105 protein-coding genes, 1 tRNA gene, 4 pseudogenes and 1 riboswitch (1 of these 111 running past the window's edge) are annotated in these 112,214 nt (G+C 73.6%); of the genes and pseudogenes, 52 read left to right on the top strand and 58 right to left on the bottom strand.

Annotation, left to right across the window (positions count from 1 at the left end; all coding sequences use genetic code 11):
* On the bottom strand, positions 1-223 hold the 5' portion of the coding sequence (locus ACVV2G_RS03615; RefSeq protein ID WP_375922535.1) for a DUF485 domain-containing protein. Its footprint begins 134 nt before the window's first position; 223 of the gene's 357 nt are visible here — the first part of the coding sequence; its start codon is at positions 221-223; the stop codon falls past the left edge of the window.
* Between the two features lie 265 nt (positions 224-488).
* On the opposite strand from ACVV2G_RS03615, the gene ACVV2G_RS03610 reads away from it, so the two are divergent.
* The 9 genes from ACVV2G_RS03610 to ACVV2G_RS03570 all read left to right on the top strand — a co-directional run bounded on the left by ACVV2G_RS03610 (position 489) and on the right by ACVV2G_RS03570 (position 11,651).
* On the top strand, positions 489-2,060 hold the full coding sequence (locus ACVV2G_RS03610) for a S8 family serine peptidase (protein ID WP_453841094.1): 1,572 nt from the start codon (positions 489-491) through the stop codon (positions 2,058-2,060).
* Between the two features lie 53 nt (positions 2,061-2,113).
* Positions 2,114-3,634, top strand: a complete 1,521-nt coding sequence (locus tag ACVV2G_RS03605) for a S8 family peptidase (protein ID WP_453841093.1) — start codon at positions 2,114-2,116, stop codon at positions 3,632-3,634.
* Positions 3,635-3,792: 158 nt separating this feature from the next.
* Positions 3,793-5,268, top strand: a complete 1,476-nt coding sequence (locus tag ACVV2G_RS03600) for a CoA transferase (protein WP_453841092.1) — start codon at positions 3,793-3,795, stop codon at positions 5,266-5,268.
* 143 nt (positions 5,269-5,411) lie between these two features.
* Complete coding sequence (locus ACVV2G_RS03595) at positions 5,412-6,410, top strand: CopD family protein (protein WP_453841091.1); 999 nt, start codon at positions 5,412-5,414, stop codon at positions 6,408-6,410.
* A 248-nt stretch (positions 6,411-6,658) separates the two neighbouring features.
* The gene (locus tag ACVV2G_RS03590; RefSeq protein WP_453841089.1) at positions 6,659-7,645 is read left to right on the top strand and encodes a DEDDh family exonuclease; all 987 of its coding nucleotides are present in this window, start codon (positions 6,659-6,661) and stop codon (positions 7,643-7,645) included.
* A gap of 287 nt (positions 7,646-7,932) precedes the next feature.
* The gene (locus tag ACVV2G_RS03585; protein ID WP_071528763.1) at positions 7,933-8,166 is read left to right on the top strand and encodes a hypothetical protein; all 234 of its coding nucleotides are present in this window, start codon (positions 7,933-7,935) and stop codon (positions 8,164-8,166) included.
* A gap of 67 nt (positions 8,167-8,233) precedes the next feature.
* Positions 8,234-9,028 carry an SURF1 family cytochrome oxidase biogenesis protein gene (locus ACVV2G_RS03580; RefSeq protein WP_453841087.1) on the top strand — a complete coding sequence of 265 codons (795 nt, stop codon included), beginning with the start codon at positions 8,234-8,236 and terminating at the stop codon, positions 9,026-9,028.
* A gap of 75 nt (positions 9,029-9,103) precedes the next feature.
* Positions 9,104-10,891 (top strand): glycoside hydrolase family 15 protein, encoded by a 1,788-nt coding sequence (locus ACVV2G_RS03575; protein ID WP_453841086.1) that lies wholly within the window; start codon positions 9,104-9,106, stop codon positions 10,889-10,891.
* Between the two features lie 4 nt (positions 10,892-10,895).
* On the top strand, positions 10,896-11,651 hold the full coding sequence (locus ACVV2G_RS03570; protein WP_453841085.1) for an SDR family oxidoreductase: 756 nt from the start codon (positions 10,896-10,898) through the stop codon (positions 11,649-11,651).
* Between the two features lie 60 nt (positions 11,652-11,711).
* Here the strand turns inward: ACVV2G_RS03570 and amaP are convergent, their stop codons facing one another.
* From amaP to ACVV2G_RS03545, 5 genes are read right to left on the bottom strand one after another with little or no spacing between them, the layout of a single operon-like run.
* The gene (gene amaP, locus ACVV2G_RS03565; protein WP_453841084.1) at positions 11,712-12,299 is read right to left on the bottom strand and encodes an alkaline shock response membrane anchor protein AmaP; all 588 of its coding nucleotides are present in this window, start codon (positions 12,297-12,299) and stop codon (positions 11,712-11,714) included.
* Positions 12,296-12,955 carry a DUF6286 domain-containing protein gene (locus ACVV2G_RS03560; RefSeq protein ID WP_453841083.1) on the bottom strand — a complete coding sequence of 220 codons (660 nt, stop codon included), beginning with the start codon at positions 12,953-12,955 and terminating at the stop codon, positions 12,296-12,298. Before ACVV2G_RS03560 ends, amaP begins: the two co-directional genes overlap by 4 nt.
* Complete coding sequence (locus ACVV2G_RS03555; protein WP_453841082.1) at positions 12,952-13,335, bottom strand: hypothetical protein; 384 nt, start codon at positions 13,333-13,335, stop codon at positions 12,952-12,954. Before ACVV2G_RS03555 ends, ACVV2G_RS03560 begins: the two co-directional genes overlap by 4 nt.
* Complete coding sequence (locus ACVV2G_RS03550; RefSeq protein WP_453841081.1) at positions 13,332-13,517, bottom strand: hypothetical protein; 186 nt, start codon at positions 13,515-13,517, stop codon at positions 13,332-13,334. The genes ACVV2G_RS03555 and ACVV2G_RS03550 overlap by 4 nt, the downstream gene beginning before the upstream one ends.
* Before the next feature lie 32 nt (positions 13,518-13,549).
* Complete coding sequence (locus ACVV2G_RS03545; RefSeq protein WP_453841080.1) at positions 13,550-14,032, bottom strand: Asp23/Gls24 family envelope stress response protein; 483 nt, start codon at positions 14,030-14,032, stop codon at positions 13,550-13,552.
* 87 nt (positions 14,033-14,119) lie between these two features.
* On the opposite strand from ACVV2G_RS03545, the gene ACVV2G_RS03540 reads away from it, so the two are divergent.
* Positions 14,120-14,854, top strand: a complete 735-nt coding sequence (locus ACVV2G_RS03540) for a nucleopolyhedrovirus P10 family protein (protein WP_453841079.1) — start codon at positions 14,120-14,122, stop codon at positions 14,852-14,854.
* Positions 14,855-14,871: 17 nt separating this feature from the next.
* Here the strand turns inward: ACVV2G_RS03540 and ACVV2G_RS03535 are convergent, their stop codons facing one another.
* From ACVV2G_RS03535 to ACVV2G_RS03525, 3 genes are all read right to left on the bottom strand, one after another.
* The gene (locus ACVV2G_RS03535) at positions 14,872-15,675 is read right to left on the bottom strand and encodes an enoyl-CoA hydratase/isomerase family protein (RefSeq protein ID WP_453841078.1); all 804 of its coding nucleotides are present in this window, start codon (positions 15,673-15,675) and stop codon (positions 14,872-14,874) included.
* A gap of 158 nt (positions 15,676-15,833) precedes the next feature.
* Positions 15,834-16,055, bottom strand: a complete 222-nt coding sequence (locus tag ACVV2G_RS03530) for a helix-turn-helix domain-containing protein (RefSeq protein ID WP_189421730.1) — start codon at positions 16,053-16,055, stop codon at positions 15,834-15,836.
* A gap of 334 nt (positions 16,056-16,389) precedes the next feature.
* Positions 16,390-17,988, bottom strand: coding sequence for an ABC-F family ATP-binding cassette domain-containing protein (locus ACVV2G_RS03525; protein WP_453841077.1), 1,599 nt, complete (start codon positions 17,986-17,988; stop codon positions 16,390-16,392).
* A gap of 339 nt (positions 17,989-18,327) precedes the next feature.
* Here ACVV2G_RS03525 and ACVV2G_RS03520 point away from each other — a divergent pair, with 339 nt between their 5' ends.
* Positions 18,328-18,732, top strand: a complete 405-nt coding sequence (locus ACVV2G_RS03520; protein ID WP_453841127.1) for a VOC family protein — start codon at positions 18,328-18,330, stop codon at positions 18,730-18,732.
* Between the two features lie 84 nt (positions 18,733-18,816).
* Here the strand turns inward: ACVV2G_RS03520 and ACVV2G_RS03515 are convergent, their stop codons facing one another.
* The 3 genes from ACVV2G_RS03515 to ACVV2G_RS03505 form a co-directional block, all read right to left on the bottom strand.
* Complete coding sequence (locus tag ACVV2G_RS03515; protein WP_453841076.1) at positions 18,817-20,244, bottom strand: hypothetical protein; 1,428 nt, start codon at positions 20,242-20,244, stop codon at positions 18,817-18,819.
* 169 nt (positions 20,245-20,413) lie between these two features.
* Positions 20,414-21,541, bottom strand: coding sequence for an alpha/beta hydrolase family protein (locus ACVV2G_RS03510; RefSeq protein WP_453841075.1), 1,128 nt, complete (start codon positions 21,539-21,541; stop codon positions 20,414-20,416).
* 627 nt (positions 21,542-22,168) lie between these two features.
* Positions 22,169-22,840: a class II aldolase/adducin family protein gene (locus ACVV2G_RS03505; protein WP_453841074.1), complete on the bottom strand. Its 672-nt coding sequence runs from the start codon at positions 22,838-22,840 to the stop codon at positions 22,169-22,171.
* 223 nt (positions 22,841-23,063) lie between these two features.
* Here ACVV2G_RS03505 and ACVV2G_RS03500 point away from each other — a divergent pair, with 223 nt between their 5' ends.
* The 9 genes from ACVV2G_RS03500 (at position 23,064) to cobI (ending at position 35,940) form a co-directional block, all read left to right on the top strand.
* Positions 23,064-24,299: an inorganic phosphate transporter gene (locus ACVV2G_RS03500; RefSeq protein WP_453841073.1), complete on the top strand. Its 1,236-nt coding sequence runs from the start codon at positions 23,064-23,066 to the stop codon at positions 24,297-24,299.
* 33 nt (positions 24,300-24,332) lie between these two features.
* Positions 24,333-24,554, top strand: a complete 222-nt coding sequence (locus tag ACVV2G_RS03495) for a hypothetical protein (protein WP_453841072.1) — start codon at positions 24,333-24,335, stop codon at positions 24,552-24,554.
* 138 nt (positions 24,555-24,692) lie between these two features.
* Positions 24,693-24,832: riboswitch (cobalamin riboswitch) on the top strand.
* A 104-nt stretch (positions 24,833-24,936) separates the two neighbouring features.
* On the top strand, positions 24,937-25,902 hold the full coding sequence (locus tag ACVV2G_RS03490; protein WP_453841071.1) for a cobalamin biosynthesis protein: 966 nt from the start codon (positions 24,937-24,939) through the stop codon (positions 25,900-25,902).
* Positions 25,899-27,431, top strand: coding sequence for a cobyric acid synthase (locus ACVV2G_RS03485; RefSeq protein ID WP_453841070.1), 1,533 nt, complete (start codon positions 25,899-25,901; stop codon positions 27,429-27,431). Before ACVV2G_RS03490 ends, ACVV2G_RS03485 begins: the two co-directional genes overlap by 4 nt.
* Entirely contained in the window at positions 27,428-31,093 is a 3,666-nt protein-coding gene (cobN, locus tag ACVV2G_RS03480) for a cobaltochelatase subunit CobN (protein ID WP_453841069.1), read from the top strand. Before ACVV2G_RS03485 ends, cobN begins: the two co-directional genes overlap by 4 nt.
* Positions 31,090-33,147: a putative cobaltochelatase gene (locus ACVV2G_RS03475; RefSeq protein ID WP_453841068.1), complete on the top strand. Its 2,058-nt coding sequence runs from the start codon at positions 31,090-31,092 to the stop codon at positions 33,145-33,147. The genes cobN and ACVV2G_RS03475 overlap by 4 nt, the downstream gene beginning before the upstream one ends.
* The gene (cobO, locus tag ACVV2G_RS03470) at positions 33,147-33,746 is read left to right on the top strand and encodes a cob(I)yrinic acid a,c-diamide adenosyltransferase (RefSeq protein ID WP_453841067.1); all 600 of its coding nucleotides are present in this window, start codon (positions 33,147-33,149) and stop codon (positions 33,744-33,746) included. The genes ACVV2G_RS03475 and cobO overlap by 1 nt, the downstream gene beginning before the upstream one ends.
* Complete coding sequence (locus tag ACVV2G_RS03465; RefSeq protein WP_453841066.1) at positions 33,743-35,212, top strand: cobyrinic acid a,c-diamide synthase CobB; 1,470 nt, start codon at positions 33,743-33,745, stop codon at positions 35,210-35,212. The genes cobO and ACVV2G_RS03465 overlap by 4 nt, the downstream gene beginning before the upstream one ends.
* Entirely contained in the window at positions 35,209-35,940 is a 732-nt protein-coding gene (gene cobI / locus ACVV2G_RS03460) for a precorrin-2 C(20)-methyltransferase (RefSeq protein WP_453841065.1), read from the top strand. Before ACVV2G_RS03465 ends, cobI begins: the two co-directional genes overlap by 4 nt.
* Before the next feature lie 20 nt (positions 35,941-35,960).
* Here cobI and ACVV2G_RS03455 read toward each other — a convergent pair whose 3' ends face one another.
* A complete protein-coding gene (locus ACVV2G_RS03455; RefSeq protein ID WP_453841064.1) occupies positions 35,961-36,689 on the bottom strand; it encodes a ZIP family metal transporter in 729 nt (242 codons plus the stop codon).
* A gap of 86 nt (positions 36,690-36,775) precedes the next feature.
* Between ACVV2G_RS03455 and cobM the strand changes: the two genes are divergently transcribed.
* The 7 genes and pseudogenes from cobM to cobC all read left to right on the top strand — a co-directional run bounded on the left by cobM (position 36,776) and on the right by cobC (position 43,621).
* A complete protein-coding gene (gene cobM, locus ACVV2G_RS03450; protein WP_453841063.1) occupies positions 36,776-37,648 on the top strand; it encodes a precorrin-4 C(11)-methyltransferase in 873 nt (290 codons plus the stop codon).
* Positions 37,645-38,301: pseudogene (cbiE, locus tag ACVV2G_RS03445) on the top strand (precorrin-6y C5,15-methyltransferase (decarboxylating) subunit CbiE); the annotation flags it as partial. The gene cobM and the pseudogene cbiE, both read left to right, overlap by 4 nt.
* 492 nt (positions 38,302-38,793) lie before the next feature.
* Positions 38,794-39,378: pseudogene (gene cbiT, locus ACVV2G_RS03440) on the top strand (precorrin-6Y C5,15-methyltransferase (decarboxylating) subunit CbiT); the annotation flags it as partial.
* Positions 39,375-41,057, top strand: coding sequence for a precorrin-3B C(17)-methyltransferase (cobJ, locus tag ACVV2G_RS03435; protein WP_453841062.1), 1,683 nt, complete (start codon positions 39,375-39,377; stop codon positions 41,055-41,057). The pseudogene cbiT and the gene cobJ, both read left to right, overlap by 4 nt.
* Positions 41,054-41,650, top strand: coding sequence for a precorrin-8X methylmutase (locus ACVV2G_RS03430; RefSeq protein ID WP_453841061.1), 597 nt, complete (start codon positions 41,054-41,056; stop codon positions 41,648-41,650). The genes cobJ and ACVV2G_RS03430 overlap by 4 nt, the downstream gene beginning before the upstream one ends.
* Complete coding sequence (locus ACVV2G_RS03425; RefSeq protein WP_453841060.1) at positions 41,647-42,561, top strand: sirohydrochlorin chelatase; 915 nt, start codon at positions 41,647-41,649, stop codon at positions 42,559-42,561. The genes ACVV2G_RS03430 and ACVV2G_RS03425 overlap by 4 nt, the downstream gene beginning before the upstream one ends.
* A complete protein-coding gene (cobC, locus tag ACVV2G_RS03420) occupies positions 42,533-43,621 on the top strand; it encodes an Rv2231c family histidinol phosphate aminotransferase CobC (protein ID WP_453841059.1) in 1,089 nt (362 codons plus the stop codon). Before ACVV2G_RS03425 ends, cobC begins: the two co-directional genes overlap by 29 nt.
* A gap of 149 nt (positions 43,622-43,770) precedes the next feature.
* On the opposite strand, the gene ACVV2G_RS03415 is transcribed toward cobC, so the two are convergent.
* The 3 genes from ACVV2G_RS03415 to ACVV2G_RS03405 all read right to left on the bottom strand — a co-directional run bounded on the left by ACVV2G_RS03415 (position 43,771) and on the right by ACVV2G_RS03405 (position 46,549).
* A complete protein-coding gene (locus ACVV2G_RS03415) occupies positions 43,771-44,715 on the bottom strand; it encodes an SCO1860 family LAETG-anchored protein (protein WP_453841058.1) in 945 nt (314 codons plus the stop codon).
* A gap of 186 nt (positions 44,716-44,901) precedes the next feature.
* On the bottom strand, positions 44,902-45,993 hold the full coding sequence (locus ACVV2G_RS03410) for an amidohydrolase family protein (protein ID WP_453841057.1): 1,092 nt from the start codon (positions 45,991-45,993) through the stop codon (positions 44,902-44,904).
* A 43-nt stretch (positions 45,994-46,036) separates the two neighbouring features.
* Positions 46,037-46,549, bottom strand: a complete 513-nt coding sequence (locus tag ACVV2G_RS03405) for a hypothetical protein (protein ID WP_453841056.1) — start codon at positions 46,547-46,549, stop codon at positions 46,037-46,039.
* A gap of 168 nt (positions 46,550-46,717) precedes the next feature.
* On the opposite strand from ACVV2G_RS03405, the gene ACVV2G_RS03400 reads away from it, so the two are divergent.
* From ACVV2G_RS03400 to thpD, 5 genes are all read left to right on the top strand, one after another.
* Positions 46,718-47,848: a pyridoxal-phosphate-dependent aminotransferase family protein gene (locus ACVV2G_RS03400; RefSeq protein WP_453841055.1), complete on the top strand. Its 1,131-nt coding sequence runs from the start codon at positions 46,718-46,720 to the stop codon at positions 47,846-47,848.
* A gap of 329 nt (positions 47,849-48,177) precedes the next feature.
* Complete coding sequence (gene ectA / locus ACVV2G_RS03395; protein WP_453841054.1) at positions 48,178-48,693, top strand: diaminobutyrate acetyltransferase; 516 nt, start codon at positions 48,178-48,180, stop codon at positions 48,691-48,693.
* A 132-nt stretch (positions 48,694-48,825) separates the two neighbouring features.
* Positions 48,826-50,097, top strand: a complete 1,272-nt coding sequence (gene ectB, locus ACVV2G_RS03390) for a diaminobutyrate--2-oxoglutarate transaminase (protein ID WP_453841053.1) — start codon at positions 48,826-48,828, stop codon at positions 50,095-50,097.
* A 90-nt stretch (positions 50,098-50,187) separates the two neighbouring features.
* Positions 50,188-50,586: an ectoine synthase gene (locus ACVV2G_RS03385; protein WP_217144727.1), complete on the top strand. Its 399-nt coding sequence runs from the start codon at positions 50,188-50,190 to the stop codon at positions 50,584-50,586.
* Between the two features lie 6 nt (positions 50,587-50,592).
* Positions 50,593-51,492 (top strand): ectoine hydroxylase, encoded by a 900-nt coding sequence (thpD, locus tag ACVV2G_RS03380; protein ID WP_453841052.1) that lies wholly within the window; start codon positions 50,593-50,595, stop codon positions 51,490-51,492.
* Positions 51,493-51,711: 219 nt separating this feature from the next.
* Here thpD and ACVV2G_RS03375 read toward each other — a convergent pair whose 3' ends face one another.
* From ACVV2G_RS03375 to ACVV2G_RS03365, 3 genes are all read right to left on the bottom strand, one after another.
* Positions 51,712-52,806 carry an aminotransferase class V-fold PLP-dependent enzyme gene (locus ACVV2G_RS03375; protein ID WP_453841051.1) on the bottom strand — a complete coding sequence of 365 codons (1,095 nt, stop codon included), beginning with the start codon at positions 52,804-52,806 and terminating at the stop codon, positions 51,712-51,714.
* A gap of 600 nt (positions 52,807-53,406) precedes the next feature.
* A complete protein-coding gene (locus tag ACVV2G_RS03370) occupies positions 53,407-54,015 on the bottom strand; it encodes a DUF1349 domain-containing protein (RefSeq protein ID WP_453841050.1) in 609 nt (202 codons plus the stop codon).
* A gap of 120 nt (positions 54,016-54,135) precedes the next feature.
* On the bottom strand, positions 54,136-55,665 hold the full coding sequence (locus tag ACVV2G_RS03365; protein ID WP_453841049.1) for an aldehyde dehydrogenase (NADP(+)): 1,530 nt from the start codon (positions 55,663-55,665) through the stop codon (positions 54,136-54,138).
* Positions 55,666-55,778: 113 nt separating this feature from the next.
* Between ACVV2G_RS03365 and ACVV2G_RS03360 the strand changes: the two genes are divergently transcribed.
* From ACVV2G_RS03360 to ACVV2G_RS03335, 6 genes are all read left to right on the top strand, one after another.
* Positions 55,779-56,552 carry an IclR family transcriptional regulator gene (locus ACVV2G_RS03360; protein ID WP_453841048.1) on the top strand — a complete coding sequence of 258 codons (774 nt, stop codon included), beginning with the start codon at positions 55,779-55,781 and terminating at the stop codon, positions 56,550-56,552.
* Between the two features lie 3 nt (positions 56,553-56,555).
* Entirely contained in the window at positions 56,556-57,026 is a 471-nt protein-coding gene (locus ACVV2G_RS03355) for a GNAT family N-acetyltransferase (protein WP_453841047.1), read from the top strand.
* A gap of 185 nt (positions 57,027-57,211) precedes the next feature.
* Positions 57,212-58,666 (top strand): peptidoglycan D,D-transpeptidase FtsI family protein, encoded by a 1,455-nt coding sequence (locus ACVV2G_RS03350; RefSeq protein ID WP_453841046.1) that lies wholly within the window; start codon positions 57,212-57,214, stop codon positions 58,664-58,666.
* A gap of 140 nt (positions 58,667-58,806) precedes the next feature.
* A complete protein-coding gene (locus ACVV2G_RS03345) occupies positions 58,807-59,376 on the top strand; it encodes a SigE family RNA polymerase sigma factor (RefSeq protein WP_453841045.1) in 570 nt (189 codons plus the stop codon).
* Complete coding sequence (locus tag ACVV2G_RS03340; protein ID WP_453841044.1) at positions 59,373-60,230, top strand: hypothetical protein; 858 nt, start codon at positions 59,373-59,375, stop codon at positions 60,228-60,230. Before ACVV2G_RS03345 ends, ACVV2G_RS03340 begins: the two co-directional genes overlap by 4 nt.
* Before the next feature lie 169 nt (positions 60,231-60,399).
* Complete coding sequence (locus ACVV2G_RS03335) at positions 60,400-61,233, top strand: pectate lyase (protein WP_453841043.1); 834 nt, start codon at positions 60,400-60,402, stop codon at positions 61,231-61,233.
* Between the two features lie 151 nt (positions 61,234-61,384).
* On the opposite strand, the gene ACVV2G_RS03330 is transcribed toward ACVV2G_RS03335, so the two are convergent.
* The 16 genes from ACVV2G_RS03330 to ACVV2G_RS03255 all read right to left on the bottom strand — a co-directional run bounded on the left by ACVV2G_RS03330 (position 61,385) and on the right by ACVV2G_RS03255 (position 79,146).
* Positions 61,385-62,461 carry a dienelactone hydrolase family protein gene (locus tag ACVV2G_RS03330; protein WP_453841042.1) on the bottom strand — a complete coding sequence of 359 codons (1,077 nt, stop codon included), beginning with the start codon at positions 62,459-62,461 and terminating at the stop codon, positions 61,385-61,387.
* Complete coding sequence (locus tag ACVV2G_RS03325; protein WP_453841041.1) at positions 62,445-63,572, bottom strand: pectinesterase family protein; 1,128 nt, start codon at positions 63,570-63,572, stop codon at positions 62,445-62,447. The genes ACVV2G_RS03330 and ACVV2G_RS03325 overlap by 17 nt, the downstream gene beginning before the upstream one ends.
* A 74-nt stretch (positions 63,573-63,646) precedes the next feature.
* Positions 63,647-64,978 carry a pectate lyase family protein gene (locus ACVV2G_RS03320; protein ID WP_453841040.1) on the bottom strand — a complete coding sequence of 444 codons (1,332 nt, stop codon included), beginning with the start codon at positions 64,976-64,978 and terminating at the stop codon, positions 63,647-63,649.
* 67 nt (positions 64,979-65,045) lie between these two features.
* A complete protein-coding gene (locus ACVV2G_RS03315; protein WP_453841039.1) occupies positions 65,046-65,846 on the bottom strand; it encodes a rhamnogalacturonan acetylesterase in 801 nt (266 codons plus the stop codon).
* Between the two features lie 149 nt (positions 65,847-65,995).
* Positions 65,996-67,360 carry an ABC transporter substrate-binding protein gene (locus ACVV2G_RS03310; protein WP_453841038.1) on the bottom strand — a complete coding sequence of 455 codons (1,365 nt, stop codon included), beginning with the start codon at positions 67,358-67,360 and terminating at the stop codon, positions 65,996-65,998.
* 92 nt (positions 67,361-67,452) lie between these two features.
* The gene (locus tag ACVV2G_RS03305) at positions 67,453-67,785 is read right to left on the bottom strand and encodes a hypothetical protein (RefSeq protein ID WP_453841037.1); all 333 of its coding nucleotides are present in this window, start codon (positions 67,783-67,785) and stop codon (positions 67,453-67,455) included.
* A gap of 32 nt (positions 67,786-67,817) precedes the next feature.
* Entirely contained in the window at positions 67,818-69,335 is a 1,518-nt protein-coding gene (locus tag ACVV2G_RS03300; RefSeq protein ID WP_453841036.1) for a glycoside hydrolase family 43 protein, read from the bottom strand.
* Entirely contained in the window at positions 69,332-70,177 is an 846-nt protein-coding gene (locus tag ACVV2G_RS03295) for a DUF6807 domain-containing protein (protein WP_453841035.1), read from the bottom strand. Before ACVV2G_RS03295 ends, ACVV2G_RS03300 begins: the two co-directional genes overlap by 4 nt.
* The gene (locus ACVV2G_RS03290; RefSeq protein ID WP_453841034.1) at positions 70,174-71,331 is read right to left on the bottom strand and encodes a Gfo/Idh/MocA family protein; all 1,158 of its coding nucleotides are present in this window, start codon (positions 71,329-71,331) and stop codon (positions 70,174-70,176) included. The genes ACVV2G_RS03295 and ACVV2G_RS03290 overlap by 4 nt, the downstream gene beginning before the upstream one ends.
* On the bottom strand, positions 71,328-72,227 hold the full coding sequence (locus tag ACVV2G_RS03285; protein WP_453841033.1) for a carbohydrate ABC transporter permease: 900 nt from the start codon (positions 72,225-72,227) through the stop codon (positions 71,328-71,330). The genes ACVV2G_RS03290 and ACVV2G_RS03285 overlap by 4 nt, the downstream gene beginning before the upstream one ends.
* Entirely contained in the window at positions 72,224-73,159 is a 936-nt protein-coding gene (locus ACVV2G_RS03280; protein ID WP_453841032.1) for a carbohydrate ABC transporter permease, read from the bottom strand. The genes ACVV2G_RS03285 and ACVV2G_RS03280 overlap by 4 nt, the downstream gene beginning before the upstream one ends.
* Positions 73,160-73,248: 89 nt before the next feature.
* The gene (gene araD / locus ACVV2G_RS03275; protein ID WP_453841031.1) at positions 73,249-74,970 is read right to left on the bottom strand and encodes an L-arabinonate dehydratase; all 1,722 of its coding nucleotides are present in this window, start codon (positions 74,968-74,970) and stop codon (positions 73,249-73,251) included.
* Positions 74,967-75,875 carry a dihydrodipicolinate synthase family protein gene (locus ACVV2G_RS03270; RefSeq protein WP_453841030.1) on the bottom strand — a complete coding sequence of 303 codons (909 nt, stop codon included), beginning with the start codon at positions 75,873-75,875 and terminating at the stop codon, positions 74,967-74,969. Before ACVV2G_RS03270 ends, araD begins: the two co-directional genes overlap by 4 nt.
* The gene (locus ACVV2G_RS03265) at positions 75,872-76,540 is read right to left on the bottom strand and encodes a GntR family transcriptional regulator (protein WP_453841029.1); all 669 of its coding nucleotides are present in this window, start codon (positions 76,538-76,540) and stop codon (positions 75,872-75,874) included. The genes ACVV2G_RS03270 and ACVV2G_RS03265 overlap by 4 nt, the downstream gene beginning before the upstream one ends.
* A gap of 492 nt (positions 76,541-77,032) precedes the next feature.
* Positions 77,033-78,202: a hypothetical protein gene (locus ACVV2G_RS03260; RefSeq protein ID WP_453841028.1), complete on the bottom strand. Its 1,170-nt coding sequence runs from the start codon at positions 78,200-78,202 to the stop codon at positions 77,033-77,035.
* Complete coding sequence (locus ACVV2G_RS03255) at positions 78,199-79,146, bottom strand: 5-dehydro-4-deoxyglucarate dehydratase (RefSeq protein ID WP_453841027.1); 948 nt, start codon at positions 79,144-79,146, stop codon at positions 78,199-78,201. Before ACVV2G_RS03255 ends, ACVV2G_RS03260 begins: the two co-directional genes overlap by 4 nt.
* 202 nt (positions 79,147-79,348) lie before the next feature.
* Between ACVV2G_RS03255 and ACVV2G_RS03250 the strand changes: the two genes are divergently transcribed.
* The 8 genes from ACVV2G_RS03250 (at position 79,349) to ACVV2G_RS03215 (ending at position 87,147) form a co-directional block, all read left to right on the top strand.
* Entirely contained in the window at positions 79,349-80,158 is an 810-nt protein-coding gene (locus tag ACVV2G_RS03250; RefSeq protein ID WP_453841026.1) for an NAD-dependent epimerase/dehydratase family protein, read from the top strand.
* 271 nt (positions 80,159-80,429) lie between these two features.
* Entirely contained in the window at positions 80,430-81,200 is a 771-nt protein-coding gene (locus tag ACVV2G_RS03245; RefSeq protein ID WP_453841025.1) for a DeoR/GlpR family DNA-binding transcription regulator, read from the top strand.
* A gap of 102 nt (positions 81,201-81,302) precedes the next feature.
* A complete protein-coding gene (locus ACVV2G_RS03240; protein WP_453841024.1) occupies positions 81,303-82,673 on the top strand; it encodes an ABC transporter substrate-binding protein in 1,371 nt (456 codons plus the stop codon).
* Positions 82,670-83,614 carry a carbohydrate ABC transporter permease gene (locus ACVV2G_RS03235; protein WP_453841023.1) on the top strand — a complete coding sequence of 315 codons (945 nt, stop codon included), beginning with the start codon at positions 82,670-82,672 and terminating at the stop codon, positions 83,612-83,614. The genes ACVV2G_RS03240 and ACVV2G_RS03235 overlap by 4 nt, the downstream gene beginning before the upstream one ends.
* Positions 83,611-84,486 carry a carbohydrate ABC transporter permease gene (locus ACVV2G_RS03230; protein WP_453841022.1) on the top strand — a complete coding sequence of 292 codons (876 nt, stop codon included), beginning with the start codon at positions 83,611-83,613 and terminating at the stop codon, positions 84,484-84,486. The genes ACVV2G_RS03235 and ACVV2G_RS03230 overlap by 4 nt, the downstream gene beginning before the upstream one ends.
* Positions 84,483-85,472, top strand: coding sequence for a zinc-dependent alcohol dehydrogenase family protein (locus ACVV2G_RS03225; protein ID WP_453841021.1), 990 nt, complete (start codon positions 84,483-84,485; stop codon positions 85,470-85,472). Before ACVV2G_RS03230 ends, ACVV2G_RS03225 begins: the two co-directional genes overlap by 4 nt.
* A gap of 163 nt (positions 85,473-85,635) precedes the next feature.
* Complete coding sequence (locus tag ACVV2G_RS03220) at positions 85,636-85,908, top strand: hypothetical protein (RefSeq protein ID WP_453841020.1); 273 nt, start codon at positions 85,636-85,638, stop codon at positions 85,906-85,908.
* A 33-nt stretch (positions 85,909-85,941) separates the two neighbouring features.
* The gene (locus ACVV2G_RS03215) at positions 85,942-87,147 is read left to right on the top strand and encodes a TerD family protein (protein WP_453841126.1); all 1,206 of its coding nucleotides are present in this window, start codon (positions 85,942-85,944) and stop codon (positions 87,145-87,147) included.
* Positions 87,148-87,323: 176 nt separating this feature from the next.
* On the opposite strand, the gene ACVV2G_RS03210 is transcribed toward ACVV2G_RS03215, so the two are convergent.
* The 5 genes and pseudogenes from ACVV2G_RS03210 to ACVV2G_RS03190 form a co-directional block, all read right to left on the bottom strand.
* Positions 87,324-87,893, bottom strand: coding sequence for a TetR/AcrR family transcriptional regulator (locus tag ACVV2G_RS03210; RefSeq protein WP_453841019.1), 570 nt, complete (start codon positions 87,891-87,893; stop codon positions 87,324-87,326).
* 277 nt (positions 87,894-88,170) lie between these two features.
* Positions 88,171-88,587, bottom strand: a pseudogene (locus ACVV2G_RS03205) (TROVE domain-containing protein); the annotation flags it as partial.
* Between the two features lie 365 nt (positions 88,588-88,952).
* Positions 88,953-89,078 (bottom strand) — tRNA-Ile (locus ACVV2G_RS03200).
* A complete protein-coding gene (locus ACVV2G_RS03195) occupies positions 89,071-90,540 on the bottom strand; it encodes an alkaline phosphatase PhoX (RefSeq protein WP_453841018.1) in 1,470 nt (489 codons plus the stop codon). The genes ACVV2G_RS03200 and ACVV2G_RS03195 overlap by 8 nt, the downstream gene beginning before the upstream one ends.
* A gap of 442 nt (positions 90,541-90,982) precedes the next feature.
* Positions 90,983-92,410, bottom strand: a complete 1,428-nt coding sequence (locus ACVV2G_RS03190; protein ID WP_453841017.1) for a hypothetical protein — start codon at positions 92,408-92,410, stop codon at positions 90,983-90,985.
* Between the two features lie 315 nt (positions 92,411-92,725).
* On the opposite strand from ACVV2G_RS03190, the gene ACVV2G_RS03185 reads away from it, so the two are divergent.
* Positions 92,726-94,549 (top strand): endonuclease/exonuclease/phosphatase family protein, encoded by a 1,824-nt coding sequence (locus tag ACVV2G_RS03185; protein ID WP_453841016.1) that lies wholly within the window; start codon positions 92,726-92,728, stop codon positions 94,547-94,549.
* A gap of 22 nt (positions 94,550-94,571) precedes the next feature.
* Here ACVV2G_RS03185 and ACVV2G_RS03180 read toward each other — a convergent pair whose 3' ends face one another.
* From ACVV2G_RS03180 to ACVV2G_RS03170, 3 genes are all read right to left on the bottom strand, one after another.
* Complete coding sequence (locus ACVV2G_RS03180; RefSeq protein WP_453841015.1) at positions 94,572-94,700, bottom strand: hypothetical protein; 129 nt, start codon at positions 94,698-94,700, stop codon at positions 94,572-94,574.
* 140 nt (positions 94,701-94,840) lie between these two features.
* On the bottom strand, positions 94,841-95,335 hold the full coding sequence (locus ACVV2G_RS03175; RefSeq protein ID WP_453841014.1) for a DUF3618 domain-containing protein: 495 nt from the start codon (positions 95,333-95,335) through the stop codon (positions 94,841-94,843).
* On the bottom strand, positions 95,332-95,751 hold the full coding sequence (locus ACVV2G_RS03170; RefSeq protein ID WP_453841013.1) for a phage holin family protein: 420 nt from the start codon (positions 95,749-95,751) through the stop codon (positions 95,332-95,334). Before ACVV2G_RS03170 ends, ACVV2G_RS03175 begins: the two co-directional genes overlap by 4 nt.
* 161 nt (positions 95,752-95,912) lie before the next feature.
* Here ACVV2G_RS03170 and ACVV2G_RS03165 point away from each other — a divergent pair.
* Positions 95,913-96,294: pseudogene (locus ACVV2G_RS03165) on the top strand (dihydrodipicolinate synthase family protein); the annotation flags it as partial.
* Here the strand turns inward: ACVV2G_RS03165 and ACVV2G_RS03160 are convergent.
* The 12 genes from ACVV2G_RS03160 to ACVV2G_RS03105 all read right to left on the bottom strand — a co-directional run bounded on the left by ACVV2G_RS03160 (position 96,279) and on the right by ACVV2G_RS03105 (position 105,731).
* Positions 96,279-96,509 carry a hypothetical protein gene (locus ACVV2G_RS03160; RefSeq protein WP_453841012.1) on the bottom strand — a complete coding sequence of 77 codons (231 nt, stop codon included), beginning with the start codon at positions 96,507-96,509 and terminating at the stop codon, positions 96,279-96,281. The pseudogene ACVV2G_RS03165 and the gene ACVV2G_RS03160 sit on opposite strands and share 16 nt — an antisense overlap.
* A 591-nt stretch (positions 96,510-97,100) precedes the next feature.
* Positions 97,101-98,090, bottom strand: coding sequence for a 2,3,4,5-tetrahydropyridine-2,6-dicarboxylate N-succinyltransferase (dapD, locus tag ACVV2G_RS03155; protein WP_453841011.1), 990 nt, complete (start codon positions 98,088-98,090; stop codon positions 97,101-97,103).
* 97 nt (positions 98,091-98,187) lie between these two features.
* A complete protein-coding gene (locus tag ACVV2G_RS03150) occupies positions 98,188-98,733 on the bottom strand; it encodes a TetR/AcrR family transcriptional regulator (RefSeq protein WP_453841010.1) in 546 nt (181 codons plus the stop codon).
* A complete protein-coding gene (locus ACVV2G_RS03145; RefSeq protein ID WP_453841009.1) occupies positions 98,733-99,053 on the bottom strand; it encodes a DMT family transporter in 321 nt (106 codons plus the stop codon). The genes ACVV2G_RS03150 and ACVV2G_RS03145 overlap by 1 nt, the downstream gene beginning before the upstream one ends.
* Positions 99,054-99,153: 100 nt before the next feature.
* A complete protein-coding gene (locus ACVV2G_RS03140; protein ID WP_007448279.1) occupies positions 99,154-99,486 on the bottom strand; it encodes a metal-sulfur cluster assembly factor in 333 nt (110 codons plus the stop codon).
* On the bottom strand, positions 99,483-99,953 hold the full coding sequence (gene sufU, locus ACVV2G_RS03135) for a Fe-S cluster assembly sulfur transfer protein SufU (RefSeq protein ID WP_007448280.1): 471 nt from the start codon (positions 99,951-99,953) through the stop codon (positions 99,483-99,485). Before sufU ends, ACVV2G_RS03140 begins: the two co-directional genes overlap by 4 nt.
* A 17-nt stretch (positions 99,954-99,970) precedes the next feature.
* Positions 99,971-101,227, bottom strand: coding sequence for a cysteine desulfurase (locus ACVV2G_RS03130; protein WP_453841008.1), 1,257 nt, complete (start codon positions 101,225-101,227; stop codon positions 99,971-99,973).
* Positions 101,224-101,988, bottom strand: coding sequence for a Fe-S cluster assembly ATPase SufC (sufC, locus tag ACVV2G_RS03125; protein WP_453841007.1), 765 nt, complete (start codon positions 101,986-101,988; stop codon positions 101,224-101,226). Before sufC ends, ACVV2G_RS03130 begins: the two co-directional genes overlap by 4 nt.
* 7 nt (positions 101,989-101,995) lie before the next feature.
* The gene (locus ACVV2G_RS03120) at positions 101,996-102,313 is read right to left on the bottom strand and encodes a non-heme iron oxygenase ferredoxin subunit (RefSeq protein WP_453841006.1); all 318 of its coding nucleotides are present in this window, start codon (positions 102,311-102,313) and stop codon (positions 101,996-101,998) included.
* Positions 102,310-103,494: a Fe-S cluster assembly protein SufD gene (sufD, locus tag ACVV2G_RS03115; RefSeq protein ID WP_453841005.1), complete on the bottom strand. Its 1,185-nt coding sequence runs from the start codon at positions 103,492-103,494 to the stop codon at positions 102,310-102,312. Before sufD ends, ACVV2G_RS03120 begins: the two co-directional genes overlap by 4 nt.
* Before the next feature lie 60 nt (positions 103,495-103,554).
* A complete protein-coding gene (sufB, locus tag ACVV2G_RS03110) occupies positions 103,555-104,976 on the bottom strand; it encodes a Fe-S cluster assembly protein SufB (protein ID WP_003976894.1) in 1,422 nt (473 codons plus the stop codon).
* Positions 104,973-105,731, bottom strand: a complete 759-nt coding sequence (locus ACVV2G_RS03105) for a helix-turn-helix transcriptional regulator (protein WP_453841004.1) — start codon at positions 105,729-105,731, stop codon at positions 104,973-104,975. Before ACVV2G_RS03105 ends, sufB begins: the two co-directional genes overlap by 4 nt.
* Positions 105,732-105,891: 160 nt before the next feature.
* Here ACVV2G_RS03105 and ACVV2G_RS03100 point away from each other — a divergent pair, with 160 nt between their 5' ends.
* From ACVV2G_RS03100 to ACVV2G_RS03085, 4 genes are all read left to right on the top strand, one after another.
* A complete protein-coding gene (locus ACVV2G_RS03100) occupies positions 105,892-106,680 on the top strand; it encodes an AAC(3) family N-acetyltransferase (RefSeq protein WP_453841003.1) in 789 nt (262 codons plus the stop codon).
* 360 nt (positions 106,681-107,040) lie between these two features.
* On the top strand, positions 107,041-107,964 hold the full coding sequence (locus tag ACVV2G_RS03095) for an ABC transporter ATP-binding protein (protein WP_453841002.1): 924 nt from the start codon (positions 107,041-107,043) through the stop codon (positions 107,962-107,964).
* Between the two features lie 88 nt (positions 107,965-108,052).
* The gene (locus ACVV2G_RS03090) at positions 108,053-108,826 is read left to right on the top strand and encodes an ABC transporter permease (RefSeq protein ID WP_453841001.1); all 774 of its coding nucleotides are present in this window, start codon (positions 108,053-108,055) and stop codon (positions 108,824-108,826) included.
* A gap of 51 nt (positions 108,827-108,877) precedes the next feature.
* Entirely contained in the window at positions 108,878-109,900 is a 1,023-nt protein-coding gene (locus ACVV2G_RS03085; protein ID WP_453841000.1) for a COX15/CtaA family protein, read from the top strand.
* On the opposite strand, the gene ACVV2G_RS03080 is transcribed toward ACVV2G_RS03085, so the two are convergent.
* The 3 genes from ACVV2G_RS03080 to ACVV2G_RS03070 all read right to left on the bottom strand — a co-directional run bounded on the left by ACVV2G_RS03080 (position 109,855) and on the right by ACVV2G_RS03070 (position 112,111).
* A complete protein-coding gene (locus tag ACVV2G_RS03080; RefSeq protein ID WP_453840999.1) occupies positions 109,855-110,592 on the bottom strand; it encodes a DUF4111 domain-containing protein in 738 nt (245 codons plus the stop codon). The genes ACVV2G_RS03085 and ACVV2G_RS03080 overlap by 46 nt on opposite strands.
* Positions 110,593-110,610: 18 nt before the next feature.
* Positions 110,611-111,717, bottom strand: coding sequence for an amidohydrolase family protein (locus ACVV2G_RS03075; protein ID WP_453840998.1), 1,107 nt, complete (start codon positions 111,715-111,717; stop codon positions 110,611-110,613).
* Positions 111,718-111,778: 61 nt separating this feature from the next.
* Positions 111,779-112,111 (bottom strand): hypothetical protein, encoded by a 333-nt coding sequence (locus ACVV2G_RS03070; RefSeq protein ID WP_453840997.1) that lies wholly within the window; start codon positions 112,109-112,111, stop codon positions 111,779-111,781.
* Positions 112,112-112,214 lie beyond the last annotated feature (103 nt).

Here is a 112,214-nt window from a genome sequence, read left to right as displayed (position 1 = left end):
TGATGTTGCCGAACAGCTTGGTGCCCATGAAGCCGCCGGCGTAGTTCGACAGCAGCACGTACAGCAGGTACCAGGCCACGAAGGCGATCGTCAGCGGGAAGGCGAAGGAGCGGAAGGAGCGGCGCAGTTCGGCGAACTCAGCGCTCTGCTGCACTTCGGAGAACTCCTCGGCGGAGGGAAGTGGGCGTTCCTCTTTCGAGGGGGGCGGTGCGTCGGTGGCCACGGAGTCTCCTCGTACGACGGACGTGACGGCTTGGAAGTAGGTGTTCCGGCGGGGGCCCGGACGTGCTCGGGCTCCCTGCCCAACGACACGGCGCCCCACGGGGACCGGTTCAACACGCGGGGCACTTTCCGAAGTCACCTGCGGTGGGTCATTGCTGGCCAGCGGGTGCGGGGGATAGCTTCGCCCTGCACCACTCCGTCATGTACCTGCCCGAGCACCACCTGTGCGTCGGGCCGGTTTCGTTTCCGGATGATGTGGAGACCCCATGGTTCATCTGTCTACGTCGCCCACCGCGCGGGCGCCGCGTTCCAGACGGCGGCTCGCTCTCGCCGTACCGGTCGTGCTGTCGCTCACCGCGTCGCTCGGTTTCCTGCCGGCGGCCGCTTCGGCCGCCCCGGCCGGGTCCGCCGCCGAGACGGCGCGGGCCGACCGCGCCTCGGACGCGCCCCGCCTGGCCTACGTCGTGAACACGAGGACGGACCACCGCACGCTCGCGTCGGTGAAGCGTGCGATAGCCGAGGCCGGCGGGAGCGTCGTCACCACGTACGAGAAGATCGGCGTGATCGTCGTCCACTCCGCCAACCCGGACTTCGCCACGACCGTCCGCAAGGCGCGCGGGGTCCAGTCGGCGGGCGCGACCCGCACCGCGCCGCTGACCGCCGCCGGCACCACCGACCAGGGCGCCGCCGAGATGCTCTCCGCCGAGCAGGCCGCGAGGACCGCCCGGGCGTCCGAGGCCGCGGGGGCCGGCGAGCCGCTGGAAGCGGACCAGTGGGACCTGCGCGCGATAGGCGCCGACAAGGCCGCGAAGATCAACCCCGGCAGCTCCCGGGTCACCGTCGCCGTCATCGACACCGGCGTGGACGACACCCACCCCGACCTCGCCCCGAACTTCTCCGCCGCCCAGTCCGCCAACTGCGTCGGCGGCAAGGCGGACACCAGCGAGGGCGCCTGGCGGCCGTACACCGCCGACGACTACCACGGCACCCACGTGGCCGGTGAGATAGCCGCCGCCCGCAACGGCGTCGGCGTCGCCGGTGTCGCGCCGGGCGTGAAGGTGTCGAGCATCAAGGTGAGCGACCCGGACAACGGGCTCTTCTACCCCGAGAACGTCGTGTGCGCGTTCGTGTTCGCCGCCGACCACGGCGTGGAGATCACCAACAACAGCTACTACGTGGACCCCTGGCTGTACAACTGCATGGACGACCCGGACCAGCGCGCGATCGTCGACGCGGTCAACCGGGCCCAGCTCTACGCGCAGCGCAAGGGCACCCTGCACCTGGCCTCCGCGGGCAACTCCAACCACGACCTGGACTCCGACGCGATCGTCGACGACTCCAGCCCCGACGACTCCACGCCGGTGACGCGGACCGTCGACCCGCACGAGTGTTTCGACCTGCCGACCCAGCTCCCGGGCATCGTCACCGTCAGCGCGACGGGCGTCGACGAGGAGAAGTCCTACTACTCCTCGTACGGCAAGGGCGTCGTCGACGTCGCGGCGCCGGGCGGTGACGCGCGCTACCAGATCCCGGACACGCCGTCGAAGAACGGCCGCATCCTGTCGACCATGCCCGACAACGAGTACGCCTGGCTCCAGGGCACCTCGATGGCCGCGCCGCACGCCGCGGGCGTCGCCGCGCTGCTGAAGTCGAAGCACCGGCACGCCTCCCCGGCGATGCTTCAGGCACTGCTGAAGGCCCAGGCGGACAACCCGGGCTGCCCGGCCTCCTACGACCAGGACGGCGACGGCGCCCAGGACGCCACCTGCGAGGGCGGCGCGCGGGTCAACGGCTTCTACGGCTTCGGCATCGTGAACGCGCTGCGCGCGGTGAGGTGACCGGCCTCCACAGCTTCCCAGCCCCTCCCGGAACGAAACTGGAGACATCGCACATGACAGCGCACCACCCGCGTCACCGTCGCGCCCTCGTGATCCCGGCCGGCCTGGCCGTGGCCGCGTCCCTCGCCGTCCTGCCCGGCGTCCCGGCCACCGCCGCCGAGGCCGCTCCCGCGGCCACGGCCGAGGCGTCGTCCTCACTGAGCTACGTCGTCAACGTCCGCCCCGGGCACGGTCCCTCGGCGCACGTGAAGCGGGCGATAGCCAAGGCCGGCGGCACGATCGTGACGTCGTACGACCGGATCGGCGTGGTCGTCGTCCACTCCGCGAACCCGGACTTCGCCAAGACCGTCCGCAAGGCGCGCGGCGTGCAGTCGGCCGGTGCCACCCGCACCGCGCCGCTGCCCTCGGCCGCCACGACCGACGTGGGCACCCCGAAGGTGCTCAGCGGCCGGGAGGTCGCCGCCGCCGAGGCCGCCGAGGGCCAGGACCCGCTGGAGTCCCTCCAGTGGGACCTGCCCGCCATCAAGGCGGACAAGGCGCACGAGAAGTCGCTGGGCAGCAAGAAGGTCACCGTCGCGGTGATCGACACCGGCGTGGACGACACCCACCCGGACATCGCCCCGAACTTCGACCGGGCCGCCTCCGTCAACTGCGTCTCCGGCAAGCCGGACACCAGCGACGGGGCCTGGCGGCCGAGCGCGGCGGAGAGCCCGCACGGCACCCACGTGGCCGGCGAGATCGCCGCCGCCAAGAACGGCGTCGGCATGACCGGCGTGGCGCCCGGGGTGAAGGTCTCCGGCATCAAGGTGTCCAACCCGGACGGCTTCTTCTACACCGAGGCAGTGGTCTGCGGCTTCGTGTGGGCGGCCGAGCACGGCGTCGACGTGACCAACAACAGCTATTACACCGACCCGTGGTACTTCAACTGCAAGAACGACCCGGACCAGAAGGCGCTCGTCGAGGCCGTCACCCGGGCGTCGAAGTACGCGGAGAAGAAGGGCGCGGTCAACGTCGCCGCGGCGGGCAACGAGAACTACGACCTCTCCTCCGACGAGATCACCGACCCGTCCTCGCCGAACGACACGACGCCCGGCGACCGGGTGGTCGACCCGTCGGAGTGCCTCGACATCCCGACGCAGCTGCCCGGCGTCGTCACGGTGGCCTCGACCGGCGCGAAGGGCCTCAAGTCGTCCTTCTCCAACCACGGGCTGGGTGTCATCGACATCGCCGCGCCCGGCGGCGACTCGACGGCCTACCAGACGCCGGAACCGCCCGCGACCAGCGGTCTGATCCTCGGCACGCTGCCCGGCGGCAAGTGGGGCTACATGGCCGGTACGTCGATGGCGTCCCCGCACGTCGCGGGCGTCGCCGCCCTGATCAAGTCGACGCACCCGTACGCCTCCCCGGCCATGGTCAAGGCCCTGCTGTACGCCCAGGCCGACGCCACGCCGTGCACCAAGCCGTACGACATCGACGGCGACGGCAAGGCCGACGCGGTGTGCGAGGGCTCGAAGAACCGCAACGGCTTCTACGGCTGGGGCATGACCGACGCGCTGGACGCGGTCACCTGGTGACCGTTTCCTGAGCGGTGACCACACGCGCGTGAAGCGGGCCGGGGCAGCCGACCGGCCCGCTTCACGCGTGCGGGGCGCGGGACCGGTGCCGCACTGCCCGGCCGCGGGAGATGCGGCGGGCAGGGGGAGACGCGGCGGGCATGGCAGATTTGGCGGTCATGACAGACGTAACAGACGTGACGGGCGGGGCGAACACGGCAGGCATCGCGCACGTGTGGTCCGCGCTGGGGGGTGATCCCGCCCTGGTGTCCGCGGTGTCGGGGGGCGGGCGCCGCGAGGTGCTCGGCGCGCGGCTTCCGGTGCGGGACCTGGCGCGGGCGTGTGTCGGCGCGTGTGCGCTGGCCGCGGCCGAACTGGCGGCGCGGCGGGCGGGGCCGGCCAAGATGCCCGGGGTGCGGGTGGACGACGGGGCCGTCGCCGCGGCCTTCACCAGTGAGCGGCACCTGCGGGTGGGCGGGCGCGAGCCGGTGACGTTCGCGCCGTTGTCCCGGCTGTGGCGGACGGCCGACGGGTGGGTGCGCACCCACGCCAACTACCCGCACCACCGGGCGCGGCTGCTGGCGGCGCTGGACACGCCCGCGGACGTGGGTGCGGTGGAGTCGGTGCTGGCCGGGCGGTCCGCCCTGGAGGTCGAGGAGACCGTGTACGCGGCCGGCGGGCTGGCCGTCGCGCTGCGCACGCCCGGTCAGTGGGCGGCGTCCGCGCAGGGGGCGGCGGTGGCCGGGCGGCCGTTGGCCGAGCGGGGGCGGCTGGACGCGTCACGCGCGCGTGGGTTCACCTCGTCGCTCCCCGCGTCCTCCTCGTCGCCCCTGCTGCCCGCCGCCGGGCTGCGCGTCCTGGATCTGACCCGCGTCATCGCGGGGCCGGTCGCCACGCGCACGCTGGCCCTGCTCGGCGCCGACGTACTGCGCGTGGATCCGCCGGGGTTGCCGGAACTGCCGGACCAGCATGCCGACACGGGCTTCGGCAAGCGGTCCGCGACGCTGGACCTGACCGTGGACCGGGAGGCGTTCGAGGAGTTGCTCGGTGCGGCCGACGTGGTCGTCACCGGGTACCGGCCGGGCGCGCTGGACCGGTTCGGGCTCTCCCCCGAGGAGCTGGCGGCGCGCAGGCCGGGGCTGGTCGTGGCGCAGTTGTCGGCGTGGGGCGCGTACGGGCCGTGGGCCGGGCGGCGCGGCTTCGACAGCCTGGTGCAGGTGGCCACCGGGATCGCCGCCGTCGAGGGGACGGCCGGGCGGCCGGGCGCGCTGCCCGCGCAGGCCCTCGACCACGGCAGCGGCTACCTGCTGGCCGCCGGGGTGCTGCGGGCGCTGACCGAGCAGACGTACGAGGGCGGCAGCCGGTACGTCCGGGTGGCGCTGGCACGGACCGCGGCCTGGCTGACGGGCGGGCTCCGGCCGGACGGCGGGGACGGGTCCGCACAGGCGCACGGCACCGGCCGGCCCTGCGGGAGCGACGATGCGGGCCGGGCGGGCGCGGCGGCGGGCCCGGGCCCGGAGCCCTGGCTCGCCGAGCGGGACAGCCCGCTGGGACGGCTGCGGTACGCCCTGCCGCCGGTGTCCTTCGCGGGCGGGCCCGCCGACTGGGCGCGCCCGCCGGGGCCCTGGGGCGCGGACACCGCGCGCTGGACGTGACGCGTCGCTCGCCCTCCCGCCGGCCGGCCGCCGAACCGTACGGCGGCCGAGGACGTCCTCTTGTACGCCATGCCGGGCCGCCGGCCGTTCTCCGGAACGTGCCCGGATCCGGAGGAGCTGGTGAAGATCCCGAGGTGACCTTGATGAGAGCCCCGTCCCGGGCCGCCGGTGCCGGACGGCACGCGCAGCCTTCCGGCACCGGCCGTGCCGCGGCCGTGCTGGTGCTGGTGGTGCTGGCCGCGTTGATACCCCTCCTCGGTCCCGCTCCCGCCCTGCACGGCACCGGGGAGGCGGAGGCACCCGGCGCCGGCGGTATCGCCCTGCTGCGCACGGTGCTCTTCGCCGCGCTGAGCGTTCCGGTCGGCGAGCTGTTCGTGAACCGGCTGGCCCGTGCGCTTCCCGGCACTCCCCCGGAGCGGCCCCGCAGTTGGTCGCCGCACGCCGCCGCCGTCGGCTTCGTCGCCGCGCTGGGGCTGGCGTCGGTGGTGGCCACCGGAAACCTGGTGCCGGCCGGCGTCGCGGACATCGACGTCGGCGGCCTCTACGAGTCCCGTGAGGGCAGACTCGCGCTCCTGGAGGTCAACGCCTTCCTCGCGGCCGGCTTCTGCGCCGGCTCGCGCCGGCCGGGCCTCCAGGTCTGGCCGCCGGCCGCGGTGATCGTCGCGGAGGCGCTGCGCGCGCACCCGCCGACCGAGTACAGCCCGCTGATCGGCTCGGGCCTGACCCTCGTCCATCTGACGTGCGCGTCGCTGTGGGTGGGCGGTCTGCTGTACGCGCTGCGGATGCTGCGGAGCCGGGGGGACGCCGGGACGGGGGCGGCCCTGCTGGGGCTCTACGCGCGCGTGGCGGCCGTCCTGCTCGCGGCCATCACGGCGACGGGGGTGTGCAGTTCGCTGCGCCGCATGCCACCGGGCACGCTGGCGGACCAGCTGACGGACACGGCGTACGGACGGGTCCTGCTCGCCAAGGTGATCCTCGTGGCCGCCGTCGCCGCCCTCGCCCTGTGGGCCAGGATCCGGCTGCGCCGCGCACCCGACCCGCTGGACGCCTGCTCCCCCGCGCGCGCGGAGGTCGTCGCCCTGGGTGCGGTGGTCGCGGTGTCGGGGCTCCTGACCGCCCTTCCGGTGCCGATCCGGTGGTGAGCCGGCGCCCGTGACCGAGTGCGCGGACCGGCCTCCCGGGCCTCGCCGCGCGTGCGCTCCGTCACGGTGGACAGGACCGCACCGGGCACGCCGCGGGCCCCGCGCCGGCGCCCCGGACCGCCCCCTTCCCGCGCTGCTGCCACAACCCGGGACCGGGGGCGGGAAGTTGACGGAGGGATCGTTTCGCCGGGCGCCGCGGGGCACCTGCGGGACCGGAGTGTCAGTCGCGGGCCGTATCCTCGTGAACCATGCTCGAAGACCGCACGACCGCAGCGTCGTCCGCCACGGTGTGGCCGGCCGCGTATCCGCAGGGGTACGCGGTCGTTGACGTGGAGACCACCGGCCTGGCCCGCGACGACCGCATCATCTCCGCGGCCGTCTACCGACTGGACGCCCGCGGTGAGGTCGAGGACCACTGGTACACACTGGTCGATCCCCAGCGCGACCCGGGCCCGGTGTGGATACACGGCCTGACGAGCGAGGCGCTCCGGGGAGCGCCGCTCTTCCCGGACGTCGCCGAGGAGTTCGCGGCCCGGCTCGACGGGCGGGTGCTCGTCGCGCACAACGCGGTCTTCGACTGGCAGATGATCGCCCGCGAGTACGCGCGTGCGCGGCGCGAGGCGCCCGTGCGTCAACGGCTGTGCACCATCGCGCTCGCCAAGGCGCTGGAACTGCCGCTGCCCAACCACAAGCTGGAGTCGCTGGCCGCCCACTTCGGCGTCGTGCAGCAGCGGGCGCACCACGCGCTGGACGACGCGCGGGTGCTGGCGGAGGCGTTCCGGCCGAGCCTGCTCGCGGCGGCGGCGGGCGGCGTGCGGCTGCCGCTGCACGAGTGCCGGCCGCTGACCGAGTGGTCGGACCGGCCCGCCCCCAGGATCGGCCCGCAGGCCGGCTACGGCGGCTACCGGCAGACCGGTTGGCGCCCCTCCCGCAAAAGGCCCGCATGCCCCTATCCCAACCCGGGCCGTTACGAAGAGGGCAAACGCCTCAAGCAGGGCATGCGGGTCGCCTTCTCGGGTGACACCTCCGTCGAGCGCGACCTGCTGGAGGACCGCGCGACCGAGGCCGGACTGCACGTCGCCACCAGCCTGTCCCGGCTGACCAGCCTGCTGGTCACCAACGACCCGGACTCGGGCACGTCCAAGGCGGTCAAGGCCCGCCAGTACGGCACGCCGGTGGTGGACGAGGCGGCGTTCGGGCAGCTGCTCGGGGACGTCGAGCCCGCGGACGGCTGAGCGCGGTCCGCGGGCGGAGCACGGCGGGAGCGCGGGCACGGGCGTCTACGTGCGTGGCTGCGGGGCGTACGGACGCGCGGCTGCGGGGGCGAGCGGTTGCGTAGACGCACGGGCGAGCGGTTGCGTAGGCGCCGCCCGTGCGCGTGGACGGGCGGCGCCCCGATGCGTGCGCGGGCAGTACCCCGATGCGAACGCGGGCGGCGGGCGCGCCGTACGGACGGGTGATTCCGGGCGACTCGCCCGCCGCCCGCTCGCCCGCGCCGCGGCGACGGCCCACCCTGTGGCGCATGGCGACATGCGAAGTCTGCGGCAACAACTACGGAATGACCTTCGAGGTCCACGCCCAGGGAGCGGTGCACGTCTTCGACTGCTTCTCCTGCGCGATCCACCGGATGGCCCCCATCTGCGAGCACTGCCGGGTGCAGATCATCGGGCAGGGCGTCGAGGTCGAGGGCCACTGGTACTGCGGCGCCCACTGCGCCCGTGCCGAGGGAAGGGCGGGGATCGTCGACAAGGTCTAGCCACCGGCGGCCGCGCGAGGCCGTACCCGCCGCACCGCGCCCCACGACCGAGTTGTACCGTCGTGGGGTGTACCGCTTCCTGTTGTCCCGCCAGTGGGTGATCCTCACCCTCGTGGCGCTCGCGCTCATCCCGACGATGATCGAGCTGGGCTTCTGGCAGCTGCACCGCCACGAGCACAGGGTCGCCCTGAACGAGGTGATCGGGGACTCCCTGGCGGCGGAGCCCGTGCCGGCCGAGTCCCTGACCTCGCCGGGAGCGAAGGTCGACGACGCGGACCTCTACCGCCGGGTGACCGCCACGGGCCGCTTCGACCGGGCCGGCGAGGTCGTCGTGCGCCGGCGCACCAACGCGGACGACCGGGTCGGCTACCACGTCCTGACCCCCTTCGTCCTGGACGACGGCAAGGTCCTGCTCGTCAACCGGGGCTGGGTCCCGTCCAACGGCGCCAGCCAGACCGCCTTCCCCGAGGTCCCGGCGCCCCCGGCGGGCGAGACCACCGTCACCGGCCGGCTGATGCCCGACCAGACGACCGAGGACAGCGGCATCAAGAACGTCGAGGGTCTCCCCGACCGCCAGGTCATGCTGATCGACAGCGAGCAGCAGGCCGAGCGCCTCGGCAAGCAGGTCCTCGGCGGATACGTCGAGCTGACCGACCCCGGGCCCGTCGGCGACACCCCCGAACTCATCGCGGAGCCCGACCACGACGGCATCGGCAATCACATGGCGTACGCCGTCCAGTGGTGGCTGTTCGCCGCGGGGGTCCCGGTCGGCTGGTTCGTGCTGGTCCGCCGCGAGGCGAGGGACCGGGCGTCGCAGGACGAGCAGGACACCGCGGAGGCGGCGGAGCCCGCGGCGGTCTGATCCCCAGGACGCCGCCGGGTGGGAGGACGGCAGCGGATCCGATTGCTCCGGCCGTGGTCGGGAAGACGGAATCCCGTGCACTCCACCATCGAAGACTATGCGCTCATCGGCGACCAGCAGACCGCGGCCCTGGTCGGTACGGACGGTTCCGTGGACTGGCTGTGCCTGCCCCGCTTCGACTCCGCCGCGTGCTTCTCCAGACTCCTCGGCGACGAGGAGAACGGCCACTGGCGCATCGCCCCCAAGGGCGCCGAGCGCTGCACGCGGCGTGCGTACCGGCCGGACACCCTCGTCCTGGACACCGAGTGGGAGACCGAGGGCGGCTCGGTGCGGGTCACCGACTTCATGCCCCAGCGCGACCGCGCCCCCGACCTGGTGCGCGTCGTGGAGGGGCTGAGCGGCGAGGTCACCGTGCACAGCGTGCTGCGGCTGCGCTTCGACTACGGCTCGGTCGTCCCGTGGGTGCGCAGGTCCGACGGGCACCGGGTGGCCGTCGCCGGACCGGACTCGGCGTGGCTGCGCAGTGAGCCGGAGGTGCGCAGCTGGGGGCAGGACTTCGGAACGCACGCCGAGTTCACCGTCGCCGCGGGTGAACGGGTCGCCTTCGTCCTCACCTGGCACCCCTCGCACGAGCCCCGCCCGGCGCTGGTGGACCCGTTCATCGCCCTGGAGCACAGCGTCGAGGACTGGCGTGCCTGGTCCGCGCACTGCCGCTACGACGGTCCGTACCGGGACGCCGTCATGCGCTCCCTGATCACCCTGAAGGCGCTCACCTACAAGCCCACCGGCGGGATCGTGGCCGCGCCCACCACCTCGCTGCCCGAGGAGCTGGGCGGCGTGCGCAACTGGGACTACCGGTTCTGCTGGCTGCGCGACTCCACCCTCACGCTGGGCGCCCTGCTGGCGGCCGGGTACCTGGAGGAGGCGGAGGCCTGGCGCGACTGGCTGCTGCGCGCGGTCGCGGGCAATCCGTCCGATCTCCAGATCATGTACGGCGTGGCGGGCGAGCGGCGGCTGCCCGAGTTCGAGCTGCCGTGGCTGTCCGGATTCGCCGGGTCCACCCCCGTACGCATCGGCAACGACGCCGTGAACCAGCTCCAGCTGGACGTGTACGGCGAGGTCATGGACTCCCTGTCGCTGGCCCGGCTGGCGGGGATGCACCCGCAGCCGCAGATGTGGGAGCTGCAGTGCGCCCTGATGGACTTCCTGGCCACGGCGTGGCGGGAGCCCGACGAAGGGCTGTGGGAGGTGCGCGGCGGGCGCCGGCAGTTCGTGCACTCGAAGGTGATGGCCTGGGTGGCGCTGGACCGGGCGGTGCGCACCCTGGAGGACCATCCCGAGCTGGGCGGAGGCGACCCGGACCGCTGGCGCGCACTGCGCGACGAGGTGCACCGGGAGGTGTGCGAGAAGGGCTACGACCCCGCGCGCAACACCTTCACCCAGTCCTACGGCTCCGCGGAGCTGGACGCCTCGCTGCTGCTGATCCCGCGCGTGGGCTTCCTGCCGCCGGACGACCCGCGGGTCGTCGGCACGGTCGACGCGATCGGCGCGGAGCTGACCCGGGACGGCCTGGTGCGCCGCTACAGCACCGAGGGTGTCCCGGTCGACGGGCTGCCGGGCGGCGAGGCGACCTTCCTGGTGTGCTCCTTCTGGTACGCGGACGCCCTGCACGCGACCGGCCGGACGAAGGAGGCCCGGGAGCTGTTCGAGCGGCTGGTGGGACTGGTCAACGACGTCGGGCTGCTGGCCGAGGAGTACGACCCGGTCTCCCGTCGCCAGCTCGGCAACTTCCCGCAGGCGTTCAGCCACGTCGGCCTGGTGAACACGGCCCTCGCCCTGTTCGGGGGCGAGAGGGCAGGATAGGACCATGGATCTTGGACTGAAGGACCGGGTGTACGTCGTCACGGGAGCGACCCGGGGCCTGGGCAACGCCTGCGCGCGGGAACTGGTCGCCGACGGGGCGAAGGCGGTCGTGACGGGGCGGGACGAGCGGAGCGTCGCGGAGGCCGCGGACGCGCTGGGCCCGGGTGCCGTCGGGGTGGCCGCCGACAATGCCGACCCCGAGGCCGCCGGCCGGCTGATCGCGACCGCCCGGGAGCGCTTCGGCCGCTTCGACGGTGTGCTGATCAGCGTGGGCGGCCCGCCGCCCGGGTTCGTCGCCGACAACACGGACGACCAGTGGCAGACGGCGTTCGAGTCGGTGTTCCTCGGCGCGGTCAGGCTGGCCCGCACGGCGGCGGCGGAGCTGGAGGCGGGCGGCGTCATCGGCTTCGTGCTCTCGGGCTCGGTGCACGAACCGATTCCCGGCCTGACCATCTCCAACGGCCTGCGGCCGGGACTGGCCGGCTTCGCCAAGTCCCTCGCCGACGAACTGGGCCCGCGCGGCATCCGGGTCGTCGGCCTGCTGCCGGGCCGGATCGACACCGACCGGATACGGGAGCTGGACGGCATGTCGGCCGACCCGGAGGCGACGAGGACGGCGTCCGAGTCCCGCATCCCGCTGCGCCGCTACGGCGCCCCCGAGGAGTTCGGCCGCGCGGCGGCGTTCCTCCTCTCCCCCGCCGCGTCCTACGTGTCGGGCGTGATGCTGCCGGTGGACGGCGGGGTACGGCACGGCTTCTAGATCACCGGGGCCACGCGCCGGCCGGGCAGACGGCGCCCGCTCGGCGGCGCCCCGAGCGCGTCAGCTGACCCGCTCGGCCCGGTGTCTGACGCCCTGGAGGTGGACCTCCGCCGGGAGGGCCGCGAGGTTCGCCGAGGTACGGGCGTGGTCCAGGGCGTGGGTGGTGAGGTCGTCCAGTGCGGTGCCGGGGTCCGCGTGGGGGGCCAGCAGCAGCCGGACGCGGGCCGCCGGGGCGTCGCGACGGCCGGTGAGCCGGACCTTGGCCCGTTCGACCCCGTCCACCCGTCCCGCCTCCCCGGCGAGGGCGTCCTCCAGGGCCCGGCCCCGCAGCACGGCGCCTTCACCGTCCCCGGTGTCGACGAGGACCTCGGTGAGCCGGCGGCGGCGCAGCACGGCCACGAGCCACCACAGGGCGAGCAGCAGCAGGGCGGCGAGCACGGCGATGACGACCGGCCACCACCAGCCGGAGTCCCGCCAGCGGGTCCGCTCGGCGTCGCCGAGCAGCACGTCGTGCGGCCCGTCGTGGAGCCACCAGCCGGGTGCGGCGGCGCCGAGCCCGACCGCCAGCACCGAGCCGCCCAGGGCGACCAGGGCGAGGCCCACCAGGCCGAGCAGGACACGGTCGACGGTCCTGAGCACCGCCCTCACCCCTTCCGTCCGGGCCGCGCGACACGGACGGACAGGGCGGGCCGTCGGGCCAGCCCCAGCCCGCCCACCGCGTCGTCGAGCACACCGTCCAGTTCGGCGCGCACGTCGTCCAGTTCCCTGAAGTGCGACACGGCACGCACGCGTGCCGTGCGGCGGCGCATCCGCACCCGCGCCGACTGCACCCCGGCGACCTCCATGGCCCGGTCGCGCAGCACCGTGGCGGCGGCGTCCCGGTGGAGCCCCGCGCGCACGTCCCGGTGAGCGCGCCGCATCGGCAGCACCTTGCGCAGACCCGGCGTGAGGGCCAGCAGGAGCAGCCACAGTCCCAGGGCCGCGGCGACTCCCGCGCCGACCAGCACCCAGGTGTCGTCGAGGGGGCGGTCGGCGAGCTGCCGGGCCAGGTCGCGGCGCCACCCGAGGGCGGCCCGGCCGGCGCGCACGGCGACGACGTCGTAGAGGAAGGCGGCCGCGACGAGCAGGAGCAGCAGCGCGACGATGCCCGCGGGGACGCGGCGGGCGGACCAGAAGCGGCCCTCCGTTCCGCGTCCGCCGTCGGGCGCGGGCGGGGGCCCGCCGGGGGCGGTCTCCTGCTCCGTGGCGGGCTCCATGACGGGCATGCGCCGGGTGCTGCCTTCGGTGCCCTGGGGCTCGCTCATCGCGTCCTTCCCTGTCTCGCGCCGTGCTCCGCCACCAGGTGCAGCCGCTCCACCTGGACGGCGACCTCCGGCACCGCCATTCCCACCAGCGCGCGGACCCGCTGGACGACCTGGTGCCGCACCCGTCCGCAACGGGCGCCGATGTCGCAGGGGTAGTCGAGTTCGAGATGGACCCGGACGTGGGCGGTGTCGTGGTGGACGACGACGGTGGCGTGCGGGCGCTCCGCGTCCGGGTGCAGCGGGCCGACCGCCTCGCGCGCCGCCTGCGCGGCGACCTTGGCGACGACCCGGTCGGCGATCCGGGTACCGCCGCGCTCGCCCGGCTCCACGACGGCCAGGGGTTCGAGGAGCTCACCGGCCCCGTCGCTCACGCCGGTCACCGCCGCCGGTCGTCGCGGGTGCGGAAGAAGTGACCGAGTTCCATGTCCCCCTCCAGAAGGCGGCCGGCGACGAACCCGACGGCCCCCAGGGCCGCCACCAGCAGAAAGGCACCGAAGCCACCGAAATACCCGGCGAAACCCAGCGCCATGCCGGCGATCATGCCGACCACGGCCATGTTCATGGTGCGCTCCCTTCGGTCCGCGTCCGTGTGTGTCACTTGATCCGGGGCTCCGGCTCCTCGTCCTCCTCGTCGGGCAGCTTCACGTCGCTCACCGCGATGTTGACCTCGACGACTTCCAGGCCGGTCATCCGCTCCACCGCCGCCACCACGTTCTCTCGCACATCCCGGGCGACGTCCGAGATCGACACGCCGTACTCGACGACGATCTCCAGATCGAGGGCGGTCTGCGTCTCACCGACCTCGGCCTTGACACCGCGCGTCACGCCCGACTTCGTCCCGCCGGGCACCCGGTCGCGCACGGCGCCGAAGGTGCGGGACATCCCGCTGCCCATCGCGTGCACGCCGGCGACGTCGCGTGCCGCCATTCCGGTGATCTTCTCCACGACGCCGTCGGCGATGGTGGTCCGCCCCCGGGTCCCGGGGGCTCCGCCGCCGCGCCGCGTCGTCTGGGCCTTGTCCGTCCCGGCGGGCTCCGTCGTCCCCTGTCCGGTGCGCTGGCTGTCCATGTCACTCATCGCCGTACGTCCCTTTCGGTCGTAGTCCTACGACCACGGTATGCGTGGTTGCGCCGCAGCGCGCCGCGGATGCGGCAGGCTGGAGGAATGACGACGGCGGACCGGTGGACGCGGACGGTACGGGAGCAGTTGGGGCTCGGCAGGCTGCTGCCGCTGGGCGGGCCGCGGGACGGCGCGTGGATCGCCGAACGGGCGGTGCGCGAAGCGCTGCTGGCCGCGGCCCGGGGCGTGACCGGGGTGCACCCGGGCGGCCTGCGCGTCGCGCCCGCGGATCCCGGGGAGGCCCGTGAACCGGTCGTGCCGCCACCGCCGAGCGCGCTGCCGCCCGGCCCGCTGCGGGTGACGGCCGACTTCGCGGCGACCGTCGGCTCCGCGGCGGCTGAACCCCTGCCCCGGACCGCCGACCGCCTGCGCACCGCGCTGGCGGCGGCGACGCAGCGTCTCGGCCTCACGGTGACGGACGTGGACCTGCGGGCGACGGCCCTGCTGGACGCGGACACGGCCCCGGAGCCCGCGCCCGGGCCCGGGGCTGAACCGCGGCCCCGCCCTGCCGCGGACCGGGAGGCCGGCGACGAGGGCCGTGCGGCCGCCGCCGCCCTGGCGGTTGTGGGCGTGTCGCGGCTGACGGCCACGCTGGGCCGTCCGGTCGACATCACGGAGCCGGCGCGGGGGGAGGCGCTGCCGCGCCGCCATGTCCGGGTGGAGCTGGCGGTGGGCGGGGACCACCGGGCCGTGGAGGTGGCCCTGCGGGTCCGTGCGGCGGTGTCGGACGCCCTGTCCGACCGTCCGTCAGTGGCGGTCCTGGTGACGGCGGTCGACTGAGCCGGTGCGTGCCGGGGTCACTCCCCGATACCGGCCAGGTCGCGCAGGCGGCGGGCCTGGGCGGCGCGTTCGGCGGCGCGCTGGCTCTCGTAGTCCCGGTCCCGGGCGCCCTGGAGCAGTGCCTTGGTCTCGACGACCGCGTCGCGCGGCGCGGCCAGGACCGCCGACACCAGGTCGTGCACGGCGCCGTCGAGCTGGTCCGCGGGTACGGCGAGGTTGGCCAGCCCGGTGGTGACCGCCTCCTCGGCCGTGACGAAGCGGCCGGTCGCGCAGATCTCCAGCGCCCGGGCATAACCGACCAGGGACACCAGGGGGTGCGTGCCCGTCAGGTCCGGGACCAGGCCGAGGCTGGTCTCGCGCATGGCGAACTGCACGTCGTCCGCGACGACCCGCAGGTCACAGGCGAGGGCCAGCTGGAAGCCCGCCCCGATCGCGTGCCCCTGCACGGCGGCGACCGACAGGATGTCGCTGCGCCGCCACCAGGTGAACGCCTCCTGGTACTCCGTGATGGTCGCGTCCAGTTCGGCGTCGCCGCCCCGTGCGAGGTCGATGAACGACGGTTCGCCGTCGAAGCCCTCGGGCGTGAACGCCTGCCGGTCGAGCCCGGCCGAGAAGGACTTCCCCTCGGCCCGCAGCACCACGACGCGGACGGAGCCCGGCAGCCGCCGGCCGGCCTCGGTGAGCGCCCGCCACAGAGCGGGACTCTGCGCGTTGCGCTTGGCCGGGTTGGTCAGCGTCACCGTGGCGATCGCGTCGTCGACGGTGAGCCGCACGCCGTCCTGGTCGAGCACGGGACCGGGGTCGTGGGCGGGCGAAGCCATGGGGCGCCTCCGAGAGATGCGGTCGTCGTCCCCACCGTGCGCCGGCCGGATCGCCGTACGACGGCAGAGCTGAGTGACTGCACAGTAACCACCCGGACGGTCTGCTGACCGGCCGGGTGGCCACCTTCACTTTCGGAGCTGAGACGCCGCCCGGGGAATCAGGCCGGTGTGGCCTTTTTGCCCCGGGTGGCCCCGCCACGCCCTCGCAGCGTGACACCCGACTCACTGAGCATGCGGTGCACAAAGCCATACGAGCGGCCGGTTTCCTCGGCCAACGCTCGGATGCTCGCACCGGCGTCGTACTTCTTCTTCAGGTCTGCCGCGAGCTTGTCGCGCGCGGCGCCGGTCACCCGGCTGCCCTTCTTCAGAGTCTCGGCCACCCGTGCCTCCTCATGGGAAGTGCGCTCTGGTCTCCTCATGATCACCCCTCGCGGGCTTCATGGCCACCCATTCGGCAAGGTCGATGAGACAGGGATGTGACGACAGGAGCGGGCCCCCACATATGGAATCTCTGATTCCGCAGGATCACGTCCGTACGGACGAACGAGTTTCCCTGCGAAGTACCAGGTCAGAAACGCGTCGCGGCCGAACCCCCGGCGATGGGGGTCCGGCCGCGAAATCGGTGTAGGACACACCTCGTGATGAGGAGATCTCACACAGATGGTGGATCACGGATCGGCCGAATGATCCATACCCGGTGGATCATCCATTCGATCAAGCCAGGGCGACGAGGTCCGCGTAGTCGGCGCCCCACAGGTCCTCGACGCCGTCCGGAAGCAGGATGATCCGTTCCGGTTGGAGCGCCTCGACGGCGCCCTCGTCGTGGGTGACCAGGACGACGGCGCCCTTGTAGGTGCGCAGCGCGCCGAGGATCTCCTCGCGGCTGGCCGGGTCGAGGTTGTTGGTCGGCTCGTCGAGCAGCAGCACGTTCGCCGAGGACACCACGAGGGTGGCCAGCGCGAGGCGGGTCTTCTCGCCGCCGGACAGGACACCGGCCGGCTTGTCGACGTCGTCGCCGGAGAACAGGAAGGAGCCCAGGGTCTTGCGGACCTCGACGAGGTCGAGGTCGGGGTTGGCCGAGCGCATGTTCTCGAGGACGGTGCGCTCGGGGTCCAGGGTCTCGTGCTCCTGCGCGTAGTAGCCGAGCTTGAGCCCGTGGCCCTCGACGACCTGGCCGGTGTCGGGCTTCTCGACGCCGCCGAGGAGGCGCAGCAGGGTGGTCTTGCCGGCGCCGTTGAGGCCGAGGATGACGACCCGGGAGCCCTTGTCGATGGCCAGGTCGACGTCGGTGAAGATCTCCAGGGAGCCGTACGACTTGGACAGGCCCTCGGCGGTCAGCGGGGTCTTGCCGCAGGGCGCGGGCTCGGGGAAGCGGAGCTTGGCGACCTTGTCGGACTTGCGCTCGGCCTCCAGGCCGGCCAGCAGCTTGTCGGCCCGGCGGGCCATGTTCTGCGCGGCGACGGTCTTGGTGGCCTTGGCGCGCATCTTGTCGGCCTGCGAGTGCAGCGCGGACGCCTTCTTCTCCGCGTTCTGGCGCTCGCGCTTGCGGCGCTTCTCGTCGGCCTCGCGCTGCTGCTGGTAGAGCTTCCAGCCCATGTTGTAGACGTCGATCTGGGAGCGGTTGGCGTCCAGGTAGAACACCTTGTTGACGACCGTCTCGACCAGGTCCACGTCGTGGGAGATCACGATGAAGCCGCCGCGGTAGGTCTTCAGGTAGTCGCGCAGCCAGATGATCGAGTCGGCGTCGAGGTGGTTGGTCGGCTCGTCGAGCAGCAGGGTGTCCGCGTCCGAGAAGAGGATCCTGGCCAGCTCGATACGGCGGCGCTGACCGCCGGAGAGCGTGTGCAGGGGCTGGCCGAGCACCCGGTCCGGCAGGTTGAGCGCGGCGGCGATGGTGGCGGCCTCGGCCTCGGCGGCGTACCCGCCCTTGGTGAGGAACTCCGTCTCCTGGCGCTCGTACTGCTTGAGCGCCTTCTCACGGGTGGCGCCCTGGCCGTTGGCGATGCGCTGCTCGTTGTCGCGCATCTTGCGGATCAGGGTGTCCAGGCCGCGCGCGGACAGGATGCGGTCGCGGGCCAGCACGTCGAGGTCGCCGGTGCGCGGGTCCTGTGGGAGGTAGCCGACCTCGCCGGAGCGGGTGATGGCGCCCGCTGCGGGCTGGCCCTCGCCGGCGAGGCACTTGGTGAGGGTGGTCTTGCCCGCGCCGTTGCGGCCGACCAGGCCGATGCGGTCGCCCTTGGCGACGCGGAAGGTGGCGCTTTCGATGAGGACGCGGGCACCGGCGCGCAGCTCGATGCCGGAGGCGGAGATCACGGTCAGGCTCCTGGGCGGGTGGGAGGCGGGGTGGGCGGCTGGAGGACGTTCCCGCCGTCTAATGCGCGAGGAGAATGGCCATGGGGCCAGTCTAACGGGGCCGTGCAACCACTTTTCCCGGGACGCCGGAGTCCGCGGTCCCCTGTTCGGGGCTCCCGTGTTCGGGGGCGGGGGTTCCGGGGCGGTGGCGCGGGTCCGGGGCCGGCGTCGGGGCCGGTGTCGGTGGGCGGTGCGAAACTGGGCGGCAGGGACGGACACCGGCAGCTTCCGAGTGGTACGGATCGTCACGGCGTCCGGCCCCCGGCACCGGCTCACAAGGGAGTGATCGGCATGGCAGGCATGGACGGCGACCGCCCGAGCGTCTACCCGACGCTGCTGTACGCGGACGCCGGGGCGGCGGTCCGGCAGCTCACCCGGGCCTTCGGGTTCATCGAACTGGCCGTGTACGAGGGCGAGGACGGCTCGGTGGTGCACGCCGAGCTGGCGCAGGGCAACGGCGCGGTCATGCTCGGCTCGAAGGGCACCGGCAGCCGTTTCGACGAGGCGATGAAGAACGCCGGCCCGACGGGGATCTACGTCGTGGTGGAGGACGTCGACGCCCATCACCGGCGGGCCGTGGAGCACGGCGCGGACATCCTGATGCCCCCCACGGACCAGGAGTACGGGTCGCGGGACTACATGGCCCGGGACCTGGAGGGCAACGTCTGGAGCTTCGGGACGTACGCGCCGGAGCTGCCTCGGTAGGGCCCGGCGGCCCCGGCGGCACCGGCGGCGAGGAGCGGGTGCGCGCCCGGCCCGGCCCCGCTGCCGCTGCCGCTGCCGCGACGGTCAGCTGCCCCCGGTGTGCACCTGGAAGGCCGCTCGGCGCACCGCCTTGGCCAGCGCGGGATCGGGGTGCGCGGCGGCCAGGGCGACCAGGACCTGCACGGTGCGGGGGTGGCCGACGGCCCGGACCTCGTCGAGCAGGGCCGGGACGGTGGGCTGCACCGCCGCCTCGAGGTGCCTGACGAGCAGCGGGGCCTCCCCGTGGTCGGCGACGGCGGCGGCGGTGTCCACCCACAGCCAGGTCGCCTCGTGGCGGGTGAGGACCTCGTGGGCGTCCTCGGGATCGGCACCCTCGTGCTCGGCCAGCCACAGCAGGGCGTACGGCCGCAGCGTCGGCTCCTCGACGACGGCACGGACGTCGGGCTCGGCGGGGGCGCCGACGACGCGCAGCGCCTCGAAGGCGAGGCCGCGCAGCAGGGCGTCGTCGCCGCGGGCGGCGCCGAGCAGCTCGGCGACGGCGCTGCCCACGGGGCGGGCGGCGAGCCAGGCGCGGTACTCGGCGCGGGCGGCGTTGGGGCGGAGCTGGGCGCAGCCGCGGAGCATGTTCTCGGCGGACTGCTCGATGTTGCCGGCGGGGCTCTGCGCGGCGACGCAGATCTGCTCCAGCTTGACCCAGACCGCCCAGCTGCCGAGCGGCGTGAGCGTGGCCTGACCGTCGCCGCAGGTGAGGGCGCCGACGGCGGCCAGGGCGTGCAGGGCCCAGTCGAGCAGGGGGCCGAGCGGGGTGCCGGTGCCCGCGTCCGGGGCCGGTGCGGCCGGGGCGGACTGCGGGGATCCCGGCTCCAGGCGGGGGCCGTAGGGCACCTCGCAGCGCTCGGTGCGCAGTTCGGTGACGCGCTGCTCCAGCAGGTCCAGGAGCTGCGCCACCGGCACGGGCCCCGCGGACAGCTGGAGGAAGGAGAGCACCTGGGGCATCGCCGAGACGACCTCGGCCACGGCGGCGGGCTCCTGCCCGGCGGGCTCGGGGTGGGCCAGCGACCAGGCGTCGAAGAGGGCGACCCAGCCACGCAGCACGGCGCTGTCGTCGCGGTTCCAGGCGCGCAGCCGCCAGCCGGGGCGGGCGCTGCCGCCGTGCACCTCGACCAGCCCGGCGAGCCGGGCGGTGTCCCAGTCGGCGCGGACCTGGGCCACGGTCAGACCCAGGTCCCGGGCCGCCTCGTCGGCGGTCGCGTCGGAGAGGGTGGCCTTGCCGTCGGCGGTCGCGTCGCCCCGGCCGGGGCCGAGCGCGTTGTCGGCCCAGCGGGCGACTCGGGCGGCGTCGGCCAGGCCGGAGCGCGCCATTCTGGCCAGCTCCGACCGGGCCGGTGTGCCCTCCGGGGGTCGCGGTGCGGCGCGGCGCGGGGGCCGCTGGTTCATCGCTGGTGGGGCGGCGGCCAGGGGTCGCGGGCGGACGAGTCGGAGCCTGGAGTCGCGCGGGATACGGGACGTCACGGGTGCAGTCTTCCGGTTGACGGTCCGAAAACCCAAACGGAACACCGTGCGCGGCTCCGGGGACGCCCGACGCGCGGGCCCTGAGCGTCGTCGGGGACGGGAACAGGCCAGTGGTACGACGCTAAACGGAACCGGAGCGGCAGGCGGTGGGGCAGGGGTTCCGCCGGGGTCATACCAGGGGGGTCATGAAGCGGCGCAGTATCTCCTCGTAGGCGTCGGGGTCGGCGTTCCACATGGCGCCGTGCGGGGCGTCCTCGACCGTGTGGAGGGTGACCAGGCGGCGGTGGGTGCCGGCGAGGCGGCGGGAGAGCCGCCAGGGGGCCACCGCGTCGTCGGGGCCGTGGAAGATCAGGGTCGGGACCGCGGGTCGGTACAGGCCGGCGGTGCCGGTGTCGTGGTCGGCGTGCAGTCCGGCGCGGCCCTGGGCGGCGCGGACGGCGAGCGGCAGGAGCGCGCCCGGTGTGCGGCGGGCGGCGGCCAGGGCGCGCAGCGTGGTCTCCCAGCTGAGGACCGGGGAGTCCAGGACGAGGCCCGCGACGTACTCGCGTACGCCGGAGAGCGCCGCGACGCGCAGGGCCATGGTGGCGCCGGTGGACCAGCCGAGCAGGACCACCTGGCGGGCGCCGTGGTCGAGGGCGTAGCGGACGGCCGCGTCCACGTCGCGCCACTCGGTCTCGCCGAAGTGGTGCAGGCCGTCCGGCGAGGACGGGGCGCCGACGTCGCCGCGGTAGGCGAGGGCGAGCACCGGGACGTGCCGGCGGCTGAGGGGGGCCATGAGGTTCATGGCGTGTTCGCGGGTGGCGGCCAGGCCGTGCACGGCGATGACCCAGGTCGAGCGGGAACCGGGCAGGAACCAGGCCGGCAGGGGGCCCAGTTCGCCGGGGATCTCGACGTCGTCGTGGTCGAGGCCGAGGGCGGAGGCCGGGTCGCCGACGTGCAGGTTCGGGGTGAACCAGGCCCGGTCGCCGGCCGCGAAGGTGCCGTGCGTGACGCGTTCGAGGCGGCGGACGACGGTGTCGGCACCGTGCTCGACCGTGCCGAGGACGGGTCCGACCACCGCGTGGGAGCCGTCGCCGGCGAGGCCGTACCGGCCGGGACGCAGCGCGGCCAGATCCCTGGTGAGGGTGATCTGGCCGGCGGCGGTGCCGTGCACGGTGAGCCGGGGTTCGGTGGGCAGGGGCCGGCCGGGCGGCGCCTTGAGCGCGGCGTCGCTGGCGAGCCGTCCGGCGGCGACGCTCGCCGCCCCTGCGGCCAGGGCTGCGGTGACGGCGGCGGCCGTCGCGGGGAGGATGCGCACGTACTCCAGTTTCCCGAGGGACTCCGGAGTAAGCCACCGGACGGCGGACGCGCGGTGCCGTTCGGGTCAACCGGGCACCGGGCACGGTCCGCGGACGCCGGCTGGCGCCCGGGCACGGTGCACGGACGCCGCGTGACGCCCGAGCACGGCAGACCCGGGCGGCCTGACGCCCGGCGGACGCCACGTAACGCCCAGGCACGGTCCACGGACACCGCCCGACGTCCGGGCACGGTGCACGGACGCCGCGTGACGCCCGAGCACGGCAGACCCGGGCGGCCTGACGCCCGGCGGACGCCACGTAACGCCCAGGCACGGTCCACGGACACCGCCCGACGTCCGGGCACGGTGCACGGACGCCGCGTGACGCCCGAGCACGGCAGACCCGGGCGGCCTGACGCCCGGCGGACGCCACGTAACGCCCAGGCACGGTCCACGGACACCGCCCGACGTCCGGGCACGGTGCACGGACGCCGCGTGACGCCCGAGCACGGCAGACCCGGGCGGCCTGACGCCCGGCGGACGCCGGGTGGTGCCCGGCCACCGCCCGGGGCCGCCGGCCCGGCCCGGCGGACGCGTCGTGGTCCGCCGGGATACGGACGGGGCCGCTCCGTCCCCCGGGCCGGGGCGTCAGGACCGCTGGCCGTAGCTCTGGAGCCGCTCCGTCACCTCGGCGAGCTGCTCCTCGGTCAGCAGGGACGGCGACCGTCCCGGCACCGCGGAGGCCGTCAGCCAGAGGCGGCACATCCACTCCAGCTGGGCCGTGCGGTCGTAGGCCTGGTCCAGGCAGGCGCCGTAGGTGAGGGTGCCGTGGTTCTGGAGGAGGCAGCCGGTGCGGCCGGTGAGGGCGCCGAGCATGCTGCGGGCCAGTTCACCGGTGCCGTAGGCCGCGTAGGGGGCGACCCGGACCGGGCCGCCGAGCGCGGCGGTCATGTAGTGGACCGGCGGGAGTTCGGGGACGAGCACCGAGACCGCCGTCGCGTGCACGGCGTGGGTGTGGACGACGGCCCGGGCGTCGGTGGCCCGGTACACGGCGAGGTGCAGGGGCAGTTCGCTGGTGGGGACCAGCGTGCCGAGCACCTGCCGGCCGTCGAGGTCGACGCCGGTCGCGTCGGCGGGGGCCAGACGGTCGTACGGCACACCCGACGGAGTGACCAGCACCGTGTCGCCGACGCGTACCGAGACGTTGCCGGAGGTGCCGACCACCAGCCCGTCCGCCACCGTCCGGCGGGCCGTCGCGACGAGTTCCTCCCAGGCCTCGGCCACCTCCGCGTCCGCCCGTCCGCCCCTCGATCGCGTCACAGTCACCAGCTCCTCCCCGGGCCTCGCGCGCCCCTGTCGTCCCACCGACGGCCGATCCCGGGCGATCCTGCCAGGCACGTCTCCGCAGAGCATCGGCGCGGGCACGGAGCGGAAGGTGACGTCCCCCGTTCCGGTCACCACGAAGCCGATCCCAGTTCATCTCCCGTTCACTCTGGTTACCTACGTTCGTCCAGCCAATGACCTCGAACGATTGCCTGGGTAAATGGAAAGCTTCTCGCTGATCCTCGCGATTGTGGTGGTAACCGCACTCGCGTTTGATTTCACGAACGGTTTCCACGACACCGCGAACGCGATGGCAACGACCATTTCGACCGGTGCGCTCAAGCCCAAGGTGGCGGTGGCGATGTCCGCCGTCCTCAACCTTGTCGGCGCCTTCCTCTCGGTGGAGGTCGCCAACACGATCTCCAAGGGTCTCGTCGACGAGACCGGCATCCGTCCCGAGGTCATTTTCGCCGCCCTGGTCGGCGCGATCCTCTGGAACCTGCTGACCTGGCTGGTCGGGCTTCCGTCCAGCTCCTCGCACGCCCTCATGGGCGGTCTGATCGGTGCCGCCATCGCCTCGGCGGGCGTCGGCGCGGTCCACGGCGACGTGCTCGTCACCAAGGTGCTCCTCCCGGCGATCGCCGCCCCGCTCGTCGCGGGCATCGCGGCGATGCTCGGCTCGCGGCTGACGTACCGGCTGGGCCGCAAGGCCGACGGCGAGGCCGCCAAGAAGGGCTACCGCGCCGGGCAGATCGCCTCCGCCGGCCTGGTCTCCCTGGCCCACGGCACCAACGACGCCCAGAAGACGATGGGCATCATCACCCTCGCCCTGGTCGCGGGCGGCGCCCTCACCCCCGACTCCGACCCGCCCATGTGGGTCATCCTGTCCGCGGGCATCGCCATCGCGCTCGGCACCTACCTCGGCGGCTGGCGCATCATCCGCACCATGGGCAAGGGTCTGACGGACCTCCAGCCGCAGCAGGGCTTCGCCGCCCAGACCAGCGCCGCCACGGTCATCCTGGCCTCCTCCCACCTCGGCTTCTCCCTCTCCACCACCCACTCGGTCTCCGGCGCGGTGATGGGCGCGGGCCTCGGCCGCAAGGGCGGCGTGGTGCGCTGGTCCACGGCCACCCGCATGTTCGTCGCCTGGGGCCTGACCCTGCCGGCCGCGGCCCTGGTCGCCGCGATCGCCGAATGGGTCTGCGGCCTGGGCGACTGGGGCACCGGCCTCGTCGCGGTCTTCCTGGTCGCCTCCAGCGCCGCCATCTGGAAGATTTCCCGGCGCGAGGTCGTCGACCACACCAACGTCGTCGACGACGCCGAGCCCTCCGGTGTGGTGACCACGGCGATGGCCGCCGTGTCGCCGCCGCCGACGGGCGCGGCCGAGGAACTGGCCGCCGCCGTCCCGGCCTCCGCGCCCGACTCCAAGGCCCCGTCGGCCACCACCACCGTCTGAGCCCGCCCCCGGGTACGAAGGAAGCGAACCTCCATGAGCATCGACTGGGCAGCTCTCGGCTCCGTCTTCGGGGTCAGCCTCGTGGCCACCGTGGCCCTGGTGGGCCTGTTCACCCTCGGCATCACCGGTCTCTCCCGCCAGGAGCGGGCCGCCGCACAGGGCGGCTCCGCGGTCCTCGCCGTCACCGGCGCGTACGCGTGCTTCGCGGCCTGCGCGGCGGCGGTGGCGTACGGGATCCACCTGATCGTCGCCTGACCCGCCGCACCCCCGTGAGGCGGGGCGCGGGACGGATCACCACCGTCCCGCGCCCCGCCTCTTCGCGCGCCGGCGCACCCCTCCCGCGTGTGGGCCTTCGCACACTCCCCCGCCGCAGGTCAACGCCAGGTTGACGGGTGTTCGCGGGGCGTGGTGGACTGCCCGAGCCAATACGGCGGCAGGAGAGGAAGCCCGGTGCGAATCCGGCGCGGTCCCGCCACTGTGACCGGGGAGCGACCCCCGGGAGCCAGGAACTCTCACCGCCGTGCTCTTCGAACCAGGGCGCGGACACCCTGAGTGAGGACCTATCGCCATGCACGGCTGCCGTTCCCGGCTCACCAGCGACACACTTCGCCTCCCCCTCCCCCCGGTGGGTTGAGCCGTGCGCGCCGAACGCGTCTTCGCGTACGGCGCCGCCGCCGGCCTCCTCGGCGACCTCCTCCTCGGCGACCCGCGCCGCGGACACCCGGTCGCCGCGTTCGGCCGTGCCGCCGGTGCCGTGGAACGGGTGCTGTGGCGCGACCACCGCGGGTGGGGCGCGCTGCACACCGCCGTGTGCGCGGGTGGCGCCGCCACCCTCGGGCTGGCCGCCACCCGCGCCGTGCGCCGCTCCCCCACCGCCTCCGTCGCGCTGACCGCCGCCGCCACCTGGTCGGTCGTCGGCGGCACCTCGCTCGCCCGCGAGGCGTCCGCCATCGGCCGGGCCCTTCAAGCCGGTGACGTCGAGGCGGCCCGCGCGCGGCTGCCGCACCTGTGCGGGCGGGACCCGCAGGCGCTGGACGCCGACGGGATCGCCCGGGCGGTCGTGGAGTCCGTCGCCGAGAACACCTCGGACGCGGTGGTGGGCGCCCTGGTGTGGGGCGCGTGGGGCGGGGTGCCCGGCCTGCTCGGCTTCCGGGCCGTCAACACCCTGGACGCGATGGTCGGCCACAGGTCCCCCCGGTACCGCCGCTACGGCTGGGCGTCGGCCCGTCTCGACGACCTCGCGGGCTGGCCCGGCGCCCGTCTGACCGCCGTCCTGGCCGTGGTGGCCGGCGGCGATCCGCGGGGCGCCGTACGGGCGTGGCGTGCCGACGCCGCGCGGCATCCGAGCCCCAACGCCGGTCCGGTGGAGGCGTCCTTCGCGGGCGCCCTGGGCGTGCGGCTGGGCGGGACGCTCTCCTACGGCGGGCGGGTCGAGCACCGGCCCGTCCTCAACGGGGCGGCCGGTCGCGCCGTCCGGGCCGGTTCCGGCGACATCGACCGGGCCGTACGGCTCTCCCGGCGCGTGGGCTGGCTGGCGCTCGGCGTATGCGTGGGCGCGCGGCCGGCGGCCCGCCGGGCACTCACGAAGGGACGTGACGCATGAGCGGTGGCCTCCTCGTCGCCGGCACCACCTCCGACGCCGGCAAGAGCGTCGTGACGGCCGGGATCTGCCGCTGGCTGGTGCGGCAGGGCGTCAAGGTCGCGCCCTTCAAGGCGCAGAACATGTCGCTGAACTCCTTCGTGACCCGCGAGGGCGCCGAGATCGGGCGGGCCCAGGCCATGCAGGCGCAGGCGTGCCGGGTGGAGCCGACCGCGCTGATGAACCCGGTGCTGCTCAAGCCGGGCGGTGAGCGCAGCAGCCAGGTCGTGCTGCTCGGCAAACCGGTCGGCGAGATGAGCGCCCGCGGCTACCACGGCGGACGGCAGCAGCAGTTGCTCGGTACCGTGCTGGACTGCCTGGCCGAACTGCGGGGCACGTATGACGCGGTGATCTGCGAGGGGGCGGGCAGTCCGGCCGAGATCAACCTGCGCCGGACCGACATCGTGAACATGGGGATCGCCCGGGGCGCCGGGCTCCCCGTCCTGGTCGTCGGCGACATCGACCGGGGGGGCGTCTTCGCGTCCTTCTTCGGCACGGTGGCCCTGCTGTCGCCCGCGGACCAGGCGCTGGTCGCCGGGTTCCTCGTCAACAAGTTCCGGGGCGACGTGTCGCTGCTGGAGCCGGGGCTGGAGATGCTCCACGGGCTCACCGGGCGGCGGACGTACGGCGTCCTGCCCTTCCGGCACGGGCTCGGCATCGACGAGGAGGACGGGCTGCGGGTCTCGCTGCGCGGGACGGTGCGGGAGTCCGCCGTCGCGCCGCCGGTCGGCGAGGACGTGCTGCGGGTCGCCGTCTGCGCGGTGCCGCTGATGTCCAACTTCACGGACGTGGACGCGCTGGCCGCCGAACCCGGCGTCGTGGTGCGCTTCGTGGACCGGCCGGAGGAGCTGTCCGACGCGGACCTCGTCATCGTGCCGGGGACCCGGGGGACGGTGCGGGCGCTGGAGTGGCTGCGGGAGCGCGGACTCGCCGGCGCCCTCGTCCGCAGGGCGGCCGAAGGGCGGCCCGTACTCGGTGTCTGCGGCGGGTTCCAGTTGCTCGGCGAGCACATCGAGGACGAGGTCGAGTCCCGCGCCGGACACGTGGACGGGCTCGGACTGCTGCCCGTGCGGGTGCGGTTCGCCCGCGAGAAGACCCTCACGCGACCGGTGGGCGAGGCCCTCGGCGAACACGTCGAGGGCTACGAGATCCACCACGGGGTCGCCGAGGTGACCGGCGGCGAGGCGTTCATCTCGGACGGCGGAGGACGCGGCCTGGACGGCTGCCGGGTCGGCCGGACCTGGGGCACGCACTGGCACGGCTCGCTGGAGTCGGACGGCTTCCGGCGGGCGTTCCTGCGCGAGGTGGCCGCCGCCGCGGGCCGCCGCTTCGTGCCGGCCCCCGACACCTCGTTCGCCGCGCTGCGCGAGGAGCAGCTCGACCGGCTCGGCGACCTGATCGAACAGCACGCGGACACGGACGCGCTGTGGCGGCTCATCGAGTCCGGCACGCCGCAAGGACTGCCCTTCATCCCACCGGGAGCACCCGCATGAGCACAGTGTTGTTGTTGTCGACCGCCGACACGGACCTGCTGGCGGCCCGTGCCTCCGACGCCGGGTACCGGATCGGCAACCCCACCCGGGTCGACGTACGGGAGGAGCTGCCCGCGCTCGTCGAGGGCGCGGACCTCGCCGTCGTACGCCTGCTGGGCGGCAAGCGCGCCTGGGAGGACGGGCTCGCCGCGCTGAAGGCCACCGGCGTCCCGACCGTCCTGCTGGGCGGCGAGAGCGTGCCGGACGCGGAGCTGATGGCCGAGTCGTCGGTGCCGGCCGGGGTGGTGGCGGAGGCGCTGCGCTACCTCGTCGAGGGCGGGCCCGGAAACCTCACGCAGCTGGCGCGCTTCCTGTCGGACACGGTGCTGCTGACCGGCGAGGGCTTCGACGAACCGCGGAAGATGCCGGAGTACGGCGTCCGCGGTGAGCGCCCGTTCACCGAGGGCCGCCCGACGGTGGGCGTGCTCTTCTACCGCGCCCACCAGCTGAGCGGCAACACCGCCTTCGTCGACACGCTGTGCGACGCGATCGAGGCCCGGGGCGCCAACGCCCTGCCCGTGTACTGCGGTTCCCTGCGCGGCGCGGACGCGGGGCTGTACGAGCTGCTGGGCCGGGCCGACGCCCTGGTCGCCACCGTCCTCGCGGCCGGCGGCACGCACGCCTCGCAGGCGTCGGCGGGCGGCGACGAGGAGGCCTGGGACGTCGGGGCGCTGGCCGACCTGGACGTGCCGGTGCTGCAGGGTCTCTGCCTGACCTCGTCGAAGGCCGCCTGGGAGGAGTCCGACGCCGCCCTGTCCCCCATGGACGCGGCGATGCAGGTCGCGATCCCGGAGTTCGACGGGCGGCTGGTCACCGTGCCGTTCTCCTTCAAGGAGCAGGGCCCCGACGACGTGCCCGTCTACGTCGCCGACCCCGAGCGGGCCTCGCGGGTCGCCGGGATCGCCGTGCGGCACGCGGCGCTCAGGCACAAGCCGAACGCCGACAAGAAGCTCGCGCTGGTCTTCACCGCCTACCCGACCAAGCACTCCCGCGTCGGCAACGCGGTGGGGCTGGACACCCCGGCCTCGGCGGTGCGGGTGCTGGACGCGCTGCGGGAGGCGGGGTACGCGCTGACCGAGTACCCCTCCGGCGGCGACGAGCTGATCCACCGGCTGATCGAGGCGGGCGGCCACGACGTGGAGTGGCTGACGGAGGACCAGCTGGCGGCGGCGCCCGCGCGGGTGCCGCTGGCCGACTACCGGGCGTGGTTCGAGAAGCTGGACCCGGAACTGCGCGACGGGATGCGGGACGCGTGGGGCGAGCCGCCGGGCTCGCTGTACGTGGACGGGGACGACATCGTGCTGGCGTCGCTCCGGTTCGGGAACGTCGTGGTGATGATCCAGCCGCCGCGCGGCTTCGGCGAGAACCCGATCGCGATCTACCACGACCCCGACATGCCGCCGTCGCACCACTACCTGGCCGCGTACCGGTGGCTGGAGAACTCGTTCGGCGCCGACGCGATCGTGCACATGGGCAAGCACGGCACGATGGAGTGGCTGCCCGGCAAGGGCCTCGGGCTGAGCGCCGGGTGCGCGCCCGACGCGGTCCTCGGCGACCTGCCGCTGATCTACCCGTTCATCGTCAACGACCCCGGCGAGGGCACCCAGGCCAAGCGGCGCGGCCACGCCACGGTCGTCGACCACCTCGTGCCGCCGATGGCGCGCGCCGACACCTACGGCGACCTGGCCAAACTGGAGCAGCTGCTCGACGAGTACGCGCTCGTCTCCGACCTGGACCCGGTGAAGGCGCCGGCGGTCCGCGCGCAGATCTGGACGCTGGTCAAGGCGGCCGAGCTCCATCACGACCTGCACGTGGACGACCAGCCGGACGACGACGCGTTCGACGAGTTCGTCATGCACATCGACGGCTACCTGTGCGAGATCAAGGACGTGCAGATCCGCGACGGCCTGCACATCCTCGGCGGCGGCCCGGTCGGCGAGCCGCGCGTGAACCTGGTGCTGGCCGTGCTGCGCGCCTCGCAGGTGTGGGGCGGCCGGGCGAACGCGCTGCCGGGTCTGCGGGCCTGCCTGGCCGAGCGCTTCGGGCTGGTGGAGAAGGAGCTGCTGGCCGAGCCGGGCGCCCCGGTGAAGGTGCCGGTGGAGCTGACGGACCTGGTGGACGGCCCGGCGCGCTCGGCCGCCGACGCGGTCGACCTGCTGGAGCGGCTGTGCCGGCGGTTCGCGGAGGGCATGGAGGCGCGGGCGTGGGACGCCGCGGCCGTACCGGGCCTGGTGCGGGAGGTGCTGGGCACCGAAGCGGCCGACGCGGTCGCGGTGCTGGAGTTCGCGTGCACCGAGGTCGTGCCGCGGCTCGCCCGGACCACGGACGAGATCGGGCACATCCTGCGCGCCCTGGACGGCGGTTACGTGCCGGCCGGGCCGTCCGGTTCGCCGACCCGCGGGCTGGTCAACGTCCTGCCGACCGGCCGGAACTTCTACTCGGTCGACCCCAAGGCGATCCCGTCCCGGCTGAGCTGGGAGGTCGGGCAGTCCCTCGCGGACTCGCTGATCCAGCGCTACCTGAGCGACACCGGCGCGTACCCGAAGTCCGTCGGCCTCACGGTGTGGGGCACGTCCGCGATGCGCACCCAGGGCGACGACATCGCGGAGATCCTGGCGCTGCTGGGCTGCCGTCCGGTCTGGGACGACGCCTCGCGCCGGGTGACCGGCTTCGAGGTCGTGCCGCCGGCCGAGCTGGGCCGGCCGCGCGTCGACGTCACCGTGCGCATCTCCGGCTTCTTCCGGGACGCCTTCCCGCACGTGGTGGGGCTGATCGACGACGCGGTGCGGGCGGTGGCGGAGCTGGACGAGCCCGCCGACCAGAACTACGTCCGCGCCCACGCCGACGCGGACACCGCCGAGCACGGCGACCGGCGCCGGGCCACGGCACGCATCTTCGGTTCCAAGCCGGGCGCGTACGGCGCCGGTCTGCTGCCGCTGATCGACGCCCGCAACTGGCGCTCCGACGCGGACCTCGCCGAGGTGTACGCGGTGTGGGGCGGCTACGCCTACGGGCGCGGGCTCGACGGCCGGGCGGCGCGCGGGGACATGGAGACGGCGTTCCGGCGGATCGCGGTGGCGGCGAAGAACGTGGACACCCGCGAGCACGACCTCGTCGACGCCGACGACTACTTCCAGTACCACGGCGGCATGGTCGCCATGGTGCGGCACCTGACGGGGACCTCCCCGGAGGCGTACGTCGGCGACTCCGCCACGCCCGACCAGGTGAGGACCCGGACGCTGGGCGAGGAGACGCACCGGGTCTTCCGGGCCCGGGTGGTCAACCCGCGCTGGATGGCGGCGATGCGGCGGCACGGCTACAAGGGCGCCTTCGAGATGGCGGCCACCGTGGACTACCTCTTCGGGTACGACGCCACGGCCGGGGTCGTGGACGACTGGATGTACGAGAAGCTCAGCGCCGAGTACGTCTTCGACCCGGAGAACCGGGACTTCATGAAGAAGTCCAACCCCTGGGCGCTGCGCGGCATCACCGAACGGCTGCTGGAGGCGGCCGACCGCGGCCTGTGGGCCGAACCGGACGCGCAGACCCTGGAGCGGCTGCGCATCACCTACCTGGAACTCGAGGGCGAGCTCGAAGGCGACTCGGAGGGCGACGACAAGTGAGTATTCCGTTCCCGTTCACGGCCGTCGTCGGCCAGGACGACCTGCGGCTCGCGCTGCTGCTGAACGCCGTGTCCCCGGCGGTCGGCGGGGTGCTGGTGCGCGGCGAGAAGGGCACCGCGAAGTCCACGGCCGTGCGGGCGCTGTCGGCGCTGATGCCCGAGGTGGACGTCGTCTCCGGATGCCGCTTCTCCTGCGCCCCCGACGCGCCCGACCCGGCCTGCCCGGACGGCCCGCACGCGCCGGGCCCCTCCGCCTCCCGCCCGGCGCGGATGGTGGAACTGCCCGTCGGCGCCTCCGAGGACCGGCTGGTCGGCGCCCTGGACATCGAGCGGGCGCTCGCGGAGGGCGTCAAGGCGTTCGAGCCGGGCCTGCTGGCCGACGCGCACCGCGGCATCCTGTACGTCGACGAGGTCAACCTCCTCCACGACCACCTGGTGGACCTGCTGCTGGACGCCGCCGCGATGGGCGCCTCGTACGTCGAGCGCGAGGGCGTCTCGGTGCGGCACGCCTCGAAGTTCCTGCTGGTCGGCACCATGAACCCCGAGGAGGGTGAGCTGCGCCCGCAGCTCCTCGACCGGTTCGGGCTGACCGTGGAGGTCTCGGCCTCGCGCGAGCCCGACCAGCGGGTGGAGGTCGTGCGGCGCCGGCTCGCCCACGACGACGACCCGGCCGGCTTCGCCGCGCGCTGGGCGGACGAGGAGGCCGCCGTACGGGCGCGGATCGCGGCGGCGCGCGAGCTGCTGCCGTCGGTGCGCCTCGGTGACGGGGCCCTGCGGCAGATCGCGGCGACCTGTGCCGCCTTCGAGGTGGACGGCATGCGGGCCGACATCGTGATGGCCAGGACGGCGACCGCGCTGGCGGCGTGGGCCGGCCGCACCGACGTACTGGCGGAGGACGTTCGGCAGGCCGCGCTGCTGGCGCTCCCGCACCGGCGCCGGCGCAACCCGTTCGACGCGCCGGGCCTCGACGAGGACAAGCTCGACGAGACGCTGGAGGAGTCCGGCGGGCAGGGTGAGGGCGACGACGATCCCGGTCCCGACGACGGTCCGGACGGGCCGGGAGGCGGCGGGCGCTCCCCCGAGCCGGAGGGCCCGCAGGGCGGGTCGGGAGCACGGCCCGAGGCCGCGGAGGACGGCGAGCCGCAGCAGACGGGGGCCGGCGCCGGTGAGCAGTCGGCCGTACGGGCCGCCGAGCCGTTCCGCACGAAGGTGCTGAGCGTGCCCGGGCTCGGCGAGGGCGCCGCCGGCCGGCGGTCGCGGGCGCGGACCGAGCACGGGCGGACCACCGGGGCCCGGCACCCCCGGGGAGCGCTGACCAAGCTGCACCTGGCCGCCACCGTGCGGGCCGCCGCCCCGCACCAGCGGGCGCGGGGCCGCAGCGGTCCGGGGCTGGTGGTGCGCCGGGACGACCTGCGGCAGGCGACCCGCGAGGGGCGGGAGGGCAACCTCGTGCTGTTCGTCGTGGACGCCTCCGGCTCGATGGCGGCGCGGCAGCGGATGAGCGCCGTGAAGGGCGCCGTGCTGTCGCTGCTGCTCGACGCCTACCAGCGGCGGGACAAGGTGGGCCTGGTGACCTTCCGGGGGTCGGCCGCCGACCTCGCGCTGCCCCCGACCTCGTCGGTGGACGCGGCGGCGGTCCGGCTGGAGTCGCTGCCCACGGGCGGCCGTACGCCGCTGGCGGCCGGGCTGCTGCGCGCCCACGAGGTGCTGCGCGTGGAGCGGCTGCGGGACCCGGCGCGGCGGGCGCTGGTCGTGGTGGTGACCGACGGGCGGGCCACGGACGCGGGGGCGGCGCGCGGCGCCTCGGGCCGGGGCGGCGGCCGGGCGACGGGTGCGACGGAGCCGGTGGCGCTGGCCGGGCGGGCGGCGCGGCTGTTCGCCGCCGAGGGCACCGCGTCGGTGGTCGTGGACTGCGAGTCGGGGCCGGTGCGGCTGGGGCTCGCCGGCCGGCTCGCGGACGAGCTGGGCGGTACGGCGGTGACGCTGGACGAGCTGCGGGCGGACTCGATCGCCGGGCTGGTCAAGGACGTACAGGGAAGCAGGAGGGCCGCGTAGTGCCGCAGGGACAGCCGAGCGTCATCCCCGACGACGGACTGACGACCCGTCAGCGGCGCAACCGCCCGCTGGTCGTGGTGCACACCGGCATCGGCAAGGGGAAGTCCACCGCCGCCTTCGGGCTGGCGCTGCGCGCCTGGAACCAGGGGTGGCCGATCGGGGTGTTCCAGTTCGTCAAGTCGGCGAAGTGGAAGGTCGGCGAGGAGAACGCCCTGCGCGTGCTGGGCGCCTCCGGCGAGGGCGGCACCGTCGACTGGCACAAGATGGGCGAGGGCTGGTCCTGGGTCCAGCGGGACCGGCAGATGGACAACGAGGAGAAGGCCCGGGAGGGCTGGGAGCAGGTCAAGCGGGACCTGGCGGCCGAGACGTACCGGCTGTACGTGCTGGACGAGTTCGCCTACCCGATGCACTGGGGCTGGGTGGACACCGACGAGGTCGTGTCCGTGCTGCGCGACCGGCCGGGCACCCAGCACGTCGTGATCACCGGGCGGAACGCTCCGGCGGAGCTGGTGGACCTCGCCGATCTCGTCACCGACATGTCCAAGGTCAAGCACCCGATGGACGCGGGGCAGAAGGGGCAGAGGGGCATCGAGTGGTGACCCCGCCCCCCGCCCCGCCCTCGGCCGTGCCCCGGCTGGTCGTCGCCGCACCCTCCTCGGGCAGTGGCAAGACCACCGTCGCCACGGGGCTGATGGCCGCGCTCACCGCGCGCGGGCTCGCCGTGTCGCCGCACAAGGTCGGTCCCGACTACATCGACCCCGGGTACCACGCCCTGGCCACCGGGCGGGCGGGGCGCAACCTCGACGCGTACCTGTGCGGTCCCGAGCTGGTCGGGCCGCTGTTCCTGCACGGGGCGCGCGGGTGCGACATCGCCGTGGTCGAGGGCGTCATGGGGCTGTACGACGGGGCCGCGGGGGAGGGCGAGCTGGCGTCCACCGCACAGGTCGCGAAGCTGCTGCGGGCGCCGGTCGTGCTCGTCGTGGACGCGTCGTCGCAGTCGCGGTCGGTGGCCGCGCTGGTGCACGGCTTCGCGTCCTGGGACCCGGAGGTGCGGATCGGGGGCGTGATCCTCAACAAGGTGGGGTCGGACCGGCACGAGGCGCTGCTGCGGGAGGCGCTGGAGTCGGCCGGGGTGCCGGTGCTCGGTGTGCTGCGGCGGACCGCCCGGGTCGAGACGCCGTCGCGGCACCTGGGGCTCGTGCCGGTCGCCGAACGGGGGACGGAGGCGGTCGAGGCCGTGGCGGCGATGGCCGCGCAGGTCGCCGACGGGTGTGATCTGGAGGCGCTGGCCGGGCTGGCGCGCAGCGCCGGCCCGTTGTCGTGCGCCGCGTGGGACGCGGGCGGGGCCCTGGCCTCCTCGCCCCCGCTCTCCCCGGGGACTGCCGCCCCCGGGTCCCGGCTCCGGCTCCGGCCCGAACGGCCTCGTCCGCACGGGCCGGACGGGCCGGACGGGCCGGACGGGCCGCGGCGCGTGGCCGTGGCCGGTGGGGCCGCGTTCACCTTCTCCTACGCCGAGCACGCCGAACTGCTCGCCGCCGCCGGGGCCGAGGTGGTCGTCTTCGACCCCCTGCGGGACGAGGAACTGCCCGAGGGCACCGGCGGGATCGTGATCGGCGGCGGGTTCCCCGAGGTGTACGCGGCCGAGCTGTCGGCCAACGAGCCGCTGCGCAGGAGCGTCGCCGGGCTGGCGCGGGACGGGGCGCCCGTCGCCGCCGAGTGCGCCGGGCTGCTGTACCTGTGCCGGGAGCTGGACGGGATGCCGATGTGCGGGGTGCTGGACGCCTCCGCCCGGATGTCCGGGCGGCTCAGCCTCGGCTACCGGGACGCCGTCGCCGTGTCCGACAGCGCGCTGGCCGTCGCGGGGACGCGGATGCGGGGGCACGAGTTCCACCGGACGGTCGTGGAGCCGGGGGCCGGGGCGTCGCCGGCGTGGGGGGTGCGGGCGCCCGAGCGGCGCGTCGAGGGTTTTGTGGAGCGCGGTGTGCACGCGAGCTATCTGCACACGCACTGGGCGTCCGAGCCCGGTGTCGCCCGTCGGTTCGTGGAGAGGTGCCGGACGTCATGAGCAGCAGGCTGATCGGTGTGGGGGTCGGTCCCGGCGACCCGGAACTGGTGACCGTCAAGGGGGTCAACGCGCTGCGGGCCGCGGACGTCGTCGTCGTGCCCGTGATGGACACGGGCGAGCGGGGGCGCGCCGAGGCGACCGTGCTGCACTACGTGCCCGCCGAGAAGGTCGTCCGCGTCGTGTTCGCGCTGAACGAGCGCAGCGACCGGGCACGGCGCGAGGCGGCCTGGGACGCGGCCGGGGAGCGGGTGGCCGGGCTGCTGCGGGCGCACGGCACCGTGGCCTTCGCGACCATCGGCGACCCCAACGTGTACTCGACGTTCACGTATCTCGCGCAGACCGTCGGCGGGCTGGTGCCGGGCGCCGCGGTGGAGACCGTGCCGGGCATCACCGCCATGCAGGACCTCGCGGCGCGCTCGGGTGCCGTGCTGACGGAGGGCACCGAGCCGCTGACGCTGGTGCCGGTGACCGCGGGGACCACCGTGCTCAAGGACGCGCTGAACGGGCCCGGCACGGTCGTCGCCTACAAGTTCGGCCGGCAGGCGGCCGAGGTCGCCGAGGCGCTGCGGGAGACCGGGCGGCTGGACGACGCGGTGTGGGGGTCGGCGCTGGGGATGCCCGAGGAGTCCGTGCGGGCGGCGGCGGAGCTGGACGGGTCCGCGCTGCCCTACCTGTCGACGCTCATCGCGCCCGCCCGGCGCGCGGGCGGGCGGGGCGGCAAGCTGTGAGCCTTTCCGGCCGGGGCGCCTCATTCGGCGATGCCCACCACCAGCCAGATGAACGCCGCGCCCGCGACCGTGCACAGCAGGGTCGAGCGGGCGGGGTGCTCGTGGTGGGCCTCGGGGAGGATCTCGGCCGCGGCGAGGTAGAGCAGTGCGCCGCCGAAGAGGCCGAGGTACGCGCCGAGTGCCTGCTCGGGAATGGTCAGGAGCAGGGTCGAGGCCGCGCCGAGCACGGGGGCGCAGGCGTCGGCGACCAGCATGGCGACCGCGCGGCGGCGCGCGTTCCCGTACAGGCTGGTCAGCGTGTACGTGTTGAAGCCGTCGGCGAAGTCGTGGGCGATCACGGCCATCGCGACCGCCGTGCCCATGCCGCCGCCGACCTGGAAGGCCGCACCGATCGCCACGCCGTCCATCGCGCTGTGCCCGACCATCGCGGCGGCCGCCGTCAGGCCCACCTGGGGCGAGCGCCGTCCGTGCTCGTCCGCTCCGTGCGCGGCGCGGCGGGCGGCCAGCAGGCGCTCCACGAGGTGCGCGAGCAGGAAGCCGGCGACGAAGAGCAGCAGCGCCTCGGGCACGCCGAACACCTCGTCCCCCGCCGCCTCCAGGGCCTCGGGCAGCAGGTCGAGGCCGACCACGCCCAGCATCAGCCCGCCGGCCAGCCCCAGGACCAGGTGGCGCCGGTCGGTCACGCGCTGGGCCGTCCAGCCACCGGCCAGCGTCATCAGGAACGCGCCGAGCGCGACGAAGACCGCCATGGGCCCTTGCTATCCGATCAGAGCGCGTATCCGTGCGCACGACAGCAGCAACCGCAGTAAATATGCGTAGGAGAGGACCGATTCCCATGGCTTCCGAGGCCTCCGTGGCTCCCGAGGTTTCCGAGGCTCCCGTGGCTCCCGCGGCCGAGGAGCCCACCGGCAAGGTGACCTTCGTCGGTGCCGGCCCCGGCGCCGCCGACCTGCTGACGTTCCGCGCCGCGCGGGCCATCGCCGAGGCCGACGTGGTGATCTGGGCCGCGAGCCTGGTCCAGGCCGAGGTCCTGCGGCACGCGTGGGAGGGCGCGGAGATCCTGGACTCGGCGGCGATGTCGCTGGAGGACGTCGTGGCCGTCTACCGGCGGGCGCGGCGGGAGGGGCTGCGGGTGGCCCGCATCCACTCCGGCGACCCGGCCCTGTGGGGCGGCACGCAGGAGCAGCTGGACCGGTGCGCCGGGATCGGCATCGCGACCGAGGTCGTGCCCGGCGTCTCCGCCTTCTCCGCGGTGGCCGCGCTCGCCCAGCGGGAGCTGACCGTCCCGGAGGTGGCGCAGTCCGTCGTCCTCACCCGGCTCGGCGGCGGCAAGACGCCGATGCCGCCCGGGGAGGAGGTCCGCGAGTTCGCCAAGCACGGCACCACCATGGCGGTCTTCCTGTCCGCGGCCCGCAGCGGCCAGCTGGTGCGGGAGCTGCTGGAGGGCGGCTACCCGACCGAGACGCCGGTCGTCGTCGCGTACCAGGCCACCTGGCCGGAGGAGCTGATCGTGAAGTGCACGATCGGCACGCTGGAGGAGACGGTCAAGGAGCACAAGCTCTGGAAGCACACCCTGTTCCTGGTCGGCCCGGCCCTCGACGCGCACGGGACCCGTTCGCACCTGTACCACCCGGGGCACTTCCACGGCTACCGGAAGGCCGACCCCGAGGCGCGCCGGGAGCTGCGTACGCGGGGTGCGAGCACGTGATCACGGTGGTGGGCATGGGGGCCGGGACGCCGCCTGCCGGGGCCGTCGCCGCCGATGCCGAGCTGGTGGTCGGCGGGCGGCGCCACCTGGACGCCGTACGGCTGCCGGAGGGGGCCGAGCGGGTCGTCCTGGGGGCGCTGGCGCCCGCCCTCGACACGGTCGCGGAGTACGTCGCGCGGGAGCGGCCGGTGACCGTGCTGGCCTCCGGGGACCCCGGGTTCTTCGGAATCGTGCGGGCGCTGGCCGAGCGGTTCGGGCCGCAGCGGCTCGACGTGCGGCCCGGTGTCTCCTCCGTCGCCGCCGCGTTCGCGCGGGCCGGGCTCCCCTGGGACGACGCCGTGGTGGCCAGCGCGCACGGGCGGGAGCTGCGGACGGCGGTGAACGTGTGCCGGGCGCACCCGAAGGTCGCCGTGCTGACCGGGCCCGGGGCGGGGCCGGCGGAGCTGGGCGCCGCGCTGAGGGACGACGGGCGGGTCCTGGTCGTGGCCTCGGCGCTGGGGTCCACCGGGGAGCGGGTGGAACGGGTGACCCCCGCGGAGGCCGCCGCCCGGGACTGGGGCGCGGCGGTGAGCGTGGTGCTGTGCCTGGACGAGGCGCGGATGCTGGGGCCGGTACGGACGATCGCCGGGGCCCGGCGGGGACCCGCCGGGTGGGGGGAACGCGCCGGGCGGGCGGAACACTCCGGGCAGGCGGAACACTCCGGGCAGGACCCGGGGGCCGAGCGGGAACCTCGGGCCGGGCAGGACCCGCAGGCCGAGCAGAACTTCTCGGCCGGGCAGGACCCGCAGGCCGGGCAGGACCCGCAAGCCGAGCAGAACTTCTCGGCCGGGCAGGACCCGCAAGCCGAGCAGGACCTTTCGGCCGGGCAGGATCCGCAGGTTGGGCAGGACCTTTCGGCCGGGCGGAAGCCGGGAGCCGGGCAGAACCCGCAGGCCGAGCGGGACCTTTCGGCCGGGCAGAGCCCGGGAGCCGGGCGGGGCGGGGCCATCGGGCCGGCCCGGGCGGCCGGCGCGCTCGGACACGACGGACCGGCGGGACCGGCAGGACCGGCGGGACCGGCACAGGCAGGACCGGCGGAGCCGGACGCACCGGCCGAAGCGGCCGTGGGCGGCCCGGACCGCCGACGGAGCGGGGCCTGCGAGTGGCACGGGTGGGCGCTGGACGAGGCCGACTTCGCCCACCGCGACTCGATGATCACCAAGTTCGAGGTGCGGGCGCTGGCGCTGGCGCGGCTCGGGCCCCGGCCCGGCGACCTGGTGTGGGACGTCGGGGCGGGCTCCGGTTCCGTGGCGGTGGAGTGCGCGCGGCTGGGTGCCGCCGTCGACGCCGTGGAGAAGACGCCGGACGGCGCCGAGCGGGTCCGTGCCAACGCCGCCGCGCACGGTGTCGACGTCCGGGTCGTGCACGGCGCGGCGCCCGCCGCGCTGGCGGCCCTGGACGACCCCGACGCCGTGTTCGTCGGCGGCGGCGGACGCGAACTGCCCGCGATCGTCGCGGCGTGCGCGCGGCGAGCCCGGCGGGCCGTGGTCGTCGCCATGGCCGCGCTGGACCGGGTGCCGGCGGCCCGCCGGGCGCTGCTCGACGCCGGGCTGGAGTGCGACGGGGTGCTCCTGCAGTCGTCCCGGCTCGCGCCGCTGCCGGGGGACGTGACCCGGCTCGCGGCGACCAATCCCGTGTTCCTGCTGTGGGGCGTGAGGCCGCACAGCCGTACCGAAGGAGTCTCCCCTTGATCGGCCTCATCTCCGCCACCGCGGCGGGAGCGGCTGCGCGGGACCGGCTGGCCGCGGCGTGGCCGGACCGCACGCGCGTGTACGAGGGTCCCGTCGCGGACGCCGTACGGACCGCGTTCGCCGAGTGCGAGCGGCTGGTGTGCTTCCTGGCCACGGGGGCCGTCGTCCGGCTCGTGGCGCCGCTGCTGGACGACAAGCGGACCGACCCGGGCGTGGTGTGCGTCGACGAGGGCGGGCGGTTCGCCGTGTCCCTGGTCGGCGGCCACGGGGGCGGTGCCAACGAACTCGCCGTCGCGGTCGGCGAGGTGCTGGGCGCCGAGCCGGTGGTGACGACGGCGACGGATGCCGTGGGACTGCCCGGACTGGACACGCTCGGGATGCCCGTGGAGGGCGATGTGGCCGGGGTCTCGCGGGCCCTGCTCGACGGTGAGCCGGTCACGCTGCGGACGGAGGTGCGGTGGCCGCTGCCGCCGCTGCCCGTCGCCGCGGAGGGGGCGTACACGGTCCGGCTGACGGACCGTCTGGTGGAGCCGGCCGAACGGGAGGCCGTCCTGCGTCCGCCGTCCCTGGTCGTCGGCGTCGGCGCCTCGAAGGGGGCACCGGTCGAGGAGGTGCTCGGGCTGGTCGAGGCGGCGCTGCGGGACGCCGGGCTGGCCGCCGCGTCGGTCGCCGAGCTGGCCACCGTGGACGCCAAGGCCACGGAGCCCGGAATCGTCGGGGCCGCCGGCCGGCTGGGCGTGCCCCTGGTGACGTACGCCGCCGGGGAGCTGGCGGGCGTCGAGGTCCCCAACCCCTCGAACGCCCCGCTCGCGGCGGTCGGCACCCCGTCGGTCGCGGAGGCGGCGGCACTCGTGCGCGGCGGCGAACTCCTCGTGCCCAAGCGCAAGTCGGCGGCGACGCCCGCGATGGCGACCTGCGCGGTCGTCCGGCGGCCGGGGCGCGGGCGGCTCGCGGTGGTCGGGCTCGGGCCGGGCGCCCGCGACCTGGTCACGCCGCGCGCGCGGACCGAGCTGCGGCGGGCCTCGGTGCTGGTCGGCCTCGACCAGTACGTCGACCAGATCCGCGACCTGCTGCGGCCCGGCACCCGGGTCCTGGAGTCGGGGCTCGGCGCCGAGGAGGAACGGGCCCGGACCGCGGTCGAACAGGCCCGGCGCGGACACGCCGTCGCGCTGATCGGCAGCGGGGACGCCGGGGTGTACGCCATGGCGTCGCCCGCGCTGGCGGAGGCGTCGGACGACATCGACGTGGTCGGGGTGCCCGGGGTGACGGCCGCGCTGGCGGCCGGGGCGGTCCTCGGCGCGCCGCTCGGCCACGACCACGTGTCGATCAGCCTGTCCGACCTGCACACGCCGTGGGAGGTCATCGAGCGGCGGGTGCGGGCGGCGGCCGAGGCGGACATCGTCGTGACGTTCTACAACCCGCGCAGCCGGGGCCGGGACTGGCAGCTGCCCAAGGCGCTGGCGATCCTCGCGGAGCACCGGGAGCCGGCCACGCCGGTCGGGGTCGTGCGCAACGCGTCGCGCGCCGACGAGTCCAGCCGCCTGACCACGCTCGCCGCTCTCGACCCGGCGACGGTCGACATGATGACGGTCGTGACGGTGGGCAACACCGCGACCCGGGAGATCGCCGGGCGCATGGTGACGCCGCGCGGCTACCGCTGGCAGGAGGAGCCCGAGTGAACCGCGTCGTCCACCCCATCGAACAGGAGTCCTTCCGGCGGCTGCGCGCCCGGCTGGACACCTCCGGCTTCCCGCCGCTGACCCGGGCGGTCGTGGAGCGGGTCATCCACTCCGCAGCCGACCTGGAGTACGCCTCCGACCTCGTCGCGGACGAGGGCGAGCTGGTGCGGGCGCACGGCGCGCTGCACGCCGGTGCGCCGGTCGTCGTGGACGTGGAGATGGTCGCGGCCGGGATCACCCGTCGCGAGACCGTGTGCCGGCTGAGGGACGCCGTCGCCGGGCCCGGGCTGACGCGCTCCGCGCACGCGATGCGGCTGGCGTACGAGCAGGTCGGACCCGGCGCGCTCTGGGTGATCGGCTGTGCGCCGACCGCGCTGGAGGAACTGCTCACCCTGGACGCCTCCCCCGCGCTCGTCATCGGGCTGCCCGTCGGCTTCGTCGGGGCGGCCGAGTCCAAGGCCGCGCTGCGGGAGAGCGGGCTGCCCGCCGTGAGCAACGTGTCCGAGAAGGGCGGTTCGGCGGTCGCCGCGGCCGCCCTGAACGCCCTGCTGTACCACCCCCTTCCGTCCGAGGAACCCGAGGAGAAACTGTGACGACCCCGCCCGCCCTGCTCATCGCCGGACACGGCACCCGGGACGAGGCCGGAGCCGAGGCGTTCCGCGACTTCGTGCGCGAGCTGGGGCGCCGCCACCCCGGACTGCCCGTCGCGGGCGGCTTCATCGAGCTGTCCCCGCCGCCCCTGGGCGAGGCGGTGACCGAGCTGGTCGAGCGCGGGGCACGCCGGTTCGCGGCGGTGCCGCTGATGCTGGTGTCCGCCGGACACGCCAAGGGCGACATCCCGGCGGCGCTGTCCCGCGAGAAGGAACGGCACCCCGGCATCTCCTACACCTACGGGCGCCCGCTGGGCCCGCATCCCGCCCTGCTGCGGGTGCTGGAGCGGCGGCTGGCGGAGGCGGTCGACCCGTCCTGGGACCCCGCCGAGGTGACCGTGCTGCTGGTGGGCCGCGGTTCGACGGACCCGGACGCGAACGCCGAGGTGTTCAAGGCGGCGCGGCTGCTGTGGGAGGGGCGCGGGTACGGGGCCGTGGAGACGGCGTTCGTGTCGCTGGCCGAGCCGGACGTGCCGGGCGGCCTGGAGCGGTGCGTGCGGCTGGGGGCGCGGCGGGTCGTGGTCCTGCCGTACTTCCTGTTCACCGGCATCCTCCCGGACCGGGTCCGGCACCAGACCGAGGAGTGGGCCGCGGCGCACCCGGGGACCGAGGTGCGGTCGGCGGACGTCATCGGGCCGGAGCCGGAGCTGCTGGACCTGGTGTGGGAGCGGTACGAGGAGGCCGTCAAGGGCGATCTGCGGATGAACTGCGACTCGTGCGTGTACCGGATCGCGCTGCCGGGGTTCGAGGACAAGGTGGGGCTGCCGCAGCAGCCGCACTTCCACCCCGACGACGACGGCCACCACCACGGACACCATCACGGGCATGGACACGCACACTCGCACGCGCACTGAGACCCCGGCCGTGGGTCATGACCTGCGCCACCACGGGGACGCCGAGGTCCGCGACGACGGCGCGGCACTGGTGGACCTCGCGGTGAACGTCCGCGCGGACACGCCTCCGGTCTGGCTGCGCGAGCACGTGGCCGCCACGCTCGGCTCCCTGGCGGCCTACCCGGACGGGCGGGCCGCGCGGGCGGCGGTGGCGGCACGGCACGGGCTGCCGGTGGAGCGGGTCCTGCTGACGGCGGGCGCGGCGGAGGCGTTCGTGCTGCTGGCGCGTGCGCTGGAGGTGCGTCGCCCGGTCGTGGTGCATCCCCAGTTCACGGAGCCGGAGGCGGCCCTGCGGGGCGCGGGGCACCGGGTCGGCCGGGTGCTGCTGAGGGAGACGGACGGCTTCCGGCTGGACGCGGCCACGGTGCCCGAGGACGCCGACCTGGTGGTGATCGGCAACCCGACGAACCCGACGTCGGTGCTGCACCGGGCGGACACGATCACGCGACTGGCCCGGCCCGGGCGGACGCTGGTCGTGGACGAGGCCTTCATGGACGCGGTGCCGGGTGAGCGGGAGGCGCTGGCCGGGCGTACGGACGTGCCCGGGCTGGTCGTGCTGCGCAGCCTCACCAAGACGTGGGGGCTGGCCGGGCTGCGCATCGGGTACGTCCTGGCGGCCCCGCGGACGGTCGCGGAACTGGAGCGGGCCCAGCCGCTGTGGCCCGTGTCCACGCCCGCGCTGGCGGCGGCCGAGGCGTGTGTGGCGCCGCGGGCGCTGGCGGAGGCCGCCCACGCCGCCCACCGCGTCGCCGCGGACCGGGCCCGTCTCGTCACCGGACTGGAGGAGTTCGCCGCCGCCGGGCTGCGGGTCGCCGGACCCGCCGAGGCCCCCTTCGTCCTCGTCCGCCTCCCGCACGCCGACGCCGTACGCCACCGGCTGCGCGACCTCGGGTACGCGGTACGGCGGGGGGACACGTTCCCGGGGCTGGGTGCGGAGTGGCTGCGTCTGGCGGTACGGGACCGGGCGACCACGGACGGCTTCCTGCGTGCTCTGGAGCGCGCGGTGGCGGCCCCGGCCTGAACCGCACGGCTCCCCACCACGACCGGGCGGAGCAGTACGGCACCGGGGCCCTCCCCCCCTCTTCCGCCCGGCCCCGACGTGCCCCTGATCCCGCTCCGGGGGGCCTCCACTTCTCGACGTTATTCGTCAAAGCACCCCCTCCCGCGCGGTCAGCCGCGCCTGCGGCGGGCCAGGACCAGGGAGCCGCCGCCCGCCAGGACCAGGGCCGCGGCTCCGGCGGCGAGGTACGGGGTCGCCGCACCGCCGCCCGTCTCGGCCAGGCCGGCCTCGGCGCGGACGCCCTGGGGCCGCGCGTCGGCGGCCGGTTCGGCGTCCTGCCCGGCGGGGGTCTCGTCGGCCTTCGCCGGGGGCTGCTCGGCCTCGGTCTCCGGGGCCGCCGGTGACTCGCAGGTCGCCCGCGCCAAGGTCAGGGTGCCGTCGACCTCCGCGACGTTCAGGTCGAGGGGGTTGACGGACACCGTGAGTTCGAGGGCGGTGGCGGCGGCCGTTCGGGAGGTGGTCCGCGTCGTGGAGAGGTCGAGCCGCACCTCGCCGACGCCGGGCACCCGCACCTCCGTCGTCCCGCCGGCGGTCAGCGTGACCTTCTTGCCGAGGACCGTCACCGGGCCCAGCAGGTTCGCGTCCGCGACCGGCTTCTTCCCGGCCTCGCAGGTCGCCACGGAGGTGACCTCCTCCACCTCGACCACCGACAGCAGCGGCAGGCCGGGGACGTGGAGCTCGGCCCGGGCGAGGCGGGTGCGGCCCTCGCTCCGCTCCGCGGTCGCCGTCGCCGCGGACTCGGCCACGTCGGCACGCAGGACGCTGAAGGGCCTGCCGGCGTCGACGCCGTCCAGCCGGGCGGTCAGCGCGGTCTCCCGGGCCGTCCCGGGCGCGTGCACCTCGTTGAGGACCGCCGTGAGCGGGGCGTTCACGGTCTTGTCGAGGAGGGACACGCCGAGCCCGGTGCGCAGCACGGTGGCGCTCGCGCGGCCGTGGTCGCCGCTCGCTTGGGCGGTGCCCGCGCCGGCCAGGGCCGCGGGGCCGGCGGCCAGGACCGTGGCCGTCGCGACGGTGGCGAGGCGACGTGCGGGGCTGCGGAGGGTGTTGCCGTTCAAGGTGGTGGGACCCCCAGTGAGACATGCGTGCGGGGCACGCATGAGCGATGTGCTCGGGACCCGGAAAGAATGTCCCCGCACCCACCCGACCGTCAGCGTTCCCGGGGCGCTTCACCCCTTCGTGGGGCTTTCGCCCGTTCTTTCGAATCCCCCGGCACGGGTGTTCCCCGGCGTCACCCCGGACGGCTAACCGACCACCCGTCCGTTCAGCACCACCCGGCGCGGAGCGGCGAGCACGCGTACGTCCGCGCGCGGGTCCTCGTCGTACACCACCAGGTCCGCCGGCGCTCCCTCGTCCAGGCCGGGGCGCCCCAGCCAGCGCCGGGCGGCCCAGGTCGTCGCGGCGAGGGCCTCGAGGGGCGGGATGCCGGCGGTGACCAGCTCGGCGACCTCCGCCGCGGCCAGGCCGTGGGCCAGGGACCCTCCCGCGTCGGTGCCGACGAAGACCGGGACACCCGCGTCGTGGGCACTGCGGACGGTGTCGTAGCGGCGCTCGTGGAGCCGGCGCATGTGGGCGGACCAGCGGGGGAACCTGCTCTCGCCGCCGTCCGCGAGCGCGGGGAACGTGGCGATGTTGACGAGGGTCGGCACGATGGCGACGCCCCGCTCGGCGAAGAGGGGGATCGTGTCGTCCGTCAGCCCGGTGGCGTGCTCGACGCAGTCGATGCCGGCCTCGACCAGGTCGCGCAGCGAGTCCTCGGCGAAGCAGTGCGCGGTGACGCGGGCGCCCAGGCGGTGGGCCTCGGCGATCGCCGCCTCGACGGCGCCGCGCGGCCAGCAGGCGGACAGGTCGCCGAGGTCGCGGTCGATCCAGTCACCGACCAGCTTCACCCAGCCGTCGCCGCGCCGGGCCTCCTGGGCGACGTACGCGGTGAGGTCGCCGGGCTCGACCTCCCAGGCGTAGTTGCGGATGTAGCGCCGGGTGCGGGCGATGTGCCGGCCCGCCCGGATGATCTTCGGGAGATCGTCGCGGTCGTCGATCCAGCGGGTGTCGGAGGGCGAGCCCGCGTCGCGGATGAGGAGGGTGCCCGCCTCCCGGTCGGTCAGCGCCTGCCGCTCGGCGACGTCCTCGGGTACGGCGCCGTGCCGGTCGAGGCCGACGTGGCAGTGCGCGTCGACCAGGCCGGGCAGCGCCCATCCCTCGACGGTGCGGACGTCGGCGGCGCCGGAGGGGCGGTCGTAGGTGATCCTGCCGTCGACCACCCACAGCCCGTCGCGCACCTCCTCCGGTCCGACGAGCACCCGACCCTTCACGTGCAGCACCGTGTGATCGCTCATGTCCCGCACCCTAGACCGGTGCGGCGGGGTGCTCGAAGGGCGGTCACCGGCCGTCGGCCCGGGCGGTCGCGCGGGTGCGTCGCTCGGTCGCGTATCCGGCCGCGACGGCGCTCGCGAGGGCGGTCAGGGCGAGCGCGGCGACGCCGGGATTGACGTAGCCGGGGACGTGGGCGGAGTCGTAGCCGTCGCCGTCCGCGGTCTCGCAGCGGAAGCGGAGGGGCAGGAGGGAGACGTCGTAGCCGGTCACCCGCCCGGCGAGCTCCGGGGACACGCCGGCGCGGCAGGGCCGCAGCGGCGCGGAGCCCGCACCGCCGTCCTCCGCCTCCACGACCGCGAATCCCACGCACAGTGCGCCCCAGGCGTACAGCAGGACGGCGGCCACGCCCGCGACCACGCCCGCGGCGCGGAAGGGCCCGCCCGCCCCGGGCGGCGCGCCGGCGACGACCGGGGAAGGGCCTGCCGGCGGGCAGGGGCGGCGTCCGTACGTGCCGGACCCCCGGCCGAGGACGACGGCCGTCACCACGGCGACGAGAACGAGCAGCAGGAGAACCGGCACACCGCCGAGTCCATCAGCCCGGCACTCGCCCCGCTGTGGCGGAAGCCACAATTCCGGGCGTGAGGGTGTCGCAACGGACGACCTCCGGCGCGAGTGCCGCCGGGGGGCATGGTTACTCTCGACTCCGTACGCGCCGTACACCTGCCCGTAAGCGAAGAGAGCACCGCCGTGACCCACCCCTTCCTGGACCTCGCCCCGCTGAGCGCCGGCCGTTTCGCCGCGATCGAGGACCGGGTCGCGCGCCTGCTCGGGACCGGGCAGGACGTCGTGATCATGCAGGGTGAGGCGCTGCTGCCGCTGGAGGGCGCGATCCGCGCCGCCGCCGGGCCGGGCACCGTCGCGCTGAACGTCGTCACCGGGCCGTACGGGCAGACGTTCGGGAACTGGCTGCGGGACTGCGGCGCGACCGTGCACGACCTCGCCGTGCCGTTCCACACGGCCGTCTCCGCGGAGCAGGTCCGCCAGGCCTTCGCCGAGCACCCGGAGATCGACTTCGTGTCCCTGGTGCACGCGGAGGCGGCGACCGGGAACACCAACCCGGTCGCGGAGGTCGGCGAGGTGGTACGGGCGCACGACGCGCTGTTCTACCTGGACGCCGTGGCCTCCGTGGGCGCCGAGCCGGTACTGCCGGACGCCTGGGGCGTGGATCTGTGCGTGATCGGCGCGCAGAAGGCGATGGGCGGTCCGGCCGGGGTGTCGGCGGTGTCGGTGAGCGAGCGGGCGTGGGCGCGGATGGCCGCGAACCCGCAGGCCCCGCGGCGCTCGTACCTGTCGCTGCTCGACTGGAAGGAGCGCTGGACCGACGGCGGGCGCAAGGCGCTGCCGCACGCGCCGGCGCAGCTGGAGATGCTCGCGCTCGAGGCGTGCGTGGAGCGCATCGAGGCGGAGGGCCGGCAGGTGGTGATGGCGCGGCACGCGGCGGCCGCGGCGGCCACCCGCGCGGGTGCGCTCGCGCTCGGTGGCGGCCTGGAGCCGTACGTGCACGAGGCGAAGGACGCGGCGCCGGTCGCGACGACGCTGCGGGCACCGTCGGACACCGACGCGTCCGAGCTGGTGGCCCGGGCCCTGGAGTCCGACCCCGCGCTGCCGCTGGCCGCGGGCGGGGGCGCGCTGGCCGCGGAGATGATCCGGGTCAACCACTACGGTCCGGACGCGACGCGCGGGGCCGTGCAGGGCTGTCTGGCGGCACTGGGTGCCGCACTGGCCGGGAAGGGACGGAAGACGGACCTGGAGGCGGCTCGGCGGGCCGCCGAGGGCGCCTGGGACCTGGCGTCCGGACCGAACCTTTCGGAAGCATGAATTCAGGGTAATTCCCAAAGCTCATACAAACAGAATTAAGTAATTACACTCAGCACAGCTTCCCGTATTCTTCTGCCCGCTTTCCCGGGACCTAAACACATCGGTTTCGAGAAGTTCAAGCTTCACATTTCGGGCAGGTCCCGCGCGGGTTACATGATTGTGACCCGTTACACAGGCTGACCCTTTTGCGACGTATGCGCGGGTCAAATTATGACAAAGTGCCGCCCTCTCGCGCGGTGGCACGCGCCCGCGTGATAACACATGACGCGCCCATGCGTAACCCCGTTCGGCGATGCAATTTCGATTTTCGCTGGGTAAATTCAATTTGCATGACTGCCGCGCAAGCAGACCTGCAAATCGACCGTCCGAGAGTGGCCGACGGGGCCGCGCTGTGGCGGATAGCGAGGGATTCGAAGGTCCTCGACCTGAACTCGTCCTACAGCTATCTGCTCTGGTGCCGGGACTTCGCCGCCACGTCGGCCGTCGCCCGGGACGGGCACGGCGTGCCGGTCGGCTTCGTCACCGGCTACATACGGCCGGACCGGCCGGACACCCTGCTCGTGTGGCAGGTGGCGGTGGACGAGGCGTACCGTGGACGGAAGTTGGCCGCCTCCCTGCTCGACGGGCTGGCCGCCCGGACGGTCGCGGAGCGCGGGCTCACCACCCTGGAGACCACGATCTCGCCCGACAACACCGCTTCCCAGCGGCTGTTCACCTCGTTCGCCGAGCGTCACGGCGCCCGGCTCGAACGCGAGGTGCTGTTCGACACCGATCTGTTCCCCGACGGGCCGCACGAACCCGAGGTTCTCTACCGCATCGGCCCCCTGTCCGCAGCCGGCGGCTGACGCACGCATCGCCCGACCGGTCCGGCCACCCCCGACCGTCCGGCCCTCAGACTTCCCGGCCGGGACCGCACCGGTCCCCCGGATCCGTACGACCTTCCTCTCCCACCCTCACCCAACGAGGAGCGATTCGTCGTGACCATCACCCAGCCCGACCTCAGCGTCTTCGAAACCGTCGAGTCCGAGGTGCGCAGCTACTGCCGCGGCTGGCCCACCGTCTTCGACCGTGCGCTCGGCAGCCGCATGTACGACGAGGACGGCCACGAGTACCTCGACTTCTTCGCCGGAGCGGGCTCGCTCAACTACGGGCACAACAACGCGGTCCTGAAACGCGCGCTGATCGACTACCTGGAGCGGGACGGCGTCACGCACGGTCTCGACATGTCGACCACCGCCAAGCGCCGCTTCCTGGAGACCTTCCAGAACCTGGTGCTGCGCCCGCGTGACCTGCCGTACAAGGTCATGTTCCCGGGCCCGACGGGCACCAACGCCGTCGAGTCCGCGCTGAAGCTGGCGCGCAAGGTGAAGGGGCGCGAGTCGATCGTGTCGTTCACCAACGCCTTCCACGGCATGTCGCTGGGCTCGCTCGCCGTGACCGGCAACGCCTTCAAGCGGGCCGGCGCCGGCATCCCGCTGGTGCACGGCACCCCGATGCCGTTCGACAACTACTTCGACGGCACCGTCGAGGACTTCCTGTGGTTCGAGCGGCTCCTGGAGGACCAGGGCTCCGGCCTCAACAAGCCCGCCGCCGTGATCGTGGAGACCGTGCAGGGCGAGGGCGGCATCAACGTCGCCCGGCCCGAGTGGCTGCGCGCCCTGGCCGAGCTGTGCGAGCGCCAGGACATGCTGCTCATCGTCGACGACATCCAGATGGGCTGTGGCCGCACCGGCGCCTTCTTCTCCTTCGAGGAGGCGGGCATCACGCCGGACATCGTCACCGTCTCCAAGTCCATCAGCGGCTACGGCCTGCCCATGTCGCTGTGCCTGTTCAAGCCCGAGCTGGACGTCTGGGAGCCGGGCGAGCACAACGGCACCTTCCGCGGCAACAACCCCGCCTTCGTCACGGCGACCGCCACGCTGGAGGCGTACTGGGCCGACGGGTCGGCGATGGAGAAGCAGACCCGCGCCCGCGGTGAGCAGGTCGAGCAGCACATGATCGCCATCACCGAGGAGAACCTCGCCGACGTCAAGGAGTACCGCGGTCGCGGCCTGGTGTGGGGCCTGGAGTTCCACGACAAGGAGCGCGCGGGCCGGATCGCCAAGCGCGCCTTCGAGCTCGGGCTGCTCATCGAGACGTCCGGCCCCGAGAGCGAGGTCGTCAAGCTGCTGCCGGCGCTCACCATCACGCCCGACGAGCTGGACGAGGGCATGAAGACCCTCGCACGGGCCGTGCGCGAGACCGCCTGACGGCACCCCTGCTTCCGGCGCCTTCGGCCCGCGCGGCCGAAGGCGCCGGGGACCCCTGCACACCCTTCACCTAGGAGGCATCGCACCACCGTGATCGTCCGTTCGTTCAAGGAGATCGAAGGCACCGACCGGCACGTGAAATCGGCGTCCGGCACCTGGGAGAGCAAGCGCATCGTCCTCGCCAAGGAGAAGGTGGGCTTCTCCGTCCACGAGACGATTCTGTACGCGGGTACGGAGACGTCGATGTGGTACGCCAACCACATCGAGGCCGTCGTCTGCACCAAGGGCGACGCCGAGTTGACCGACCGTGAGACGGGGAAGACGTACCACATCACGCCGGGGACCATGTACCTCCTGGACGGCCACGAGCGGCACACGCTCAAGGTCAAGGAGGACTTCCACTGCATCTGTGTCTTCAACCCGCCCGTCACCGGACGGGAGGATCACGACGAGAACGGCGTCTACCCGCTGCTCACCGAGGAGGTGTGAGTCACTGTGACCATCACGACCACGAACGTCACCGATCTCTATCCCACCCGCGGCGCCACCGAAGTGGCGACCCCTCGGCAGGACCCGGTCGTCTGGGGCTCCCCGGACACGCCCGGTCCCGTCCCGGCGGGTGATCTGCAGGCCCTGGACCGCGACGGCTTCCTCGCCATCGACCAGCTCATCGGGCCGGACGAGGTCGAGGTCTACCGCCGTGAGCTGGAGCGGCTCACCAACGACCCGGCCATCCGCGCGGACGAGCGCTCGATCGTGGAGCCGCAGTCCAAGGAGATCCGGTCGGTCTTCGAGGTGCACAAGATCAGCGAGGTCTTCGCCAAGCTGGTGCGCGACGAGCGGGTGGTCGGGCGGGCCCGGCAGATCCTCGGCTCGGACGTCTACGTCCACCAGTCCCGGATCAACGTCAAGCCGGGCTTCGGGGCCAGCGGTTTCTACTGGCACTCGGACTTCGAGACCTGGCACGCCGAGGACGGCCTGCCGAACATGCGGACGATCTCCGTCTCGATCGCGCTCACCGAGAACTACGACACCAACGGCGGTCTCATGATCATGCCGGGGTCGCACAAGACGTTCCTCGGGTGCGCGGGGGCCACGCCGAAGGACAACTACAAGAAGTCCCTGCAGATGCAGGACGCGGGGACGCCGTCCGACGAGGCGCTGACGAAGATGGCGTCGGAGTACGGCATCAAGCTGTTCACCGGCAAGGCCGGCTCGGCGACCTGGTTCGACTGCAACTGCATGCACGGTTCGGGTGACAACATCACGCCGTTCCCGCGCAGCAACGTGTTCATCGTGTTCAACAGCGTGGAGAACACGGCGGTCGAGCCGTTCGCGGCGCCCATCCGGCGGCCGGAGTTCATCGGCGCGCGGGACTTCACACCGGTGAAGTGACCCGCGGCTGAAGCTCGGGCAGGGGCCTCCTCGTGTGGGACGGGAGGCCCCTGCCCGGTGTTCTCCCGGGCCCGCCGCCGCGCACCTGCTGCCGCGGGTCCGCCATCTCGCACCCGTCGCCGCGGGTCCGCGGCCACGGACCTGCCGCCACGGACCTGCCGCCACGGACCCGCCGCCGCGGGTCCGCCACTTCGCACCCGGCACCTCGGCCCCGCCGGCTCAGCCCGTCAGCACGTCCAGCGCCCGGTCCACGTCCGCCGCCGTGTTGTACAGGTGGAAGGCGGCCCGCAGGTTGCCCGCCCGGTCGGAGACCTGCACCCCGGCCCGGCCCAACTCCGCCTGGCGGTGGCCGAGTCCGGGCACGGACACGATCGCGGAGCCCGGCGCGGGCACCGGCTCGTGCCCCAGGGAGCGCAGCCCCTCGCGGAAGCGGTCGGCGAGGGCGGTGTCGTGGGCGTGCACGGCGTCCACACCGAGTTCCTCGATCAGGGCCAGGGAGTGCCGGGCGCCCGTGTAGGAGAAGAGCGCGGGACTCTCGTCGAAGCGCCGCGCGGAGTGCGCGAGTTCCTCGACGGGGCCGTAGCAGCTGTCGAACGGCCGCTCCCCCGACGCCCACCCCGCGAACAGCGGCCTCAGTCCGTCGGCCTGTCCCAGGTCCTGTGGAACGACGAGGAAGGCGACGCCGCGCGGGCAGAGCACCCACTTGTAGGCGACGGCGGCCACGTAGTCGAAGTCACCGGCGGCCAGCGGCAGCCACCCGTTCGACTGGGACGCGTCGATCAGCGTCCGCGCCCCGTGTGCCCGGGCCGCGTCCCGCAGCGCCGCTAGGTCGGCGATCCGGCCGTCGGCGGACTGGACGGCGCTGACCGCGACGAGCGAGGTGCCCGGTCCCACCGCATCGGCCATCCGCTCCAGCGGCACACTGCGCACCTTCAGATCGCCCCGCGTGTGCAGCGGGTTCACCAGGGAGCTGAAGTCGGCCTCGGCGGTGAGCACTTCGGCGCCCTCGGGCAGCGAGGCGGCGACGAGCCCGCTGAACGTGGCGACCGACGCGCCGGCCGCGACCCGGGTCGCGGGCACGCCCATGAGCCGGGCGTAGGCGGACCGGCACGCCTCGACGTCGGCGAACATGTCGGACGGCTGCCCGGCCGCCGCGGACTCCGCGGCGTCACGCATCGCGGCGAGGGTCCGGGCCGGGAGCAGCCCGGTGGCGGCCGTGTTCAGATAGGTGGTCTTCGGGTGGAACTCGGTACGGACGAGGTTCTCGAAGCTCTCCATGGGACCACTGTGCGGCCCCGGGCTCTCCTCGTCCATTGCGCATTTCTACGTGGTGTCCCAAGGAGAGCTTATGTGAACGCCCCGACCTGCCACTTCACCGTCCGGGAACCACACACCCGTCCGGACCCCGCACCTTCGCGCCGTCGTCGTCGGCCGTCTGATCCGTCAGGTCGCAGGGAGCGCATCAACGGCGGGTCCTGCCCCGCCTGTGCCGACGGGAATGCGGAACCTGTCCGCTGGTGAGACTCCGGCGCGCCGAGGACGACTACGAAGGCTCAGCGTGCGGTGCCGGTGCCGAAGCACCAGTGGCCGGGGGCAGCGTGGGCCCGGAGCAGACCGGCCGGGTCCGCCGGGCCCTTCCTGCGGGGCCCGGAAGGAGGCGATCCCGACGAGGCTCCCCCGTTCCACGGCGCACAGCACGTGCCCGTCGGTCCGCTCGGCGGCGGCGCGCCGGACGGCGACCCGGTCGACGCCGTCGTCGGGGAGCCCGTCCGGGGAGTACGTCGCACGGGCCCGGGCGTGCAGGGCGGCCACGGTCTCCGCGTCGGCGGGCAGGACGGTGCGGGTCGCCGGGCTTCCGGTCACCGTGCGGCGGGCACGCACCGGAGGACGTGGGTGCCACGCCCTCCGGTCGCGTCAGCCGCCGTCGCGCAGGTCGGCCGGCCAGTGCGGCCGGAACTCCAGGCGGTCGTACGTCACCGTGCAGCCCTCCCCCGTCGGCGACTGGGCGAGGAAGCCGACCAGGGCCGCGCCCGTCTCCTTCTCGTCGCCGAGCGTGAACAGGCGGACGAAGGTCCAGCGCTCGCCGTCGAGGGAGGCGTGGAAGGCGAAGGCCCGGCCGGACCGGCTGACCCGCAGCCAGGCGGAACTCCCCTCCACGGTGAAGGAGTTGCAGTCGTCGGAGTGCCCCCGGGTGACCACCGTGCAGACGGTGGGCACGTCCGGGGAGTACTCCAGGCACAGCTTGGCCCACGCCCGCTCCCCCACCTGGACGTAGAGCACCCCGGCATCGAAGGCGCCCTCGAACCCGACGGTGACACGGGCGATCAGCTGGAAGTCGCCGTCGGGAGCACCGAGCAGCCGGGGTGCGTCGGAGGCGGGCTCCAGCGTCTCCCCCGTCGGCGGCACGAAACGGTCCTGCCTCGGCCCGGCCCTCCCGGTGAGGACACCGTCCTCGTAGGACCAGGCCCCGTCGGGGCCGTGGGGGCGCAGGGCGAAGGGCAGTTCGGGAAACGTGATGTCCATGGGCTGATTCTTCCCGGTCGGGTGCGGATGCCGAGGGGCGGCGGTGCGCGGCGGGGACGCGTGGGCGCGACCGGCCGTGCGCGGCGCGGCTCGCCGTGCACGGCCGCACACCCCGCGGCGCTACCGCTCGAGGACCCCGTTGAACCTGCGGGGGAGTCCGAGCGGGTTGTCGTCCCGGAGCTCCGGGGGAAGCAGCGCCTCGGGCGTCCCCTGGTAGGCGACCGGCCGCAGCCACCGCTCGATGGCCGTCCCGCCCACCGAGGTGGACGTCGACGTCGTGGCCGGGTACGGGCCCCCGTGGTGCTGGGCCGCCGCCACGGCGACCCCCGTCGGCCATCCGTTCACCAGCACCCGCCCCGCCAGCGGCGTCACCTCGGCGAGCAGCTCGGCCCCGCGCCCCTCCCCCGCCGCTTCACCGGCGGAGAGCTGCACGGTCGCCGTGAGGTTGCCCGGCAGCCGGGACAGCACGCCCCGCACCTCGGCGTCGTCCTCGTAGCGGGCCACCACGGTGACCGGCCCGAAGCACTCCTCCAGCAGCAGGTCGTGCGCGCCGCGCGCGGTCAGCCGCGCGGCCGGCACGGTCAGGAAGCCGGGGCTGACGGTGTGCTCGCCGCCCGCGCCCGGGGTCACCGGGGCCTCCACGTCGGGCAGCGCCGCGCGCTCGGCGACCCCGGCGACGAAGTTGTCCCGCATGCGGTGGTCGAGCAGCACACCGGCACCGGTGTCGCCGACCGCGTCCGTGAGCGACTTGACCAGGCCGTCACCGGCGGCGCCCGCCGGCACCAGGACCAGGCCGGGCTTCACGCAGAACTGGCCCACGCCCAGGGTCATCGAACCGGCCAGCCCCGCGCCGATCGTCTCCGCCCGCTCGGCGGCGGCCGCCTCCGTGACCACGACGGGGTTCAGCGAACCCAGCTCGCCGTGGAAGGGGACCGGGACCGGACGCGCCGCCGCCGCGTCGAACAGCGCGCGACCGCCCCGGACGGATCCCGTGAAGCCCGCACCGGCGATCAGCGGGTGCTTGATCAGTTCGATGCCCGCCTCGAAGCCGTGCACCAGGCCGACGACGCCCTCGGGGACCTCGTGCCGGGCCGCGGCCCGGCGCAGCACCTCGGCGACCAGCTCGGACAGGGCCGGGTGGTCCGGGTGGGCCTTGACGACGACCGGGCAGCCGGCCGCGAGCGCGCTCGCGGTGTCGCCGCCGGCGACGGAGAAGGCGAAGGGGAAGTTGGAGGCCGAGTAGACGGCGACGACGCCGAGGGGCACCTTGTAGCGGCGCAGGTCCGGGATCGGCGGGGTGGCGGTGTCGTCGGGGTGGTTGACGACGACACCGAGGAACTCGCCCTCGTCGACGATGTCGGCGAAGGCCCGCAGCTGGTAGCAGGTGCGGGCGAGTTCGCCGGTGAGCCGGACCGGGCCGAGCGCGGTCTCCGCGTCGGCCGCCTCGACGAGCGTGCTCTCGGCGGCCTTCAGCTCGTCGGCGGCGGTGCGCAGGAAGGCCGCGCGGACGGTGCGGTCGGCCAGCGCGCCCCGGGCGGCGTGCGCGGCCCGGACGGCGGCGTCCACCTCCTGGGCCGTGGCTTCCACCGCGACCTGCTCACGCTGCTTCCCGGTACGGGGGTCGACACTCCAGACTGGTGCTGCTGCCACCGAGGGTCCCTCCACGTGCTCTGCATCGGACTTGTTCGATATGCTGAACGCTGTCTCTGATGATGAATATGCTGTTGGAGACTATTTCCCGCCGAACGAAGGGGTCAAGGGCGATGTCGGCTGGCGAGACGGGGGGCGGAGCGCAGGTCAAGTCCGCGGTGCGGACGGTTGAACTGCTCGAGTACTTCGCCGGACGCCCCGGTATGCACTCCCTCGCGTCGGTCCAGGAGGCCGTCGGCTATCCCAAGTCCAGTCTCTACATGCTGCTGCGCACGCTGGTGGAGCTGGGCTGGGTGGAGACCGACGCGACGGGCACGCGGTACGGCATCGGCGTACGAGCGCTGCTGGTCGGCACCTCCTACATCGACGGCGACGAGGTGGTGGCGGCGGCGCGGCCGACGCTGGACCGGCTCTCCGACGACACGACGGAGACCATCCACCTCGCGCGGCTGGACGGCACCAACGTCGTCTACCTGGCCACCCGCCAGTCGCAGCACTATCTGCGTCCGTTCACCCGGGTCGGCCGCCGGCTGCCCGCGCACTCGACCTCCCTCGGCAAGGCCCTGCTGAGCACCTACACCGACGAGCAGGTCTGCAAGATGCTGCCGCAGACGCTGCCCGCGCTGACCGAGCACACGATCACCGACCGGGACAGGCTCGTCGAGGAGCTGCGCCAGGTGCGGGAGCAGGGCTTCGCCGTGGACCGCGAGGAGAACACCCTGGGGCTGCGTTGCTTCGGCGTCGCGGTCCCCTACCGCACCCCCGCGCGGGACGCGATCAGCTGCTCGGTTCCGGTGGCGCGGCTGACGCCCGCGCACGAGCAGACGGTGAAGGACGCGCTGTTCGACGCGCGGGACCGGCTGACGCTGGCCACCCGTAGGCTCTGATCCATGAACATCGCCCTGCGCGCGGTCCACGACAGTGATCTGCCCGTCTTCTTCCGGCAGATGAACGATCCGGAGGCCCTGCGCATGGCCGCCTTCACGCCCGGGGACCCGGCCGACCGGGACGCCTTCGAGGAGCACTGGCGGAAGATCAGGGCGTCGTCCGACGTCGTGCGGACCGTCCTCGGCGACGGTGACGTCGTCGGCAGCGTGGCGGTGTACGGGCAGCCGGGCGAGCGCGAGGTGACGTACTGGATCGACCGGGCGTACTGGGGGCGGGGCGTGGCCACGGCGGCGCTGCGGGACCTGCTCGCGCAGGTGCGGGACCGCCCGCTGTACGCGCGTGCGGCGGCCGACAACACCGCCTCGCGGCGCGTCCTGGAGAAGTGCGGCTTCGAGACGAGCGCCCGGGCCCGCGGATTCGCCCCGGCGCGCGGCGAGGAGATCGACGAGGTCGTGCTGCACCTCGCGGACTGACCCTCCCTCCGCCGCGCGGCGGAGCGGGGTCGTCGGTGCGCAGGACTGGCCCGCGGGGTGGGCGCGGGAGCGTGGAGACAGGACGGGGCGGGCGTCCGCGCCTGCGGGGCCGGCTGCATGAACGGACGATGAGAAAACGGGGCGGACGGAACGATTCGCCCCCGCCCGTTCGTCCTGTCGGCGGGATGAACAAGACGATCAGGCGCGCCTCGGTCCTCACGCTGCTCCTGGTGTTCGCTCTGCTGGTCAGGGCGACCTGGGTGCAGTTCTACGAGGGCCGGGCACTCGCGGACGACAAGGACAACCGGCGCAACGCGATCGAGACGTACGCGGAGCCGCTCGGGAACATCATCGTGGCCGGCCGGTCGATCACCGGTTCGGCGCCGACGGAGGGGAGCGACCTCGCGTACAAGCGGACGTACGAGAACGGAGAGCTCTACGCGGCGGTGACGGGTTACGCCTCGCAGGCGTACGCGCCGACGCAGCTGGAGGGCATCTACCAGGACGTGCTCAACGGCACCGACCCGCGGCTGAAGACCGTGCTGGACACGGTCACGGACGAGCGGGCCGATCCGGGCAACGTGGTCACGACGATCGACCCGGAGGTGCAGAAGGCCGGGTTCGAGGCGCTGGGCGAGACCAAGGGTGCCGCCGTCGCGATCGACCCGAGGACGGGCAGGATCCTGTCCGTCGTGTCGACCCCGTCGTACGACCCGGCGTCGCTGACCGACGCCAACACCGCCGGGGAGGCCTGGGAGCAGCTCACCGAGGACCCGGACAAGCCACTGACCAACCGCGCGCTGCGCCGGCCGCTGCCGCCGGGTTCGACGTTCAAGCTGGTCGTGGCGGCCGCCGCGCTGGAGGAGGGGCTGTACGGGTCGGTGGACGAGAGGACCGACAGCCCGGATCCCTACCGGCTGCCCGGCACCGCGACGGACCTGACGAACGAGAACCCGGCCGCCCCCTGCGACGACGCCACGATCCGCACCGCGCTGCAGTACTCGTGCAACAACGTCTTCGCGAAGATGGCCGTCGACCTCGGCCAGGACACGGTGCGGGCGACGGCCGAGAGGTTCGGGTTCAACGACGAGACGCAGGACGTGCCGGTGCGGGCGTACCCGAGCGTGTACCCGAAGGACATGAACCAGTCGTCGACGGCCCTGACCGGCATCGGCCAGTTCGACGTGACGGCGACCCCGCTGCAGATGGCGATGGTCTCGGCGGCGCTCGCCAACGGCGGCGAACTGGTCTCGCCGCACATGGTGTCGCAGATCACCGACGGCACCGGCGACGTCCTGGAGGACGACGGCGGCACGGAGTCGAAGCGGATCGTCAGTTCCTCCACCGCGCAGCAGCTCCAGTCGGCCATGCGCACGGTCGTCGAGGACGGCACCGGGACGAACGCGCGGATCTCCGGCGCGACCGTGGGCGGCAAGACGGGCACGGCCCAGCACGGCGAGAAGAACAGCAAGACGCCGTACGCCTGGTTCACCTCGTACGCCAAGTCCGGCTCCTCGGACGCGGAGGTCGCCGTGGCCGTCGTCGTCGAGCAGTCCGACGCGGCCCGTTCCGAGGTCAGCGGCAACGGCCTGGCGGCCCCGGTGGCCAAGGCGATGATGGAGGCGGCGCTCAAGAGCTAGCACCCCTCGGCGGGTTCGTCCCGTCACACGGCGTTCGACGCACCGTACGACCGGTGCGTCGGGCGCTGCTACAGTTCCGGACTCCGGACCGGCGCACGGCTGTTCGACGCCGGGGAAGCCGCTGCGAGGAGAGTCCGCCCGTGGGCACAGTCGTCGACGACGCCGCCTCCGTGGAGTTCCACGCCTTCTTCGAGCGTCACTACGCCGAACTCGCCCGGCTCGCCCATCTGCTGACGGGCGAGCCGGACGCCGCCGACGACCTCGCGGCGGACGCCCTGCTGGCCCTGTGGCACCGCTGGGACCGGGTCCGCGCGGCCGACCACCCGGTGGCGTACGCGCGGGGCGTCGTCGCCAACCTCGCCCGCACGCGCATCCGCACCGCCGTGCGCGAGCGCCGACGCGTCGCCCTGTTCTGGTCGCAGCGTGAGGAGAAGACCGAGAACCCGGACGTCGCGGGCGTGGTGGACGTGCAGGAGGCGCTGCGCCGGCTGCCGTTCCGCAAGCGGGCGTGCGTGGTGCTGCGGCACGCGTTCGACCTCTCCGAGAAGGACACGGCGCTCGCCCTGGGCGTCTCGGTGGGTACGGTGAAGAGCCAGACGTCGAAGGGGATGGCCGAACTGCAGCGGCTGCTCGGCACACAGACGGTCCCGAAGCAGGTGCACGCGGCGATCGCGCGCAGTGGCGGCGGGGCCGCGGGAAGGAACCGATGACCGGGCGGCGGGACGTGGACGAGGAGCTGCGCGCCCGGCTGCACCAGGCGGCCGGGAGGCACGAACCCGACCGGGAGTACATCCTGGCCCGGGTCGAGCGCGGCATGGCCGGCGAGGTCCGTCCCGGGCATCACCGGGCGACCCGTCCGCCGCTGCTGGGCTGGGCGCGGGTGGCCGGCGCGACGGCCGCGGTGGCGGGAGTCCTCGCGGTCGGCGGCTACGCGGTCGCGTCGGCGGTGAAGGACGACGCTCCCCCGCAGCGCTCGGTCGCCACCTCGCCGACACCGGCCCCCACCCCGTCCCCGGACGGCACCGCGAGCGACGCGCCCGCCCCGCCGCCCGCCCCGACGCCGAGCCGTACGCCCGGCTCGCAGACCCCGGACGCCCCCGCGTCCTCCCCGCCGCCGGCCGCCACCTCGACGGCGCCCGCGCGCCCGCCCGCCTCCTCCGTCGAGGACGGCCCGCTGTGGTCGGACGGCTCGGTGGACCCGCACAGCAACGCCTTCTGGGCGCAGAGCAACGTCACCCTGAAGACCGACGTGCCCCTCACCGCGCTCACCGTCGAGCTGAGGGTCGCGCAGACCGGCGGGGTCGCGTCCACCGGTGCCTGGCGGTCACTGCCGGAGGACGACTTCACGTTCGCGGTCGACGAGCGGGACGGCTTCCTCGTCCACCGGTGGACGCTGAAGGAGGGCCGTACGGTCCCGGCGGGCGAGTGGATGTTCGCCGGCCAGTACCACCACGAGCGCGGCGGCCGGGACGCGAGCGGCGACCGCTACGCCGCGGCGGCCACCGCCGGCTCGGGGGAGCTTTCGGTGGAGGGCGATTTCGCGCCCCGCGACGGCGGCTCGTGACAGCGACGGCCGGCGGGAGCGGACGGCTGCGGCCGGCGGGAGCCGGTGACGGCGGCCGGCGGGAGCCGGTGACGGCGGCCGGTGAAAAAACCTCTCCCGTCACGGCAACCCTTTTCCTGCCCGGCGGCGACCAGGGGACGCAACGACCTCCCCACGCAAGGAAAAGGGCATGACTGCACGAGCTGAACAGCGCGTCCGCCACCGTCGCCGGGTCACCAGACGGCGAGCGGTGATCGCCGGAACCGCTGCCTTCGGCCTCACCGGAGCGGCGATCGTCACGACGACGATGCTGTCCTCCGCGGGCGCCGCGTCGTCCTGGCCCGAGGGCACCGGCAGCAAGCCCGTCTCGTCGACGATCCCGGTCCAGGGGACCTACGACGGCGGGATGAAGAAGTTCTACGGCACCGGCGCCCTGGGAGGCGACAGCCAGGACGAGGGCCAGGACCCGGTCTTCGAACTGGCCGACGGCGCCACACTGAAGAACGTCGTCATCGGCACCCCGGCCGCCGACGGCGTCCACTGCAAGGGCTCCTGCACCCTGCAGAACGTGTGGTGGCTGGACGTCGGCGAGGACGCCGCCAGCTTCAAGGGCACCTCGCCCTCGTCCGTGTACACGGTGTACGGCGGCGGCGCGAAGAACGCCGACGACAAGGTGCTCCAGTTCAACGGCGCGGGCAAGCTCGTCGTCTCGAAGTTCCGGGTCGAGAACTTCGGCAAGCTGGTGCGCTCCTGCGGCAACTGCACGAAGCAGTACCCGCGCACGATCATCATCAACGACGTGGACGTCACCGCGCCCGGCAAGTCGATCGTCGGCGTCAACCAGAACTACGGCGACACGGCGGCCCTGCGCAACATCCGCGTCCACGGCGACGGCAGCAAGAAGATCGAGACGTGCGTCCGCTACCAGGGCAACAACACCGGCAAGGAGCCCACGAAGCTCTCCCCGGTCGGTCCGTCCGGCAAGACGTGCGACTTCACCGCCTCGGACCTCAGCTACGAGTGACCGTCCGCGCGCACCCCTGATCCACCGGCCCGCCCCCCGGGCCGGTGCGGCGCCGTCCGAGCCCCCACTCGGCCGGCCCACGAACGCCCCCGCCGGTGACGACCGGCGGGGGCGTTCCCTGTACCGGCGCGTGCCGGAGACCGGGAGCCGGTCAGGCCGGCGCGGCGGTGGCCGACTCCAGCCACGCGAAGGCCTCGTCCTGCATCCGCCGGGGAAAGGCGTGCCCGACGTCCGGCCAGACCTCGGTGCGCAGCCGGTCGCCGGCGCCGCGCGACCGCCAGACGGCGCGCAGCCTCGCGTGGGCGGCGCGGACGCCCTCGGCGGTGGCCAGCGGGTCCCGCGCTCCGCCGAGGAACAGCATCGGCCGGGGCGCGGCGATGCTCGCCACGTCGGGGTGGTCGAGGTGCCGGGCGAGCCCGGGATGCAGCATGTGGAAGGCCGACTGACCGCGCAGGGTGTTGTTGCCGGGCACCAGCATGTCCTTGAGGCCGGTCATCCAGCACACGCTCACCGCGGCGGCGAGGTCGTCGCTGAGGGCGGCCGTCTGCCAGGCCCGGTAGCCGCCCATGGAGAAGCCGGCGGCCGTGACCCGCCGGGTGTCCACGCGGGCGAGCCCGGCCAGGAAGCCGGCGGCGCGCGCGTCCTCGCGGGCGAGGAGTCCGGCGAGGGAGCTGCCGAGCTGGAAGAGGGTGCCGGCCAGGGCCTGCTGCCGTGTGTAGGTGAGCGGTTCGCGGTCGCCCCAGCCGAGGGCGTCCGCGCAGAACACCACATGGCCGCGCCGGGCCAGTTCGTCGCCGAGGAAGCGCCCGTCGAAGTGCCGGTCGGCCCACTCCCGGGCGGCGGCGAGCCGGCTGTCGTCGTACCAGGGCCGGACCAGCTTCTCCTTGCCGATGTCGAACCGGGAGCCGTGGTCGTGCAGGAGCAGGACGGCCGGGAAGGGGCCGGCGCCGTGCGGAGTGAGCAGAGCGCCGCGGACCCGTGCGTAGCGGGTGAGGGAGACGGTGACCAGCTCCCGCGTGTACCCGTCGCCGTCCGAGCGTGCGGTGTACTCCGGGGCGTACGGCGTGTCGTCCTGCCGGTCGACGAGCAGGTGCTCCTCGACCTTGGCGCGGGCCGTCCGCCGCCACGCCCCGAAGTCCCGCACCGGCGAGGTGCCCCAGGCCAGCGGGAAGGTCAGTTCCGCCTTGAGCGCCGGGTGGCAGCCGGGCAGGTCAGTGCCGGCGGGCATACGGCCGCCAGTCGCCGAGGTACGCCTCCCTGGTGTGCGACGCGGCCTCGGCGCGGGTGAGCTGGGGCCGGTTCTCCGGGACCGTGATCGCGGCGCCGGGTCCGGTGTTGCGGTACTCCCGGAACCGCTGTTCCTGCCAGGGGTGGGCCTCCCGCATGTCGGCGTAGGGCGCGACCGCGTCGATGCCCGCGCCGAGGCGGGTCTCGCGCACGGTGAGCATCGGGCGGGCGGTGGGGTCGGAGCTGGGCACCCACGGGCGGGCCAGTTTGTAGTGGCCGTCGGGGGCCTCGCTGCTGACGCGGCCGCCGGTCACCAGGTACCCGCGCGGGTTCGCGCCCGCCGTGGACGGCGCGAACACGAAGCCGTGGGGGGCGCTGTCCAGGTCGGTGCGGACCAGGGTGCGGAAGTGGCAGTCCTCGTACACGGCGGTCGCCCGGCCGAAGACGAAGTCGACGTCGCCCTCGACGTAGCAGTGGGCGTAGTACTGGCGGGCGAAGAGGCCGAGGTCGCGGGTGTCGGCGTAGAGGGTGTCCTGGTGGCCGAGGAAGCGGCAGTGGTGGAAGGCGGACCGGTCGCCCATGACCTTGACGGCGACGGCCTGGGTGCCGGTCCAGCCGGGGTGGTCGGCGCGCAGCCAGTCGTTGGCGAAGGTGATCCAGCGGGCGGTGAAGGCGTCGGCCCGCACGGTGGTGGTGGCGGAGCCGCTGGTGCCGTAGGTGCCGGAGCCGTCCGGCTTGGGGGTGCCGGCCGCGTTGTCGTGAACGATGACGACGTCCCGCGGGTCCTCGGAGGCGCCGATCCAGGTCGCCCCCGTGCGGTCGGCGTCCACGGACACGGTCTCGCGGTAGGTGCCGGGGGCGAGGACCAGCGTCCAGTCGCCGCCCCGGGCCGCGGTCACGGCGGCCTGCACGGAGGTGAAGTCGCCGCGGCCGTACGGGTCGACGTACAGGGTCCGCGGGGTGCGGCGGGCGGCCGGGGAGCCGTACCGGCCGAAGGGACGCGGGCGCGGCCGGGTGCCGGCTGTGGCGGGGCCGGCCGTGAGGCCGAGGGCGGCGCCCGCGCCGGCGGTGGTCAGGAGGAATCCTCGGCGGGACAGGTCGGGTCGGTGCATACGGGTGATCCTTCGGGGTGCGGGGCGGAGGACCGGGGCGGTGCGGGCGCCCCGGCCCGGATCGGGGTGCGGCGTCAGCGCAGGCGGCCGGCGCCCGCTCCGTGACCGACGACGGCGGGGACCACTCGGGCGGGGAGGACCTTGGTGCGCAGGGTGGGCGTCCAGCCCGCGCCGGACCGGAGGGTCTCGGCGGGGATCTCGGCGTTGTGCACGGCGATCAGGTCCACGCTCCGGCCGTTGACGCGGTTGTGCGCGGCGGTGACCGGCGCCTCGCTCCACTTCTTCAGCACCTTCGCCGGGCTGACGCCCGCCGGCAGGGTGAAGGCGTTGTGCTCGGCGACGAGCTGGGACTCCTTGCCGACGCCGAAGCTGTAGGCGTAGTCCTCGCCGGCCACGAAGTGGTTGTTGTAGACGTCCACCTGGCCGAAGCGGACCCGCGGCGCACGCTCCACGAGGTCCTTGAACAGGTTGTGGTGGAAGGTCGTCCTTAGATGCCCGCGGTCGCCGGCGGCGGTGGACTCGCTGTCGCTGTTGCCGATCAGGATCGTCTTGTCGTGCTCGGTGAAGACGTTCCAGGAGGCGGTGACGTAGTCGGCGCCGCGCACGATGTCGAGCTGGCCGTCGTGCTGCTGGTACAGCATGCCGAAGTGGGTGGGTGCCGCGCTGTCGGGGTGCTCGCCGTCGGTGAAGGTGTTGTGGTCCAGCCAGACGTGGGTGGAGCCGTACACGACGGCGCTGTCGTACTCGGAGTTCCAGTTGCCCTGGTCGCCGTCGGTGGGGTCCCACTGCGGGAAGCAGTCCACGGGGCTCTCGAGGGTCAGGTTGCGGACGATGACGTTGTCCACGCCCTTGATCTGGAGGCTGGCGCCCTTGACGCCGGCGTCGCGCCCGACGCCGATGATCGTGGTGTTGGCGGGGACGTCGGCCTTGATCGCCCGGTCCTGCCGGGCGGCGGAGGCCCGGCGCAGTCCCTCGGGGCTGTCGTCGGGCTCGGCGCTCAGGTCGGTGTCCAGGCCCCAGTTCTGCGGGGAGTACTTCTCCAGGTAGGCGTCGAAGTCGTAGCCGGGCGCGGCGAAGGCGTCGCAGCCCGCGGAGACCGCGTCGATCGTGCCCTTCACCTTGACGATCCTCGGCGCGGTGCCGTCGGCGGCGAGGGCGGCCCGGAACTCGTCCCAGGTGGTGACGGTGTACACGTGCTCCGGGGCGGCGTCGGCCCCGCCGGTGGTGCCCGTGCCGTGGGAGGCCCAGCCGTCCTTCGCCGGCAGGGTCTGCCGGGCGGTGTCGCGGGGGTGGTGGTCGGGGCGGGCCTGCGCGGTGGCGGCGGTCAGGGTCAGCACCAGGGCGGTGCAGCCGGCCAGCGCGACGGCTCTGCGCGTGGCATGCCCATGCCATACTGAGGTGTTCATGGTGCGGCTCTCCTTCTTCGTGCGGTGCGTGCGGGTGTGTGCGGGTCGGGGACGCGATCGAGGTGCGTTACGCGGTGGTCCCCGTCGGCCAGTCGATCCACGCTTCGGGGATCTCCTCGTCCAGCCGGCGCAGGTCCCGGTGCGCCAGCACCCGCGTGCGCAGCAGCTCGCGCGCGACGAGCCGGGCCACCTCGATGGCACCGGGCGGGTTGAAGTGGGTGTTGTCCTGCTCGGTGGCGGTCCAGTTGAAGTACGTCTTGGTCCCCTCGGGACCCAGCCGCTGCCACAGCGCGAGGGACAGGGCCTGCACGTCGAGCAGCGCCACGTCTTCCTCCCGCGCGAGCGCCCGCATCGCCGCCGGGTACTCCCCGTGGCTCGGCTGCGCGGTACCGGCCGCGTCGAACCGCCGCCGCTCGACGGGCGTGGCCAGCACCGGCCGTGCCCCGCGGGCCCGCGCGCCGTCGACGTACAGCCGCAGGTGGTCCTGGTACGTCGTCCAGGGCTCGGTGTGACGGGCGGGGTCCTCGCTCTTCTCGTCGTTGTGCGCGAACTGGACGAGGAGCAGGTCACCGGGCCGGATCAGGCCCAGGACGACGTCGAGCCGGCCCTCGTCCACGAAGCTCTTGGAACTCCGCCCGTTCACCGCGTGGTTGGCGACGGCCCGGTCCTTGCGGAGGAAGAACGGCAGCGCCGTCCCCCACCCGGTCTCGGGCTCGGCGTCGGCGTACTTCTGCGCGGCGGTGGAGTCGCCGGCGATGTACAGAGTGGGGTGGCGGTGCCCGCCGGCGCGGGCGGTACCGGTGGCGGCGAACACGAGCGGAAGGGATGCGACGGCGGCCGAGGTGACCTGCCTTCGGCTGAGTGACATGCCGGTGTGCCTTTCACGAGGGGAGGGACGGCTCTTGTCCAGGGGGCGCGGGGCTGTCCGCCGTGCGGCTGCGCCGCGTGGCGCGACGAGCCGGGGGCGGTCCGCGGCCCGCATGCGGCAGACCGCCCCACGGCAGGGCCCGGGTACGGCTAACCCATCTGCTCGTTCCACTCGGCCTGCGCCTCGTTCAGCTCCTCGGCCATCGTGTCGAGGAACGACTTCGCGCTCATCTTCCCGAGCAGCACCTTCTGGAGGTTCGGTTCGTTGTCCGCCTTGGAGATCGTGTTCCAGTCCGGCAGGTAGTACGGCAGCTGGACGATGGTCGTGGACCCGTCGTTCAGGGCCTCCGCCGCCAGCTTCGTCGGCTCGGCCTGCTGGATCCACTCGTCCTTCGCGGCCTCGGTGTTCGACGGCACCTGCCCGGCCGACTCGTTGAACTTCGAGTTCTGTTCGGCCGACGCGGCGAACTCGACGAACTTCCAGGCGGCCTCCTTGTTCTTGGAGCTCTTGAAGATGCCGAGGCCGTCGACCGGGTTGGAGACCTGCACCCGCTTCCCGGAGGCGCCCACCGGCTGCGGGATGCCACGGAACTTCTCGACGCCGAGGGCCTTCACGTGGTCCTGGTAGGAGCCCAGGTTGTGGTTGAGCATGCCGATCGTGCCGGAGTCCCACTGGGCGACCATCTTGGCGAAGTCGTTGTTGACGTCGGCCGCCGGCGTGGCCTTCTTGTAAAGGGCCGCGTACTTCTCCAGCGCCTCGACGTTCTTCGGGTCGTTGACGGTCGTCTTCTCCTTGCCGGCGTCCCAGAAGGAGGTGATGCCGGACTGCCCGTACATCGCGTCGAGCGCCTGGGCGATGGAGCCGGACCCGCCGCGGATGGTGTAGCCGAACTCGTTCTCGCCGGCGTTCGTGAGCTTGTCGGCGGCCGTGTAGAAGGCGTCCCAGGTGGTCGGCGCCTCCAGGCCCGCCTTGTCGAAGAGGTCGGTGCGGTAGTAGAGGACGCCGTTGTTCGCGGAGGTCGGCACCGAGTACAGCGTGCCGTCGCCGCCTCCGGCCGCCTTCAGGGACGTGACCATGTCCTCGTTGAGCTTGTCGTTCAGGGAGGACTCGCCGAGCCGGTCGTCCAGCGGCTCCAGCGCGTTCTGGGCCGAGAAGCCGGCGAGCATCGCCGCGCCGACACCGCCGACGTCCGGCAGGCCCCCGCCCTGGATGGCGGTGTCGACCTTGGACTGGTACTCGGTGGCGGCGATCCCGACGTACTCCACGTCGATGTCCGGGTTCGCCTTCTCGAAGCCGGCGATGATCTCCTTCCAGACCTCCGTGCGGATGCCGCCGTTGTTGTCCCAGAAGACGATCTTTCCCTTGCCGCTGCCCTCGGCGCCCTTGTCGCCGCCCGCCCCGCCGCCGTCGTCGCCGCAGGCGGTGGCGGTCAGCGCGAGCACGGCCCCGAGCGCGACGGCGGCGGACGTCCGGCGCGTGCCTGTGCTTCTGCTGCTGCGCATGCTGATCTTCATTGGTCGGCTCTCTTCTTCTGGATCCAACGGAGGGATGAACGAAGCGGTGGACGGACTGCACACGTGGGGTCTTGGGTGGTGCGGTGGGTGGTTCAGCGGGGGCCGGCGGTCGTCCTGCCGGAGGCGGCCACGGTCTCCGAGCCGACGGGCGCGACGGCGGTCGGGCCCGCCACCCGGATGGCGTACGGCTCCGCGGCCGCCGCGTACTTTGCCGGCGCGGCCTGGCCGGTGACGGTGACGACCTTGCCGCCCGCGGGGGAGGCGGAACCGTGCGGCCGGCCGGCGGGGCGAGGCGCCCCCGGCTCCGCGGCCGGGGCGGCCGACGCCTCCCCGGCCGCCCCGGGGGTGAGCGCGGCGGCCGGCACGAGGACGGTGGCCAGGGTCCTGCCGGCCCCCGGCGGGCGCTTGCTGAGGAGGTGCGTCATTGCGGCTCCCAAGAGGCGTACGGGTGGTGTGGTTACCTGGGTCCGATCCGGAACCGGGTGAAGGTGGCCGTGCCGGCGTGTCCCTCGCCGGCGGGCGCGAGCGCGAACAGGCCGAGCAGCGCGCCGACCCAGCGCCACGGGGTGGCGGCGAAGACCTGGCCGGTGGGGCGCGGGCCGTCACCGAGGTCGTGGAGGAAGCGGCAGCGCGCGTCCGGGCCGGCCTCGATCCTGAGCCGTACCCGGCCCCCGGGTGCGGGCCGGGGGTGGTCGGCATCCCGCTCGGCCTGCGCGGTCGACTCGGCGAAGCGGTGCACCAGCTGCACGGTCCCGTCCGCGGCCCGCTGGAGCCCGATCCAGCGGTAGGTGTCGCCGAGCACCGCGAGCCCGGCCCGGGCGCCCGGCTCCCGGGCGTCCAGGCGCAGTTCCACCTCGACGACCGAGGGGTCGCCGGGCAGCCGCTGCGTGAGCACGTTCGCCGACTTGCGCAGGTCGTGCGCGTCGGCCGAGCGGACGCAGGCGAGCCGCAGGCCGTCCCCGGCGTGCTGGGTGGCCCAGCCCTCGCGGGGGTTGGCCGTCCACGACCACTGGCGGCCGTACCGCCCGCCGGGGAAGTCGTCGTCGGTCGCGGGCGCGGCGGGCGGCTGCGGCGGCAGGGCGGGACGCGGGTGCTCGGCGACCGGGGCGCCGTCGTCGCCCAGCACCGGCCAGCCGTCGGTCCCCCACCTCATCGGCTGGAGGTGGACCACCCGCCCGTACGCCCCGCGCTGCTGGAAGTGCAGGAACCAGTCCTCGCCGGACGCCGTGCGCACCCAGCCGCCCTGGTGGGGGCCGTTGACGTCGGTGTCCTTCTGCTCGAGGACGACCCTCTCCTCGTACGGCCCGAAGAAGTCCCGGGAGCGGAGGGCGCCCTGCCAGCCGGTGTCCACTCCCCCGGCTGGCGCCAGGATCCAGAACCAGCCGTCGTGCCGGTAGAGCTTGGGGCCCTCCAGGGTGAACCAGCCGGGGATGCGGTCGGCGTCGACGATCACCTCGCCCTCGTCGAGCAGTGCGGTGCCGCCGGGGTCCATGCGGTGGCCGGTGAGGCGGTTCTTGATGCCGGAGCGGGAGCGGGCCCAGGCGTGCACGAGGTACGCCTCGCCCCTCTCCTCGTCCCACAGGGGGCAGGGGTCGATCAGGCCCTTGCCCGCCTTCACCAGGTGCGGCGCGGTCCACGGGCCCCGGATGTCGGGGGCGTTGACCTGGAAGACGCCCTGGTCGGGATCGCCCCAGAAGATCCAGAAGCGGCCGGCGTGGTGCCGCAGCGACGGGGCCCAGACGCCGCAGTCGTGCCGCGGCGCCGCGAAGGCCCGGGCGGGCTCCAGCCGGGCCAGGGCGTGCCCGACCAGCGTCCAGTTGACCAGGTCCCGGGAGTGCAGGAGCGGCAGGCCGGGGACGCGGCCGAAGCTGGAGGCGGTCAGGTAGAAGTCGTCGCCGACGCGGACGACGTCCGGGTCGGACCAGTCCGCGTTGAGGACCGGGTTGGTGTACGACCGGGCGGTCTCGCCGATCACGGGCCCACCGCCTTCCGTACGAGGGCCGCGGCGCCTTCGGCGTCGAGCCGGCCGTCGGCGACCACGGTGACGATCCGGCGGACGAGGGTGTCGCCGGGGGCGATGGCCGGCCGCTCGTCGTGGGCCAGGGAGGAACCGACGCCCGGGTACTCCTCGGTGCGCACGAACCACGGGTCGTGCCGGGTCCGCCCGGTGGCCCCGGCGAACACCAGGGACCAGGTGTCGCCGGTCAGGGCGAGCCAGTCGGCGCGGCGGCCGTGCACCTCGCGCTCGCCCTCGCGGTCGGCGGTGAAGACCCGGGGGGCCGAGCCCTCCTTGCGGGCGCGCCAGAAGAAGCCCCCGTAGGCGGCGCCGGGGCGGCCGTTGGTGGCGGGGCTGCCGAGGGTGAGCGCGCCCGCGGTGACGTTGGTGAGGGAGAAGGTGAAGTCCAGCGCCCAGGCGGTGGCGGTCAGGCCGGTGGCCGCGACCGTGCGGCGCTCGCGCAGCAGTTCGGTGCCGGCGGCGACCCAGCGCAGCTCCTCGACGAAGCCGTCGGGGTCGCGGAGCTGGAAGGCGGTGTGCCGCTGCGCGCCGTGGTTGTCCAGTTCGGTCGGCCCCTGGTCGCGGACGTAGGTGCGTCCGCCCCAGAAGTTGTGGCCCTCGACGTCGGGAACGGCGACACCGACGCCGAGGTGATGGAGGTGGTCGGCAGGGCGGGACTCGGTCACGGCCGTGCCGGCCAGGGTGGTGACGGGATGCAGGTGGGGGCGCGGGGAGAGCCGGGCGGGCAGCTCCGGGCGGACGACGTACCGGCCGACGGGGCGGCCCGCCACGCGCAGTACCGGGGAGTCGGTGCCGGTCATCGGGTGCTCACCTCGTTCAGGGGGTGCTGTGTGCGCGGCGCCCAGGGGGCGCCCAGTTCCGAGTAGAGGGAGAGGGTGTCGGCGGCGGCGGCGACGAGGCCGTCGATGCCGGGGACCACGCGGCGGCTCTCGCCGGGCACGCGGTGCCAGGCGGAGTCGGGCAGCGGCTCGGGGTCGGGCGCCCGGCGGATCGCCTCGACGACCTTCATGAAGGCGCCGGTCTCGTCCGGCGGGACCAGCAGGCCGGCGCCGGTGGTGAGGTGCGCGACCAGGTTCTCCAGCAGGTCGGTGCGGCCGTACTCGAACTCCTCGGGGCCGTGGCCGCCGCGCTGGAGCAGGACGCGGTCCTGCTTGTACCAGAAGGTGATGCGGCCGCTGCTGCCGTGCACGAGGACGTACGGCTCGTCGGCCCGTTCGGCGCACAGGGTCGCGGCGACGGTGATCCGGGGCCCGCGCGCGGTGGTGATCCGGACGCAGGAGGTGTCGTCGGCCTCGATGTCGTTGGCGTGGCTCAGTTCGGTCTCGATGCCGGTGACGTCCTCGGCGCGGGTGCTGCCGCCGAGCGCGAGGGCGGTGGCGACGGCGTGCGCGAGGGGGTTGGTCAGCGCGCCGTCGATCACGTCGGCGCCGTCCAGCCGCCGCCGGCCCGACCAGGGCGCCCGGCGGAAGTAGGCCTCGTCGCGCACCCACGCGCCGGCCCCGCCGATGCCCACCACCTCGCCGACCGCGCCCTGGGCGATCAGCTCGCGGACGGCCGGCACGGCGTGCGAGCCCAGCGACTGGAACCCGACCTGGCAGGCCACGCCGGCCTCGGCGACCCCGTCGGCCATCCGGCGGAACTCGGCGTAGGAGGGAGCCGGAGGCTTCTCCAGCAGCAGGTGCACGCCGTTGCGGGCGGCGGTCAGGGCGAGGTCGGTGTGGGTGGGGATCGGTGTGCAGACGACGGCGATCCGGGCGCCGGTGGAGTCGAGCAGGGCGCCGAAGTCGGTGGACTGCTCGGGCGGTTCCCCGCCGGCCTCCTCCTCGGTCAGCGGGGTCAGCTCGCAGACGCCGGCGAGCCGGACCAGACCCGCGCGTTCCAGGCGACGGATGTTGGCGACGTGCCAGCGGCCGTGGCCGCGGGCGCCGGCGAGGACGACGGGGATCCGGCTCATCCCTTCACCGCCCCCGCGCTGAAGCCGGTGATCAGCCACTTCTGGATGAAGGCGAAGACGAGCACCACGGGCACGGCCGCGATGATGCCGCCGGCCGCGAGCGCCCCGAGGTCGACGCTGTCCGCGCTCATCAGGGTGTTGAGGCCGACCGGGATGGTCTGCTTCTCCTGGTTGTTGAGGAACATCAGGGCGAACAGGAAGTGGTTCCAGGAGTGCACGAAGGCGAAGGAGCCGACAGCGATCAGACCCGGTCGCAGCAGCGGCAGCACCACGATCCGGAAGGCCCGGAAGCGTCCGCAGCCGTCGACCCAGGCGGCCTCCTCCAGCGAGTACGGCACGTTCTTGATGAAGTTGCTGATCAGGATCATCGACAGCGGCAGCTGGAAGACGGTCTCGGCGATGATGACGCTGCCGAGGGAGTTGATCATCTGCAGTTCGGCGAAGATCTCGAAGAGCGGCACCAGGAGCAGCGCGCCCGGCACGAACTGCGAGCAGAGCAGGGCGAGCATGAAGGCCCGCTTGACGGTGAAGTCGAACCGGGCGAGGGCGTAGCCGCCGGCCAGGGCGACGAGCGTGGTCATCACCAGGGTCGCGAGACCGACGTAGACGCTGTTCTGGAAGAAGGTGCCGAAGCTCCGGTCGGTCCACACCTTCTCGAAGTGCTCGAAGGTCATCGGCCAGGGCACGAGCGAGGTCGAGCCGGCCGGGCGCAGCGCGAAGAGCAGGATCCAGTAGAACGGGATCAGGGTGAAGACCAGGTAGATGCCGAGGGGCAGGTAGATCTGCCAGCGGGGGACCTCGTCCCAGGCGGGGCGGTGCTTCTTCGCCGGCCGCGGCGGTTCGCGGTCGGCCCGCGCGGGCGCGGGGGCGGGCGCGGTGGCCTCCTTGGTGATCACTTGTTCTCGCCTCCGAACTTGCTCAGCCGCAGATAGACGATCGAGCAGAAGAGCAGGATCACGAACGCGACCGTGGTGAGGGCCGACGCGTAGCCGAAGTCGTGGGCGTCGACGCTGGTGTTGGCGATGTACAGCGGGAGTGTGGTGGTCACTCCGGCCGGCCCGCCGCCGGTCAGGGTGTAGAGCAGGTCGACGTTGTTGAACTCCCACACCGCGCGCAGCAGCGTGGACAGGATGATGGCGTCCTTCAGGTGCGGCAGCGTGATGTGCCAGAACTGCTTGATCCGGCTCGCCCCGTCGACCTCGGCGGCCTCGTACAGGTCCTTCGAGACGGACTGGAGGTCGGCGAGGATGAGGATGGCGAAGAAGGGGACACCGCGCCACAGGTCGGCGACGACGGCCGCGGAGAACACGGTCGAGGTGTCCGACAGCCAGCTGGTGCCGTAGTCGCCGATGCCCAGGTCGGCGAGGTAGCGGCTGATGCCGGTCTGGGAGTTGTACAGCAGGACCCAGATCGCGGAGGTCAGCACGCCGGAGACGGCCCACGGGGAGAAGACCAGGGCGCGCCCGACGCCCCGGCCCACGAAGGTCTGGTTGACGATGAGCGCCAGCGCCAGGCCGAAGAGCAGTTGCAGTCCGACCTCGACGAAGACCCACTTGGCGCTGAAGACGAGGGTGTCCCAGAACATCGGGTCGTCGGTGAAGATCCTGACGAAGTTGTCGAGGCCCGCGTAGCCGTTCCGCCACGGCTTGGTGGGGTTGTAGTCCTGCAGGCTGTAGTAGAAGACGCTGATGACCGGGTAGGCGATGAAGCCCAGCATCAGCAGACCCGCCGGGGCGATCAGCAGGTACGGGAGCCTGCGCGGCGTGGCCGAGGCACGGCGCCGCCGGGGTGGCGCGGGCGGTTTCGCCACGGCTGCGGCTTGGGCCATGACAGTTCTCCGTTCTGGTACGTCGTGCGTGGGTCGTGCGGGAAGCGCTTTCTCCATGGGCAGGGGTGGGCGCGGGTCTGCCGTGGGCCTCAGCCGGCGTACGGGTCCTGCACCGTGCCCGGGCGGGCCAGGAACTCGAAGTCGCAGCCGGTGTCGGCCTGGGTGATCTGTTCGTTGTAGAGCGCGCCGTAGCCGCGTTCGTAGCGGGCGGGCGGCGGCGTCCAGGCGGCCCGGCGGCGCTCCAGTTCCTCGTCGTCCACGTGGAGCCGGAGGGAGCGCGCCTCGACGTCGAGGGTGATCGGGTCGCCGGTGCGCACCAGGGCGAGCGGTCCGCCGACGTGCGACTCGGGGGCCACGTGCAGCACGCACGCGCCGTAACTCGTCCCGCTCATCCGGGCGTCGGAGATCCGGACCATGTCCCGTACCCCCTGTTTGAGCAGGTGGTCGGGGATGGGCAGCATCCCGTACTCGGGCATGCCGGGGCCGCCCTTGGGGCCCGAGCCCCGCAGCACCAGCACGCTGTCGGCCGTGATGCCCAGGTCCGGGTCGTTGATGGTGCGCTGCATCGTCCGGTAGTCGTCGAAGACGACCGCGGGGCCGGTGTGCTTGAGCAGGTGCGGTTCGGCGGCGATGTGCTTGATGACGGCGCCGTCGGGGCAGAGGTTGCCGCGCAGGACGGCGACCCCGCCCTCGGCCGCCACGGGGCGGTGGCGGGGGCGGATGACGTCGTCGTCGTGGACGAGGGCGCCCTCCAGCTGCTCGCGCATCGTGTCGTGGGACACCGTGGGCCGGTCCAGGTGGAGCAGGTCCGGGATGCGGGAGAGGAACCCGGGCAGTCCGCCGGCGAAGTGGAAGTCCTCCATCAGGTACGTCCGTCCGCCGGGCCGGACGTTGGCCAGCACCGGGACCGTGCGGGCGACGCGGTCGAAGTCGTCGAGGGTGAGGGTGACGCCCGCGCGGCCCGCCATGGCGATCAGGTGGATCACGGCGTTGGTGGACCCGCCGAGGCCGAGGACGGTGGTGACGGCGTCCTCGAAGGCGTCGGCCGTGAGGATGTCGCTGAGCCTGCGGTCCTTGTGGACGAGTTCGACGATGCGCAGGCCGGCCGCGGCGGCCATCCGGTCGTGTCCGGAGTCGACGGCCGGGATGCTGGAGGCGCCCGGCACCGTGACGCCGAGGGCTTCGGCGGCGGCGGTCAGCGTGGACGCCGTGCCCATGGTCATGCAGTGGCCGGGCGAGCGCGCCAGACCGCTCTCCAGTTCCTGCATCTCGCAGTCGCCGATGAGGCCGGCCCGCTTGTCGTCCCAGTACTTCCACATGTCGGTGCCGGAGCCGAGGGTCTCGCCGCGCCAGTGGCCGGGGAGCATGGGCCCGGCGGGCACGAACACCGCGGGCAGGTCCGCCGACGCGGCTCCCATGAGCAGGGCGGGGGTGGACTTGTCGCAGCCGCCCATCAGCACGGCGCCGTCGACCGGGTAGGAGCGCAGCAGCTCCTCGGTCTCCATGGCGAGCAGGTTGCGGTAGAGCATCGGGGTCGGCTTCTGGAAGGTCTCGCTGAGCGTGGAGACCGGGAACTCCAGCGGGAAGCCGCCCGCCTGCCAGACGCCCCGCTTGACCGCCTGGGCCCGGTCGCGCAGGTGGACGTGGCAGGGGTTGATGTCGGACCAGGTGTTGAGGACGGCGATGACCGGCTTGCCGAGGTGCTCCTCGGGCAGGTAGCCGAGCTGGCGGGTGCGGGCGCGGTGGCTGAAGGTGCGCAGGCCGTCCGTGCCGTACCACTGGTGGCTGCGGAGCTGCTCCGGGGGCCTCATGCCGACCACCCCGCGGCTATGCCGGCGACCTCGGCGCGCTCGTTCTCGGGCAGCGGCCTGCTCGGCGGGCGGACGTCCCGGCGGCACAGTCCGAGCGAGGCGAGAGCCTCCTTGACCACGGTGACGTTGTTGGCGGAGCCGTCGGCGGCGCGCAGTTCCTCGAAGCGGCGGATCTGCTCCCAGACCTTCATGGCGCCCGCGTAGTCGCCGGACCGAAGCGCTTCGATCATGTTCAGCGAGACGGCCGGGGCGACGTTCACCAGCCCCGAGGTGAAGCCGGTGGCGCCCGCGGAGAAGTACGAGGGGGCGTACGGTTCGGCCAGTCCCGCGACCCACACGAAGCGGTCGAGGCCGGCGTCGCGGGCGAAGGCGGCGAACCTGGCGGCGTCCGGGACGGCGTACTTCACGCCGACGACGTTGGGGCAGGCGTCGGCGAGTTCGGCGAGGCGGGCGCCGGTGAGCCGGGGGTTGCGGATGTAGGGCACGACGCCCAGGGCGGGCACGGCCTCGGCGATGGCGCGGTGGTAGTCGACCCAGCCGCTCTGGGAGACGTAGGGGTGGACGGGCTGGTGGACCATCACCATGGAGGCGCCCAGGTCGCGGGCGTGCCGCGCGGAGGCGACCGCGGTCGGCACGTCGTGGCCGACACCGACCAGGACCGCCGCGCGGTCGCCGGCCTCCTCGACGGTCAGCTCGGTGACGAGGCGCCGCTCGGCCGGGGTCAGGGCGTAGAACTCGCCGGTGTTGCCGTTGGGGGTGAGGGTCGTGATGCCACCGTCGAGGAGACGACGCAGCAGGGCCCGGTAGGTGGCGGGGTCGACGGTGCCGTCCTCGGCGAACGGGGTCACGGGGATCGCCACCACGCCGGCCAGGGCCGCCCGCTGGGTCTCGAACGTCGCTGTCATGCCTGACCGTCCTCTTCCTGGACCTGGGCTCCCACTTCGGGGAAGGCCCGCTCGACGAACGACGCGATGTGGGCGTGGAGGGCGCGGGCCGCGCCGTCCGCGTCACCGGCGAGGGCGAGGCGCAGGATCTCCTGGTGTTCGCGGGCCTCCCGCTCCCAGGAGGGGTCGGCGGCCCAGGCGACGGCGGAGACGAGGGCCGCCTGGTCGCGGACCTCGTCGAGCATCCGGCCGAGCAGTGGGTTGCCGCACGGCACGTACAGGGCGCGGTGGAACTCGCGGTTGACGAGCGAGCGTTCGGCGGCGTCCGTGGCCCGGTCGGCGCGGGTCAGCGCGTCGGTCGCGGCCTCCAGGGAGGCCCCGCGGCGCACGGCGCGCCGGAGGGCCTCGGGCTCCAGGAGCAGCCGTACGTCGTACACCTCGCGCGCCATGTCCGCGTCCACCATGCGCACCGTGACGCCCTTGTACTGGTTCATCACGACCAGCCCGGTACCGGCCAGCGTCTTGAGCGCCTCGCGCACCGGCGTCTTGGACACCCCGAACTGTGCGGCGAGGTCGGTCTCGACCAGGGCCTGGCCGGGCGTCAGCCGGCCGGTGAGGATGCGGCGTTTGATCTCCTCCAGCACGTACTGCGTGCGGGAGGGGATCGGCGTGGGCACAGAGGTCATGCGCGCCTCTCGGAGTCTCGCGTCGGATGCGCGGGCCTGATGCCGCGTGCCGGGCCCGGGGGACCCCCTCGCGTATCTGATCTCGCGTATCGCGTCTCATATATGACGTACGGAGTACGACGCGTTGAAGGTAGGAGGGGCGCGGGGCCACGTCAATGCTTCTGACAAAGGAAGTTGAGGTTGCCCGACGGGTGCGCCGTCCGCGCGGCGGCGGGGCGGGAGGTGCGGCACGCACCGGCGCGGACCGCGGCGTGCGACCGCGGGCCATCGCCCCGCCGCCGCGCGAACGGCAGCGGTGAAGGGCCTCCCACCTGCGGGGACGGTCGTTCGGAACCCCGGCCGCGCGAGGCGCTGCCGGGGCGTCCGCCGCCGGCCCGGCGCGGGGTGCCCGGGGCGCGGGTCCCGGGCACCCCGGGGTCTGCCGGGACGGGCGGGGCCGACGGCTGCGGCGGCGCGCGCCGCGCACACCGCGCCGAGTTCACCGCGGCACGCTCACCGCGCCGCGAGACCCGAGCGCACCGCCTCGAGGTCACGGTCCGACGCCAGTCCCGCGTGGTACAGCCGCAGCTCCGTCGCGCCCCGGTCGCGCGCGCGTGCCGCGTCCGCGGCGAGGGCCTCCGGCCGGCCGCCCATGCCGGAGACCACGGTGAGGTTGGCGGCGAGGACGGCCCCGGCGCGGCCCTGCCCGGCGAACGGCGTCAGCAGCTCCGGGCCGCCCGTGCAGGGCACGACCACGCCGTCCGCGACGGACAGGACGTGCGCGGGGTCGACGCCGGCGTTGGCGCCGCAGTGGTACGACACCGGGTCGGCGTGCAGCAGGACCTGGAAGCCGTCGGGCGCGGCGGCGCGCACGGCCCCGACCACCGCCTCCTGGAGGGAGCGGGCGGTCCCGTCCCGCCACGCGCGCGTGGCGTCCGCCGGCGCCTCGCCGAGCAGCTCCTCGACACCGGCCCAGCCCCCGTCCGACGGCGCCGTCCCCCGCCACACCGGCTCCAGCGCGGCCCGTACGGCGGCGGCCAGCGCGTCGGCGTCGACGCCCTGCGCGCCGTAGCCCGCCCGGCAGTGCGGGCAGAAGCACAGCGACATCAGGTACTGTCCGGCGTCCCCGAGGCCGACCCCGCCGGTCTTGTCGTGGGCGTGCAGGTGGGCGAGCCCGTACCAGCCGAGGGACTCCAGCTCGGTCCCCCGCGCCCCGGGCCGCACCGCGGCCTCGGCGGCCAGGTCGGTGAGGTACGCGCGCGTGGCGGGCTGCGCGATGCAGGGCGCCCAGGGGTAGCGGTCGCCGTACGCGTTGACGACGGAGGTGTGCGGCTGCTCGGTGCCGAGGCGGGAGTTGTGGGCGAGGACGACCCAGGTGTGCACCTCCAGGCCCGCGTCCGCGAGCGCGTCCGCCGCCTCGCCCCAGGCGTCGCCGGGCGCCCAGTCGCCGGCCTCGTACGGGCGCAGGTCCCGGCCCCGCCAGCGGGCGGTGTCCGGCGGGTAGAGGACGGCGGCGTACTCGGCGGTGACGACGCGGTGGCGCGGGTGGCGCGGGGTGAGGGCGCGGGTGGAGTGGTAGGCGGCGGCGAGCGTCGCCTGCGCCACGCCGGTGCCCGCGACGCGCGCGGCGGCGCCCGGGTCCCCGTTGACGTCCCAGGGGTAGACGAACGCCGAGGCCCTCACTTGGCCTCCTCCTCGTCGAGCAGCGCGTAGCCCCGCTCGATCACCCGGGCGAGTCGCTTCACGTGCTCCTCGGTCGGTTCCTGCAACGGCGGCCGCACCTCCCCCACGTCCAGTCCGCGCAGCCGTACGCCCGCCTTGACCAGGGCGACGGCGTACCCCCGCCCCTGGGCGCGGAGTTCGACGAAGGGCCGGTAGAAGCCGTCCAGCAGCCGGTGCGCGAGCGCCTCGTCCCCCGAGCGGAGCGCCCGGTGGAAGGCGAGGGCGATCTCGGGGGCGAAGCAGAAGACGGCGGAGGAGTAGAGGGTGACGCCGAGCGCGCGGTAGGCGAGCTGGGTCTGCTCGGCGGTCGGCAGCCCGTTGAAGTAGAGGAAGTCCCCGGGGACCCCGGTGCGGACGGCGCTGACGATCCGCTGCATGAGGTCGAGGTCGCCGAGCCCGTCCTTGAGGCCGACGATCCCCTCCGTGCGGGCCAGTTCGACCACGCTCTCCGGAGTGAACACGGCGTTGTCGCGCTGATAGACGATCACCGGCAGGCCGGTCGCCGCGGCCACCTCGCGGTAGTGCCGCAGCAGCCCCTCCTGCCCGGCGAGCACCAGGTAGGGCGGCATGGCGAGCAGCCCGTCGGCCCCGGCGTCCTCGGCGAGGCGGGCGTAGCGCACGGCGAGGGCGGTGCCGTAGCCCGCGCCCGCCAGGACGGGCACCCGCCCCGCGGTCTCCTCGACGGCCGCCCGGACGCAGGCCCGGAACTCCTCCGGCGTCAGCGCGTGGAACTCGCCGGTGCCGCAGCAGGCGAAGACCGCCGCGGCCCCGGCCTCGACCCCGCGGCGCACATGCGCGCGGAAGACGTCGAGGTCGATCTCGCCACCGGGGCCGTACGCCGTGACGGGGAAGAACAGCGGTCCGCCGGGGCCGGTGAGCCGGGCGACGAGAGGGGCTGAGGTCACGGGCGCTCCCCATTCCATATGTATGACCTTCGTCTATATTTCTGAACACGACCACGCTAAGCCAGCCTCGCGAGCACCGTCAAGGAAACCGGTCCTTGACGGCTGACCACGGGTTCCTTAACGTGTCCACGCATATGAACGCCAGCCGCTCATACGCACGGCTGCCGTCAGGAGACCCACAGGAGACCTAGGAGCCCCGAGGATGCCCGCTCCCCGCACCGTCCTGCTGACCGGCGCCGCCGGCGGCCTCGGCACCCTGATGCAGAACCTGCTCCCCGCCTTCGGGTACGAGCTGCGCCTGCTCGACCTGCGCCCGATCGACGGCGAGCCGGACGCGATCACCGCCGACCTCGCCGACCGGGCGGCCCTGCGGGAGGCGGTCCGGGGCGTCGACGCGATCATCCACCTCGCGGGCATCTCCCTGGAAGCCCCCTTCGACAAGATCCTCAAGGCGAACATCGAGGGCACCTACCACCTCTACGAGGCCGCCCGCGAAGAGGGCGTCCGCCGCGTCGTCTTCGCCTCCTCCAACCACGCCGTCGGCTACACCCCGCGCCCCCGCGGCAGCGACCCCCTCATCCCGGTCGAGGCCCCGCGCCGGCCGGACACCTTCTACGGTCTGTCCAAGTGCTTCGGCGAGGACCTCGCCCAGTTCTACTGGGACAAGCACGGGATCGAGACCGTCTCCGTCCGCATCGGCTCCTGCTTCCCCGAGCCCACCAGCGTGCGCATGCTCTCGCTGTGGATGAGCCCCGCCGACGGCGCCCGCCTCTTCCACGCCGCCCTCACCGCCGAGAACGTCGGGCACACCGTCGTCCACGGCTCCTCCGCCAACACCCGCCTGTGGTGGGACCTCACCTCCGCGCGCGCCCTCGGCTACGAACCGCAGGACGACTCCGAGCCGTACGCGGAGAAGCTCATCGCCGAACAGGGCGACCTCGACCCGGACGACCCGGCGCACACCCGCCTGGGCGGCCACTTCGTGACCGACCCTCCGATCTGGCCGTACTGACCGGAACCGGCCGGTGAACGAGGCGGGCGGGCACCGAACGGGCCCGTCCGCCCCCGCATACGGGCATCCCCGCTGCCCGTTCCCACTCCCCGCACCGCAGCATTCCAGGTCCACGCCGGACACCCGGCGACCGGAACGGGCACAAACGGGCAGCATCGGTTCCGCAACAGGCCTGGTCAGTGCCGCACGGCCGCTGTAGAACTTCCCCCATGGGTCCGACGGGCCCGAACGGGCAGGGCACGGCGACGAGGCGGTGAGGCAGGTGTTCGGCATGGGCACGAGGACGGCGGAGGAACGCCAGCGCGAGATCGTGCGGGTCGCCCGCGCCACCGGATCGGTCGACGTCACCGCGCTCGCGGCCGACCTGGGCGTCGCCAAGGAGACCGTACGACGGGACCTGCGCGCCCTGGAGGACCACGGCCTGGTCCGCCGCACCCACGGCGGCGCCTACCCCGTGGAGAGCGCCGGCTTCGAGACCACGCTCGCCTTCCGCGCCACCAGCCACGTGCCCGAGAAGCGCCGGGTCGCCGCCGCCGCGGCCGACCTGCTCGGCGACGCGGAGACGGTCTTCGTCGACGAGGGCTTCACCCCCCAGCTCATCGCCGAGGCCCTGCCCCGCGACCGGCCGCTGACCGTGGTCACCGCGTCGCTGCCGGTGGCCGGCGCCCTCGCCGAGGCCGGCGACACCTCCGTCCTGCTGCTCGGCGGCCGGGTCCGCTCGGGCACGCTCGCCACCGTCGACCACTGGACCACGAAGATGCTGGCCGGCTTCGTCATCGACCTGGCGTACATCGGCGCCAACGGCATCTCCCGCGAACACGGCCTCACCACCCCCGACCCGGCGGTCAGCGAGGTCAAGGCCCAGGCGATCCGCGCCGCCCGCCGCACCGTGTTCGCGGGCACACACACCAAGTTCGGAGCGGTCAGCTTCTGCCGGTTCGCGGACGTCGGCGCCCTGGACGCGATCGTCACCAGCACGCTGCTGCCCACGGCCGAGGCCCACCGCTACTCGCTGCTCGGACCGCAGGTCATCCGCGTCTGACGCCCCGCGCGGCACCCGCCCCACGCCCCTCCCCCAGGGCGCCCTCACGCCCACAACCGCCCCACAAAGCCCCATACCTCCCCCTATGTTCAGGAGCGATCCATGCGAACCCAGAGCCGACGAAGGCCGCGAGCCACGCTCGCAGCGGCCGCCGCAGGGACGCTGCTCGCCCCGCTGCTCTCCGGCTGCTGGGTCGGGGCGGGCGGGTCCGGATCAGGCGGCGACGCCATCAACATCCTGATGGTCAACAACCCGCAGATGGTCGAGCTGCAGAAGCTCACCGCGGACCACTTCACCAAGGAGACCGGTATCGAGGTGAACTTCACCGTCCTGCCGGAGAACGACGTCCGCGACAAGATCAGCCAGGACTTCGCCAACCAGGCCGGCCAGTACGACGCCGCCACCCTCTCCAACTACGAGATACCGATCTACGCCCGCAACGAGTGGCTGCAGGAGATGGACCCCTACGTCGCCGAGGACCCGGCCTACGACGAGGAGGACGTCCTCAAACCGATGCGGGAGTCCCTCACCGGCGACGACGGCAAGCTCTACGGCCAGCCCTTCTACGGCGAGTCGTCCTTCCTGATGTACCGCAAGGACGTGTTCGCGAAAGAGGGCCTGACGATGCCCGAGCACCCCACCTGGACCCAGGTGGCCGACCTCGCCGCGAAGCTCGACGGGGCCGAACCCGGCATGAAGGGCATCTGCCTGCGCGGCCTGCCCGGCTGGGGCGAACTGATGGCCCCCCTGACGACGGTCGTCAACACCTTCGGCGGCACCTGGTTCGACCAGGAGTGGCAGGCGCGGCTCGACTCGCCCGAGTGGGAGAAGGCCACGAAGTTCTACGTCGACCTGGTCCGCGAGCACGGCCAGTCCGGCGCCGCGCAGTCCGGCTTCGCCGAGTGCCTCAACAACATGACCCAGGGCAAGGTCGCCATGTGGTACGACGCCACCTCCGCGGCCGGCTCCCTGGACGCGGCCGGGTCCCCGGTCAAGGGCAAGGTCGGCTACGCCCCCGCCCCGGTGGAGAGGACGGACACCTCCGGCTGGCTCTACACCTGGGCCTGGGGCATCCAGAAGGCCTCCCGCAACAGCGACAAGGCCTGGAAGTTCGTCTCCTGGGCGTCCAGCAAGGAGTACGAGCAGCTGGTGGGCGACGAGATCGGCTGGTCCAACGTCCCGGCCGGCAAGCGCGCCTCGACGTACGAGAACCCGGCCTACCGCGAGGAGGCCGCCGCCTTCCAGGAGATGACCAGGGAGGCCATCGAGGGCGCGAAGCCCAAGGACCCCGGCGTGCAGCCGCGTCCCGCACCCGGCATCCAGTTCGTCGGCATCCCCGAGTTCACCGACCTGGGCACCAAGGTCTCCCAGGAGATCAGCGCGGCCATCGCCGGACGGCAGTCCGTCGAGGAGGCCCTGGAGAAGTCCCAGCAGCTCGCCGAGAAGATCTCCGAGGAGTACGAGGGACGATGACCGCCACCACCACGGCCCCCTCGGCCGCACCCGACCGCGCGCCCGCGCCCGTCCGCCCGCCGTCCACCCGGCTGAAGGCCTGGGCCACCCGCGCGCCCCTGCTCCCCGCCCTGATCTTCATGATCGCGGTCACCCAGCTGCCCTTCGTGGCGACCCTGGTGATCTCCTTCTTCGACTGGAACTCCCTCTATCCGGACGCCCGGCACTTCACCGGCTTCACCAACTACGGCGACGTCCTCGGCGACCCGGACCTGCGCCAGTCGGTGTGGACGACGATCCTGCTGACGGTCGGGGTGGTCCTGGCCAGCCTCGTCATCGGCCTGGGACTCGCCCTGCTGCTGGACCGCCGGTTCAAGGGCCGGGGCGTGGTCCGCACCCTGCTCATCGCCCCGTTCCTGGTGGTCCCCGTGGCGGCGGCCCTGCTCTGGAAGCACGTCCTCTACAACCCCGAGTACGGCCTGCTCAACGGCCTGCTGCACTACGTGGGCGGACCGCAGCCGGACTGGATCTCGAACACCCCGCTGCTCGCGGTGGAGGCCTCGCTGGTGTGGCAGTGGACGCCCTTCATGATGCTCATCCTGCTGGCCGGACTGCAGAGCCGGGACCAGCAGCAGATCGAGGCCGCGCGCGTGGACGGCGCGAACGACTGGCAGATCTTCGTCCACCTCACCCTCCCCCACCTGCGCCGCTATCTGGAACTGGGCGCCCTGCTCGGCTCGATCTACATCGTCCAGAACTTCGACGCGGTGTTCACCCTCACGTCCGGCGGCCTGGGCACGGCCAACCTGCCCTACACCGTCTACCAGAGCTTCTACCAGGCCCACGAGAACGGCCTCGCCTCGGCCGCGGGCGTCCTGGTCGTCATCGGCTCGATCATCATCGCCACCTTCGCCCTGCGCGTGGTGTCGTCCCTGTTCCGCGAGGAGGTCGGCCGCGCATGAGCGCCACCACCGTAGGGCCCGCAGCCGCAGGCCGTAAGCCCGTACGAGTCCGCCGCAAGGCGGGCGCCGGTCTGGGCCTGGTGGCCTGGCTGGCCGGCATCGTCTTCTTCCTGCCCATCGCGTGGATGGCGCTCACCTCGTTCCACTCGGAGGAGGACGCCGCCACCAATCCGCCGTCCTTCGCGGCGTCGCTGACCCTGGACGGCTACCGCGAGTTCTTCGGCGCGGGCGGCGGCGCGAGCCCCTGGCCGGCACTGGTCAACTCGGCCGTGGCGTCGATCGCCTCGACCCTCCTCGTCCTGGTCCTCGCCCTCCCCGCCGCCTACGCCCTCTCCATCCGCCCGGTGAAGAGGTGGACGGACGTCCTCTTCTTCTTCCTGTCCACCAAGATGCTGCCGGTGGTGGCCGGCCTGCTGCCGATCTACCTGTTCGCCAAGAACACGGGCCTGCTGGACAACATCTGGCTGCTGGTCATCCTCTACACCTCGATGAACCTGCCGATCGCGGTCTGGATGATGCAGTCCTTCCTGGCCGAGGTCCCGGTCGCGATCATCGAGGCGGCCCGGGTGGACGGCGCGCGGCTGCCGACGATCCTGACCCGCGTGGTCGCGCCCATCGCCCTCCCCGGCATCGCCGCGACGTCGCTGATCTGCTTCATCTTCAGCTGGAACGAACTGCTCTTCGCCCGGGTCCTGACGGGTGTGGTCGCCGAGACCGCCCCCGTCTTCCTGACCGGCTTCATCACCAGCCAGGGCCTGTTCCTGGCCAAGGTGTGCGCCGCGTCGCTCGTCATCTCCCTGCCGGTGCTCGCCGCGGGGTTCGCCGCCCAGGACAAACTGGTCCAGGGCCTGTCATTGGGAGCAGTGAAATGAAGGCCGCCGTCATCGAGTCCGTGGGCCGTGCCGTCGTCACCGAGGTCCCGGACCCGACGCCCGGGCCCCGCGAGGTCGTCGTGCAGGTCGCCGCCTGCGGCCTGTGCGGCACCGACCTGCACATCCTCCAGGGCGAGTTCGCGCCCAAGCTCCCCATCGTGCCGGGCCACGAGTTCGCCGGCGAGGTGGTCGGCGTCGGCGCCCAGGTGACGGAGGTGTCCGTCGGCGACCAGGTCGCGGTCGACCCGTCCCTGTACTGCCACGAGTGCCGGTACTGCCGCACCGGCCACAACAACCTCTGCGAGCGCTGGGCGGCCATCGGCGTGACGACGGCGGGCGGCGCGGCGACGTACGCGGTGGCACCGGTGGCGAACTGCGTGAAGCTCCCCGAGCACGTCCGCACCCAGGACGCGGCGCTCATCGAGCCCCTGTCCTGCGCGGTCCGCGGCTACGACGTCCTCCAGTCCCGCCTCGGCGCCCACGTCCTGATCTACGGCTCCGGCACGATGGGCCTGATGATGCTGGAGCTGGCCAAGCGGACCGGCGCGGCCAGCGTCGACATGGTCGACGTCAACCCGGCCCGCCTGGAGACCGCCCGCAGCCTCGGCGTCTCGGCGTCGGCCGCGACCCCGGACGAGCTGGACCGCCCTCAGGGCTGGGACCTCGTCATCGACGCGACCGGCAACGCGGCGGCGATCCAGGACGGCCTGGACCGGGTCTCCAAGGCGGGCACGTTCCTCCAGTTCGGCGTGGCCGACTACGCGACGCGGGTGCAGATCGACCCGTACCGGATCTACAACCAGGAGATCACCATCACCGGCTCGATGGCGGTCCTGCACAGCTACGAACGTGCGGCGGAGCTCTTCGCGAACGGCGTGCTGGACCCCGACGTCTTCATCAGCGACCGCATCCCGCTGGACCGCTACCCGCAGGCGCTGGAGCAGTTCGCGGCGGGGGTGGGCAGGAAGATCGTGGTCGTGCCGTGACGCGCTAGTCCGTCCGGCGTGCGCGAAGGGGCCGACGGCCGGAAGGAAGGGGGCCGCGGCACGGCCCCCGGGGAAGGGACCGGGAGGAGACGGCGGAGAAGGGCGGGGGAAGGACCGGCGGGGACGAAACCCACTGGTCCGGCCCCGCCCCTGCCCTCCCGGCATGTCCGAATCCCACGGCTTCGCCTTCACCGCCACCGCGAGCGGCACCGTCCGCATCACCCACCACTCCCGCCCCGCCACCACCCTGAACGGCTCCCGCGCCGCCCGCTTCCTCCAGGAGGTCCCCGCCGGCGACCCCCACCTGGTGATGGCCCGCCGTAACGACGACTACGGACGCGGCACCGAACGCACCGCCCGCGACCACCCCGCAACCGCCGTCGGCCGGGACGTCCGCGCTCGTGACCCGATCGGCCGCCGGGTAAGGGAACGGTAAAACGCCCTCGCTCGTTCACCCGGCATGACAGCTATGACCCCCGGCTCGAACATCCCCCTCTCCGCCGCCCGCGTGACGGTGGACGTCGCCGCGCCCGTGCGGCTCGACGTATCGGGCCTGCTGCTCACCGCCGACGGCAAGGTGCGCTCCGACGACGACTTCATCTTCTACAACCAGCCCACCGGCCAGGGCGTGACCTACCTCTCCGGCGGCGGCACCGCCCCGGACGCGATCGTGATCGACACCGCCGCCGTCCCGCCGGGCATCGAGAAGATCGTCGTCACCGCCAGTCCGGACGCCGCCGGGCAGACCTTCCAGGGCATCGAACCGACCGCCACCCTCCGCGACGCGGGCGACGCCTCCGTCCTCGCCACCTTCACGCCCCCGCAGCTCGGCAGCGAGACCGCACTGGTGATCGTGGAGGTCTACCTGCGCAACGGCGTCTGGAAGGCCCGTGCGGTCGGCCAGGGCTACGCCAACGGCCTCGCCGGCATCGCGACGGACTTCGGCGTCTCGGTGGAGGAGCCGACCTCCCCGGCCGCCCCGCCGGCCCCGCCGCGGCCCCAGGCGGCCACCCCGCCGCCCCCGGCCGCCGCGCCCGCGATGCCCGCCGCCCCGCCCCCGGCCCCGGCCGCCCCGCCGGCGCCCGCCCCGGGCACCGGCAAGATCAATCTCGACAAGGGCCGGGTCAGCCTCCAGAAGAACCAGACCGTCTCCCTGGTCAAGGGCGGCCGTCCGGTGCTCTCCCAGGTCAGGATGGGCCTCGGCTGGGAGCCGGCGTACCGCGGCAAGGACATCGACCTGGACGCGTCCGTCATCGCCTACGGCCCGCAGCGCAACCACATCGACAGCTGCTACTTCGGCAAGCTGTCCATCGTCGGCGGCGCCATCAAGCACTCCGGCGACAACCTCACCGGTGAGGGCGGCGGTGACGACGAGGTGATCACCGTCGACCTGGGCCGGCTCCCGCAGGAGGTCAGCGGCCTGGTCTTCACGGTCAACTCGTTCTCCGGCCAGAAGTTCACGGAGGTCGCCAAGGCCTACTGCCGCCTCATCGACGCCGCGAGCGGTGAGGAGCTGGTCCGCTTCGACCTCACCAGTGCCGAGCCGCAGACCGGCGTGATGATGGCGAAGCTGATCCGTCAGTACTCCGGCGAGTGGGAGATGACCGCCATGGGCGACTTCGTCAAGTCCCGCACGGTCCGCGGCATGGTGAAGCCGTCGGCCCAGGCCCTGTAAGCGGTCGGCGGGCGGGGCGCTCCCTGGCCGGGAGCACCCCGCCGACGGGCCCGGGGCCCGTCCGGCCGCTCCCCGTCGTCGCCCGGAGACGGGCGGGAGGGGGCGGAATGGCGTCGCCGAGGCCGATGGACCGAGGCCGACGGTTGGAAGCAGGCGAACGGGGGCGCCGGGAGGCCCTACGCCCGCAGTCCGTGCCACACCAGCGACAGGTACCGCCGGACGGACGCCGCCCGCTCCCCCTCCGTCGACTCGGCCGCCGTCGCCACCCCGTGCACCAGCCGCAGCACCTCGATCGGCTCGACGTCCGCCCGCAGGGCGCCCGCGTCCCGCGCGGCCAGGACCAACCGCGTCACCGCGCCCCGCACGCAGTCACCGCACGCCCGGTCCGCCGCCGGCCCGCCGTCCGTGACGGCCGTGCCCAGCAGCGCCCGCAGCCCCCGCACCTGGAGCATCCCGGCGGCGAGTTCGTCGAGCCACGCGACCAGGGCCTCGCCCGGCGCCAGCTCCTCCGCGATCACGTCCGCGCGGGCCGCGATCGCCTCGATCCGTTCCAGGTAGGCGGCCTCCAGCAACGCCTGCCGCGTCGGGAAGTGCCGGTACAGCGTGCCGACGCCGACCCCCGCGCGTTTGGCGACGTCGTCCAGCGAGGCGCCCTCACCGTGTTCGGCGAAGGCCTCCGCCGCCACCACGAGCAGCCGCTCGCGATTGCGCCGGGCATCCGCACGCATGGGCCTGACCTGCGCCATCCCGTCACTCCCTGCCCACCAGCCGACCTTGCGCGCACCCTACCGCGCCGCGTCCGCGGCCACGGGCCCGCGCTCCTCCCCGAGGTCCGGACCGGCGGCCGGCTCAGGCCGCCCAGGGCCAGTCGGCGTCCCGGGCCGCCTCCAGCAGCGGAACCATCCGGAAGGCGGCGTCCGAGAGGCCGCCGAAGGTGTGCCGGTTGCCCTTGCCGGACGGCCCGTGGCCCGCCCGGTACCCGGCCAGGTTCCAGGTGTAGACCGGCACGTGCTCCGGGACCCGCGCGAGCAGTTCGCCGGGCTCGTCGGGCCGCTGGAGGACGGAGGCGATCACCTGCCGGTTGGCGGGACCGCCGGTGGCACCGGCGTCGAGGCGGGCCTTGACGTACTCGGCGGCGCTTACGACCGAGGCGGTGCGCAGGTGGCCCGCGCCGCGCAGCCAGCCGAGCAGGCCGGCCGTCCAGGACGGGTGGCGCACGGCGAGGTCGCGCACGAGCGCGGCGAAGCGGTCGTCCCGGTCGGCGCCGGACTCGTAGAAGGTCCGCTGGGACGCGAGGTGGGTGACCGCCAGCGGGAACAGCTCGGAGCGCGCGTCGCGCTCGCGGCCCCGGCCGCCCTCGCGGGTGCGCAACACCCGGCCCGTCGACGTCACGCGCGAGGTGGGCCGCGCCTTCGCGGCCTTGGTGTTGAATCGCGCCATGGTGCGTTCCCCCGTATTCCGTCCGGAGGAAGACGCGGCGGGGAAAGGGGGCCCGGGGCCGGAACCGGCGGCGGGAAAGGCCGGAGGTGTCTTCCGCTTTCCGCCACGTCGGCCCGGAGCCGGCGACGGGATGTGAACCCGCACCCCTTTTCGGGACCCGATCCCGGAAGTGTCCGCCGCCTGCGCACCGGGCACCACCGTCTGCCGCGCCTCCCGAGATCGAGTCGGCGGCGGCATCGGATTTCTCCGGAGGAGAAGGAGCCGCGGTCCGCGCACCGGGGGGTGCAGGAAGTACTGGTCGTCCAGAGTTCAGGTCGGCGGAACCGACAAGGTGCTCCGACCCCCTGAGCTACACCGGCGCGTTGTGCCGGTGACGGGACTCGCACCCGTGACCGCCCCATTATCAGTGGAAGTAGGTCCTGCCTTCGCACCTGGACGTTCATCACTGTAGGAGGGCGGCCGTCGCTCGGGCGAGCGATTGAATCACCGGCGCTTCTGCCGCTTCCAGGGCCCGGTGACGGCCAGCATGATCCCGGGGTCCTGGATGTTGGCGTAGAGGGTCTTCCCGTCGGGCGAGAAGGTGACGCCGGTGAACTCGCTGTACTCGGGTTCCGCCTCGGTGCCGACGTTCAGTTCGTTGCGGGCGATGGGGTACGTGCGTCCGCTGTCGGTGGCGCCGAACAGGTGCTGGACTCCGTCGCCGTCCTCGGCGATGACGAGGCCGCCGTACGGGGAGACGGTGATGTTGTCGGGGCCGTCGAAGGCGCCGTCCGCCGACGGGTCGGGGTTGACGCCGAGGAGGACCTTGAGGGTGAGGGTGCGGCGGCTGGGGTCGTAGAACCAGACCTGGCCGTCGTGCGGGCGGCCGGGGCTCTCGTCACGGGCGAACGAGGAGACGATGTAGGCGCCGCCGTCGGCCCACCACATGCCCTCCAGCTTGCGGGCGCGGGTGACCTGCCCGGTGGTGAACTGCCGGCGCACGGAGGTGGTCCTCGCGTCGCGGTCGGGGACGTCGACCCAGTCGACGCCGTAGACCGTGCCGGTCCTCGTCGCGCGGGAGAGGTCGTCGACGAACTTGCCGCCGGAGTCGAAGCACTTGAACGCCTGGAGCGCCCCGGCGTCGTCGGCGAGGGTGCGCAGCCGGCCGCGGCCGTGCCGGAAGCCCTCCGGCGGGCTCCAGCGGTACAGGAGGCCGTTGGGGCCGGAGGCGTCCTCGGTGAGGTAGGCGTGGCCGCGCCGGGGGTCGATGACGACGGCCTCGTGGGCGTAGCGGCCCAGGGCCTTGATCGGCTTGGGGTCGAGGTTGGCGCGCCGGTCCTCGGGGTCGACCTCGAAGACGTAGCCGTGGTCCTTGGTCATCCCCTCCTGGCCGGCCTTGTCCTCGGTCTCCTCGCAGGTCAGCCAGGTCCCCCACGGGGTGCTGCCGCCGGCGCAGTTGGTGGCGGTGCCGGCGATGCCGACCCATTCGGCGACGTGTCCGCCGCGGCGGACCTCGACGACCGTGCAGCCGCCGGCGGCGGCCGGGTCGTAGACGAGGCCCTCGGTGAGCGGGACGGGGTGGGGCCAGTCGTCGCGGTGGCCGCCGAGTTCGTGGTTGTTGACGAGGAGGGTGGTGCCGCGCGGGCCGTCGAAGGTGGCGGTGCCGTCGTGGTTGGAGGGGGTGTACTCGCCCGATTCCAGCCTGGTCCGGCCGCAGTAGGTGATGATCTCGTAGCGGAAGCCGGCGGGCAGGGCGAGGATGCCGTCCGGGTCGGGGAGCAGGGGTCCGTAACCGACTCCGCCGTGGTCGTGCCCGGGTCCGCGGTCCTGGCCGTGCTCCTCCCCCGCGCGCTCGGTGTCCGTGGAGGCGAGGGCGTTCGGTGCGGTGGCGAGAGCGCCGACACTGCCCGCCAGTACGACCCCGGCGCCGGTGAGCGCGGATCGGCCGGCGAAGTCCCTGCGGGTGAGCGACATGGTGTCTCCTGTGACGGTGGACGTGCCGTGGAGTGGAGTGGCGGACCTCGGCCCGGCGTCACGGTCGCGCCCGCACCTGAACGGCGGTTGAACTGAGCGCGACCTCTCCCCGCCGGATTGCGTGAATCCGTGCGGCGGCGTCCCGCGCGGCGGGGGCGTGCGCGCCCGCCGCTGCCGGATCGCGTGAATCCGGCAGCGCGCCTTCCGCTCTTCGGGGGCGTGCGCACCCGCCGCGCCGGGGTGCCCGGCCCGCGCCCCGCCCGCGCCCCGGCCGGGTACGGGCCGGGTACGGACCGGGTACGGACCGGGTACGGACCGGGTACGGACCGGGTACGGACCGGGTACGGACCTGCCCGGATCCGGGCGGCCCGCGTCGCTCCGTCCGGCCACGTGCGGTGCGGGCCCGCCCGGACCGGCCCGGGTGCCGGCCCCCTGTCCGTCGTCAGCCGCCCTGCTGCGACCGTGCCTTGAACGCCGCCTTGCGGGCCTCCTTGGCGACCTTCTTGTCGGGGTGCAGCCGCCCCATCGCCTCCAGGACGTCCGGCGTGGCCGGGTGCTCCACCCGCCAGACGGTGTCGAAGAACCCGCTGTGCTGCCGCGCCAGCCCCTCCACCAGGGCCCGCAGCTCCTCGGAGTTGCCCTCGGCGGCGAGCTGGGCGGCCACGGTGTCGATGGTCAGCCAGAAGACCATCTCCTGCGGCGGGGCCGGGACGTCCCGGGCGCCGTGCTCGGTCAGCCAGACCCGGGCCAGGCCGCCCAGTTCGGCGTCGTCGAGGACCTCCCGCAGCGCGGGCTCCGCCTCCGGGCCGACCAGGGACAGCGCCTGCTGGCAGCGCAGCCGGCGCAGGGGCGCGCCGGTGTCCGCGCCGCGCGCGGCCGCCAGCAGTTCCCGGGCCGCGTCGAGGGGAGCGCGGCCGGCCAGCCACAGCTCGGTCTCGGCGTGTGCCGCGGCCGGCGGGAAGGGGGCCGTGCCGTCGAGCAGCGCGTCGGCGCCCTTGCCGGCGAGGTCGCCGACGGCGGGAACGTCGAAGCCGGCCTCCTGGAGCCGGGCGCGCAGTCCGTACAGTCCGAGCGGGGTCAGCCGCACCATGCCGTAGCGGGCGACGTCGGCCTCGTCGACGGGCGCCGCGGGCTCCTCGTCCGCGTCGGCCATCAGCGCCTCGTCGACCGGCTGGTACGCGACGAGGCCGATGGGCTCCAGCAGCCGGAACTGGTCGTCCAGCCGCATCATCGCGTCGGACACCTGCTCCAGCACGTCGTTGGTGGGCTCACCCATGTCGCTGGGCACGATGACGGAGGCCGCCAGCGCGGGCAGCGGCACCGGGGCGTCGCCGGGGCCGTCCTCGCCGACGGCGAGCAGGTAGAGGTTGCCGAGCACACCGTCGAGGAAGTCGGCCTCGGCCTGCGGGTCCCAGTCGAGGGACGACAGGTCGACCTCGCCGCCCTCGGCCATCGCGTCGACCAGGTCGTCGAGGTCGGGCACGCTCGCGTCGGCGAGCACCGCCTCCAGGGCGGTGAGCCACACGCCGAGCACGTCCTGCGGAGAGCCGTCGGTGAGCAGGGCGAGGTCCTCGCCCGCCGCGACGGTGCCCGCCTCCTCGTCGGTGATCTCGACGAGCCCGGTGTCCACGGCGATCCGCCAGGCCTCGCTCGCGTACGCCGCGGCGTCGTCCCCGGTCAGCCCCAGCTCCGCGACCGCCGCGGGCAGCTGCTCCTCGACGAGCCCGCCCCCGGCGTCGACGCGGGTGTCCGGGCCGGCCCAGCGGGCCAGCCGCGCGGCCCGGGCGAGCACCGGCGTGGACAGCGCGTCGCCCGCCAGCTCGGCTTCGGGACGCAGCCGTGCGGGCGGCAGGGTGGAGCTGTCTGACATCGCCTGTTCTCTCCTCGCGCGCCTTCGACGGCCGTGCGGCCGCGTCTCAACGGCCCTGCGGCCGCGTCTCAGTGGCCGTACGACCATCCGGGTGCCGTACGGCTCAGCCGCTCAGCCTAGACGGGTTTCCACCCATGCCGCCCGGTTCATCTCCCCGACGGGTGCAGTACATGGCCGAAACCTTGACAACTCGTCCGGCCAGGCAGGAGATTGACGCGCGTAGAAAACGGGGGGACACGTGGCCACGCGCGTCCCGCGGCCCCTCGCGCCCCACCCTCGTCCCGGCGCTCTGTCACGTCCCCGGAGGGATTTCCGTTGGCCAGCAAGTCCTCGGCGCGCCTCGCCGCGCTCACCGTCGCCGCCGTCTGCTCGGTGACGTCCACCGTCGTCCTCACCTCACCCGCGCACGCGGACTCCGTCCGCGTCCACGACATCCAGGGCAACACCCGGCAGTCGCCGTACGCGGGCCGGCAGGTCACGGACGTGGCCGGAATCGTCACCGGCGTCCGCGGCTACGGCTCCCGGGGCTTCTGGATCCAGGACCCGCGGCCGGACGCCGACCCGGCCACCAGTGAGGGCGTCTTCGTCTTCACCAACTCCGTCCCGGAGGTCGCCGTCGGTGACGCGGTGACCGTCTCCGGCACGGTCACGGAGTACGTCCCCGGCGGTACGTCCTCCGGCAACCAGTCGCTGACCGAGATCACCCGCCCGACGTTCACCGTCGTCTCGCGCGGCAACGCGGTCCCGGCCGCGACGACCGTCTCCGCCCGGTCCGTGCCGCGCGCCTACGCCCCCGAGGGCGACGAGGACGCGAACGGCTCGGTGGGCGGCCTGACGCTGCGGCCGGCGACGTACGCCCTGGACTACTACGAGTCCCTGGAGGGCATGAACGTCCAGGTCGCGGACGCCCGTGTGGTCGGCGCCTCCGACCCGTACACGGAGCTGTGGGTCACGGTGAAGCCCGGGGAGAACGCCAACCGCCGCGGCGGCACGGTGTACGGCTCCTACGACTCCCAGAACACCGGCCGGCTCCAGATCCAGTCCCTGGGCACGCCGGCCGACTTCCCCGAGGCCAACGTGGGCGACACGCTGGCCGGCACCACCGCGGGGCCGCTGGACTACAACCAGTACGGCGGCTACACGATGGTCGCCAACACCCTCGGCACGCTGCGCGCGGGCGGTACGGAGCGGGAGACCACCCGTGCGCAGAAGCGGGACGAGCTGGCGGTGGCGACGTACAACGTCGAGAACCTCGACCCGTCCGACGACACCTTCGCCGCGCACGCGGAGGCGATCGTGCACCACCTCGCGTCGCCCGACATCGTGTCCCTGGAGGAGATCCAGGACGACAACGGCGCCACGGACGACGGTACGGTCGCCGCCGACGCGACGGTCGGCAGGCTGATCGACGCGATCGTCGCGGCCGGCGGCCCGCGCTACGACTGGCGCGGCATCGACCCGGTGGACGGCGCGGACGGCGGCCAGCCCGGCGGCAACATCCGCCAGGCGTTCCTGTTCAACCCGGACCGGGTCTCCTTCACCGACCGCGGGGCCGGCGACGCGACCACCGCGACCGGGGTGACGAAGGTGCGCGGCAAGGCGGCGCTGACCCACTCCCCCGGCCGCGTGGACCCCGCGAACGCCGCCTGGGAGAACAGCCGCAAGCCGCTGGCCGGTGAGTTCGTCTTCCGCGGCCGCACCGTCGTGGTCATCGCCAACCACTTCAACTCCAAGGGCGGCGACCAGGGCCTGACCGCGCAGTACCAGCCGCCGTCCCGCAGCTCGGAGACGCAGCGCCACCTCCAGGCCCGGGTGGTGAACACCTTCGTCAAGGAGGTCCTCGCCACCCAGAGAAACGCGGACGTCATCGCCCTCGGCGACATCAACGACTTCGAGTTCTCGAGGACCACCCGCATCCTGGAGGAGGACGGCGCGCTGTGGTCGGCGGTCAAGTCGCTGCCGCGGAGCGAGCGTTACTCGTACGTCTACCAGGGCAACAGCCAGGTCCTGGACCAGATCCTGGTCAGCCCCTCGATCCGGTGGGGCGGGCGCCTGTCGTACGACAGCGTGCACATCAACGCCGAGTTCCACGACCAGGTCAGCGACCACGACCCGCAGGTGCTTCGGTTCCGTCCGTGACCGGCGTGCGGTGGGGGCGGGTTCAGCGGGGCACGAGGCCGAGGGCGTGGTCGCAGCGGCCGACCCCGCCGCCCTCGGTCAGTCCCGGCCAGTTCCGCACCCGCTCCCACTGCGCCGTCGCCGAGCCGATCCCCTCATGCCCGGACTCCACTGCTCGGCGGTCGCCGGCTGCGGGTGCCTCCGGCGTACACACCACCCTGTGACCTCGACCGAGGTCGAGGTCGAGCGCCGTTCGGCGCGGACACGCACGACGAGGGGCCTCCCGCGTGGAGGCCCCTCGTCGTACCGCGGTCAGCAGTGCCCGCGACGCCGGCGCCGCAGCACGCCCGCCGCGACCACCGCGCCCGCCGCCGCCCCGGCGACCACCAGCGCACGGGGACGGCCGAGCCCGGCCCGGACGGCACCGCGCGCCCGTCCCGGCACCCGCCGCCGCGCGACGTGCCCGGTCCTGCCCGCCTTCTCCCGCACGGTGTGCCCGGCCTGTCCGGCCCTGCCCTGCACGGCGTGTCCGGCCCGGCTCGCCCTGTGCTGCACGGTGTGCCCCGCCTGCGCGGCGGAACTGCGCAGTTGGACGGTCATGGCACCGGCCTTGTCCCTGAGGTCGGCGGCCCGGGCCCTGGCACGGCCCTTGACGTCCGCCCTGCCCGCCAGTTCCTCCACGGTGTTGCCGAGTTCGCTGCGGGTCCGCTCGATCTGCCTGCGCAGTTCGTCCGGCCCCTTGGCCCCGCCGGCCGGCTGCGCGGTGAAACCGGCCCCGGTGCCGTCCCCGCTCGTCGCGTCGGTCATCGATGCGCCCTTTCCCTGATCACATCCACGTCGGTCCTGACGCTGCCGAGGGTCTCCTCGGGCTTGGCGGGTGCGGCGCGGCGGAGCTGAGCGCGGCCGGTCATGGCCAGCACGCCCGCGATCACGAAGAGCACGGCCGTCACGATGAGCGCCGCGGCCCAGACGGGCAGCACCAGCGAGAGCGCGGCGACGGCCGTGCCGGCCAGGGCGAAGAGACCGACGTACGCGATGGCTCCGGCGGCGCCCAGCATGCCGCCGCCGCGCCCGGCCCGCTTGCCCTTCTCGGCCAGCTCCATCTTGGCGAGGGCCACTTCCTGGCGCACGAGCCGGGAGAGCTGTTCGGTGGCCTGGCCGACGAGTTCGCCCACGGAGTGGTGCTCGTCCTGCACCGGCCTGGTGTGCATGGTCCCGGTCACGGTGTTCCGCCTCCTCTCGGTTCGGAGCACCCCGGGTACCCCCGGCCGACCGGCACTACCCCCACCTCGTCCGCCGTCTGACCGGGCAGTATCGCTTACAGGTACCTCGCTGGAGAATTAAGTGGAGCTACACGAGCTGGGGGGGCCGGCACTCTTGCCACCGGGTCCTGGCCGGCACCGGCCTGGCGTACTGCGCGGGCTGCGACGAGCAGGTCCTCGCGCTGTACGCGATCGGGGCGACGGGGTACGTCAGCACGGTCGCGAACGTCGTACCGGAACTGCTGCGGGCCGTCCTCGACGCCTTCGACGCCGGGGACACCGGGCGGGCCGCCCTGCTGCAGCGGCGGGCGCTCCCCCTCGTGGAGTCGGTCATGGCGGCGGGCCTGCCCGGCACGGTCACGGTCAAGGCCCTCCTCGGCGCGCTCGTGCCTGCCGGCGGGACCGGTGCGCGCGCCGCTGCGGCCCGCCGGCCGGTCCACCACCGACGGGCTGCTCGCGGCGTACGGGGAGCTGGTCGCCGACGCCGGTCAGCTCCAGGTGTAACCGTCCCCGAACAGCAGCGTGTGCTCCAGCACGTCCTCCGCCGGGTCGTCGATCTGCCCCACGTGGACGTTGAGGAGGCCGACCCGGGGGCCGTTGTGGGAGCCCGTGGTGGTCTCGTCGGCATGCGCGGTCCCCGCCGCGGCCCAGCACACCAGTACCGCGGCACCCACCCCGGCCAGCCGGCGTACTACGGTCCTCGCCCGCTCGTTCGTCATGTCAGGCCCCTCGTTTCGTCTGATCGGCGTCTGATCGGACCCTGCGTCCACCCGTTCATCCGCAAAGACCACCGGAAGGTCACGGGGAGTCATCCGTACGTGCGGGGGGGGCGCGCGAGGCACGCGGCTTCCCCGCGTACGGCGGTGCACCACCCCGGGCGCCCACGGCCGGCGCGGCGGGCGGAAGACGCCGCGTGGCCCGGGCCGGCACCACGTCCGGGACGGCCGGGACACCGCGGGTGGGGCGGCCGGGACGCCACTGGTGGGGCGGGCTCCGCGTGCCGTGCCCCGGCGTCCTCCCGACCGAGCCCGAGCCCGACGGAGCGGCCGACCGGGCGCGTGTCACCGCACTGCCGAAGCGGTACCGGGCCTCGAACGGCGAGCGCCCTCCGGGCGGGCCCCGCGGGGCCCGCCCGGAGGGCGACTCGGGCCGCCGGCGACCGGTGGTGACCGGTCGGTCGCGGCGGATCGGCGCTGCGGATCAGTCCCGGCGGATCAGTCAGGACGATCAGTCGTGGACGATCAGTGGCAGCGGATCAGTCAGGACGATCAGTCGTGGAGGATCGGTGGCAGCGGATCGGTCCCGGCGGATCAGTTGTGGCTGTGCAGGATCTCGTTCAGGCCGCCCCACACCGCGTTGTTCGGGCGGGCCTCCACCGTGCCCGTGACCGAGTTGCGGCGGAAGAGGATGTGGGAGGCGCCGGAGAGTTCGCGGGCCTTGACGACCTGGCCGTCGGGCATGGTCACGCGGGTGCCGGCGGTGACGTAGAGGCCGGCCTCGACCACGCACTCGTCGCCCAGCGCGATGCCGACGCCCGCCTCGGCGCCGACCAGGCAGCGCTCACCGATGACGATGCGCACGTTGCCACCGCCGGAGAGGGTGCCCATGGTGGAGGCACCGCCGCCGATGTCGGAGCCGTCGCCGACGACGACGCCCGCCGAGATGCGGCCCTCGACCATGGAGGTGCCGAGCGTGCCGGCGTTGAAGTTGACGAAGCCCTCGTGCATGACCGTGGTGCCCTCGGAGAGGTGGGCGCCCAGGCGGACACGGTCGGCGTCGGCGATGCGGACGCCCTTGGGGGCGACGTAGTCCGTCATGCGCGGGAACTTGTCGACCGAGGTCACCTGGAGGTGCAGGCCCTCGGCGCGGGCGTTGAGACGGACCTTCTCGACGTCGTCGACGGCGACCGGGCCGAGCGAGGTCCAGGCGACGTTGGCGAGGTGGGCGAAGACACCGTCCAGGTTCTGGCCGTGCGGCTGGACCAGGCGGTGGGAGAGCAGGTGCAGGCGCAGGTAGACGTCGTGCGTGTCGACCGGCTTCTCCTCCAGCGAGGCGATGACCGTGCGGACCGCGACCACCTCGACGCCGCGCCGGGCGTCCGGACCGACCGCCGCGGTGGCGCCGCCGCCGAGGAGTGCGGCGGCCTGCTCGGCGTCGAGCCGCTCGGTGCCGGACGGGCCCGGCTCGGCGACGAGTTCGGGGGCGGGGAACCAGGTGTCGAGAACGGTGCCGTCGGCGGCGATCGTGGCAAGCCCGGCGGCCACGGCGCCGGTGGTACGGGGAGCAGTCGTGTCGGTCATGAGGGCAACCTAACCGGCCGCCGCCCGTGGAAGCGAGCCGGCCCCGCGGCCGTCTCGCGTGCCGGGCGGTCCGGCGCCGCGACGCCCTCCTGCGCGCTCACGGCGCCGGAGGGATCACCCGTGCCAGCACCTCGCGCGCGTACTCCTCGTCGTACGGCGTGTCCGTCAGCAGCACCTGGAGGCAGATCCCGTCCAGCACGGCGACCAGGGCCCGGGCCGTGACGGGGTCCGTGCGGTCGGCGAGGAGGCCGCCGACGCCCTGCGCCCACTCCGCGGCGACGGGGCGCAGGGCGGGGCGGCGCAGGGCGGCGAGGTACAGCTCGTACTCCAGCTCGACGCCCGTACGGTCGCCGGCCAGCCACGCACCGAGGACGCGGGCGAGTCCGGCGGGGAGGTCGGCGCCGGGGTCCGCGAGGGCGGGGTGGGCGGCGACCACCCGGGCGAAGCCCTCGTTCGCCTGGCGCAGGGCGGCGACCAGGAGTTCGTCCAGGGTGGCGAAGTGGTACGTGGTGGAGCCGAGGGGCACGTCGGCCTCGGCGGCGACGGCGCGGTGGCTGAGGCCGGCGATGCCCTTCCGCCCGACGACCCGGATCGCCGCGTCGACGAGGCGCTGGCGTCGCCCGGGGTCGTGGCGGCGGGACATCAGTGCGCGCCGCCCAGGTTCAGGACGACGACGCCGACGATGATCAGCGCGATGCCCGCCGCCTTGGTGACGGTCATCCCCTCCCCCAGGAACGCCACGCCGATGGCGGCGATGGCGGCCGTGCCGACGCCGGCCCAGATGGCGTACGCGGTGCCGACGGCGAGGGTCTTCAGGGTCTGGGCGAGCAGCGCGAAGGAGAGCACGTAGGCGACGGCGGTCAGCAGTGAGGGGACCAGTCTGCTGAAGCCCTCGCTGTACTTCATGGCGGTGGTCCCGGCGACCTCGGCGGCGATGGCTCCGGCCAGCAGCAGATATCCCATGTGTACGAGCGTACATAACGCGCCCGTCCGAGGATGCGGGAACGGCGGCACCCGAGGGGTGCCGCCGTTCCTCCGTGCGGTGGTCTCAGACGGGTGCGTCTCAGACGTTGAACCCGAGCGCGCGCAGCTGCTCGCGGCCGTCGTCGGTGATCTTGTCCGGGCCCCACGGCGGCATCCAGACCCAGTTGATGCGCAGCTCGTTGACGAGGCCGTCCGTGGCGGACTTGGCCTGGTCCTCGATCACGTCCGTCAGCGGACAGGCCGCCGACGTCAGGGTCATGTCGATGGTCGCGATGTTGGCGTCGTCGATGTGGACGCCGTAGATCAGGCCCAGGTTGACGACGTCGATGCCCAGCTCGGGGTCCACGACGTCCAGCAGGGCCTCGCGGACCTCCTCCTCGGAGGCCGGCTTCATTTCCACGGTCTCACTCATGCCGTCGTCTCCTTCTCGGCGTCGGCGCCGTCCAGTGCCTGGGCCGTCGCGTCCTTCCAGGCCATCCAGCTCAGCAGGGCGCACTTGACCCGGGCCGGGTACTTCGAGACCCCGGCGAACGCGACCGCGTCCTCCAGGACCTCCTCCATCGCGTCGTCGGGCTCGATCCTGCCCTTGGACTGCATCAGCTCCAGGAAGGTCTCCTGAATGCGCTGCGCCTGGGCGAGGTCCTTGCCGACCAGCAGGTCGTTCAGCACGGAGGCGCTCGCCTGGCTGATCGAGCAGCCCTGGCCCTCGTAGCTGACGTCGCTGACCGTCGTGCCGTCGTACTTCACGCGGAGGGTGATCTCGTCGCCGCAGGTCGGGTTGACGTGGTGGACCTCGGCGTCGCCATCCCGCAAGCCCCGCCCGTGCGGGTTCTTGTAGTGGTCCAGGATGACTTCCTGGTACATGGAGTCCAGCTTCATGCTCTTCGCTCGTCCCGTCAGCCGAAGAAGTTCCGTACGTGCTCCAGGCCGTCGACCAGCGCGTCGATCTCGCCGGGCGTGGAGTACAGATAGAACGACGCTCGCGTGGTCGCAGGAATTCCGTAGCGCAGGCAGACGGGGCGGGCGCAGTGGTGGCCGACCCGGACCGCGATGCCCTGCTCGTCCAGGACCTGGCCCACGTCGTGCGGGTGGATGTCGCCGAGCGCGAAGCTGATCGCCGCGCCGCGCTCCTCGGCCGTGCCGGGGCCGATGATGCGCAGGTCCGGGACCTCCAGGAGGCGCTTGACCGCGTACTCGGTCAGCGCGTGCTCGTGGGCGTGGATCCTGTCCATCCCGATCGAGCCGAGGTAGTCGATCGCCGCGCCCAGGCCGACCGCCTGCGCGATCGGCGGCGTGCCCGCCTCGAACTTGTGCGGCGCCGGGGCGTAGGTCGAGGAGTGCATCGAGACCGTCTCGATCATCTCGCCGCCGCCCAGGAAGGGCGGGAGGTCCTCCAGCAGCTCCTGGCGGCCCCACAGGACGCCGATGCCCGTCGGACCGCACATCTTGTGGCCGGTGAAGGCCACGAAGTCGGCCTGGAGGGCCTGGACGTCCACGGGCATGTGCGGCGCGGCCTGGGAGGCGTCGATGCAGACGAGCGCACCGACCTCCTGGGCGCGGCGCACGATCGCCTCGACCGGGTTCTGGGTGCCCAGGATGTTGGAGACCAGCACGAACGAGACGATCTTCGTCTTCTCCGTGATGACCTCCTCGATGTTCGAGAGGTCGAGGCGGCCGTCGTCGGTCAGGCCGAACCAGCGGAGCTTCGCGCCGGTGCGCTGCGCGAGCAGCTGCCACGGCACGATGTTGGAGTGGTGCTCCATCTCCGTGATGACGATCTCGGTCTCGTGGTCCACGCGGTAGGGCTCGTCGGCCCAGCCCAGCATGTTGGCCACGAGGTTGAGGGACTCCGAGGCGTTCTTGGTGAAGATCACCTCGTCGCGGGAGGGCGCGTTGATGAACTCCGCGACCTTGTCGCGCGCGCCCTCGTACAGCGCCGTGGCCTCCTCGGCGAGGACGTGCACGCCACGGTGGACGTTGGCGTTGTAGCGCTCGTAGTACTCGCTGAGGGCGTCGATGACCTGGCGCGGCTTCTGCGAGGTCGCCGCGTTGTCCAGGTAGACGAGCTTCCGGCCGTCGTGGATCTGGCGGTCCAGGATGGGGAAGTCCTTGCGGATCGCCTCGGTGTCGAGGAGGCCCGGCAGCTGTGTCACGCGGATACGCCACCCTTCGTGTATGCCTCGTAGCCCTCGGCCTCCAGCTTGTCGGCCAGCTCGGGGCCGCCGGACTCGGCGATGCGGCCGGCCGCGAAGACGTGGACGTGGTCGGGCTTGATGTAGCGCAGGATGCGCGTGTAGTGCGTGATCAGCAGGGTGCCGACCTCGCCGGTCTCGCGGACGCGGTTGACGCCCTCGGAGACGACGCGCAGGGCGTCGACGTCGAGGCCGGAGTCGGTCTCGTCGAGGATCGCGAGCTTCGGCCTGAGCAGCTCCAGCTGGAGGATCTCGTGGCGCTTCTTCTCACCGCCGGAGAAGCCCTCGTTGACGTTGCGCTCGGCGAAGGCGGGGTCCATGTTGAGGCGCTGCATGGCCTCCTTGACCTCCTTCACCCAGGTGCGCAGCTTGGGGGCCTCGCCGCGGACGGCGGTGGCGGAGGTGCGCAGGAAGTTGGAGACCGAGACGCCGGGGACCTCGACCGGGTACTGCATGGCGAGGAACAGGCCGGCACGGGCGCGCTCGTCGACGGACATCTCCAGGACGTCCTCGCCGTCGAGGGTGACGGTGCCGCCGGTGATCGTGTACTTGGGGTGACCCGCGAGCGAGTAGGCGAGGGTCGACTTGCCGGAGCCGTTCGGGCCCATGATGGCGTGCGTCTCGCCCTGCTTCACGGTGAGGTCGACGCCCTTGAGGATCTCCTTCGTGGCGTTGTCGGCCTCGACGGTGACGTGCAGGTCTCGGATTTCAAGCGTTGCCATGGGTGCCTCAGGACTCCTGGGTGAGGGAGACGAGCACGTCGTCCCCTTCGATCTTTACGGGGTATACGGGGACGGGGCGCGTCGCCGGAAGACTGTCGGGCTTGCCGGAGCGGAGGTCGAAGCGCGAGCCGTGCAGCCAGCACTCGATGTGGCAGTCGTCGACCTCGCCCTCGGCGAGCGAGACGTTCGCGTGCGAGCAGACGTCGTGGATCGCGAACAGCTCGCCCTCGGTCCGCACGACGGAGATCGGCGTGCCGTCGAGTTCCACCCGCTTCGGGGTGTCCTCCTCCAGCTCGTCGGCTCCACAGACGCGTACGAAGGTCATGCGACCGACGCCTCCAGCTCCTCGTCGATCTTGACGAGCAGGCGCTCCTCGATGTCCGCGACGCCGATCTGCTGGACCAGCTCGGCGAAGAAGCCGCGGACCACCAGGCGGCGGGCGTCGATCTCGGGGATGCCGCGCGCCATCAGGTAGAAGAGCTGCTCGTCGTCGAAGCGGCCGGTGGCGGAGGCGTGGCCGGCGCCGACGATCTCGCCGGTCTCGATCTCCAGGTTCGGCACCGAGTCGACCCGCGCACCGTCCGTGAGGACGAGGTTGCGGTTCATCTCGTAGGTGTCGGTGCCCTCGGCCGCGGCCTCGATGAGCACGTCGCCGATCCAGACGGCGTGCGCGTCCTCGCCCTGCAGCGCGCCCTTGTAGACGACGTTCGACTTGCAGTGCGGGACGTTGTGGTCGACCAGGAGGCGGTGCTCCTGGTGCTGGCCCCGGTCGGTGAAGTACAGGCCGAACAGCTCGGCCTCGCCGCCGGGACCGGCGTAGGCGACGCGCGGGTGCAGCCGGACCAGGTCGCCGCCGAAGGTGACCACGAACGACTTGAAGGTGGCGTCGCGGCCGATCAGCGCGTTGTGCTGGCCGACGTGCACGGCCTTGTCGTCCCAGTCCTGGACGGAGACCACGGTCAGCTTGGCGCCGTCGCCCAGGACGTAGTCGACGTTGGCGGCGAGCACCGCGTCACCGGTGTGGTCGATGACCACCACGGCCTCGGCGAAGGCGCCCAGCTCGACGACCTGGTGGGCGTAGGCGGTGCCGCCCTCGCCGTGCACGGCGATGCGGATCGGCTCGGTGAGGACCGTCTCCTTGGGGACGGTGATCACACCGGCGTTCTCGAACGCCGAGTAGGCCTGGGCGGCGACCCGGTCCACCGGGGTGCCCGCCCTGCCGACGCGCGCGTCGTCACGGCCGACGGTCTCGACGACGACGGCCTCGGGCGCGTCGATGTCGACCTTCACACCGTCGCCGGTGGCGACCGCGGTGCCGTCGTGCAGCCCGCGCAGCCGCTCCAGCGGCGTGAACCGCCACTCCTCCTCGCGGCCGTGCGGGACCGGGAAGTCCGCCACGTCGAAGGACGCGGGCGCGCTCATGCGCGTGGCGACGGTCGACTCGGCGGCCACCGCGATCTGGCCCGCGGTGGTGGACCCCACGGGGATGTTCTGAGCCTCAGCCATGGCTGTCGGTCTGCTCTCTTCCTACGTCAGAAATCTGGCGACTGCTTCGGGGGCGGGCCGTCACCCGACCGCGCCCTCCATCTGCAGCTCGATCAGCCGGTTGAGCTCCAGGGCGTACTCCATGGGCAGCTCCTTGGCGATCGGCTCGACGAAGCCGCGCACGATCATGGCCATCGCCTCGAACTCGCTCAGACCGCGGCTCATCAGGTAGAAGAGCTGGTCCTCGGAGACCTTGGAGACGGTCGCCTCGTGGCCCATGGACACGTCGTCCTCACGGACGTCCACGTAGGGGTACGTGTCGGAGCGCGAGATGGTGTCGACGAGGAGCGCGTCGCACAGCACGTTCGACTTGGAGCCGTGGGCGCCCTCGCCGATCTCGACGAGACCGCGGTAGGACGTACGGCCGCCGCCGCGCGCCACCGACTTCGAGACGATGTTGGACGACGTGTTCGGCGCCATGTGGACCATCTTGGAGCCGGCGTCCTGGTGCTGGCCCTCGCCCGCGAAGGCGATGGACAGGGTCTCGCCCTTGGCGTGCTCGCCCATCAGGTAGACGGCCGGGTACTTCATCGTCACCTTGGAGCCGATGTTGCCGTCGATCCACTCCATGGTCGCGCCCTCGTACGCCACGGCGCGCTTGGTGACCAGGTTGTAGACGTTGTTCGACCAGTTCTGGATGGTCGTGTAGCGGCAGCGGGCGTTCTTCTTGACGATGATCTCGACCACGGCGCTGTGCAGGGAGTCCGACTTGTAGATCGGAGCCGTGCAGCCCTCGACGTAGTGCACGTAGGCACCCTCGTCGACGATGATCAGGGTCCGCTCGAACTGGCCCATGTTCTCCGTGTTGATACGGAAGTAGGCCTGGAGCGGGATCTCGACGTGCACGCCCTTCGGCACGTAGATGAAGGAGCCGCCGGACCACACCGCGCTGTTCAGCGACGCGAACTTGTTGTCGCCGACCGGGATGACGGTCCCGAAGTACTCCTTGAAGAGCTCCGGGTGCTCCTTCAGGGCCGTGTCGGTGTCCAGGAAGATGACGCCCTGCTCCTCCAGGTCCTCGCGGATCTGGTGGTAGACGACCTCGGACTCGTACTGGGCCGCGACACCGGCGACGAGGCGCTGCTTCTCCGCCTCGGGGATGCCGAGCTTGTCGTACGTGTTCTTGATGTCCTCGGGCAGGTCCTCCCAGGACTCCGCCTGCTTCTCCGTGGAGCGCACGAAGTACTTGATGTTGTCGAAGTCGATGCCCGACAGGTCCGAGCCCCAGTTCGGCATGGGCTTCTTCTCGAAGAGGCGCAGGCCCTTGAGGCGGAGCTTGGTCATCCACTCCGGCTCGTTCTTCTTCGCGGAGATGTCGCGGACGACGTCCTCGTTGATTCCGCGCTTGGCAGAGGCGCCGGCCGTGTCGGAGTCGGCCCAGCCGTATTCGTACTTGCCCAGGCCCTCGAGCTCAGGGTGAGCAGTCTCCGTGGGGAGAGTCATGCGGGGTTCCTCCCGGCCGTGCTTGCAGATGCGTGAGCGGTGTTCGTGGGTGCCTGCGCCGTGGGCGGCGCGGGCGAGGTCTTCGGAATGAACGTGGTGCAGACCCCGTCGCCGTGCGCGATGGTCGCGAGCCGCTGTACATGCGTACCGAGCAGCTCGGCGAAAAATTCCGTCTCCGCCTCGCACAGCTGCGGAAACTGCTCTGCGACGTGGGCGACCGGGCAGTGGTGCTGGCACAGCTGCTCGCCCTGCTGGGGGTGGGGTGCGCTCCGCGCGGTAGCAGCGTACCCGTCCGCGCTCAGGGCCTTGGCCAGCGCTTCCGTGCGCCGGCCGGGGGCGGCGGACTCGACCGCCTTGCGGTACGCGCCGGCCTGGCCGGCGATCCGGGCCCGGGCGAAGGCGGCGATCGCCTGCTCCCCGCCCTGCTGCTCGGCGATCCACCGCAGGGCGTCGGCGGCCAGCTTGTCGTACGACTGGTCGAAGGCGTCCCGGCCGCAGTCGGTCAGCGCGAAGACCTTGGCGGGCCGTCCGCGCGCACGCGTGCCGTAGACCCGCTGCTCACGGGCTTCGACCACGTCGTCGGCGGCCAGTGCGTCGAGATGGCGCCGGACGGCGGCCTGGGTCAGGCCCAGGCGTCCGGCCAGCTCGGCGACGGTCGACGGCCCGTGGTCCAGGATGGAGCGCGCGACGCGGTTGCGGGTGGACCGCTCACCGGTCGCGAGTTCCTCCTGCGGGGTCTCGCCAACGTTTTTCACAACGCCATTGTTGCGTAATTCCTCCGGGGCGGGCAAGCCGCGTCCGGATCATCGGACGGTGCCCTGCGTCACTTAGGTATACCTAATGTGACCTGCGGAAACGATCTTTGATCGATCAATCGGGTGGCGTCCCGAACGGGTCTGCGGGACACTCCGCGTCATGCCCACACCCCCTCCCACCGGCCCACTCGTCACCCGCGGCACGATCGCCGCCGGGCTGCGCGAGATGGGTGTGCGGAGTGACGACACGCTCCTCGTGCACTCCTCCCTCAGCTCCCTCGGATGGGTCTGCGGAGGGCCCGTCGCGGTCGTCCAGGGACTGCTCGACGCACTGGCTCCGCACGGCACCCTGGTGGTCCCCACCCAGACCGGCGACCTCTCGGACCCGGCCCTGTGGAGGAGCCCGCCGGTGCCCGAGGAGTGGTGGGACGCCGTCCGCGTCGCGATGCCCCCCTACGACCCCCTGATCACGCCCTCGCGCGGGGTCGGGGTGGTCCCCGAGACCGTGCGCACCTGGCCGGGCGCCCTGCGCAGTGCGCACCCGCAGACGTCCTTCGCGGCCCTCGGCCCGCGCGCCGCCGAGGTGGTGGCCGGGCACGCCGCCGACTGCCGGCTGGGCGAGCGCAGTCCGCTGGCGACCCTGGAGCGGCTGGGCGCCCGGGTGCTGCTCATGGGCGCCGGTTACGAGGCGTGCACCGGCTTCCATCTCGCCGAGTACCGGGTTCCGTCCCCGCTGGTGGAGGTGGGGCGGCCGGGGCCGGTGGGCTGGGAGCGGGTGACCGAGGTGTCGATCACCTCGGAGCGGTTCGACGAACTGGGGCACGACTTCGAACGGGACCGGCCCGTCCTGCGGGGACGGGTCGGCGCGGCCGTCGCGCGGCTGTTCCCACTGGCGGACGCGGTCGCCTACGCGGAGCGCTGGCTGCCCGTGCACCGGCCCCGCGCGTAGGGGCGCGGGGCCGGAGCGCGGCCGGCCGCAGACCCGGACGACCGGCCCCGCTCATGGGGGCACGGGGCCGGAGGGCGGCCGGCCGCAGACCCGGACGACCGGCCCCTCGGACGCCGCGGTCCGCTTCGAGGGTGGCCCGCGCGTCCTGCGCGCACCGCCCTCTCGACGTGCCCCGCGAAGGAGGCGCCCGCACGCCCTCCCGGCGCCCCCGCAGGGCCCCGGCCTCACGAGCGCCGTACGCCCCCGTACCCGGCGACCACCAGCCCCGTGAGCCTCCTGGACCCCGTACGCCCACCCCTCCGGAGGAGATCCCGCACCCCCGCGCCCGTGGCCCCGCCCGCGTACCTAGACTCGTGACCCATGCGAAGCGAGCCCGTGGTCCAGGTCCAGGCCCTGGTGAAGCGGTACGGCACGAAGACCGCGGTGGACGGCCTCGACCTGGCGGCCCGGGCGGGTGTCACCGCCGTGCTCGGCCCCAACGGGGCGGGCAAGACGACCACGGTCGAGACCTGCGAGGGCTACCTGAAGCCGGATTCCGGCACCGTGCGCGTGCTGGGCCTGGACCCGGTGCGACAGGGCTCCCTGCTGCGGCCCCGGATCGGCGTGATGCTCCAGTCCGGCGGCGTCTACTCCGGCGCCCGCGCCGACGAGATGCTGCGCCACGTGGCGAAGCTGCACGCCCGTCCGCTGGACGTCGACGCGCTGATCGAGCGGCTCGGGCTGGGCTCGTGCGGCCGGACCGCGTACCGCAGGCTCTCCGGCGGCCAGCAGCAGCGGCTCGCCCTGGCGATGGCCGTGGTCGGCCGCCCGGAGCTGGTGTTCCTGGACGAGCCGACCGCCGGCCTGGACCCGCAGGCCCGCCGCGCCACCTGGGACCTGGTGCGGGACCTGCGCGGCGACGGCGTCTCGGTGATCCTCACCACCCACCACATGGACGAGGCCGAGCAGCTGGCCGACGACGTCGCCATCATCGACGCCGGCCGGGTCGTCGCGCAGGGCTCGCCCGAGGAGCTGTGCCGCGGCGGCGCCGAGAACACCCTGCGGTTCTCCGGCCGGCCGGGACTGGACGTCGCCTCCCTGCTCAAGGCGCTGCCCGCGGACTCCGCCGCCGTCGAGCCGACCCCGGGCTCCTACCGCGTCAACGGCAGGATCGACCCCCAGCTGCTGGCCACGGTCACCTCCTGGTGCGCCCAGCACGGGGTGATGCCGGACCGGATCTCGGTGGAGCGGCACACCCTGGAGGACGTGTTCCTGGAGCTGACCGGCAAGGAGCTGCGCTCATGACCCGGGTCCGCACGGGGACCGGCCGGGGGTCCGGGGGCCGCCCCCCGGAAGGACACAGCCCGGAGCCGACCGGCAAGGAGCCGCGCCCATGACGACGACCACCGGCACGTACACGCCGCGGCCCGGCGCCGCGCCGCTCGGCCGCATGATCGCGGCCCAGGCCGCGCTGGAGACCAGGATGCTGCTGCGCAACGGCGAGCAGTTGCTGCTGACGGTGATCATCCCGACGCTGCTGCTGGTCCTGTTCAGCTCCGTGGACATCATCGACACCGGCGCCGGAGAGGCCGTCGACTTCCTCGCCCCCGGCATCCTGGCCCTCGCCGTGCTGTCGACGGCGTTCACCGGGCAGGCCATCGCCACCGGCTTCGAGCGCCGGTACGGGGTGCTGAAGCGGCTGGCCGCCTCGCCCCTGCCGCGCTGGGGCCTGATGACCGCGAAGACGGTGTCCGTCCTGGTCGTCGAGGTGCTCCAGATCGCCCTGCTCACCGTGATCGCCTTCGCGCTGGGCTGGTCGCCGCACGGCAACCCGTTCGCCGTGCTGCTGCTCCTGGTCCTCGGTACGGCCGCCTTCTCCGGGCTCGGGCTGCTCATGGCGGGGACCCTGAAGGCGGAGGCCACGCTGGCCGCCGCCAACCTCGTCTTCCTGCTGCTGCTCGTGGGCGGCGGCGTGATCGTGCCGCTGGAGGAGTTCCCGGACGCGGCGCGGAGCGTGCTCGGCCTGCTGCCGATCTCCGCCCTGTCGGACGGCCTGCGGGACGTGCTCCAGCACGGGGCCCCGATGCCCTGGGGCGACCTGGGGATCCTCGCCGGGTGGGGGGCCGCGGGGATCGCGGCCGCCGGGGCGTTCTTCCGCTGGGAGTAAGGACACAGCGGACGGGACCCTCGTGAAAGCGTGCACAAGCGGGCGCCTACGATGGACGGCGTGCCAAACGTGACCCGCGCCGACGCCGCCGCCGCCGTGCGCAACCCGCTCGCCTTCATCGCCGCGCGCTGGACCCCGGACCCCCGGACGGTCCGGCGGGCGGCCCTCCTCGCGCTCGCCATGTCGGTGGTCATCGTGATCACCGGCGGTGCGGTGCGCCTGACCGGCTCGGGCCTCGGCTGCCCGACCTGGCCCAAGTGCACCGACGACTCGCTGACCACCACCAGCGAGATGGGCCTGCACGGCGTCATCGAGTTCGGCAACCGCCTGCTGACCTACGTGCTGTGCGCGGCGGTCGGCTGGGCGATCGTCGCCGCCCGGTCGCAGAAGCCGTTCCGGCGCAGCCTGACCCGGCTGGGCTGGGCGCAGTTCTGGATCGTGATGGGCAACGCCGTCCTCGGCGGCGTCGTGGTCCTCGTCGGCCTCAACCCGTACACCGTCGCGGCGCACTTCCTGCTGTCCAGTGCGCTGATCGCGGTCGCGACCGTGATGTGGCAGCGCACCCGGGAGGGCGACGCGGCACCGCGCCCCCTGGTCGGCAGGGCGGTCCAGCAGCTGGTGTGGGTGATGACCGTCGTCTGCGCGCTGCTGATCGCGGTCGGCACGGTGGTCACCGGCGCCGGGCCGCACGCGGGCGACTCCAGTGAGGTCGAGCGGATGCCGGTCGACTGGGAGACGGTGACCAAGGCGCACGCCGTCCTGGCGTGGATCGTGGTGACGCTGGCCTTCGCCCTGTGGTTCGTGCTGAGGGCGGTCGACGCGCCCAAGGGCCCGTCGGCCCGCACCCGTGACCTGTTCCTGGTGCTGCTCGCCCAGGGCGTCATCGGCTACGTGCAGTACTTCACCGACCTGCCCGAGGTCCTGGTCGCCCTGCACATGTTCGGCTCCTGCCTGGTGTGGATCGCGACGCTGCGGGTGCTGCTGGCGCTGCGCGAGCGGCCGGACGGGACGGCGCCCGGGGTGCCGGTTCAGGAGTACGAGGCGACCAGCGTGTCGATGGCCGGTCCCAGGTAGCTCCGGGTCAGCTCCGCCCGGCGGGCGAGCCACCCGTCGGCGGGGTCCGCGGGGCTTCCGTAGCGCCGTTCCGTGATGTCCCGGACGACCTCGTCGGGGGCCCCGAGGCCGGGCAGTTCGTCCAGGGCCTCGCGTTTGCTGATCAGACGGCCGTCCCGCAGCGTGACGGTGGCGCGGGCGAAGGTGAGCAGGCCGAGATCGACCCAGACGTCCTGCCGCCACACAGCGGGCCGGCGGACGACCGGCCGCCAGAAGTCCCGCTGGTCCCGGACGACGAACTCCGCCAGCTCGGTCTCCGGCACCGGCGGCAGCAGTTCCTTCGGCGGTGCACCGTACAGGACACGCCCGAAACCGTGGAGTTCGCTCCGGGTGACCGGGGTGACCGTCCGCTTGTAGAGCTCTTCGTGGGCCCGGGTCAGGTGGCGGCGCCCGGAGTCCTCGACGGTGCCGGGCGACAGATAGGTGCAGTGGATCTTCGGGGCGAGCGGCTCGGCACGGAGCCGGGCGTGCAGCAGACCCAGCCGCCAGGCCGTACGGACCGTCACCGGGTGCTCCAGCACGGCGATCAGGTCGAGGTCGCTGCGGCCCTCCTGGTAGTCGCCGCCGGCCAGCGAGCCGTGGGCCCAGACGGCGACGGGGGCGAGCGGCATCAGACCCGTCACGAAGCGGTCGAGCAGGGTGTCGGTCGGCATCCGCCCAGCTTGGTCCGTTCAGTGCAGCCCGTAAACCCGGCTCGCGTTCCCCGAAGCGATCATCCCCGCCACCCGCTGCGCGTCCCCCAGGGACCACGCCCCCTCGGCCACCCAGGCGCCGAGCACCCGGCCGAGGGCGTCGCGGAACAGGCGGGCGGCGACCACGTGCAGTTCGGGCAGGCTCTGGGCGCCGCTGGAGAACAGGATCTTGCCGAAGGGGGCCAGTTCCAGGATCTCCGCGAGGACCGTCGCCGCGCGGGCGCCGGTGCGTACGAGGGCCGCGCCCGAGTCGGCGTAGACGTGCGGGAAGACACCGGCGAGGTGGGCGGCGTGGCGGTGGTACGGGTAGCCGTGGAGCAGGACCAGGTCGGTGCCCAGTCCGGCGGTGGCCCGCACGAAGTCCGTCAGCAGGACCGGATCGGTGCGGTCGACGCGCAGGCCCGGCTCGCCGAGGCCGGCGTGCAGCTGGAGCGGCAGGCCCGAGGCGACGGCGCTCCACAGCAGGTGGCGCAGCAGCACGGGGTCGCTCAGCTCGCCGCCGACCTCGCGTCCGGTCAGCCAGCGGCCGGCGGCGCCGCGTACCTCGCCCGGGCCGGGAGGTTCGGGCGCGAGCGCCAGACCGTGCCGTACGCCCGCGACCGAGGTGAAGGCGACCGCGCCCGCGGCGGCGCCGTGCACGGCCTCGGCGAGGTTGGCGAGGAAGGCGTCGACGGTGCCGGAGGTGTCGGCGACCTGCTCGGCCAGCAGCTCCAGGCGCACGATCTCGTGGGCGTCGGCCGCCGCCGCGCTGGCCATCTCGGCGAGTCCGGTGAGGTCGCCGGGGAGCCCCGCGTCGACCAGGTAGGTCGTGATGCCGCTGCCCCGCAGCAGCCGGCGCTCCGCCTCCAGGACGCCCAGCTCGCGGCGCCGGGCGAGGTAGCGGGCGGGCGGGCAGTGCGGTTCCAGGCCGAGCAGGGGCGGGCACCAGCGGCGCACCGCGAAGCCGGTCTGGGTGTCGAAGAGGGTGGTGCCCGGTGCGGGCGGGCCCTCGGTACGGGCCAGCCGGGCCTCGAAGGTGCCGAGGCCCAGCTCCGTCCTCAGGACGCCGTGGCAGTACTGGTCCACCAGGAACGGCGTTTCGATCATCCGGACTCCCCGTGACGGGACCGTGTGCGGCTTCCTGCGGTCCTAACGGGTGGACCCGGTCTCAGGTGTTGCTCGGTCCGCCCACCTGGATGCCCGCCATGCGCGACCACTCGTAGGGGCCGGTCTCCACCTTGGCCGCGAACTCGCCGTCGAAGTCCTCGTGGACGGTGATGCCCGACTTCTCCACGGCCCTGCGCGCGGTTCCGTGGGAGCGTGCGACGAGGTCGCCCCAGGCGCCGTCCGCGCCGACGAGCACGATCCGGGCGCCGCGTTCACCGAGGTAGGCCACCTGGCCCTCGGCGCCGCCGTGCGCCTTCGAGAAGGAGTCGATCCGCCGGGCCAGCCGGGCCGCCTCGCGCTCGGCCTTCGCGTCAACCTGCTGCGTGTCTGCCATGACCAGGATGCTACCGACGGGTAGATCGAACGGCGACGGGCGGGGGGGGGGGGGGTGGGGATGAAAAACCACCACCCAACCCCCCCCCACAACAACAACACAC

Source organism: Streptomyces sp. JK94 (genome assembly GCF_053613315.1).
Note: the sequence above shows the minus strand (reverse complement) of the source record. Positions and strands in the feature narration are given on the sequence as shown.

Coding starts and splice junctions, on each gene's coding strand:
- ACVV2G_RS03610 (WP_453841094.1), top strand. CDS start 489: ATGGTTCATCTGTCTACGTCGCCCACCGCGCGGGCGCCGCGTTCCAGA.
- ACVV2G_RS03605 (WP_453841093.1), top strand. CDS start 2,114: ATGACAGCGCACCACCCGCGTCACCGTCGCGCCCTCGTGATCCCGGCC.
- ACVV2G_RS03600 (WP_453841092.1), top strand. CDS start 3,793: ATGACAGACGTAACAGACGTGACGGGCGGGGCGAACACGGCAGGCATC.
- ACVV2G_RS03595 (WP_453841091.1), top strand. CDS start 5,412: ATGAGAGCCCCGTCCCGGGCCGCCGGTGCCGGACGGCACGCGCAGCCT.
- ACVV2G_RS03590 (WP_453841089.1), top strand. CDS start 6,659: ATGCTCGAAGACCGCACGACCGCAGCGTCGTCCGCCACGGTGTGGCCG.
- ACVV2G_RS03585 (WP_071528763.1), top strand. CDS start 7,933: ATGGCGACATGCGAAGTCTGCGGCAACAACTACGGAATGACCTTCGAG.
- ACVV2G_RS03570 (WP_453841085.1), top strand. CDS start 10,896: ATGGATCTTGGACTGAAGGACCGGGTGTACGTCGTCACGGGAGCGACC.
- ACVV2G_RS03560 (WP_453841083.1), bottom strand. CDS start 12,955: ATGAGCGAGCCCCAGGGCACCGAAGGCAGCACCCGGCGCATGCCCGTC.
- ACVV2G_RS03550 (WP_453841081.1), bottom strand. CDS start 13,517: ATGAACATGGCCGTGGTCGGCATGATCGCCGGCATGGCGCTGGGTTTC.
- ACVV2G_RS03545 (WP_453841080.1), bottom strand. CDS start 14,032: ATGAGTGACATGGACAGCCAGCGCACCGGACAGGGGACGACGGAGCCC.
- ACVV2G_RS03540 (WP_453841079.1), top strand. CDS start 14,120: ATGACGACGGCGGACCGGTGGACGCGGACGGTACGGGAGCAGTTGGGG.
- ACVV2G_RS03535 (WP_453841078.1), bottom strand. CDS start 15,675: ATGGCTTCGCCCGCCCACGACCCCGGTCCCGTGCTCGACCAGGACGGC.
- ACVV2G_RS03520 (WP_453841127.1), top strand. CDS start 18,328: ATGGACGGCGACCGCCCGAGCGTCTACCCGACGCTGCTGTACGCGGAC.
- ACVV2G_RS03500 (WP_453841073.1), top strand. CDS start 23,064: ATGGAAAGCTTCTCGCTGATCCTCGCGATTGTGGTGGTAACCGCACTC.
- ACVV2G_RS03495 (WP_453841072.1), top strand. CDS start 24,333: ATGAGCATCGACTGGGCAGCTCTCGGCTCCGTCTTCGGGGTCAGCCTC.
- ACVV2G_RS03485 (WP_453841070.1), top strand. CDS start 25,899: ATGAGCGGTGGCCTCCTCGTCGCCGGCACCACCTCCGACGCCGGCAAG.
- cobN (WP_453841069.1), top strand. CDS start 27,428: ATGAGCACAGTGTTGTTGTTGTCGACCGCCGACACGGACCTGCTGGCG.
- cobI (WP_453841065.1), top strand. CDS start 35,209: ATGAGCAGCAGGCTGATCGGTGTGGGGGTCGGTCCCGGCGACCCGGAA.
- ACVV2G_RS03455 (WP_453841064.1), bottom strand. CDS start 36,689: ATGGCGGTCTTCGTCGCGCTCGGCGCGTTCCTGATGACGCTGGCCGGT.
- cobM (WP_453841063.1), top strand. CDS start 36,776: ATGGCTTCCGAGGCCTCCGTGGCTCCCGAGGTTTCCGAGGCTCCCGTG.
- cobC (WP_453841059.1), top strand. CDS start 42,533: ATGGACACGCACACTCGCACGCGCACTGAGACCCCGGCCGTGGGTCAT.
- ACVV2G_RS03410 (WP_453841057.1), bottom strand. CDS start 45,993: ATGAGCGATCACACGGTGCTGCACGTGAAGGGTCGGGTGCTCGTCGGA.
- ectA (WP_453841054.1), top strand. CDS start 48,178: ATGACTGCCGCGCAAGCAGACCTGCAAATCGACCGTCCGAGAGTGGCC.
- ACVV2G_RS03375 (WP_453841051.1), bottom strand. CDS start 52,806: ATGGACGAGGAGAGCCCGGGGCCGCACAGTGGTCCCATGGAGAGCTTC.
- ACVV2G_RS03370 (WP_453841050.1), bottom strand. CDS start 54,015: ATGGACATCACGTTTCCCGAACTGCCCTTCGCCCTGCGCCCCCACGGC.
- ACVV2G_RS03360 (WP_453841048.1), top strand. CDS start 55,779: ATGTCGGCTGGCGAGACGGGGGGCGGAGCGCAGGTCAAGTCCGCGGTG.
- ACVV2G_RS03355 (WP_453841047.1), top strand. CDS start 56,556: ATGAACATCGCCCTGCGCGCGGTCCACGACAGTGATCTGCCCGTCTTC.
- ACVV2G_RS03350 (WP_453841046.1), top strand. CDS start 57,212: ATGAACAAGACGATCAGGCGCGCCTCGGTCCTCACGCTGCTCCTGGTG.
- ACVV2G_RS03340 (WP_453841044.1), top strand. CDS start 59,373: ATGACCGGGCGGCGGGACGTGGACGAGGAGCTGCGCGCCCGGCTGCAC.
- ACVV2G_RS03335 (WP_453841043.1), top strand. CDS start 60,400: ATGACTGCACGAGCTGAACAGCGCGTCCGCCACCGTCGCCGGGTCACC.
- ACVV2G_RS03330 (WP_453841042.1), bottom strand. CDS start 62,461: ATGCCCGCCGGCACTGACCTGCCCGGCTGCCACCCGGCGCTCAAGGCG.
- ACVV2G_RS03325 (WP_453841041.1), bottom strand. CDS start 63,572: ATGCACCGACCCGACCTGTCCCGCCGAGGATTCCTCCTGACCACCGCC.
- ACVV2G_RS03320 (WP_453841040.1), bottom strand. CDS start 64,978: ATGAACACCTCAGTATGGCATGGGCATGCCACGCGCAGAGCCGTCGCG.
- ACVV2G_RS03315 (WP_453841039.1), bottom strand. CDS start 65,846: ATGTCACTCAGCCGAAGGCAGGTCACCTCGGCCGCCGTCGCATCCCTT.
- ACVV2G_RS03310 (WP_453841038.1), bottom strand. CDS start 67,360: ATGAAGATCAGCATGCGCAGCAGCAGAAGCACAGGCACGCGCCGGACG.
- ACVV2G_RS03305 (WP_453841037.1), bottom strand. CDS start 67,785: ATGACGCACCTCCTCAGCAAGCGCCCGCCGGGGGCCGGCAGGACCCTG.
- ACVV2G_RS03295 (WP_453841035.1), bottom strand. CDS start 70,177: ATGACCGGCACCGACTCCCCGGTACTGCGCGTGGCGGGCCGCCCCGTC.
- ACVV2G_RS03290 (WP_453841034.1), bottom strand. CDS start 71,331: ATGAGCCGGATCCCCGTCGTCCTCGCCGGCGCCCGCGGCCACGGCCGC.
- ACVV2G_RS03280 (WP_453841032.1), bottom strand. CDS start 73,159: ATGGCCCAAGCCGCAGCCGTGGCGAAACCGCCCGCGCCACCCCGGCGG.
- araD (WP_453841031.1), bottom strand. CDS start 74,970: ATGAGGCCCCCGGAGCAGCTCCGCAGCCACCAGTGGTACGGCACGGAC.
- ACVV2G_RS03270 (WP_453841030.1), bottom strand. CDS start 75,875: ATGACAGCGACGTTCGAGACCCAGCGGGCGGCCCTGGCCGGCGTGGTG.
- ACVV2G_RS03265 (WP_453841029.1), bottom strand. CDS start 76,540: ATGACCTCTGTGCCCACGCCGATCCCCTCCCGCACGCAGTACGTGCTG.
- ACVV2G_RS03250 (WP_453841026.1), top strand. CDS start 79,349: ATGCCCGCTCCCCGCACCGTCCTGCTGACCGGCGCCGCCGGCGGCCTC.
- ACVV2G_RS03245 (WP_453841025.1), top strand. CDS start 80,430: ATGGGCACGAGGACGGCGGAGGAACGCCAGCGCGAGATCGTGCGGGTC.
- ACVV2G_RS03240 (WP_453841024.1), top strand. CDS start 81,303: ATGCGAACCCAGAGCCGACGAAGGCCGCGAGCCACGCTCGCAGCGGCC.
- ACVV2G_RS03235 (WP_453841023.1), top strand. CDS start 82,670: ATGACCGCCACCACCACGGCCCCCTCGGCCGCACCCGACCGCGCGCCC.
- ACVV2G_RS03230 (WP_453841022.1), top strand. CDS start 83,611: ATGAGCGCCACCACCGTAGGGCCCGCAGCCGCAGGCCGTAAGCCCGTA.
- ACVV2G_RS03225 (WP_453841021.1), top strand. CDS start 84,483: ATGAAGGCCGCCGTCATCGAGTCCGTGGGCCGTGCCGTCGTCACCGAG.
- ACVV2G_RS03220 (WP_453841020.1), top strand. CDS start 85,636: ATGTCCGAATCCCACGGCTTCGCCTTCACCGCCACCGCGAGCGGCACC.
- ACVV2G_RS03215 (WP_453841126.1), top strand. CDS start 85,942: ATGACCCCCGGCTCGAACATCCCCCTCTCCGCCGCCCGCGTGACGGTG.
- ACVV2G_RS03210 (WP_453841019.1), bottom strand. CDS start 87,893: ATGGCGCAGGTCAGGCCCATGCGTGCGGATGCCCGGCGCAATCGCGAG.
- ACVV2G_RS03195 (WP_453841018.1), bottom strand. CDS start 90,540: ATGTCGCTCACCCGCAGGGACTTCGCCGGCCGATCCGCGCTCACCGGC.
- ACVV2G_RS03190 (WP_453841017.1), bottom strand. CDS start 92,410: ATGTCAGACAGCTCCACCCTGCCGCCCGCACGGCTGCGTCCCGAAGCC.
- ACVV2G_RS03175 (WP_453841014.1), bottom strand. CDS start 95,335: ATGACCGACGCGACGAGCGGGGACGGCACCGGGGCCGGTTTCACCGCG.
- ACVV2G_RS03160 (WP_453841012.1), bottom strand. CDS start 96,509: ATGACGAACGAGCGGGCGAGGACCGTAGTACGCCGGCTGGCCGGGGTG.
- dapD (WP_453841011.1), bottom strand. CDS start 98,090: ATGACCGACACGACTGCTCCCCGTACCACCGGCGCCGTGGCCGCCGGG.
- ACVV2G_RS03150 (WP_453841010.1), bottom strand. CDS start 98,733: ATGTCCCGCCGCCACGACCCCGGGCGACGCCAGCGCCTCGTCGACGCG.
- ACVV2G_RS03145 (WP_453841009.1), bottom strand. CDS start 99,053: ATGGGATATCTGCTGCTGGCCGGAGCCATCGCCGCCGAGGTCGCCGGG.
- ACVV2G_RS03140 (WP_007448279.1), bottom strand. CDS start 99,486: ATGAGTGAGACCGTGGAAATGAAGCCGGCCTCCGAGGAGGAGGTCCGC.
- sufU (WP_007448280.1), bottom strand. CDS start 99,953: ATGAAGCTGGACTCCATGTACCAGGAAGTCATCCTGGACCACTACAAG.
- sufC (WP_453841007.1), bottom strand. CDS start 101,988: ATGGCAACGCTTGAAATCCGAGACCTGCACGTCACCGTCGAGGCCGAC.
- ACVV2G_RS03120 (WP_453841006.1), bottom strand. CDS start 102,313: ATGACCTTCGTACGCGTCTGTGGAGCCGACGAGCTGGAGGAGGACACC.
- sufD (WP_453841005.1), bottom strand. CDS start 103,494: ATGGCTGAGGCTCAGAACATCCCCGTGGGGTCCACCACCGCGGGCCAG.
- sufB (WP_003976894.1), bottom strand. CDS start 104,976: ATGACTCTCCCCACGGAGACTGCTCACCCTGAGCTCGAGGGCCTGGGC.
- ACVV2G_RS03100 (WP_453841003.1), top strand. CDS start 105,892: ATGCCCACACCCCCTCCCACCGGCCCACTCGTCACCCGCGGCACGATC.
- ACVV2G_RS03095 (WP_453841002.1), top strand. CDS start 107,041: ATGCGAAGCGAGCCCGTGGTCCAGGTCCAGGCCCTGGTGAAGCGGTAC.
- ACVV2G_RS03090 (WP_453841001.1), top strand. CDS start 108,053: ATGACGACGACCACCGGCACGTACACGCCGCGGCCCGGCGCCGCGCCG.
- ACVV2G_RS03085 (WP_453841000.1), top strand. CDS start 108,878: ATGGACGGCGTGCCAAACGTGACCCGCGCCGACGCCGCCGCCGCCGTG.
- ACVV2G_RS03080 (WP_453840999.1), bottom strand. CDS start 110,592: ATGCCGACCGACACCCTGCTCGACCGCTTCGTGACGGGTCTGATGCCG.
- ACVV2G_RS03075 (WP_453840998.1), bottom strand. CDS start 111,717: ATGATCGAAACGCCGTTCCTGGTGGACCAGTACTGCCACGGCGTCCTG.
- ACVV2G_RS03070 (WP_453840997.1), bottom strand. CDS start 112,111: ATGGCAGACACGCAGCAGGTTGACGCGAAGGCCGAGCGCGAGGCGGCC.